The sequence below is a fragment of the Microbacterium sp. AK009 genome, from assembly GCF_013410955.1.
In the GTDB taxonomy this organism is placed as follows: Bacteria; Actinomycetota; Actinomycetes; order Actinomycetales; family Microbacteriaceae; genus Microbacterium.
The window spans coordinates 170,199-282,128 of sequence record NZ_JACCCG010000005.1; the positions used below are offsets into that span (position 1 = coordinate 170,199).

At 69.9% G+C, this 111,930-nt stretch carries 112 protein-coding genes and 1 tRNA gene (2 of these 113 running past the window's edge); 50 read left to right on the plus strand and 63 right to left on the minus strand.

Annotated features, from left to right (window positions below; genetic code table 11):
• A protein-coding gene (locus HDC37_RS12280) for a glycine cleavage system protein R (protein WP_179560687.1) crosses the window boundary here: on the minus strand, nt 1-314 show its 5' portion. It extends 202 nt beyond the left edge of the window; only the first 314 of its 516 coding nucleotides appear in the window; the start codon lies at nt 312-314; the stop codon falls past the left edge of the window.
• Nucleotides 315-369: 55 nt separating this feature from the next.
• Between HDC37_RS12280 and HDC37_RS12285 the strand changes: the two genes are divergently transcribed.
• Both HDC37_RS12285 and HDC37_RS12290 read left to right on the plus strand, forming a co-directional pair.
• Entirely contained in the window at nt 370-765 is a 396-nt protein-coding gene (locus HDC37_RS12285; protein ID WP_179560688.1) for a hypothetical protein, read from the plus strand.
• Nucleotides 766-787: 22 nt separating this feature from the next.
• On the plus strand, nt 788-1,189 hold the full coding sequence (locus HDC37_RS12290) for a glucose-6-phosphate dehydrogenase (protein WP_179560689.1): 402 nt from the start codon (nt 788-790) through the stop codon (nt 1,187-1,189).
• On the opposite strand, the gene HDC37_RS12295 is transcribed toward HDC37_RS12290, so the two are convergent.
• The 4 genes from HDC37_RS12295 to speB are packed head-to-tail and all read right to left on the minus strand — an operon-like array spanning nt 1,190 to nt 4,585.
• A complete protein-coding gene (locus HDC37_RS12295) occupies nt 1,190-1,819 on the minus strand; it encodes a cyclase family protein (RefSeq protein ID WP_179560690.1) in 630 nt (209 codons plus the stop codon).
• A 6-nt stretch (nt 1,820-1,825) separates the two neighbouring features.
• Entirely contained in the window at nt 1,826-3,202 is a 1,377-nt protein-coding gene (locus HDC37_RS12300) for a cytosine permease (RefSeq protein WP_179560691.1), read from the minus strand.
• Nucleotides 3,203-3,233: 31 nt separating this feature from the next.
• Nucleotides 3,234-3,623 carry a nuclear transport factor 2 family protein gene (locus HDC37_RS12305; RefSeq protein ID WP_179560692.1) on the minus strand — a complete coding sequence of 130 codons (390 nt, stop codon included), beginning with the start codon at nt 3,621-3,623 and terminating at the stop codon, nt 3,234-3,236.
• Nucleotides 3,620-4,585 carry an agmatinase gene (speB, locus tag HDC37_RS12310; protein ID WP_179560693.1) on the minus strand — a complete coding sequence of 322 codons (966 nt, stop codon included), beginning with the start codon at nt 4,583-4,585 and terminating at the stop codon, nt 3,620-3,622. The genes HDC37_RS12305 and speB overlap by 4 nt, the downstream gene beginning before the upstream one ends.
• A 93-nt stretch (nt 4,586-4,678) precedes the next feature.
• On the opposite strand from speB, the gene HDC37_RS12315 reads away from it, so the two are divergent.
• A complete protein-coding gene (locus HDC37_RS12315) occupies nt 4,679-5,263 on the plus strand; it encodes a helix-turn-helix domain-containing protein (RefSeq protein ID WP_179560694.1) in 585 nt (194 codons plus the stop codon).
• Nucleotide 5,264: 1 nt separating this feature from the next.
• On the opposite strand, the gene HDC37_RS12320 is transcribed toward HDC37_RS12315, so the two are convergent.
• Together HDC37_RS12320 and HDC37_RS12325 are read right to left on the minus strand one after the other, a co-directional pair.
• Complete coding sequence (locus HDC37_RS12320) at nt 5,265-6,476, minus strand: NAD(P)/FAD-dependent oxidoreductase (RefSeq protein ID WP_374939182.1); 1,212 nt, start codon at nt 6,474-6,476, stop codon at nt 5,265-5,267.
• On the minus strand, nt 6,473-6,967 hold the full coding sequence (locus HDC37_RS12325; protein WP_179560695.1) for a pyridoxamine 5'-phosphate oxidase family protein: 495 nt from the start codon (nt 6,965-6,967) through the stop codon (nt 6,473-6,475). Before HDC37_RS12325 ends, HDC37_RS12320 begins: the two co-directional genes overlap by 4 nt.
• Nucleotides 6,968-7,156: 189 nt before the next feature.
• Here HDC37_RS12325 and msrB point away from each other — a divergent pair, with 189 nt between their 5' ends.
• The 5 genes from msrB to HDC37_RS12350 all read left to right on the plus strand — a co-directional run bounded on the left by msrB (nt 7,157) and on the right by HDC37_RS12350 (nt 10,114).
• Nucleotides 7,157-7,624, plus strand: coding sequence for a peptide-methionine (R)-S-oxide reductase MsrB (gene msrB, locus HDC37_RS12330; RefSeq protein WP_179560696.1), 468 nt, complete (start codon nt 7,157-7,159; stop codon nt 7,622-7,624).
• Nucleotides 7,621-8,181, plus strand: a complete 561-nt coding sequence (msrA, locus tag HDC37_RS12335; protein ID WP_179560697.1) for a peptide-methionine (S)-S-oxide reductase MsrA — start codon at nt 7,621-7,623, stop codon at nt 8,179-8,181. Before msrB ends, msrA begins: the two co-directional genes overlap by 4 nt.
• A gap of 92 nt (nt 8,182-8,273) precedes the next feature.
• A complete protein-coding gene (locus HDC37_RS12340; protein WP_179560698.1) occupies nt 8,274-8,486 on the plus strand; it encodes a DUF2945 domain-containing protein in 213 nt (70 codons plus the stop codon).
• Between the two features lie 138 nt (nt 8,487-8,624).
• The gene (locus HDC37_RS12345) at nt 8,625-8,828 is read left to right on the plus strand and encodes a cold-shock protein (RefSeq protein WP_124293899.1); all 204 of its coding nucleotides are present in this window, start codon (nt 8,625-8,627) and stop codon (nt 8,826-8,828) included.
• A gap of 179 nt (nt 8,829-9,007) precedes the next feature.
• On the plus strand, nt 9,008-10,114 hold the full coding sequence (locus HDC37_RS12350; protein ID WP_179560915.1) for an acyl-CoA desaturase: 1,107 nt from the start codon (nt 9,008-9,010) through the stop codon (nt 10,112-10,114).
• Between the two features lie 78 nt (nt 10,115-10,192).
• On the opposite strand, the gene HDC37_RS12355 is transcribed toward HDC37_RS12350, so the two are convergent.
• Nucleotides 10,193-10,708 carry a GNAT family N-acetyltransferase gene (locus HDC37_RS12355; protein ID WP_179560699.1) on the minus strand — a complete coding sequence of 172 codons (516 nt, stop codon included), beginning with the start codon at nt 10,706-10,708 and terminating at the stop codon, nt 10,193-10,195.
• 145 nt (nt 10,709-10,853) lie between these two features.
• Between HDC37_RS12355 and HDC37_RS12360 the strand changes: the two genes are divergently transcribed.
• The gene (locus HDC37_RS12360; protein WP_179560700.1) at nt 10,854-12,275 is read left to right on the plus strand and encodes an HNH endonuclease signature motif containing protein; all 1,422 of its coding nucleotides are present in this window, start codon (nt 10,854-10,856) and stop codon (nt 12,273-12,275) included.
• A gap of 54 nt (nt 12,276-12,329) precedes the next feature.
• On the opposite strand, the gene HDC37_RS12365 is transcribed toward HDC37_RS12360, so the two are convergent.
• The gene (locus tag HDC37_RS12365; protein ID WP_179560701.1) at nt 12,330-12,902 is read right to left on the minus strand and encodes an AAA family ATPase; all 573 of its coding nucleotides are present in this window, start codon (nt 12,900-12,902) and stop codon (nt 12,330-12,332) included.
• Nucleotides 12,903-12,933: 31 nt separating this feature from the next.
• Between HDC37_RS12365 and HDC37_RS12370 the strand changes: the two genes are divergently transcribed.
• Entirely contained in the window at nt 12,934-13,299 is a 366-nt protein-coding gene (locus tag HDC37_RS12370) for a DUF2834 domain-containing protein (RefSeq protein WP_179560702.1), read from the plus strand.
• On the opposite strand, the gene HDC37_RS12375 is transcribed toward HDC37_RS12370, so the two are convergent.
• Complete coding sequence (locus HDC37_RS12375; RefSeq protein ID WP_308472200.1) at nt 13,217-14,368, minus strand: LacI family DNA-binding transcriptional regulator; 1,152 nt, start codon at nt 14,366-14,368, stop codon at nt 13,217-13,219. The genes HDC37_RS12370 and HDC37_RS12375 overlap by 83 nt on opposite strands.
• Before the next feature lie 222 nt (nt 14,369-14,590).
• On the opposite strand from HDC37_RS12375, the gene HDC37_RS12380 reads away from it, so the two are divergent.
• The 4 genes from HDC37_RS12380 to HDC37_RS12395 all read left to right on the plus strand — a co-directional run bounded on the left by HDC37_RS12380 (nt 14,591) and on the right by HDC37_RS12395 (nt 18,737).
• Nucleotides 14,591-15,958 (plus strand): extracellular solute-binding protein, encoded by a 1,368-nt coding sequence (locus tag HDC37_RS12380; protein ID WP_179560703.1) that lies wholly within the window; start codon nt 14,591-14,593, stop codon nt 15,956-15,958.
• 92 nt (nt 15,959-16,050) lie between these two features.
• Nucleotides 16,051-16,941 (plus strand): carbohydrate ABC transporter permease, encoded by an 891-nt coding sequence (locus HDC37_RS12385; protein WP_179560917.1) that lies wholly within the window; start codon nt 16,051-16,053, stop codon nt 16,939-16,941.
• The gene (locus HDC37_RS12390) at nt 16,938-17,762 is read left to right on the plus strand and encodes a carbohydrate ABC transporter permease (protein WP_179560704.1); all 825 of its coding nucleotides are present in this window, start codon (nt 16,938-16,940) and stop codon (nt 17,760-17,762) included. Before HDC37_RS12385 ends, HDC37_RS12390 begins: the two co-directional genes overlap by 4 nt.
• Nucleotides 17,763-17,765: 3 nt before the next feature.
• A complete protein-coding gene (locus tag HDC37_RS12395; RefSeq protein ID WP_179560705.1) occupies nt 17,766-18,737 on the plus strand; it encodes an alpha/beta hydrolase in 972 nt (323 codons plus the stop codon).
• A 68-nt stretch (nt 18,738-18,805) separates the two neighbouring features.
• On the opposite strand, the gene HDC37_RS12400 is transcribed toward HDC37_RS12395, so the two are convergent.
• The gene (locus tag HDC37_RS12400) at nt 18,806-20,245 is read right to left on the minus strand and encodes a cryptochrome/photolyase family protein (protein WP_179560706.1); all 1,440 of its coding nucleotides are present in this window, start codon (nt 20,243-20,245) and stop codon (nt 18,806-18,808) included.
• 52 nt (nt 20,246-20,297) lie between these two features.
• On the opposite strand from HDC37_RS12400, the gene HDC37_RS12405 reads away from it, so the two are divergent.
• Nucleotides 20,298-21,557 carry an NAD(P)/FAD-dependent oxidoreductase gene (locus HDC37_RS12405; protein ID WP_179560707.1) on the plus strand — a complete coding sequence of 420 codons (1,260 nt, stop codon included), beginning with the start codon at nt 20,298-20,300 and terminating at the stop codon, nt 21,555-21,557.
• Nucleotides 21,558-21,566: 9 nt separating this feature from the next.
• Here the strand turns inward: HDC37_RS12405 and HDC37_RS12410 are convergent, their stop codons facing one another.
• From HDC37_RS12410 to gnd, 3 genes are read right to left on the minus strand one after another with little or no spacing between them, the layout of a single operon-like run.
• Nucleotides 21,567-22,244 (minus strand): DUF1345 domain-containing protein, encoded by a 678-nt coding sequence (locus HDC37_RS12410; protein WP_179560708.1) that lies wholly within the window; start codon nt 22,242-22,244, stop codon nt 21,567-21,569.
• A 1-nt stretch (nt 22,245) separates the two neighbouring features.
• Nucleotides 22,246-23,016 (minus strand): hypothetical protein, encoded by a 771-nt coding sequence (locus HDC37_RS12415; protein ID WP_179560709.1) that lies wholly within the window; start codon nt 23,014-23,016, stop codon nt 22,246-22,248.
• Nucleotides 23,017-23,028: 12 nt separating this feature from the next.
• Nucleotides 23,029-24,081 (minus strand): phosphogluconate dehydrogenase (NAD(+)-dependent, decarboxylating), encoded by a 1,053-nt coding sequence (gene gnd / locus HDC37_RS12420; protein ID WP_179560710.1) that lies wholly within the window; start codon nt 24,079-24,081, stop codon nt 23,029-23,031.
• Between the two features lie 162 nt (nt 24,082-24,243).
• Here gnd and HDC37_RS12425 point away from each other — a divergent pair, with 162 nt between their 5' ends.
• Together HDC37_RS12425 and HDC37_RS12430 are read left to right on the plus strand one after the other, a co-directional pair.
• Complete coding sequence (locus HDC37_RS12425) at nt 24,244-24,798, plus strand: Dps family protein (protein WP_179560711.1); 555 nt, start codon at nt 24,244-24,246, stop codon at nt 24,796-24,798.
• A gap of 146 nt (nt 24,799-24,944) precedes the next feature.
• A complete protein-coding gene (locus tag HDC37_RS12430) occupies nt 24,945-26,105 on the plus strand; it encodes a hypothetical protein (RefSeq protein ID WP_179560712.1) in 1,161 nt (386 codons plus the stop codon).
• Between the two features lie 18 nt (nt 26,106-26,123).
• Here the strand turns inward: HDC37_RS12430 and HDC37_RS12435 are convergent, their stop codons facing one another.
• On the minus strand, nt 26,124-26,693 hold the full coding sequence (locus HDC37_RS12435; protein ID WP_179560713.1) for a hypothetical protein: 570 nt from the start codon (nt 26,691-26,693) through the stop codon (nt 26,124-26,126).
• A gap of 32 nt (nt 26,694-26,725) precedes the next feature.
• Nucleotides 26,726-27,865 (minus strand): zinc-dependent alcohol dehydrogenase, encoded by a 1,140-nt coding sequence (locus HDC37_RS12440; protein ID WP_179560714.1) that lies wholly within the window; start codon nt 27,863-27,865, stop codon nt 26,726-26,728.
• 125 nt (nt 27,866-27,990) lie between these two features.
• Between HDC37_RS12440 and HDC37_RS12445 the strand changes: the two genes are divergently transcribed.
• Nucleotides 27,991-28,806, plus strand: coding sequence for an MBL fold metallo-hydrolase (locus tag HDC37_RS12445; RefSeq protein WP_257021476.1), 816 nt, complete (start codon nt 27,991-27,993; stop codon nt 28,804-28,806).
• A gap of 121 nt (nt 28,807-28,927) precedes the next feature.
• Nucleotides 28,928-29,809: a manganese catalase family protein gene (locus tag HDC37_RS12450; RefSeq protein WP_179560715.1), complete on the plus strand. Its 882-nt coding sequence runs from the start codon at nt 28,928-28,930 to the stop codon at nt 29,807-29,809.
• A 6-nt stretch (nt 29,810-29,815) separates the two neighbouring features.
• Here HDC37_RS12450 and fdhD read toward each other — a convergent pair whose 3' ends face one another.
• Both fdhD and moaA read right to left on the minus strand, forming a co-directional pair.
• The gene (gene fdhD / locus HDC37_RS12455) at nt 29,816-30,679 is read right to left on the minus strand and encodes a formate dehydrogenase accessory sulfurtransferase FdhD (protein ID WP_179560716.1); all 864 of its coding nucleotides are present in this window, start codon (nt 30,677-30,679) and stop codon (nt 29,816-29,818) included.
• Between the two features lies 1 nt (nt 30,680).
• Nucleotides 30,681-31,751: a GTP 3',8-cyclase MoaA gene (moaA, locus tag HDC37_RS12460; protein WP_179560717.1), complete on the minus strand. Its 1,071-nt coding sequence runs from the start codon at nt 31,749-31,751 to the stop codon at nt 30,681-30,683.
• Nucleotides 31,752-32,256: 505 nt separating this feature from the next.
• Here moaA and HDC37_RS12465 point away from each other — a divergent pair.
• Complete coding sequence (locus HDC37_RS12465) at nt 32,257-32,877, plus strand: hypothetical protein (protein WP_218869735.1); 621 nt, start codon at nt 32,257-32,259, stop codon at nt 32,875-32,877.
• 198 nt (nt 32,878-33,075) lie between these two features.
• Here the strand turns inward: HDC37_RS12465 and HDC37_RS12470 are convergent, their stop codons facing one another.
• The gene (locus tag HDC37_RS12470) at nt 33,076-34,581 is read right to left on the minus strand and encodes an L-serine ammonia-lyase, iron-sulfur-dependent, subunit alpha (protein ID WP_179560719.1); all 1,506 of its coding nucleotides are present in this window, start codon (nt 34,579-34,581) and stop codon (nt 33,076-33,078) included.
• A 134-nt stretch (nt 34,582-34,715) separates the two neighbouring features.
• Here HDC37_RS12470 and HDC37_RS12475 point away from each other — a divergent pair, with 134 nt between their 5' ends.
• The 4 genes from HDC37_RS12475 to cydC are packed head-to-tail and all read left to right on the plus strand — an operon-like array spanning nt 34,716 to nt 40,565.
• On the plus strand, nt 34,716-36,134 hold the full coding sequence (locus tag HDC37_RS12475; RefSeq protein WP_179560720.1) for a cytochrome ubiquinol oxidase subunit I: 1,419 nt from the start codon (nt 34,716-34,718) through the stop codon (nt 36,132-36,134).
• Nucleotides 36,135-36,149: 15 nt separating this feature from the next.
• Complete coding sequence (gene cydB / locus HDC37_RS12480) at nt 36,150-37,184, plus strand: cytochrome d ubiquinol oxidase subunit II (protein ID WP_179560721.1); 1,035 nt, start codon at nt 36,150-36,152, stop codon at nt 37,182-37,184.
• A gap of 8 nt (nt 37,185-37,192) precedes the next feature.
• On the plus strand, nt 37,193-38,845 hold the full coding sequence (gene cydD, locus HDC37_RS12485; RefSeq protein ID WP_308472201.1) for a thiol reductant ABC exporter subunit CydD: 1,653 nt from the start codon (nt 37,193-37,195) through the stop codon (nt 38,843-38,845).
• On the plus strand, nt 38,832-40,565 hold the full coding sequence (cydC, locus tag HDC37_RS12490; protein ID WP_179560722.1) for a thiol reductant ABC exporter subunit CydC: 1,734 nt from the start codon (nt 38,832-38,834) through the stop codon (nt 40,563-40,565). The genes cydD and cydC overlap by 14 nt, the downstream gene beginning before the upstream one ends.
• On the opposite strand, the gene HDC37_RS12495 is transcribed toward cydC, so the two are convergent.
• Genes HDC37_RS12495 through HDC37_RS12520 form a run of 6 tightly spaced genes read right to left on the minus strand, consistent with a single transcriptional unit; the run spans nt 40,546 to nt 45,898 of the window.
• Nucleotides 40,546-42,114 (minus strand): SDR family oxidoreductase, encoded by a 1,569-nt coding sequence (locus HDC37_RS12495; RefSeq protein ID WP_179560723.1) that lies wholly within the window; start codon nt 42,112-42,114, stop codon nt 40,546-40,548. The two genes, cydC and HDC37_RS12495, sit on opposite strands and share 20 nt — an antisense overlap.
• 46 nt (nt 42,115-42,160) lie before the next feature.
• Nucleotides 42,161-42,760 carry a GNAT family N-acetyltransferase gene (locus HDC37_RS12500; RefSeq protein WP_179560724.1) on the minus strand — a complete coding sequence of 200 codons (600 nt, stop codon included), beginning with the start codon at nt 42,758-42,760 and terminating at the stop codon, nt 42,161-42,163.
• A 39-nt stretch (nt 42,761-42,799) separates the two neighbouring features.
• Nucleotides 42,800-43,870 (minus strand): ABC transporter ATP-binding protein, encoded by a 1,071-nt coding sequence (locus HDC37_RS12505; RefSeq protein WP_308472202.1) that lies wholly within the window; start codon nt 43,868-43,870, stop codon nt 42,800-42,802.
• Nucleotides 43,867-44,691: an ABC transporter permease gene (locus HDC37_RS12510; protein WP_179560725.1), complete on the minus strand. Its 825-nt coding sequence runs from the start codon at nt 44,689-44,691 to the stop codon at nt 43,867-43,869. Before HDC37_RS12510 ends, HDC37_RS12505 begins: the two co-directional genes overlap by 4 nt.
• Entirely contained in the window at nt 44,688-45,512 is an 825-nt protein-coding gene (gene modA, locus HDC37_RS12515; RefSeq protein ID WP_308472203.1) for a molybdate ABC transporter substrate-binding protein, read from the minus strand. The genes HDC37_RS12510 and modA overlap by 4 nt, the downstream gene beginning before the upstream one ends.
• A complete protein-coding gene (locus HDC37_RS12520) occupies nt 45,509-45,898 on the minus strand; it encodes a molybdopterin-binding protein (RefSeq protein ID WP_179560726.1) in 390 nt (129 codons plus the stop codon). The genes modA and HDC37_RS12520 overlap by 4 nt, the downstream gene beginning before the upstream one ends.
• Nucleotides 45,899-45,966: 68 nt before the next feature.
• Here HDC37_RS12520 and HDC37_RS12525 point away from each other — a divergent pair, with 68 nt between their 5' ends.
• The 6 genes from HDC37_RS12525 to HDC37_RS12550 are packed head-to-tail and all read left to right on the plus strand — an operon-like array spanning nt 45,967 to nt 50,008.
• A complete protein-coding gene (locus HDC37_RS12525; RefSeq protein WP_179560727.1) occupies nt 45,967-47,091 on the plus strand; it encodes a ThiF family adenylyltransferase in 1,125 nt (374 codons plus the stop codon).
• Nucleotides 47,088-48,341, plus strand: coding sequence for a gephyrin-like molybdotransferase Glp (glp, locus tag HDC37_RS12530; protein WP_179560728.1), 1,254 nt, complete (start codon nt 47,088-47,090; stop codon nt 48,339-48,341). The genes HDC37_RS12525 and glp overlap by 4 nt, the downstream gene beginning before the upstream one ends.
• Nucleotides 48,338-48,811 carry a cyclic pyranopterin monophosphate synthase MoaC gene (gene moaC / locus HDC37_RS12535; RefSeq protein ID WP_179560729.1) on the plus strand — a complete coding sequence of 158 codons (474 nt, stop codon included), beginning with the start codon at nt 48,338-48,340 and terminating at the stop codon, nt 48,809-48,811. Before glp ends, moaC begins: the two co-directional genes overlap by 4 nt.
• Entirely contained in the window at nt 48,808-49,476 is a 669-nt protein-coding gene (locus HDC37_RS12540; protein ID WP_179560730.1) for a molybdenum cofactor guanylyltransferase, read from the plus strand. Before moaC ends, HDC37_RS12540 begins: the two co-directional genes overlap by 4 nt.
• On the plus strand, nt 49,469-49,774 hold the full coding sequence (locus HDC37_RS12545) for a DUF6457 domain-containing protein (protein ID WP_308472204.1): 306 nt from the start codon (nt 49,469-49,471) through the stop codon (nt 49,772-49,774). Before HDC37_RS12540 ends, HDC37_RS12545 begins: the two co-directional genes overlap by 8 nt.
• On the plus strand, nt 49,775-50,008 hold the full coding sequence (locus HDC37_RS12550; protein WP_179560731.1) for a MoaD/ThiS family protein: 234 nt from the start codon (nt 49,775-49,777) through the stop codon (nt 50,006-50,008).
• Between the two features lie 3 nt (nt 50,009-50,011).
• Here the strand turns inward: HDC37_RS12550 and HDC37_RS12555 are convergent, their stop codons facing one another.
• Genes HDC37_RS12555 through HDC37_RS12580 form a run of 6 tightly spaced genes read right to left on the minus strand, consistent with a single transcriptional unit; the run spans nt 50,012 to nt 57,386 of the window.
• The gene (locus HDC37_RS12555; protein ID WP_179560732.1) at nt 50,012-50,440 is read right to left on the minus strand and encodes a molybdenum cofactor biosynthesis protein MoaE; all 429 of its coding nucleotides are present in this window, start codon (nt 50,438-50,440) and stop codon (nt 50,012-50,014) included.
• Nucleotides 50,437-50,919, minus strand: coding sequence for a molybdenum cofactor biosynthesis protein B (locus HDC37_RS12560; RefSeq protein ID WP_179560733.1), 483 nt, complete (start codon nt 50,917-50,919; stop codon nt 50,437-50,439). Before HDC37_RS12560 ends, HDC37_RS12555 begins: the two co-directional genes overlap by 4 nt.
• A gap of 9 nt (nt 50,920-50,928) precedes the next feature.
• A complete protein-coding gene (locus tag HDC37_RS12565; protein ID WP_179560734.1) occupies nt 50,929-53,406 on the minus strand; it encodes an FdhF/YdeP family oxidoreductase in 2,478 nt (825 codons plus the stop codon).
• Nucleotides 53,407-53,453: 47 nt separating this feature from the next.
• Nucleotides 53,454-55,304: a helicase HerA-like domain-containing protein gene (locus tag HDC37_RS12570; RefSeq protein ID WP_179560735.1), complete on the minus strand. Its 1,851-nt coding sequence runs from the start codon at nt 55,302-55,304 to the stop codon at nt 53,454-53,456.
• A 4-nt stretch (nt 55,305-55,308) separates the two neighbouring features.
• Nucleotides 55,309-55,989, minus strand: coding sequence for a phosphatase PAP2 family protein (locus tag HDC37_RS12575; protein ID WP_179560736.1), 681 nt, complete (start codon nt 55,987-55,989; stop codon nt 55,309-55,311).
• A 56-nt stretch (nt 55,990-56,045) separates the two neighbouring features.
• Nucleotides 56,046-57,386 carry a multidrug effflux MFS transporter gene (locus HDC37_RS12580; protein WP_374939185.1) on the minus strand — a complete coding sequence of 447 codons (1,341 nt, stop codon included), beginning with the start codon at nt 57,384-57,386 and terminating at the stop codon, nt 56,046-56,048.
• Between the two features lie 235 nt (nt 57,387-57,621).
• Here HDC37_RS12580 and HDC37_RS12585 point away from each other — a divergent pair, with 235 nt between their 5' ends.
• The 3 genes from HDC37_RS12585 to HDC37_RS12595 are packed head-to-tail and all read left to right on the plus strand — an operon-like array spanning nt 57,622 to nt 59,541.
• Entirely contained in the window at nt 57,622-58,344 is a 723-nt protein-coding gene (locus HDC37_RS12585; RefSeq protein WP_179560737.1) for a DUF3105 domain-containing protein, read from the plus strand.
• A 10-nt stretch (nt 58,345-58,354) separates the two neighbouring features.
• Nucleotides 58,355-59,035: a DUF305 domain-containing protein gene (locus HDC37_RS12590; RefSeq protein WP_179560738.1), complete on the plus strand. Its 681-nt coding sequence runs from the start codon at nt 58,355-58,357 to the stop codon at nt 59,033-59,035.
• A gap of 35 nt (nt 59,036-59,070) precedes the next feature.
• Nucleotides 59,071-59,541, plus strand: coding sequence for a hypothetical protein (locus tag HDC37_RS12595; RefSeq protein ID WP_308472205.1), 471 nt, complete (start codon nt 59,071-59,073; stop codon nt 59,539-59,541).
• On the opposite strand, the gene HDC37_RS12600 is transcribed toward HDC37_RS12595, so the two are convergent.
• The 4 genes from HDC37_RS12600 to HDC37_RS12615 all read right to left on the minus strand — a co-directional run bounded on the left by HDC37_RS12600 (nt 59,490) and on the right by HDC37_RS12615 (nt 65,523).
• A complete protein-coding gene (locus tag HDC37_RS12600) occupies nt 59,490-62,006 on the minus strand; it encodes an HAD-IC family P-type ATPase (RefSeq protein WP_179560739.1) in 2,517 nt (838 codons plus the stop codon). The genes HDC37_RS12595 and HDC37_RS12600 overlap by 52 nt on opposite strands.
• 99 nt (nt 62,007-62,105) lie before the next feature.
• Entirely contained in the window at nt 62,106-63,092 is a 987-nt protein-coding gene (locus HDC37_RS12605) for a carbohydrate ABC transporter permease (RefSeq protein WP_179560740.1), read from the minus strand.
• Complete coding sequence (locus HDC37_RS12610; protein WP_179560741.1) at nt 63,089-64,057, minus strand: carbohydrate ABC transporter permease; 969 nt, start codon at nt 64,055-64,057, stop codon at nt 63,089-63,091. The genes HDC37_RS12605 and HDC37_RS12610 overlap by 4 nt, the downstream gene beginning before the upstream one ends.
• 116 nt (nt 64,058-64,173) lie before the next feature.
• Nucleotides 64,174-65,523: an ABC transporter substrate-binding protein gene (locus HDC37_RS12615; RefSeq protein WP_179560742.1), complete on the minus strand. Its 1,350-nt coding sequence runs from the start codon at nt 65,521-65,523 to the stop codon at nt 64,174-64,176.
• A gap of 240 nt (nt 65,524-65,763) precedes the next feature.
• Here HDC37_RS12615 and HDC37_RS12620 point away from each other — a divergent pair, with 240 nt between their 5' ends.
• Nucleotides 65,764-66,819, plus strand: a complete 1,056-nt coding sequence (locus HDC37_RS12620) for a LacI family DNA-binding transcriptional regulator (RefSeq protein ID WP_179560743.1) — start codon at nt 65,764-65,766, stop codon at nt 66,817-66,819.
• A gap of 169 nt (nt 66,820-66,988) precedes the next feature.
• On the opposite strand, the gene rplL is transcribed toward HDC37_RS12620, so the two are convergent.
• From rplL to HDC37_RS12635, 3 genes are all read right to left on the minus strand, one after another.
• Nucleotides 66,989-67,378: a 50S ribosomal protein L7/L12 gene (gene rplL, locus HDC37_RS12625; RefSeq protein ID WP_179560744.1), complete on the minus strand. Its 390-nt coding sequence runs from the start codon at nt 67,376-67,378 to the stop codon at nt 66,989-66,991.
• 42 nt (nt 67,379-67,420) lie between these two features.
• Nucleotides 67,421-67,936, minus strand: a complete 516-nt coding sequence (gene rplJ / locus HDC37_RS12630; RefSeq protein WP_179560745.1) for a 50S ribosomal protein L10 — start codon at nt 67,934-67,936, stop codon at nt 67,421-67,423.
• 394 nt (nt 67,937-68,330) lie between these two features.
• Complete coding sequence (locus HDC37_RS12635; protein ID WP_179560746.1) at nt 68,331-69,296, minus strand: hypothetical protein; 966 nt, start codon at nt 69,294-69,296, stop codon at nt 68,331-68,333.
• Nucleotides 69,297-69,607: 311 nt separating this feature from the next.
• Between HDC37_RS12635 and HDC37_RS12640 the strand changes: the two genes are divergently transcribed.
• A complete protein-coding gene (locus HDC37_RS12640; protein ID WP_308472206.1) occupies nt 69,608-70,264 on the plus strand; it encodes a YqaJ viral recombinase family protein in 657 nt (218 codons plus the stop codon).
• 9 nt (nt 70,265-70,273) lie between these two features.
• Here HDC37_RS12640 and HDC37_RS12645 read toward each other — a convergent pair whose 3' ends face one another.
• Nucleotides 70,274-70,777, minus strand: coding sequence for a 2'-5' RNA ligase family protein (locus HDC37_RS12645; protein ID WP_179560748.1), 504 nt, complete (start codon nt 70,775-70,777; stop codon nt 70,274-70,276).
• Nucleotides 70,778-70,880: 103 nt separating this feature from the next.
• Between HDC37_RS12645 and HDC37_RS12650 the strand changes: the two genes are divergently transcribed.
• Nucleotides 70,881-72,542: an MDR family MFS transporter gene (locus tag HDC37_RS12650; RefSeq protein WP_179560749.1), complete on the plus strand. Its 1,662-nt coding sequence runs from the start codon at nt 70,881-70,883 to the stop codon at nt 72,540-72,542.
• A 23-nt stretch (nt 72,543-72,565) separates the two neighbouring features.
• Nucleotides 72,566-73,024 carry a MarR family winged helix-turn-helix transcriptional regulator gene (locus HDC37_RS12655; protein ID WP_179560750.1) on the plus strand — a complete coding sequence of 153 codons (459 nt, stop codon included), beginning with the start codon at nt 72,566-72,568 and terminating at the stop codon, nt 73,022-73,024.
• Between the two features lie 66 nt (nt 73,025-73,090).
• On the opposite strand, the gene HDC37_RS12660 is transcribed toward HDC37_RS12655, so the two are convergent.
• The 3 genes from HDC37_RS12660 to HDC37_RS12670 all read right to left on the minus strand — a co-directional run bounded on the left by HDC37_RS12660 (nt 73,091) and on the right by HDC37_RS12670 (nt 76,447).
• Nucleotides 73,091-74,092: a sugar phosphate isomerase/epimerase gene (locus HDC37_RS12660; RefSeq protein WP_179560751.1), complete on the minus strand. Its 1,002-nt coding sequence runs from the start codon at nt 74,090-74,092 to the stop codon at nt 73,091-73,093.
• A gap of 77 nt (nt 74,093-74,169) precedes the next feature.
• Nucleotides 74,170-75,312 (minus strand): Gfo/Idh/MocA family protein, encoded by a 1,143-nt coding sequence (locus HDC37_RS12665; protein ID WP_179560925.1) that lies wholly within the window; start codon nt 75,310-75,312, stop codon nt 74,170-74,172.
• A gap of 85 nt (nt 75,313-75,397) precedes the next feature.
• Nucleotides 75,398-76,447 carry a substrate-binding domain-containing protein gene (locus HDC37_RS12670; RefSeq protein WP_179560752.1) on the minus strand — a complete coding sequence of 350 codons (1,050 nt, stop codon included), beginning with the start codon at nt 76,445-76,447 and terminating at the stop codon, nt 75,398-75,400.
• 225 nt (nt 76,448-76,672) lie between these two features.
• Between HDC37_RS12670 and HDC37_RS12675 the strand changes: the two genes are divergently transcribed.
• The 4 genes from HDC37_RS12675 to HDC37_RS12690 all read left to right on the plus strand — a co-directional run bounded on the left by HDC37_RS12675 (nt 76,673) and on the right by HDC37_RS12690 (nt 81,590).
• The gene (locus HDC37_RS12675; protein WP_179560926.1) at nt 76,673-78,148 is read left to right on the plus strand and encodes a sugar ABC transporter ATP-binding protein; all 1,476 of its coding nucleotides are present in this window, start codon (nt 76,673-76,675) and stop codon (nt 78,146-78,148) included.
• Nucleotides 78,149-78,204: 56 nt separating this feature from the next.
• Nucleotides 78,205-79,206 (plus strand): ABC transporter permease, encoded by a 1,002-nt coding sequence (locus tag HDC37_RS12680; RefSeq protein ID WP_308472219.1) that lies wholly within the window; start codon nt 78,205-78,207, stop codon nt 79,204-79,206.
• 35 nt (nt 79,207-79,241) lie between these two features.
• A complete protein-coding gene (locus tag HDC37_RS12685; protein WP_374939183.1) occupies nt 79,242-80,429 on the plus strand; it encodes an ROK family protein in 1,188 nt (395 codons plus the stop codon).
• A gap of 129 nt (nt 80,430-80,558) precedes the next feature.
• Nucleotides 80,559-81,590: an NADP-dependent oxidoreductase gene (locus tag HDC37_RS12690; protein WP_179560754.1), complete on the plus strand. Its 1,032-nt coding sequence runs from the start codon at nt 80,559-80,561 to the stop codon at nt 81,588-81,590.
• Here HDC37_RS12690 and HDC37_RS12695 read toward each other — a convergent pair.
• Nucleotides 81,577-82,497 carry a LysR family transcriptional regulator ArgP gene (locus tag HDC37_RS12695; RefSeq protein ID WP_179560755.1) on the minus strand — a complete coding sequence of 307 codons (921 nt, stop codon included), beginning with the start codon at nt 82,495-82,497 and terminating at the stop codon, nt 81,577-81,579. The genes HDC37_RS12690 and HDC37_RS12695 overlap by 14 nt on opposite strands.
• Nucleotides 82,498-82,569: 72 nt before the next feature.
• On the opposite strand from HDC37_RS12695, the gene HDC37_RS12700 reads away from it, so the two are divergent.
• Nucleotides 82,570-83,226, plus strand: a complete 657-nt coding sequence (locus tag HDC37_RS12700; RefSeq protein ID WP_179560756.1) for a LysE/ArgO family amino acid transporter — start codon at nt 82,570-82,572, stop codon at nt 83,224-83,226.
• Here the strand turns inward: HDC37_RS12700 and HDC37_RS12705 are convergent.
• The 8 genes from HDC37_RS12705 to HDC37_RS12740 form a co-directional block, all read right to left on the minus strand.
• A complete protein-coding gene (locus HDC37_RS12705; RefSeq protein WP_179560757.1) occupies nt 83,206-84,270 on the minus strand; it encodes a nitronate monooxygenase family protein in 1,065 nt (354 codons plus the stop codon). The two genes, HDC37_RS12700 and HDC37_RS12705, sit on opposite strands and share 21 nt — an antisense overlap.
• A gap of 83 nt (nt 84,271-84,353) precedes the next feature.
• Entirely contained in the window at nt 84,354-85,046 is a 693-nt protein-coding gene (gene rplA / locus HDC37_RS12710; protein WP_124293952.1) for a 50S ribosomal protein L1, read from the minus strand.
• Nucleotides 85,047-85,060: 14 nt separating this feature from the next.
• Nucleotides 85,061-85,492 carry a 50S ribosomal protein L11 gene (gene rplK, locus HDC37_RS12715; protein WP_124293953.1) on the minus strand — a complete coding sequence of 144 codons (432 nt, stop codon included), beginning with the start codon at nt 85,490-85,492 and terminating at the stop codon, nt 85,061-85,063.
• 98 nt (nt 85,493-85,590) lie between these two features.
• Nucleotides 85,591-86,613 carry a transcription termination/antitermination protein NusG gene (nusG, locus tag HDC37_RS12720; protein WP_179560758.1) on the minus strand — a complete coding sequence of 341 codons (1,023 nt, stop codon included), beginning with the start codon at nt 86,611-86,613 and terminating at the stop codon, nt 85,591-85,593.
• Nucleotides 86,614-86,703: 90 nt separating this feature from the next.
• Nucleotides 86,704-86,970 (minus strand): preprotein translocase subunit SecE, encoded by a 267-nt coding sequence (gene secE, locus HDC37_RS12725; RefSeq protein WP_179560759.1) that lies wholly within the window; start codon nt 86,968-86,970, stop codon nt 86,704-86,706.
• A 44-nt stretch (nt 86,971-87,014) separates the two neighbouring features.
• Nucleotides 87,015-87,087, minus strand: a tRNA-Trp gene (locus HDC37_RS12730).
• Nucleotides 87,088-87,230: 143 nt separating this feature from the next.
• Nucleotides 87,231-87,668, minus strand: a complete 438-nt coding sequence (locus tag HDC37_RS12735) for a pyridoxamine 5'-phosphate oxidase family protein (RefSeq protein WP_179560760.1) — start codon at nt 87,666-87,668, stop codon at nt 87,231-87,233.
• 114 nt (nt 87,669-87,782) lie between these two features.
• Entirely contained in the window at nt 87,783-88,277 is a 495-nt protein-coding gene (locus HDC37_RS12740) for an Lrp/AsnC family transcriptional regulator (RefSeq protein WP_179560761.1), read from the minus strand.
• Between the two features lie 122 nt (nt 88,278-88,399).
• Here HDC37_RS12740 and ald point away from each other — a divergent pair, with 122 nt between their 5' ends.
• Nucleotides 88,400-89,518: an alanine dehydrogenase gene (gene ald, locus HDC37_RS12745; protein ID WP_179560762.1), complete on the plus strand. Its 1,119-nt coding sequence runs from the start codon at nt 88,400-88,402 to the stop codon at nt 89,516-89,518.
• Nucleotides 89,519-89,574: 56 nt separating this feature from the next.
• Here the strand turns inward: ald and HDC37_RS12750 are convergent, their stop codons facing one another.
• From HDC37_RS12750 to gabT, 5 genes are read right to left on the minus strand one after another with little or no spacing between them, the layout of a single operon-like run.
• Entirely contained in the window at nt 89,575-90,939 is a 1,365-nt protein-coding gene (locus HDC37_RS12750; RefSeq protein ID WP_179560763.1) for an NAD-dependent succinate-semialdehyde dehydrogenase, read from the minus strand.
• A 47-nt stretch (nt 90,940-90,986) separates the two neighbouring features.
• Entirely contained in the window at nt 90,987-92,561 is a 1,575-nt protein-coding gene (locus tag HDC37_RS12755; RefSeq protein ID WP_179560764.1) for an APC family permease, read from the minus strand.
• Nucleotides 92,558-93,454: a universal stress protein gene (locus tag HDC37_RS12760; protein WP_179560765.1), complete on the minus strand. Its 897-nt coding sequence runs from the start codon at nt 93,452-93,454 to the stop codon at nt 92,558-92,560. Before HDC37_RS12760 ends, HDC37_RS12755 begins: the two co-directional genes overlap by 4 nt.
• On the minus strand, nt 93,451-94,824 hold the full coding sequence (locus HDC37_RS12765; protein ID WP_179560766.1) for an NAD(P)/FAD-dependent oxidoreductase: 1,374 nt from the start codon (nt 94,822-94,824) through the stop codon (nt 93,451-93,453). Before HDC37_RS12765 ends, HDC37_RS12760 begins: the two co-directional genes overlap by 4 nt.
• A 60-nt stretch (nt 94,825-94,884) precedes the next feature.
• Nucleotides 94,885-96,297 carry a 4-aminobutyrate--2-oxoglutarate transaminase gene (gene gabT, locus HDC37_RS12770; protein ID WP_179560767.1) on the minus strand — a complete coding sequence of 471 codons (1,413 nt, stop codon included), beginning with the start codon at nt 96,295-96,297 and terminating at the stop codon, nt 94,885-94,887.
• A gap of 120 nt (nt 96,298-96,417) precedes the next feature.
• Between gabT and HDC37_RS12775 the strand changes: the two genes are divergently transcribed.
• Nucleotides 96,418-97,971, plus strand: coding sequence for a PucR family transcriptional regulator (locus HDC37_RS12775; RefSeq protein WP_179560768.1), 1,554 nt, complete (start codon nt 96,418-96,420; stop codon nt 97,969-97,971).
• A gap of 110 nt (nt 97,972-98,081) precedes the next feature.
• Here the strand turns inward: HDC37_RS12775 and HDC37_RS12780 are convergent, their stop codons facing one another.
• A complete protein-coding gene (locus HDC37_RS12780) occupies nt 98,082-99,569 on the minus strand; it encodes a helix-turn-helix transcriptional regulator (RefSeq protein ID WP_179560769.1) in 1,488 nt (495 codons plus the stop codon).
• Nucleotides 99,570-99,707: 138 nt separating this feature from the next.
• Here HDC37_RS12780 and aceB point away from each other — a divergent pair, with 138 nt between their 5' ends.
• The 4 genes from aceB to HDC37_RS12800 all read left to right on the plus strand — a co-directional run bounded on the left by aceB (nt 99,708) and on the right by HDC37_RS12800 (nt 105,779).
• On the plus strand, nt 99,708-101,354 hold the full coding sequence (gene aceB / locus HDC37_RS12785; protein WP_179560770.1) for a malate synthase A: 1,647 nt from the start codon (nt 99,708-99,710) through the stop codon (nt 101,352-101,354).
• A gap of 34 nt (nt 101,355-101,388) precedes the next feature.
• Nucleotides 101,389-102,984, plus strand: a complete 1,596-nt coding sequence (locus HDC37_RS12790) for an isocitrate lyase (protein WP_179560771.1) — start codon at nt 101,389-101,391, stop codon at nt 102,982-102,984.
• A 117-nt stretch (nt 102,985-103,101) separates the two neighbouring features.
• The gene (locus tag HDC37_RS12795; RefSeq protein WP_179560772.1) at nt 103,102-104,304 is read left to right on the plus strand and encodes a pyridoxal phosphate-dependent aminotransferase; all 1,203 of its coding nucleotides are present in this window, start codon (nt 103,102-103,104) and stop codon (nt 104,302-104,304) included.
• A gap of 74 nt (nt 104,305-104,378) precedes the next feature.
• Nucleotides 104,379-105,779 (plus strand): NAD(P)/FAD-dependent oxidoreductase, encoded by a 1,401-nt coding sequence (locus HDC37_RS12800; protein ID WP_308472207.1) that lies wholly within the window; start codon nt 104,379-104,381, stop codon nt 105,777-105,779.
• A gap of 534 nt (nt 105,780-106,313) precedes the next feature.
• Here HDC37_RS12800 and HDC37_RS12805 read toward each other — a convergent pair.
• Genes HDC37_RS12805 through HDC37_RS12830 form a run of 6 tightly spaced genes read right to left on the minus strand, consistent with a single transcriptional unit; the run spans nt 106,314 to nt 110,279 of the window.
• Nucleotides 106,314-107,450 (minus strand): UDP-N-acetylmuramate dehydrogenase, encoded by a 1,137-nt coding sequence (locus HDC37_RS12805; RefSeq protein ID WP_179560773.1) that lies wholly within the window; start codon nt 107,448-107,450, stop codon nt 106,314-106,316.
• A complete protein-coding gene (locus HDC37_RS12810; protein WP_179560774.1) occupies nt 107,447-107,887 on the minus strand; it encodes a MaoC/PaaZ C-terminal domain-containing protein in 441 nt (146 codons plus the stop codon). Before HDC37_RS12810 ends, HDC37_RS12805 begins: the two co-directional genes overlap by 4 nt.
• The gene (locus HDC37_RS12815) at nt 107,884-108,333 is read right to left on the minus strand and encodes a MaoC family dehydratase N-terminal domain-containing protein (RefSeq protein WP_179560775.1); all 450 of its coding nucleotides are present in this window, start codon (nt 108,331-108,333) and stop codon (nt 107,884-107,886) included. The genes HDC37_RS12810 and HDC37_RS12815 overlap by 4 nt, the downstream gene beginning before the upstream one ends.
• A gap of 9 nt (nt 108,334-108,342) precedes the next feature.
• On the minus strand, nt 108,343-109,140 hold the full coding sequence (locus HDC37_RS12820) for a sulfite exporter TauE/SafE family protein (RefSeq protein WP_179560776.1): 798 nt from the start codon (nt 109,138-109,140) through the stop codon (nt 108,343-108,345).
• Nucleotides 109,137-109,874, minus strand: coding sequence for a DUF2510 domain-containing protein (locus HDC37_RS12825; RefSeq protein WP_179560777.1), 738 nt, complete (start codon nt 109,872-109,874; stop codon nt 109,137-109,139). The genes HDC37_RS12820 and HDC37_RS12825 overlap by 4 nt, the downstream gene beginning before the upstream one ends.
• 60 nt (nt 109,875-109,934) lie before the next feature.
• Nucleotides 109,935-110,279, minus strand: coding sequence for a TraR/DksA C4-type zinc finger protein (locus HDC37_RS12830; RefSeq protein ID WP_179560778.1), 345 nt, complete (start codon nt 110,277-110,279; stop codon nt 109,935-109,937).
• A gap of 87 nt (nt 110,280-110,366) precedes the next feature.
• Here HDC37_RS12830 and HDC37_RS12835 point away from each other — a divergent pair, with 87 nt between their 5' ends.
• Together HDC37_RS12835 and HDC37_RS12840 are read left to right on the plus strand one after the other, a co-directional pair.
• Nucleotides 110,367-111,338, plus strand: coding sequence for an NAD-dependent epimerase/dehydratase family protein (locus HDC37_RS12835; protein WP_179560779.1), 972 nt, complete (start codon nt 110,367-110,369; stop codon nt 111,336-111,338).
• A 148-nt stretch (nt 111,339-111,486) separates the two neighbouring features.
• Nucleotides 111,487-111,930, plus strand: the beginning of a protein-coding gene (locus HDC37_RS12840) for a hemolysin family protein (RefSeq protein WP_179560780.1). 855 nt of this gene lie beyond the right edge of the window; 444 of the gene's 1,299 nt are visible here — the first part of the coding sequence; it begins with the start codon at nt 111,487-111,489; its stop codon lies off the right edge, out of view.

The following is a 111,930-nucleotide window of genomic DNA, read 5'->3' on the forward strand; positions in this document are numbered from 1 at the left end:
TCGTGGACGATCCCCGGATGGTCGTTGCCGAGCACCGTGAACGACAGCCGGCGCGCGGGGGTGTCGTGAGTGGTCCCATCCGCCTCTCCGGGAAGACTCACCGTGACGAGTCCGGGAACGGCATTCAGAGCCGCCCGCAGGTCGTCGAGGCCCTCGTCGGGCGCCGACACCTGCACCACGCCGGCGAAGGCGCCGGCGAGCTCGGTCAGCTCGCTGTGCTCCCAGTTGCCGCCGTGGGCGTCGATTACCTCGGCCACCGAGGCCACGAGGCCGGCACGGTCGGTTCCGACGAGGGTGAGCACGAGGGTCGCCATGGACCCAGCGTACGACTCCGCGCCACGCGTCGCCCCGGGCTGGTTGACTGGGATCATGCCTTCCCCGCCCGACGTGCCGGCCGACGAGGCCGCCGTCGCCACTCTCGTCGCCGCCGACGCCGTCGACAAGCTCGCAGCCCTGGCGATCATCGCGCGGGCGACCGGCAGCACCGTGGTCGGCGGCGGCACCGCGCGTCCCCGCATCCCGCTGCGCGACGGAGTGTGGATCGAGATCGAGATCCCCAAGTTCGGAGAGCCACCGCCGCTCGCGATCGACGTGCACGCCTCCGAGGGGCAGGCTGCGGCCAGGAGCGAGGCCATCGCGTTGCGCGATGTTCTCCGACGCGTCACCGACTGGTCCATCATCGCGGCGTTCCCCGAGAGCGACCCGACCGCCTCGACGCCTACCATGAACAACGCGGCACCGGCGCCTGACACCGACGGCCGATGACACCCCCGGGAGGCTCACCGAGATGAGAGTCGCATCCTCAGCGGACTGGCGAGACGCCCTCCCGTTCGACACCCCCGTTCCCGCCGCCGAGGTCGCCCCGGGCGATCCGGCACGCTGCTCGGGGTGCCCGGCCGACGTGGCGGCGTGGGAACGCACCGCGCTGTTCGCGGTCAAGCACCGTCATCCGAATCATCACTCCGGATTCGTCCGCTTCTACTGCGCGGCGCACGTGCCCGCCGTGGCACCGCCCCCGCCGGCCGCGTCGGCGCCGGCCCGCAAGGCGCGAGCCCCTCGTGCCCCCCGTGAACGGGCGACGCCGCAACGCCGGGTGGTGGACGACAAGCCCCGACCCGTGTGCCCCGACTGCTTCATCGAGGTGTCGGCGACAGGGATTTGCGGCATGTGCGGCGAGCGGATCGCCTGATCAGGTGAAGGCGACGGCGCGGACCGGTGCACCGTCGCCGGAGATCTTCAGCGGGAAGAACCCCACCCGTACCCGATCGGGCAGCGACGCCACCCCGCGGACGTTCTCGACGATGAGGTGATCGGAGCCGAGGACGACGTCGTGGACGGGAAAGCCCGCACCACCTGTCCGATCGGGACTCAGGGTGTCGACGGCGATGACATGGACACCGCGGTCGACGAGCGTCCGCGCCGCGGTGGGATCGAGTGCGGGATGCCGCAGGCGCCGCCGATCATCGGTGAAGAACGCGTCCCAGCCCGTGCTGATCAGGGCGATCGACGGCAGCGCGGCGGGCAGCGTTCCGTAGGGGTCGAGGTCGCGCCAGCCGTAGGTCTCGCCCTCGCCCACCTGAACCCGGAGGACGATCGCATCGCCCACGAGCTCGTCGAGACCCACGGACGCCATCGTCCGGCCACCCGGCACAGTGTGCGAGGGAGCATCGACATGGGTGCCCGTGTGAGAACCCATGGACATCCGGGCGACGTCGACGCCGTGGGCCGCGATGGTGAGCCCCTCCTCGATGTGGACCTCGGGGTCGCCCGGGTACACCGGCATCCCGTCGGTGACGGCGTGGCTGAGATCGTGGATCACGGCGGCTCAGTCCGCCCCGACGGCAGCGAGGTGGCGTTCTGCGGCGAAGGGTCCCCGGCGGCGCGTGGGGAGGGAGACCAGGAGGTAGAGCAGGAAGGTGACGACGAAGGCGGGAACGGTCGCCCCGAACGGCAGCGGCCAGACGTACGCCCACACGTAGGCGAGGATCGCGCCGACGGCCCAGGCTGCCACGGCGAGGAGGTTGACGCCCCCGGTGTACCAGAACCGGCCACCGCGGGGCCGGAGGATGTCTTCGTCGTAGTCACCCCGCTTGATGAGGTAGTAATCGACGATCATGATCGCGAAGACCGGGGCGAACAGTGCGCTGATGGTCACGAGGAACGTGGTGAACTGATCCAGGAGGCCGAAGAACGTCGCACCGATGATCGAGATGACACCCAGCACCAGCGCCGCAGGGAGGAACCGCACGCGCGATCCCGGTACGGCGTTGACCACCGTGGTCACCATCCCGTAGACCACCATGGTGTTGGTCGCCATGACGGAGAGGAAGATCGCCACCGCGAACAGGGCGCCGAAGGGTTCGACGATGGTGGCGGGATCGAAGGGGATCACCTCCACTCCGCTGAGCACCACGTACCCGATCGCCGTCGCTCCGAGCGACATCGCGATCACGGTCGAAAGGGTGTAGCCGACGCCTGAGCCGATGACGCCGGCGCGGGTCGACCGAGCGAAGCGGTTGAAGTCGGCCGAGAGGACCGTCCACGAAATGGCGGTGGCGAGCACCACGTCGAAGACGAGACCGGGGGTGTAGAACGGCGTCTCGGGAGCCGGGATGGCCGCGAACTCGGCTGGACGGAAGGTCGCGAACGAGACGGCGAAGATGTAGACCGCGATGGCGAGGATGACCGCCGCGAACCACGGCTCCACCCGCGCCACGCCCGCATGACCGAAGATCGCGAGGATGACGACGATCGTCTGACAGATCACGGCGAACAGCACGGGGCTGGAGAATCCGGTCACCGCCGCGACGATGTAGTTGAGGGCGAGCCCGGCGAGCATCGCCTGCACCCAGCTCCACCCCATGAGGATCACGACGTTGGCGGCCACCGGGAGGAGGCTGCCTCGGGTGCCGAACGGGCCGCGTGTAAGTGCCATCGTGGGCAGCCCGGTGCGGGTTCCGATCGCACCCACCGTCATGAGCACAGCGGCGCCGAGGACCGTCCCCCCGACGATGAGGCCGATGACCGTGCCGTACCCGACCTCGGGGACGAACAGCGTTCCGGTCAGGAGCGTCGTCACCACGAGGTTGGCGGCGAGCCAGATCATCAGGATGCGACCGAGCGAATAGTCCCCGCGGACGGGTCCGGCGTCGTCGGACTGGGACTGCAGACGGCGATCGAGGCGGGCGTAGAGCGACATCATCGGGCTCCTTGGAAGAGGGAGAAGGGGAGATTCAGCCGAGAGGCGAGAGGTGTTCGTGGACGGCGATGAGGTGTGCGCCCTGGACGGCGAAGACGATGGTTTCCCGCTCGCGGGAGGATTCCTCACCGCCGTCGGTCGCCACCGTGGTGTCCACGGTGTGGGTGAAGACAGCGAACCCGGGGTGGAGCTGCACGAGCGGATCGGACGAGACGCACGACAGCACGCGCCATCCCTCGCGGATCCACGACTCCCAGAGCCGCTCGTAGGCCGCGCGCTCACCGAGTCGCTCCGGCTCGGTGTGGAAGAGGAATGTCGCCGAGGGGGCGAACAGGGAGAAGTAGCGCTCGCCGTCGGTGGCGGCGAAGGCTACGACGATCTCGGCCGCCGCCCGAACCACTTCATCGTGCGTCGGGGTCCTCATGACTCCGCCTCCCTGGGCGCCATGGCGCTGAGCAGCTCGTAGACCGTGTGGCTGGCCGCGACCGCGGTGATCTGCGCGTGATCGTAGGCCGGTGCGACCTCCACCACGTCGGCTCCGACGATCGACAGGTCGCTGAGACTCCGGATGATCGTCAGAAGCTCGCGGCTGGTGAGCCCGCCCGCCTCGGGGGTGCCCGTGCCGGGCGCGTGTGCGGGGTCGAGGACGTCGATGTCGATCGACAGGTAGATGGGCGCGCCCGCGACGCGCGCACGGATCCGCTCGATCGCACGGGTCACGCCGTCGCGCTCGATGTCGTCGGTCGTCACGATGGCGAAGCCGAGTCGCTCGTCGTCGCTGAGGTCGCTCTTGTCGTACAGCGGGCCCCGGATGCCGACGTGCATGCTCGCGGTGAGATCGATCAGCCCCTCCTCCGACGCCCGCCGAAACGGTGTGCCGTGCGTGGTCGGCGCGCCGAAGTAGGTGTCCCAGGTGTCCAGGTGCGCATCGAAGTGGATGACGGCGACCGGGCCGTGGCGCTCTGCCACCGCGCGCAGCAGCGGGAGGGCGATGGTGTGGTCACCGCCGATCGTGACCAGTCGCGCCGCCCGCTCGCCGAGTTCTCTGGCGGCGGCGGCGATCTCGGCCACCGCCGCGTCGATGTCGAACGGGTTGGCGGCGATGTCGCCGGCGTCGGCGACCTGCTGCGATCCGAAGGGGAAGACGTCCTGGGCGGGGTTGTAGGGACGCAGCAGTCGCGAGGCCTCGCGCACGTGCGCCGGCCCGAAGCGCGCACCGGGCCGGTAGCTGACCCCACTGTCGAAGGGCACGCCCACGACCGCGATGTCCGCGCGTGTCACCTCGTCGAGGGTGGGCAGGCGCGCGAAGGTCGCGATGCCGGCGAAGCGCGGAACCACGCTCGCGTCGACCGGACCCCGAGGTGCGGGGGAAGACCCCTGTTGCATATTGGTAAACCTTTGATACTCTGGACGCAACTGCTGCGCTGCACGCTACGCGCGTGCACGCCGTGCGTCAAGAGCGTCGCGGAAGGAGGAGCGGTGAGGGCGATCCACCCCGCTGCCGAGGAGAAGGTCGCGCCCATCGGCGCGAAGCTGCGCGCCGCCCGCACCGCACAGGGCATGTCGCTCGCGCAGGTGGCCACGACCACCGGCCTGTCGAAGGGCTTCCTCAGCCGCGTCGAGCGGGATGAGACCTCACCGAGCGTGTCGACGCTCGTGCAGCTGTGCCAGGTGCTGTCCCTGCCGATGGGGGCACTGTTCGCCGAACCCGAGATCCAGCGAGTGACCTGGGATGAAGCTCCCCGCGTCAACCTCGGTGGCGTTCACGTCGATGATCGACTCCTCTCACCGCGTTCTGAGCAGAGAGTGCAGCTGCTGCGCTCGGAGCTCGCCGCAGACGCCCATGGAGGCCGGGAGCTCTACACCATCAATGGCGATGTCGAGGTCGTCCATGTCGTCTCGGGACGGATGTCGGTGCGATTCGCCGACCGCACGGTGTCGCTGTCCCCCGGTGACGCCCTGACCTTCCCAGGTCGTGAACCCCACACCTGGGAGGTGGAGGGTGGCACCCCGGCGGTCGTCCTGTGGGTGATCGTGCCCGCACCGTGGAGCGGCTCGGCCTGAGTCAGAGCCGCCCCGGCAGGATGGCATGCCAGTACAGCCAGGGCAGGATGCGGCGGTCGAAGATCCACGACAGCCGGTTCTCGCGATACATCGACCGCCAGAAGGGGATCGTCGGCTTCAGCTCCCCGCGATCATCGAACTCCGCGAAGACGACCGTCGAGCGGGAGACGGTGAACGGACAGACCGAGTACCCGTCGTAGCGCGCCGTCGGGCGACGGCCGTCGATCACGGCGGCGAGGTTCTTCGCCAGCACGTAGCTCTGCTTGCGAAGGGCTCCGCCCGACTTCGAATTCGTCGTGTCGGCAGCATCCCCCAGACTCCACACGTTCGGCCATCGCGGATGCCGGAGGGTCTCGGCGGCGACCGCGACGAAGCCGCCGGGGTCGGATGCCGCGGACAGCGGCGTCGCCTTCAGCCAATCGGGGGCGGACTGGGAGGGTTCGACGGACAGCACGTCGTACTCGACGCTCTCGCGCGTCCCGTGCGATTCGAGCGTGACGCGCCGCTGGTCACCGTCGACGACCGCCAGCTCGGTCGAGTACCGCACCTCGATGCCGTACCGGGCGACGACCCGCTCCAGTTCGGCGTCGATCTCAGGGATCCCGAACATGGTCGGGGTGGGAAGGACGAGGATGACCCTGATGTCGTCGAGCACGCCGATCCGACGCCAGTAGTCGCAGGCCTGATACATCGGCTTCTGGCCCGCGCCCGCGCAGGACGCGGGGCCGGCCGGCTGAACGAAGACCGCGGTGCCGCGGCGCAGGTCGCGCAGGGCCAGACTCGCCTTCGCCGCGAGATCGGGCTCGTAGTTCGACACCACCTGCGGTGTGGCCAGCGCCGCGTACAACCCCGGCACCTGCTCCCAGTCGTGCTGCACGCCCGCGCTCACGATGAGGTGGTCGTAACCGACGACGTCGCCGCCGGCGAGGGTCACCGTCGAGCGATCCGGGTCGATGTCGCTCGCGGCATCCTGGATCCAGACGACCCCGCGCGGCGTCACCTCCCCCTGCGGACGCAGGGTCTCACGCAGGCGTGCCGTACCGCCTGCGACGTGCGACAGCAGCGGCTTGTACACGTGCTCATCGCGAGGCTCGACGACCACGATGTCGGAGACCCCGCGCCGGGCGAGGCGCCCGGCGACCGAGAGCCCGCCGTTTCCGCCGCCGATCACCACGACCCGGTGTCGTCGGGTCACCGTCGCGATGGGTGTCACAGGTCGAACTTCTCGTTCTCACCCTCGAGGCGCTCGCCGGTCACCTTGTGCTTGACGAAGGCGAGGAGCGTCGCAACCCGGCCGCCGGGGCTGTCCCAGTACTCGCCTCCCTCGGCGGTGAACCGGAGGAGCACGATCTCGGGATCCTCCGGACCGTTCGGGAACCAGGCCTCGACCCCTGCGTTCCAGAGCTCCCGCAGCTTCGTGTCGTCGGTCACGACGTCGGCGCGACCGGACAGCGACAGCCAGGCATCGTTCGAGCTGAACGACACCCCGACGCGAGGGTCTGCCCGGACGTGCTGCACGGCAGAGGCGTGGCGCGCGATGACGAACCACAGATCGCCGTCGAACTCCGCTTCCTGCACCGTGAGCGGGTGCGCCTGGAGGGAGCCGTCCGTCGCCCGCGTGGTCACCATGGCGAAGCGGAACTTCTTCAGCAGTTCACGCAGCTTCGCCTGCTCGTCGTTGTCTGCGGCGGCCGTCTCGTTCATCGCGTCCCTTTCGTCGAGGTCTAGGTCCATTCCATCCCGGGTGCGGGTCGGATGGCCCCCGGTTGACAAGCGACCGGCACCCTGCCAGCAGCACCGGATTCGCAGGCTGCTCCCAGCTTCGCGGGACCAAATCCGGCCCGCCGACGGTTCCCTTCTGTGACGCGGCAGCCAGCCGCGCGAGGAGGAACCGTGACGAGCGAGTACCGCAAGACACCCGAGGCGATCAGCGCCCTGACCGACCTGCAGTATCAGGTCACCCAGCGCGACGGCACCGAACCGCCGTTCCGCAACGCCTATTGGAACAACCACGAGCCGGGGATCTACGTCGACGTGGTGTCGGGAGAGCCGCTGTTCTCCTCCACCGACAAGTTCGACAGCGGCACCGGGTGGCCGAGCTTCACCCGCCCCATCGACGCCGAGGCGGTGGCGACGAAGACGGATTGGAGGATGATCCTGCCGCGCACCGAGGTGCGATCGGCGATCGCCGACAGCCACCTCGGGCACGTCTTCCGAGACGGACCGCGGGATGCCGGGGGGCTGCGCTACTGCCTGAACTCCGCCGCGCTGCGCTTCGTCCCTGCATCCGAGCTCCAGGCCCAGGGGTACGGCACATACCGCAGACTGTTCGAGAACACCCAGAAGGAGAACGCCTCATGACAAGTGGACCCACCGACACCGGAGCGATCACCCGGCTTCCCGACGCCGAGACCGCCGTCCTTGCGGGCGGCTGTTTCTGGGGCATGGAGGATCTCATCCGCCGGCAGCCCGGCGTGCTGCAGACCCGGGTCGGCTACACCGGCGGCAGCAACGATCACGCCACCTACCGCAACCACCCCGGCCACGCCGAGGCGGTGGAGATCGTCTTCGATCCGTCGCAGACGACATTCCGCGACATCCTGGCGTTCTTCTTCCAGATCCACGACCCGTCCACGCTGAACCGTCAGGGCAACGACATCGGCACCAGCTACCGTTCGGCGATCTTCCCGTTGACCGCCGAGCAGGAGCGGGTCGCTCGCGACACCATCGCCGACGTCGACGCCTCCGGACTCTGGCCCGGCAAGGCCGTCACCACGATCGAGCCCGCCGGTCCGTTCTGGGAGGCCGAGCCCGAGCACCAGGACTACCTGCTGCGCATCCCGAACGGCTACACCTGCCACTTCCCGCGCGCCGGGTGGGTCCTCCCCCGCCGCTCGGAGGTGGAGTCGACGGTCTGATCCGACTCTCTTCGCAGGTTTCGCCCCCGCGGTCAAGGGCTTCGTCCCCGGCCGCGGGGGCGCGACCATTCCCGTGAGAGAAGGAGGATGCCGTGACCAAGGACCTCAAGAAGGGCGATCGTGTCAGCTGGAGCACGTCTCAGGGGCGCACCCAGGGAAAGGTGGTCGAGCGCCGCACGAAGGACTTCCAGTTCGCCGGCCAGAAGTTCACCGCCAGTGACGACGACCCCGCCTACATCGTCGAATCCGAGAAGAGCGGAGACAAAGCCGCGCACAAGGGCTCTGCGCTGCGAAAGCTCTCCTGATCCGCACCCGTTGCCGTGCTACGGTTGACGGGCTTCTCGCGGGTCTTCATGGGGCCGCGCAGAACACGTCCGCTCCGCACTTGTGGGAGCGGCACACCCGGTCGTTCACGCGGCCCGAAAAGAAAAAGGAAAGACACGATGGCCACTGGCACCGTGAAATGGTTCAACTCCGAGAAGGGCTACGGGTTCATCGCACCCGACGACGGCTCGGCCGATCTCTTCGCGCACTTCAGCGCGATCACCGGTGAGGGCTTCAAGGAGCTCCACGAAGCGCAGAAAGTCGAATTCGACGCCGAGCGCGGCCCCAAGGGCATGCAGGCTGCGAACATCCGCGCACTCTGATCTTCATCCCGTCAGCCGGCGGTGGCGACCGACAGGTCTCCCCGCCGGCTGACGGCTTTCTGGGAACTCGGGCGTATACCGCTTCGTGGATACGAAGGTCCGTACCCTGAAGAAAGCGATCGGCATCCGCCTTTGGCTTTCCAGGCCGAAGTGGTCGCGATCGAAACCGAGGTAGACCCATCTCTTCAACCGTCCTCGAGCCCCGCCTCGGACCTGTTCGACAGACATACGCCGGCACAGCGGAATTCCCCCCGATGGCCCGTGCCTACACCGATGTGGCGCAGATCGTCCGCGAGACGGGTCTCCTCACCCGCGCACGCTGGTTCTACGCCCTCGTCGGTGCAGCGATCGCGGTCGGCTTCGGCGCCTGCATCGCCGGCTTCATCCTGCTCGGCGACAGCTGGTTCCAGCTCCTCATCGCCGCTGCGCTCGGCATCCTGTTCACCCAGGTGGCGTTCCTGGCGCACGAGGCTGCGCACCGTCAGATCCTCCGCTCCGGGCCCGCGAACGACCGGCTGGCGCTCATCCTCGGCAACGGCGTCGTGGGCATGAGCTTCTCGTGGTGGGCCAGCAAGCACACGCGGCACCACGCCAATCCCAACCGGGTCGGCAAGGACCCCGACATCGAGATCGACACGATCTCGTTCATCGACGAGGATGCTGCGACCGCGCGGGGCCTCCGCCGGATGATCACCCGGCGACAGGGGTATCTGTTCTTCCCCCTCCTGACCCTCGAAGGGCTGAACCTCCACGCCCTCGCGTTCCGTCACCTCTTCAGCCGACAGCCCGTGAAGGGCCGGTTCGCCGAACTCGGGCTGCTCTTCCTCCGCTTCGGCATCGTGCTCGTTCCCGTCTTCCTCTTCCTCCCCCTGGGTATGGCCTTCGCCTTCCTGGGCGTGCAGCTGGCGGTCTTCGGCGTGTATATGGGAGCCTCGTTCGCCCCGAACCACAAGGGCATGCCGGTGATCGCGAAGGACGCGAAGCTCGACTTCTTCTCCAAGCAGGTGCGCACCTCGCGCAATGTCGCCGGCGGATGGTGGGCGACGGTGCTCATGGGGGGCTTGAACTACCAGGTGGAGCACCACCTGTTCCCCAACATGCCCCGCCCGCACCTGGCGAAGGCTCGGGAGATCGTGCGCGATCACTGCCAGACGCTGGGTGTGCCGTACACCGAGACCAGCCTGTGGCGCTCGTACGGCATCGTGATCGCCTACCTGAACCGGGTCGGGCTCGCGGCGCGCGATCCGTTCGACTGCCCGATGACGGGCGCGTACCGCCGCGCCTGAGGCGGGCGGCGGGCGCAACGGCGGCGCCTCGGTGTGGATGCTCTCCGGTTGCCGGCGTGTCGGGCGTGATCCCCGCGGCTACGCCCGCCCGGGAGAGGTCTGCGCGAGGGAGTGCAGGGCATCACCACTCAGGCGCTGAGTGGTCCACTCCTCCATCGGCAGGGCGCCGATCGCCCGGTAGAAGCGAATGGACGGCTCGTTCCAGTCGAGGACCGTCCACTCGAACCGTGCATATCCGCGTTCGACGCACTCCGCCGCCAGCGCCTGCATGAGCGCGCGGCCGTAGCCGCGGCCTCGGGCGACGTCGTGCACGTAGAGGTCCTCGAGCCAGATGCCGTGCGTTCCGGTCCAGGTGGAGTAGGTGAGGAACCAGATGGCGATGCCGAAGATCGCCCCGTCGCGTTCGACCACATGCGCGAACACGCGCGGGTCCGCTCCGAACAACGAGTCGGTCAGGGCTTCGACCGTGTTCTCGACCGCATCGGGTTCTCGTTCGTAGACAGCGAGTGCGGTGATGGCGTCGAGGATGCCCGGTTCATCTCCAGGTTGTGCGCGGCGCAGGACAGCACCGTCGGGAAGGCTGTGCGAGGTCACCGGATGAGCGTACTGTGTCGAGGTCGCCGGACATCGAAGAGTCTCCTTTAATCGTAGTTCCTTTCTACCAACCCTTCCCCAATTGCCTCCTCAATGTCGGAACCCCCTGCGATGATGTGAGTAGGTCATCGAGACGGAGATTCCAGTGGACGCGAACGAGAAGCGGCGGCGGGCGGAGGACAAGCGCGCCGGGGTGTTCGCGGACGAGCTGGCGAAACTGCAGCGGGCGGAGGCCAAGCTTGCGGCGAAGAAGACCCGATTGCTGGCGGACGCGTATGCGTTGACGTTGGAGCAGCGGTCGCGGGTGGGGTCGGCGTCGTCGCGGGAGCGGGACATGCCGCTACGGTCCATGGCCCTCGAGCTCGGCATGTCCGTGCGGGTCAATGACCGGCCGATGCAGACGCAGATGCACGACGCTTACGAGCTCATGGAGCTGTTCCCGCAGACGATGGAAGCCCTGTCGGAGGGGCGGGTGTCTCGGGCGCATGCGCAGGTGATCCAGGACGCCGGGCGGGTGATCGAGGATGCCGCCGACCGGGCGTCGTACGAGCGGATCGTGCTGGTGGAGGCGGAACGGCAGACGGTGCCGCGGACGAAGAAGTACGCCATCCAACGCGCCGAGGTGTTGGACCCGCGGCCACTCCAAGAACGACACGACAAAGCCATCCGGCAACGGCGTGTGTTCGTCACCGACCTGGACGACACCCTGTCGGCCCTGACGATCGTGGGCGGGAACGTCTACATCCACGGCGCCTACCACCGGCTCACGGGCCAAGGCACCACGGTCAAGAACGTCGACCGCGCGAAACGGCGCGCATACGCCGCCGCGCAGACTGAGGCGGAGAAGACGGGCAGGAACGGCAACGGCAAGAGCATCGGCAACGGCACGAGCAAAGCCGAGGCCACGCAAGACGCCGAAGCCAGGCACGACGACGAGCCGTGGTTCGACGACCGGACCCTCGACGAGATCCGGTGCGACCTGGCCCTGGACATGCTCCTCGCCGGGTCCCCGGTGATCGACCCCACCGACCCCACCAGCGGCGGGCTCGGCGCAATCAAGGCGGAGGTGCAGATCACCATCCCCATCACCACCCTCACCGGAGTCACAAACTCCGGCGCCGAGCTGAACGGTCTCACCCCCGTCGACCCGGAGACGGCGAGGCGGATGGCGGGAACCGCGAAGATCTGGGAACGGGTCATGACCGACCCCATTACCGGGGTCGTGACCGCGGTCGACAGGTACCAGCTCCATCCATCGCAAACCCGGTTCCTCAACGCCCGCGATGTCACCTGCCGCACACCCGGATGCCGAAGGCCCGCAAAGGACTGCCACATCGACCATTCGAAAGACTTCGCGCTCGGCGGGCCCAGCTGCAACGACAACCTCTGCAACGAGTGCGCGAGACACCATACGTTGAAGCACGCCACGAACTGGCACGTGGAACAGCTGCCCGGCGGCATCCTGACGTTCACCAGCCCCGGCGGGAAGACCCACGACAGCCATCCCCCATCGCGGGTCGCGTTCGTCCCCACTGACCACGGCGAATACAGCGTTGCACCCTTCTGAGGGTCACCGGCCACGTGTTCGGCAGGATGCCGCACGAGCGCCGGGGACGAGGGATCAGGACGATCGCGTGCTGGCTCGCAGCGGCCCATCGACCCACTGATCGACCTGGTCCTGCGAGCGCAGACGAACCACGGCCGGAGCCGTGTCATCCCCCGCCAGTCGGGGGATCCGCTCGTCGTACTTGTGCCGGGTGCGGATGGACCACCGCACGATGTGCTCGGGATCCGTGAGGAAGGTGTGAAGCGGAGGTTCGATGTTGCCGTTCCACAGCACCTCGCGGCGGAGTCGCCGCCGGAGGGTCCGGCGCACAACGCGCGGGAACACGCAGGTCCAGAAGGGCAGATCGAGCCAGACCAGGGTGTCGGCACGAGCCGTCAGGAGCGGCCGCGCCGGCGCGTACTGCCATTCGGTGACCCAGGACTCCCCCTCCACCAGCCTCTCGACGTCACCGAGGAACTCCGGTCGTTCGGTCCAGCCTGCCCCGTGGAACAGGGCGTCGATCTCGGTGTGCGGCGCCCCGGTGATCTCAGCGATCCTCGCCGCGAGTGTCGTCTTCCCCGCCCCCGACACCCCCGCAACCGCGAACCGGCGCGGGCGCCGGGGCAGCGGATCGTCGAACGCGAGCACCGCACGATGATACGGCGCTAGCCTTCGAATCATGACCCGCCCCCGCGATCCCTGGCCTCCCCTCGCGATCACGTTCCTCGTCCTCGCAATCGCCGGACTCGTCGCCACCTTCATCTTCAACGTCTGGGCGGTCGTGCAGATGCGCGATTTCATCGGCGACCTCGTCACCAGCGGCCCCGCGGTGTCATCTATCACCGTCGACCTCCTCGTCGTCGCCGTCGCGGCGTGCGTCGTCATTGTGGTCGAGGGGCGGCGCCTCGGGATGAAGCGGTGGTGGCTCTACATCGTGCTGTCGGGCATCACGGCGATCGCGTTCACGTTCCCGCTGTTCCTCGCGATGCGCGAACGGAGACTGGCCGCGCATCGCGCGGCGAACGGGGCCGCTCCGCCGGCGTGACATCCACCGAGACGGCTGCGGCCGTGCCGACCGTGCCGACAGAGCCGCGCGCCCGCAGCGGCATCGCGATCCGCTCGACGGAGGCTACCGTGGCGACCGCGTCATCCTCGCCGTCGAGGAGGAACTGGATGGCCCGGCGACCGAGCTCGTAATGCGGGATGGCGAATGTCGTCAGGCCCGGGTGCAGCCAACCCGCCAGCTGATGGTCGTCGAAGGAGACGAGGGAGAAATCCTCGGGCACGCGGAGCCCCGCCTCCTGCAGAGCCTGATATGCGCCGAAGGCGAGTCGGTCGTTGAAGGTGATGATCGCCTCGCCCCGCGCCCCGGTCGCGATGAGGTCGGCCGTCGCCTTCCACCCGTCCTCGGGCAGCCAGACCTTGCACACCCGCCCGCTCGCCGGCGCTATCCCGGCCTCGGCGAGCGCGTCGAGGATGCCCGCCAGACGCTCACGACCGGCGACCGTCTGAGGCGGCACCTCATCACGGGCGGGACCGGCTCCGAGCAGATGGATGCGGGTGTGACCGGCCGACAGCAGAAGCTCGGCCGCCCGCCGGCCGGCGTCGTACTCGTCGGGGATGATGGCCGTGACCGCCCCGGCCTCATCGGGCAGAGCGTTCAACAGCACCACCGATCGCCCGCGCACTCCCTCGGGTATCGGTCGTTCCCGGGTGAACATCGAGGCGATGACGACAGCGTCGACCTGTCGGTCGAGCATCGTCTGGATCAGTCGCTCCTCTTCGGCGAGATCGCCCTCGGTCTCACCGATGAACAGCAGATACCCCTCACGGTGAGCGTGATCGAGCGCGCCCTTGATCATGTCGCCGGCCAGCTGCGAGGTCGCGATGGTGTCGGAGATGAACCCGATGGTGCGGCTGGACCCGCGGCGAAGGTCGGCCGAGAGAATATTGGGACGGTAGCCGAGCTCCGAGGCCACCTGGCGCACCCGCTGCTGCGAGGCCTCCGAGATCCGCAGCTCGGTGCCACGGTCTGAGAGCACGAGCGACGCCGTCGTCCGTGACACGCCGGCGGCGCGGGCCACGTCGGCGAGGGTCACACGGCGTCGGGTCACATCATCCGTCCTTCGTTCCAGGCCGATCCTAACGGGTGGGTAACGACACCCGATGAGTTCGCATTCGCAGAGTTGACAGACGTCCGGCAGGTGGTCATGATGATCCTTGCTAACACGATTTAGCATGGAGCTGAATCGAGTTAGCTCAGAGTACCTCGCAGCCCCCTGCGTTCCTCGCACACCCGATCCAAGCCTCGCAGAACCCACGGAAGGGAGACACTGGTGTCTCAATCACACGGCCACCGGTCACGCCTCTATCTCGCCACCGGCCTTCTGGCCGCATCCGGCCTCGCGCTCGTCGCCTGCGCCCCTCCCGGCGGCGGCGGCACCGCCGACTCCGGCGGGTCGGCGGCGCCGACCCTGGACGGCGCCCCCACCTGCGGTGAGGAGGACGTCGTCCTCGACATGTACATCGAGACCGGCTTCCCGCTGCCGAAGGAACTGGCCGACGAATTCACCGATCAATACCCGAATGTCACCTTCGACATCCGCGAGGACCAGTTCGCCGTCATCACCCAGAACGCTCCCCGCGTGCTGCAGGACTCCCCGCCCGACCTGATGCGCCTGCCGCAGATGTCGGAGCTGGCCTCCAGCGGGCTGCTGCTGAACCTCGACCCCTACGCCGAGGCGTTCGGGTGGACGGACTGGCCCGCCTCGCAGCTGGAGCAGCTGCGCGTCGACGACGAAGGCCGACGCGGCGACGGCCCTCTCTACGCGATGGGGCTCAACTTCTCGATGACCGGCGTCTTCTACAACAAGGAGCTCGCCGAGCAGATCGGGATGACCGAGCCGCCGGCCACCCTCGAGGAGTTCGACGGCTACCTCGCCGCCGCGCGCGACGCCGGACTCACCCCGATCGCCCAGTTCAACGGCGGGGCGACCGGAGGTCTGCTCTTCCCGCTTCAGCTGCTCATGGCCTCGTACGGCGAGACCGCCCCGATCAACGACTGGATCTTCCAGAAGGAGGGGGCGACGATCGACACCCCCGACAACCTCGAGGCCGCCGAGCACCTTCAGGGCTGGGTCGAGGAGGGCTTCTTCGCCGACGACGTCAACTCCATGGACTACTCGCAGATGATGAGCCGATTCATCGGCGGCGAGAGCGTCTTCATCTTCAGCGGCGACTGGGAGTCGGGCAACCTCGACACCCAGATGCCCGACAACGCCGGCTTCTTCGTCATGCCTCCGCTCGAAGAGGGCGGCGCGATCGGTGCCATGTCGGCGCCCCTGACCTACGGCATCTCCGCCAACGCCGAGAACCCCGACTGCGCCGCGTTCTTCCTGAACTGGGTCGCCACCGACGAGACCGCCCGCACCATCACCGTCGAGGTCGGCGGGTCGCACCCGATGGGGCCGGCCGACGCCTTCATGCCCGAGGTGGCTGAGGGCTCGGTCACCGCGGAGACCCTCGCCGCCGGGACGACGATCAACGACGCCGACGGTGCGATGGACTTCATCGCCAACGCCACCGGCGCGATCTACGCCCAGAGCTGGACGCCCAACGTGCAGCGACTGGTCGCCGGTGAGCAGGACGCGGCGGGGCTGCTGAGCGCCGTCCAGACCGACTACGAAGCCGAGGTCGGTCAGTAGGCATGAGCTCGCGCTCCCAGGTTGCGGCGGCGGACACCTCCGCCGCCGCAACCCCTCCCCCCGTGTCGACCACTCCTGGTGACACCACGCTCATGCGCCGCCGCCGACGACGCCGTGTCATCCGCGACCTCAGGATCTACCTGCTCGTCCTGCCGGCGGCGGCCTTCTACATCGCCTTCGTCCTCCGCCCGATCGCGCTGACCGCCCAGTACTCGCTCTACGACTGGGACGGGTTCACCACCGCCTCCTGGGCGGGCCTGGACAACTACGGCGAGGTCTTCGGCAATCCGACGCTTCTCGGCGCGCTCCTCAACTCCTTCGAGCTGATCATCTACTTCAGCATCATCCCGGTGATCCTCGGACTGTTCGCCGCGAACATCATTCGCGGGATCGCGACCAGCAGACTGGCGACGGTCTCGCGCACCGTCCTGTTCCTCCCTCAAGTGATCCCGCTCGTGGCGGCGGGCATCATGTGGAGCTGGCAGCTGTCCTCCACCGGCTTCGTGAACCAGCTGCTGAGCGCGGTCGGCCTCGGCGGGCTCACGCGAGCCTGGCTCGGCGATTTCAACACCGCGCTCCCCGCCGTCGGCCTTATCGGTGCGTGGGTGCAGCTGGGTCTGTGCACCGTCCTGCTGCTGGCCGGCATGACCAAGATCGACCCCGCCCTCTACGAGGCGGCCCGCATCGACGGCGCCGGACCCATCCGCGAGTTCTTCTCGATCACCCTGCCGAGCGTCCGGCAGGAGCTCGCCGTGGCGATCACCGTCACCGTCATCTCCGCGCTGGCGAGCTTCGACATCATCTACATCTCGACCCAGGGCGGACCGGGCAACAGCACACTCGTGCCGGGTCTGCAGATCTACTACCTGGCCTTCTTCCAGCGCGACGTGGGCACGGCCTCCGCGCTCGCCGTCGTGCTGATGCTTCTGGTGCTCCTCGTGGTGCTGCCGCTGCAGCGCATCATCCGCGGGAGGGACGCATGATCACCCCGCTCCGCGACAAGATCCTCGGCCGCGCCCTGCTGTTCCTCCTGATGGCGATCACGATCATCCCGTTCGTGAGCCTGTTCGTCACGGCGCTTCATCCCCCCGGCACCTACCCCGCGGGTATCAGCTGGCCCGAGACCCCGCGATGGGACAACTTCCTCACGGCCTTCCAATCCGCCAACATGCTCGAGCTGCTGTGGTCGAGCGTCCTCATCGAGCTCGGCGTGGTGCCCATCGCGGTGCTCATCGCCACGCTGGCCGGCTTCGCCCTGGGCCACCTGCGCCCGCGCGGCGGGAACGCGGTCTTCATCGTGTTCATCCTCGGCTTGACTCTGCCCTTCGAGGGCATCGTCGTGCCGCTGTACTACCAGATGCGCGACATCGGGCTCCTGAACAGCCGGTGGGCGATCATCCTCCCCCTCATCGGCCTGTTCATGCCGTTCGCGATCATGTGGATGCGTGCGCACTTCGTCAACATGCCCCACGACCTCTCGGAGGCCGCGCGGGTGGACGGGGCGTCGACGTGGCAGCTGTTCTGGAAGATCCACGTGCCGCTCTCGGCACCCGCCCTGTCTTCGCTGGCGATCCTGCTCTTCCTCTGGACCTGGAACCAGTTCCTCCTCGCCATCGTGCTCGTCGACGATCCCGCCAACCGGACGATGGCGGGCGCCCTCGGTGCCTTCCAGGGCCAGTGGGGAACCGACATCCCGCTGCTGTGCGCCGGGTCGCTGCTGATCCTCACCCCGACGCTGCTGATTTTCCTGATCTTCCAGCGCCACTTCGTCTCCGCCCTCCTGCAGGGCTCACTGAAAGGCTGATCGATGCCGCCGATCCCGCCCTTCGATCCCGACGTGGCACACGCCCTCGCCACCAACCCCGACGTCGTCACCACCCTGCGTCCCGACGAGATCGCGTCGCTGCGCGCCCGCAACCTCCCCCCGTCGATGGCGGAGGTCACGCGGGGCGGACGCCTGGAGCACTCGGTGCACCGGCTCGACGGGCCGGGTGGCGACCCCCTCCGGGTGATCCTCCTCCAGCCGGTCGCCCGCACCGGACCGGTGCCGGCGCTGGTGTTCGCCCACGGCGGGGGGCTCGTGGTGGGAGGGCCCTACGACGGAATCGCCGCGCTGGCCGCGCTGGCCGACGAGACGGGGGTCGCCGTCGCCTCCGTCGACTATCGACTGGCACCCGAGCATCGCTACCCCGCCGCTGTCGAAGACGTCTACGCCGTGCTCAGCTGGGTCGCAGACCGTGCGGGCGAGCTCGAGATCGACCCCGATCGCATCATCCTGTCGGGCATCAGCGCCGGAGGGGGTCTGGCCGCCGCGACCGCTCTCCTCGCCCGGGATCGCAGCGGTCCCGCTGTCTTCGCGCAGCTCCTCATCTGCCCGATGCTCGATGATCGCAACCAGTCCCGTTCGGGTGCGCAGATGGTCGGCCGCGGCGCGTGGGATCGCGAGGCGAACGAGACCGCATGGACTGCCTACCTCGGGCACGACCGCACCGAGGTGCCGATCTACGCCGCACCGGCGCGTGCCGAGGATCTCTCCGGCCTTCCGCCCGCGTTCATCGACGTGGGGTCGGCCGAGACCTTCCGCGACGAATGCGTGGCGTATGCCGACCGCCTCTGGCAGAGCGGCGGTGACGCCGAGCTGCACGTCTGGCCCGGCGGCGCGCACGGATTCGACGCCCTCGTGCCCGAGGCACTTCTCAGTCGCGACGCCACCCGCGTTCGCGCCCGATGGCTCACCCGCGTGCTCGCCCACGCTCGGCGCACCCTCGCGGGTATCTGAACCTGCCCCCGCCGGTCGTCCCCCCGGCCGGCGGGGGTACGGCCATCCCGGGGGCTGCCGGCAGGGGTTCAGTCACCGCGTCGCCGGCGCATCTGCGCGAGGGGCATGTTCAGCCGCGGATTGCCCGCCAGCCTGGACTCGTGCCGCTCGAGGAAGGCCCAGTAGGCGCTGGTGAAGACAGAGTCGCGAGCTTCGCGGTCGCTCCCCCACCACCGCCCCATCTTCTGCAGGTAGGCCCCGCCCGAGACATAGGGCTTCGTGGCCACGCCCCCGCCGTCGGCATACTGGCTCATTCCCTGGACGTTGGGGACCATGACCCACTCGTACGCGTCGACGAACAGCGCCGAGTACCAGTCGAACACCGCCCGCGGGTGATACCCCTGCAGCAGGAACCAGTTTCCGAGGACCATGAGCCGCTCGATGTGGTGGGCGTAGCCCCAACGATGGACGCGCTCGAGCACGACCCGCACCGGTATCGGCAGATCGTCGGGGATGCCGTCGCCGGTGTACCACCAGTCCTCGAGGGGACGGGTGAGTTCGAAGTGATTGGCGTCGATGAGGGCGGGGTCGGCGCGGTAGGAGCCCCGCATGTACTCCCGCCAGCCGATCACCTGACGTACGAACCCCTCGAGTGAGGCGATCGGCACCGCGTCTCGGTGGGCTACCGCGGCGCGGACGACCTCTTCCGCACGGAGCAGACCCACGTTCAGGAAGGGACTGACGATCGCGTGGAAGAGGAACGGCTCGTCGGCGGCCATGGCGTCCTCGTAGCGACCGAAGAGCTCCAAACGCTCGGCGACGAACGACGCCAGCCACTCCCGCGCCGCAGGAGCGGTGACCGGCAGCCAGAAATCCGCCGCGTCGCCCGGATGATCGGCGAACCGATCGGCGACGAGGGCCATCACCTCCCGAGTGATCTCGTCGTGCCGGGCCTCGGGGAGGGCGGGGACCGGGACGCCGCCCGGGGGAAGCGGATGACGATTGTCGGCGTCGAAGTTCCAGGCACCGCCCGCGGGCTTGTCCCCCTCCATCAGGACACCGGTCCGGAGGCGCTGCCACCGGTAGAAGTCCTCCATCTTCGCCCGCGGGTGCCCCTCGAACCATCCGTCGAGATCGTCGGCCGATGTGAGGAACAGCGCGTCCGGATAGATGCGGGTCGCAACGCCCTCGTCCTCGCAGAGCCGGCGCAGACGCTCGTCCACGCCGCGATCGGTCGCGCTCATCCACGCCAGCCCGTCGATCCCGTGATCGCGGATCAGTCGTCGTACACCCGCTGCGAAGCTCCACTCCTCCCCCACACGGAGGTGCGCCACACGGTGTCCGGCTTCCTCGGCGCGCGCGGCCGCATGGCGGAGTCCGGAGAGGATGAGCACGAGTTTGTGCGCATGGAACGGCCGACGGGTGAGCGCGGATTCCGCCTCGACGAAGAACAGGATGTCGATGTCCGGATCGCTGAGGGCGGGGTGATCCTCGAACAGCTGGGTCGCGAGGATCAGTGCGGCCTTCATGCCGTCATCCTGCCACCCTCCGAGGAGACGGAGGTCGTCGTAGGCTCGGCACATGCCCCGCACCGGTCCCGCCACGCACGACGTCGTCGTGATCGGAGCGGGCCTGGCGGGTCTGCGGGCGGCGCACATCCTCGCCCGCGCGGGCCGCGACGTGGTGGTGCTCGAGGCGGCCGACGACGTCGGCGGCAGGGAGCGCACCGACATCGTCGACGGGTTTCTCCTCGACCGCGGATTCCATGTGCTGAACCCGGCCTACCCCGCACTGCCGCACGCGGCCGACCTCGCCGCCCTGGATCTTCAGGCCTTCCCCGTCGGAGTGCGGGTGCGCCGCGAGAGGCGTTCGGTGCGCCTGGGGCATCCTCTGCGGCATCCGGGCCTCATCCCCGCCACGGTCGCGAGCGGCCTCGTCCGGCCCGCGGACCTCTGGGCACTCGCCCGGTGGACGATGCCGGCGATGCTCGACCCGAAGGGCGTCATCTCCGGCTCCGACCGCAGCCTCGCCGAGGGCTGGGCGCGGGCGGGCCTCACCGGAGCTCTGCGCACCGAGGTGCTCGAACCCTTCCTCGCCGGAGTGATCGCCGATGACACCGGCGCGACCTCGGAGGCGTTCGTCCGACTGCTCGTGCGCATGTTCGCGCTCGGGCGGCCGGGCCTGCCCGCGGACGGCATCGCCGCCCTTCCCCGACACCTGGCCTCCCGGGCCGAGGCGGCGGGTGCCGACATCCGCCTGTCCCACCGGGTCACCGCCCTGTCGCGCGGAACGGGTGCCTGCGAGGTGGCGGTCGCAGGGGCCGACACCGTGCACGCGAGCCGCGTGATCATCGCGGTGGGACCGGAGGCGGTCGCGACGCTCACCGATCTGCCGGCACGGAAGACGAAGGGACTGCAGACCTGGTGGTTCGACGCCGCGCAGGAGCCCGCGTTCGACGCCCTCCTGGCCGTCGACGGGCGACGCCGGGGGCCGATCGTGAACACCGCGGTCCTCTCGCGCACGGCACGGACCTACGCCCCGCGCGGTCATCACCTCGTGCAGGCGACCTGTCTGCTCCCCACCGACGGCCGGGGAGCGTCGGAGGACGAGGTGCGCCGTCAGCTCGCAGAACTGTGGGGGAAGGATGCCGCGCAGTGGCGGCTCCTCCGCCGCGACGACGTGCGCCACGCCCTCCCGGCACAGCCGGCGCCACTGCACGTGAGGAGCGCGCCCTGGATCGCCGAACGCATCCTGATCGCCGGCGACCACCGCGACACCGCGTCGATCCAGGGTGCCCTCGTCTCGGGCGCGCGGGTCGCGCGGACGCTCCTGTCGATCTGACTCCCGCCGTCAGCGGCCCCCCGCCTCGGCGATGGCGCTCAGGGCCGTGACGATGATGAGGCCGTTGACGAAGTAGCCGATGACGGAATGGGTCATCACCCGCCACCGCATCCGCCGGTCGTGCACCTCCACGTCGGAGGCGGCGAAGCTGACCGCGACCGTGTAGGAGAAATAGGCGAACTCGAGGATGCCGGGGGTCGCGGTGCCGGGGAAGCGCAGCGGACGATCGTTCTCGCGGTAGTACAGCTGCAGGTAGAGCTGAGCGTATCCCCAGTGCAGCAGGATCCAGGCGAGGAGCATGGCCCAGATTCCGATGATGTCCAGCAGCGGGGTGATCGCGTCGTCGGGTTGGAGGAAGATGTGCTGGACGGTGGCGACGACGCCGACAGCGCTGGTGAAGATCGTCGCCGTCAGCGAGATCGTGCGGGGCACGATGCCGAGCTCCATCAGCAGCGGCGGCCCGTCGCTCGCGGCGCTGCGCCCCGCGAGCCACAGCACCACCCAGATCCCTGTGGCGTAGGCAGTGCCCACGCCGCACCAGGCGAAGAGAAGGACGGCGGAGGTCGTGTTGTCAGGGGCGAGGATGAAGCCGATCCCCAGGACGACGAGCGTCAGCTGCAGCACCGAGCTGATGGCGAGCCCCCACACCGCGGTGCGTCGTCGTGTGCCCGTGGCGAGGCCGCTCATCTCAGAACATCCACGGTTCGATCCCCTCCATCCCCGGACCGCTCTCCCGGGGCGGGTCGGCGATGATCGGCGGCGGGGTCCACCGCCGGCGCAGCCGCCGCACCCAGGGGTTCTGCCACATCCCCTGTGCCCCCGGCATCCCCACACGCAACCGGACGAGGTCGGCGGCGCGAGGACCGGTGGGGATGTCGCGAGGCAGAGAGGACGCAGCGACGATCCAGTCGGGGAGCGACAGCAGGCGCAGGATGCCGCGCAACCGCTCGGACTCGGAGACGCTGTCGCGCTCCAGCTCCTCATCGAGGATCTCCGCCAGCTTCTCGCCGGACTCGGGGACCCCTGCCAGGGCCGCGAACTCCGGGGCCGCGGCGACACCGACCGGCTCGGAGGCGACGTCGTCATCGGCGCCGGGGTCAGCCGACGGGTCGCTGTCGTAGCGGCCGACCTCCTCGGCGCCCCGCCAGGCGACCAGCCCGAGCTGCCGGTCGCGGCGCACCTGCACGGCGAAGACCGCACAGTCGAGCTGCTCGGCGACCACGGCACCGACCTCGGTGATCCCGCGACGCCCCGCCGCCACGACCCCCGCCCCCGGATCGCCGATCACGACCTGGGTGCCCGATGCAGTGGGCGCGATCCAACCGGTGAAGCGGATGACGCGGAGCACCCTCTCGAGAGACGCCGCGTCCGCGGCATCCGTCATGAGCACCAGCGCACCGTAGGAGTAGCCGTCCGGCCCCCCGACTTCGCCGGGGGTGGAGATGGGCAGGTAGGCCATCGCGTCGTCCGATCAGGCGTCGGCCTTGCGGCTCCCCGCTTCGAGGACGTCGCCCGCGGGAAGCTCCTGGTGACCGCCGAACTGCAGGCGCATCGCCGAGAGCACCTGGTTGGCGAAGTGGTCCTCGCCCCGCGAGGCGAATCGTTCGAACAGCGACGCGGCGAGCACGGGGGCGGGGACGCCGGTGTCGACGGCGGCCTTCACCGTCCATCGCCCCTCGCCCGAGTCCGACACGCGCCCGGCGAGACCGTCGAGGGTGGGATTCTCCTGCAGGGCGGCTGCGGTGAGATCGAGCAGCCACGAGGAGATGACGGACCCGCGGCGCCAGAGCTCCGCGACCTTCGGTGTGTCGATGGTGAACTGGTAGAACTCCGGCTCCTCCAGCGGCGCCACCTCGGCGGAGTGCTCGGCCTGATGTATGCCCGCATCGGCATGTTCGAGGATGTTCAGGCCCTCGGCGAGCGCCGCCATGATGCCGTACTCGATCCCGTTGTGCACCATCTTCACGAAGTGGCCGGCGCCCGACGGGCCGCAGTGCAGGTAGCCGAGCTCCTCGGGTGCGAAGTCACCCGCGCGGCCCGGGGTGCGCTCGATCACACCGCGGCCGGGGGCGATGGTCTTCAGGACAGGCTCGATGCGGCTGAACGCCTCATCCGGACCGCCGACCATGAGGCAGTAGCCGCGGTCGAGACCGAAGACGCCGCCGCTCGTGCCGACATCGACGTAGTGGATGCCCTTCGGCTTCAGCGCGGCGGCGCGGCGGACGTCGTCGCGGTAGTTGGAGTTGCCGCCGTCGATGATGATGTCGCCCGCCTCGAGCACCTCCGCGAGCTGATCCACGACGCCGCCGGTGAGGCCCGCCGGGATCATCAGCCACACCACCCGGGGGGTCTCCAGCTTGCTCGCGAGCTCGTCCAGCGTCGCAGCGCCCGTCGCGCCTTCCGCGGCGAGGGCGGTCACAGCTTCCCGATTGACGTCGTAGACGACGCAGTCGTGACCGTCGCGCATCAATCGTCGCACGATGTTCGCGCCCATCCGCCCCAGTCCCACCATCGCCAGCTGCATGTGTCCTCGCTCCGCTTCGGGCACCGGTCGGTCCGGCCCTGCTCGCAGTCTAGGGACGCCGTGCGACGAGCGGCTATCACTGCCGTCGACCCGGTGCAAGCTCTCCCGCCGAAATCGTCCCGCGCCTATCGTCGAAGCCACCCCGATCGATAGGAGCGTTCCGTGGCCACCACGACCGACAAAGCCTCTTCCGCCACCCGCAACAAGCGGCGGCCGTCGCGCGGCGCCGAACTCACCGACGAGCAGAACGCCGAGAAGGGCTTCCAGGCGTCGGAGACGCTGAGCAACAGCCTGCAGCGTGTTCTGGTCGATCTGATCGAACTCTCGCTGCAGGGTAAGCAGGCCCACTGGAACGTCGTCGGGACGAACTTCCGCGACACCCACCTGCAGCTCGACGAGATCATCGACGCCGCGCGCGAATTCGCCGATGACATCGCCGAGCGGATGCGGGCGCTGCACGCCCTGCCTGACGGTCGCAGCGACGCCGTCGCCGAGACGACCACCCTGCCGGAGTTCCCGCAGGGCGAGATCGCCACCACCGAGGTGATCGACCTGATGACCGAACGTCTCGACGCCGTCGCCGGCACCGTCCGCGACGTGCACGACGCCGTCGATGACGAAGACCCCACGAGCGCCGACATCCTCCACGGGGTTCTCGAGCGCGTGGAACAGCTGTCGTGGATGGTGAGCGCGGAGAACCGCACACCCCGGCGCTGACAGCGCAGAACGAGAGCGGATGCCGTGGGGGCGGCATCCGCTCTCGTCATGTCCGCCGCGGGGGCCTGAGGTTTGGGTCGTGTCCGCCGACCTCGCTACTGTGTACCGGCGGCGACGACGCACAACCGTCGCATGGAGAGGAAGCGATGTCCGACCAGAACCATGCTCCCGAAGACGGGCCGCAGCCCGCCGATCCTCCGACCGCAGGCTCCTACGCACCTCCGGCGGGTCACCACGCGCCGCCTGCCGGACAGTACGCCCCGCCCGCGGGGCAGTACGCGCCGCCCGCGGGGCAGTACGCGCAGCCCGCGGGGCAATATGCCGCACCGCCCTCCTACCCCGGTGCCCCGCTGCCGCCGTATGCCCAGCCCGGCATCGTCTACCCGGGCGGGCCCTCCTCCCCGGAAGGCCCCGATACCCGCTCCAAGGTGCTCGCGATCATCGCGCTGGTCGCCTCGATCGTCGGCCTGCTCATCGCCTTCGTCCCGTTCCTCGGCTGGCTGTCCGCCCCGCTCCTCCTGGCGGCGCTGGTGATGGCCATCATCGCCCTCGCCGTGAAGTCGCAGGGCGGCAAGGGCTTCAGCATCGCGGCGCTCATCATCTCGGTGCTCGGCGGTATCACGGCGATCGTGGTGACGATCGTGGCGGCGCTGTTCACCACGATCTCGACCATCGAGACGATCGAAGACGGCATGACCGACCCGTTCACCCCCGGCGGGGGCGAACCGATCACCGCGGCCGAACCCGTCCAGGTCGTCGAGACGGCTTTCGGTCAGGACACCCTGGATCCCGAGCTCTGGTGGTACGTCGTGATCGTCGACAATCCCAACCCCGACGCGGTCTTCGAGTACGGGGAACTCACCACCGAGGCGATTGACGCCTCCGGCACGATCCTCGACAGCTCGACCGACTACATCACCATGCTTCCCGGTCAGGTCGCCGTGTCCGGGTCGTTCTACGAGGTCGGCGCGAACGAGATCACCGCGCTCGAGGTCATCGGTCCCGACCCGGCCGAAGCGGTGACCGAGCCCTCGACCGGCGCCGGCAAGTTCTCGGTCGGCGATCTGGCCGCCACCGGCGACGAGTACGCGACCGAGGTCTCCGGCACCGTCACCGGGCAGTTCCCGGTTGATCAGGAGTTCGTGGGCGTCACCGTCGTCGCCCGTGATCCGGGCGGAACGATCATCGGCGGCACCTCGACCTACATCGAACGCCTGCCCGCCGACGGCGGAAGCGCCCGTTTCGAGGCGGTCTTCTTCACTCCGCTGCCTGCCGACACCGTGTACGAGGCGTATCCGTTCCTCTGATGGCGTGATCTTCGGGGCTCATCGCCCGCGGCGGGCCACACCGCGCACGACGCGGAATGTCAGCGCGCCCGCGAGCACCCACGGTCCGACCACGAGCAGGGGGTCGATCCAGGCGTGCTTTCCGTCCGACCGTCCCGGACTCATGCGGGATGCGACGGGGCGACGGCCACGCTCACCCAGAACCCCCGACTGCGTGATCGGGTCGTCGGGACGACGGCTCGCGAACGACCGGATATGCGCCGTGATCGCCTCCACCCGGTCACCCAGCACCAGCAGGAGCCAGTGCGCGGTCTGTCCTTCGCTGAACCGCTCGTAGGCGAGGCGACGCAGCGCCCCGGCGGGGCCGTGAAGGGGTTGCGCCGTGCCGAAGACGGGCGTGAGCCGCTCGTGCTCCACGGAGCGCTCGCGGTATCCCCTGACGGGCTGCTGATCGGGCATCTCCCCGTGCGCTCCGGTCTCGATACCGGGCACCTCGCGAGGGAAGGCGGGGCGATCAGCCGGATCGAGGTCGGCTCCCCAGCCGGGGATCCTCTCGCGGAGCTCGTCGGAAGTCGGCCGGGTTCCGGGCTTGGCGGCGGTGTAGGGCATTGCTTCTCCTGGTTCGGACGGGTCGCGGGACGTCAGACGTGCACGACGGTCTTGATGCAGCCGTCGAGCTTCGCGGAGAACACGTGATAGGCCTCGGCGATGTCCTCGAGCGGGAACCGGTGGGTGATGAGGTCGCGCGGGGCGATGAAACCCGACCGGATGTGTTCGATCAGCCGGGGCCACTGGCGCACGACGGGCGCCTGGTTCATCCGCAGGGTCAGCCCCTTGTTCATCGCGTCGCCGAATTTCACCGCGCTGAACAGCGGCCCGTAGGCGCCCATCACCGACACCGTTCCCGCCTTGCGGACGGCGTCGACAGCCCAGTTGAGCGCGACCGGCGAGCCGCCCTGCATCTTCAGTTTGGCCGCCGTGATGTGCTGCAGCACATGGCCGTCCGCCTCCGCCCCGACGGCGTCGATGGCCACGTCGGCGCCGAGACCGCCGGTCATCTTCTTCAGCGTCAGGACGATGTCGTTGACCTGGCCGAAGTTCACCGTCTCGGCTTGGGCATACGAGCGGGCCTTGTCGAGGCGGTAGTCGAGGTGATCGACGACGATCACCCTCCCCGCCCCCATGAGCCAGGCCGAGTGGGCGGCGGCCAGCCCGACGGGCCCGGCGCCGAACACCACCGCGGTGTCGCCTTCGACGATGTCTGCCAGCTGTGCGCCGAAGTATCCGGTCGAGTAGGCGTCGGTGAGGAGGAGGGCGTCCTCGTCATGCAGATCGGACGGGATCACCCAGGGCCCGACGTCGGCGAAGGGCACCCGAACGAACTCCGCCTGGCCCCCGTCGTAGCCGCCGGCGGTATGGGAGTAGCCGTAGATGCCGCCGACGGCGGTGGCATTGGCATTGACGTTGTGGCAGTTCGAGAAGAGCCCCCGCGCGCAGAAGAAGCACGACCCGCAGTAGATGTTGAACGGCACCATGACGCGGTCGCCGACCCGCAGCGTCTCCACTCCCGGACCGACCTCATGCACGGTGCCGATGAACTCGTGGCCGAAGGTGTGCCCGATCCTGGTGTCGGGCATCATGCCGTGGTAGAGGTGCAGATCCGAACCGCAGATGGCGGCGAGCTCGACCTTCACGATCGCATCCTGGGGATGCTCGATCTTCGGCTCGGGCTTCTCCTCGACCCGCATCTTGTACGGGCCGCGGTAGGTCATGGCTTTCATACGTCTCCTCGCAGGTCGATCTCCCACCCTGCCGACGCTCCGCCCGCCGCACACGGGGGTTGCCATCACCGCGGAACCCGCTAGCATCCGCCTCCGACGTCGACAACCCCCACGGGGGTTCGCGGATGCCCACCGTACGGTCACCGCACGAGTCGACGGTGGCTGTCGACGGACTCCAGAAGGGCGTGGACATGACGCGGAACCCGATCACCGAAGTCGCCGACGACGTCTATCGCATCGAGAGGGCGGCGACGAACTGCTACCTCGTCGTGGACGACGGCATCACGCTCGTGGATGCGGGGCTGCCACGGATGTGGCCGCTTCTGGTCGAGGCTCTGGGCCACATCGGTGCCGGACCCGACGACATCGACGCGGTGGTGCTCACTCACGCGCACTTCGATCACGTCGGGCTGTGCGACCGGCTCGTGCATGAACACCACACCCCCATCCACGTCCACGACCGGGACCGGATGCTGGCACGGCATCCGTATACCTATCGTCACGAGAGGGCGCGGCTGACCTACCCGTTCCGGCACCCCTCGAGCGTCGGTGTCCTGGCGCGCATGGTCGCGGCCGGCGCGCTCGGAGTCAAGGGTGTCCACGCCGAAGGAGGCGTGAACCCGGGGCAGCCGCTCGACGTGCCGGGCGGGCTGGTGCCGATCTGGTCGCCGGGGCACACGGCGGGTCACTGCGGCTACCTGCTTCCGAGTGCGGGCGTGCTCTTCAGCGGCGATGCGCTGGTGACCCTCGACCCCTACACCGGTGGGCGCGGCCCTCGGATCGTCGCCGGGGCCGCGACGGCCGACAGCGCCATGGCGTTGGAGCGCCTGGGTGCACTGAGTGCCACCGGAGCCGGCGTCGTCCTTCCCGGACACGGCGACGCGTGGCGTGCCGGCATCGAGAGCGCCGTCGCCGAGGCACGGGCGGTCGGCCAGCGCTGACGGCGCATCCCTCGCGCGCCGCCGTGAGGGTGTCAGCGGCGCCCGCTTCTGTCAACCCCGACGACGGCGAGGCGAACCGGCACCTAACGTCGCCCGGACACGACCGAAAGGGGCACGAGAGATGTTCTTCCATCGTCAAGAACTGCAGTTCGAATCCACACCCGACAAGCCTGACGCGGTCTTCGCCCGCAGGCTGCAAGAGGTCCTCGGCGGGCAGTACGGCGAGATCACCGTCGCGATGCAGTACGGCTTCCAGGCCTGGAACGCCCACATCCCCGGGAAGTACCGCGACCTGCTCTACGGCATCGGCGCGGAAGAGTTCGGGCACGTCGAGATGCTCGCGATCATGATCGCTCAGCTCCTCGAGAAGGCGCCGGTCGAGCAGTCCGAAGCAGCCGCCGCGTCCGACCCGGTGCTCGGCGCAGTGCTGGGCGGCATGGACGTGCAGCACGCGATCGTCGCGGGCGCCGGCGCGCGACCCGTCGACAGCAACGGCAACCCTTGGCAGGGCTCGTACATCACCGCCAGCGGCAACCTGCTCGCCGACTTCACCGCCAACGCCAACGCGGAGATGCAGGGCCGCGTGCAGGTGGCACGGATCTACAACATGACCGACGACCACGGCGTGCGGAAGATGCTGTCGTTCCTCCTCGCGCGCGACACGATGCATCAGAACCAGTGGCTGCGCGCCGCCGCCGAGCTCCGCGAAGAGGGCACGGAGGATCTCCCGGTGCCGATGAACTTCCCGCTGTCGCAGGAGCACCGCGAGGTCAGCTACCAGTACCTCAACTTCTCCGACGGCGCGGCAGCAGCCGAGGGTTCATGGGCGGCGGGACCGACACCCGACGGCAATGGCGAGTTCAGCTACCACGACGGTCCGACCACGTCGGCGCCCATGCCCCCGCCCACCCAGCCCGATCCGCGGCTGTTCGGCACCGACCCGAAGCCCAACATCGTGGACAAGGCCACCGGAGTGGTGAAGGACAAGCTCAGCCACAAGTGAGCATGCTCAGCCGGTGAGGACGATCCTGTCGGGGTGCGTGTAGATGTTCATCGACGCACCCCGCAGGAATCCCACGAGGGTGAGACCGGACTCCTCGGCGAGTTCGACGGCGAGCGATGACGGAGCCGAGACCGCTGCAAGGATCGGGATGCCGGCCATGACCGCCTTCTGCACGAGCTCGAAGCTCGCCCGACCCGACACCTGCAGCACCGTGCCGGTCAGGGGAAGCCGGTCGTTCAGCACCGCCCACCCCACCACCTTGTCCACCGCGTTGTGACGCCCGACGTCCTCGCGCACGACGAGCGGCTGACCGCTGGAGGCGTCGAAGAGGGCAGCGGCGTGCAGGCCGCCGGTCTTGTCGAAGACGTCCTGCTGACGCCGCAGCTCATCGGGGAAGCCGGAGAGCGTCGCCGCGGGCACCCTCGCCGCATCGAGCGCGATGTCGTAGCTCGACACCGTGCGGACGGCATCGATCGACGCTTTGCCGCACAGCCCGCAGCTGCTCGTCGTGTAGAAGTTCCTGGCGAGGTCGGGATCCAACGGCGGGACGTCGGGCGCCAGGGAGATGTCGAGGACGTTGTAGGTGTTGCCGTCGGAGCCGGGCCCCGTTCCCGGACCGCCGCAGTGGATGGCCGATCGGAACTGGTCTCCGCGGGAGAGCACCCCCTCCGACACCAGGAAGCCCGAGGCGAGCTCGACGTCGTGCCCGGGCGTGCGCATGGTGACCGCCAGCGACGTGCCGCGCACCCGGATCTCCAGGGGCTCCTCCACGGCGAGCGCGTCGGGACGCCGCCGCGAGGCATCCGTTCCTCCCTCTCCCCCGCCGATGGTGACGCGGGTGACGGGACGGCGGGCGGTGATGCGTCCCACCTCAGCCGCCGATCGCGTTCATCCCGCGCGCGGGTTGGAGGAACGACGGGTCGTTGATCGCGTGACCGGGGAGCTTGCCGTGGACGCAGGAGCGCAGCATCCGGTCGATGGCGTCGTCGCTGGGAGCAGGACCGCGCAGGACCGGGAGCAGGTCGTACTCGGTGCTGGAGAACAGGCAGTTGCGCAGCTGTCCGTCGGCGGTCAGACGAAGCCGGTCGCAGGCGCCGCAGAACGGCGCGGTGACCGAGGCGATGACACCGACCGAGGCCGGACCGCCGTCGAGCAGGAAGCGCTCCGCCGGCGCGCCCCCGCGACCGGGCACCGGGGTGAGATGCCAGCGCTGGGCGAGCGCGGCGAGGATCTCGTCGCGTGTGACCATCCGCTGCCGGTCCCACGTGTGGCCGGCGTCGAGGGGCATCTGCTCGATGAAGCGCAGCTGCGCGTCGTGAGCGAGGGCGAAGTCGACCAGGTCGACCAGCTCGTCGTCGTTGACGTCGCGCATCGCGACGGCGTTGATCTTCAGGGGGCGGAGTCCCGACGCCGCAGCGGCGTCGATCCCGTCGAACACGTCGGCCAGGCGATCGCGGCGGGTGAGGTCGCGGAAGCGGTCGCGGCGGACGGTGTCGAGGGAGATGTTCAGGCGCGAGAGGCCCGCATCGATGAGGGCCGGGAGCGCGGCGCGAAGTCCGATGCCGTTCGTCGTCATCGCGATCTGCACGGGACCGTCCGGGCCGCGAAGGGCCGCGAGCCGCGCAACGATCTCCGGCAGGTCGCGGCGCAGCAGCGGCTCGCCCCCGGTGAGCCGGAAGGTCGAGACCCCGTCGGCGGCGGCGATGCGGGCGACACGCTCGATCTCGTCGAGGGTCAGGATGCTGGTCCGCGCCAGCCACTCATTGCCCTGCTCGGGCATGCAGTACGTGCAGCGGAGGGAGCACCGATCGGTGAGGGAGATACGCAGGTCGCGGTGCACGCGCCCGTGGGTGTCGATGAGCGGGTCGCCGATCTCACCGATGGGCGCGGGGCTCGCGGGGCGTGACCGGGCCGGGGAGATGGTCACCGGGATGGCCGCCATCTCAGCCGCCCCCTCGCCGCGCAGTCATCCTTCGAGCGTAGTCCCGCCCGGCGAGGCTGTCGCTTCCTCCCCCGCCTGGTGGGATGTCGGGTTGTCCACCGATCGGGATGTGCGGTGATCGGTGGCCGCCGCGCTCCGCCACGGTGAGGGAATGGTCTTCACGCCGAGTCCGCTCCCAATCGAACTCGCCTCGTCATTCACCCGGGCGGAAGCTCTCGCCGCAGGCGTGAGTCCCAGTCGGCTTCGCGCTCACGATCTCGCTAGCCCGTTCTACGGCGTGCGGTCGACACGCAGTCTGGCACGCAGCTTCGCGGGCCCTCTCGCAGGCGATCGTTCCGAGCGGGAGCGCGTCCGCGGTCTCGCCGAGGCATTCTCCCGGGTGCAGGGCGCAGCCACCTTCTTCGCAGGAAGGACGGCCGCCGTCCTCTTCGGGGCGCCGCTCTCGCACGGACTGGATCTGACGGTGGGTGTACTCGCACCGGGTCGGGCGCCGAGGGGACGGGGCGTGCGTGGGGTGAAGGTCTCACCCCACCTCGTCTCCCTGGTCTCGCTCGACGGGCTCGTTCTGTCAAGTCCGGCATCCACATGGGCGATGCTGGGGCGTGAGCTGACGGTTCGGGAGCTTGTCATGGTGGGCGATGCGTTCGTGCGGATTCCCCGGGACGCGCGGGGTATCCCACAGCCTCACCTGCAACTCTGCAGCATCCCTCAGTTTCTCCGCGCCATCGAGGCGGGCTCACGGGCGGGGATCGCTCTGCTGCGAGAGGCGGTCGAGCTCATCCGGGTCGGGAGCTCTTCCCCTTTGGAGACGGAGTTCCGCCTCGACCTGCACGCCGCCGGCCTCCCCGAACCCGATCTCGACGTCGAGATACGTGACCGCAGGGGACATCTAATCGGGATCACCGAGCTGGTGTTCTCGGCGTTCAGGGTCGTCGCCGAGGTCGAGGGCGACCACCATCGCACCGACAGGCGTCAGTGGGACCGTGACATCGACAAGTACGCGGCCTATGTCGCGCTCGGCTGGGAGGTGGTCCGGGTGACCTCCCGCCACGTGCGGGGAGGGAACGCTGTCGACAGACTGCGGGACGTCCTTCTTCGTCGCGGCTGGCGGCCTGAGACAGGATGACTCGACCCCGCGTGAGGAGTCATGCGACCTGCATCCACGAGCGGCACCCGACCGGAAGTGACCCAGATTGCGGCCTTCAGCGCCCCAACCCCACCATCTGAGCCACATCCGCGAGCGGCGCGCGAGCAGAAGTGACCCAGATTGCGACCTTGAGCGCGCGGTCCCCACCATCTGCGCCACATCCGCGCGAAGCGCGGGTCAGCACTCGATGACGTTGACCGCGAGGCCGCCTTCGCTCGTCTCCTTGTACTTGTGCGACATGTCGATGCCGGTCTGGCGCATGGTCTCGACCACCGCGTCCAGCGAGACGAAGTGCGACCCGTCGCCGCGCAGCGCCAGTCGCGCCGCCGTCACCGCAGTCGACGCCGCGATCGCGTTCCGCTCGATGCAGGGGATCTGCACGAGCCCGCCCACCGGGTCGCACGTGAGGCCCAGGTGATGCTCCATGGCGATCTCGGCGGCGTTCTCGATCTGGCGGGTCGTGCCGCCCATGACGGCGGTGAGCCCACCCGCCGCCATCGCGCACGCCGATCCCACCTCGGCCTGGCACCCGCCCTCGGCTCCCGAGATCGACGCGTTCGCCTTGAACAGCGACCCCAGCGCGGTCGCCGTGAGCAGGAACCGTCGGATGCCGCGCCGCCGGTTCGCCTCGGCGACGAACGCGGTGTCCTGCGCATCGACCTCCGCACCGGCATCCCCGACGCCCTCGGCGCCGAAGCCGAGCAGCGCGCTTCCGACGAGCTCGCCCCACGGGGTGACCGCGTTTCCCACACCCAGCCCGGAGTCCGACAGGAACCGCCACCAGTACATCGCCACCGCCGGAAGGATGCCCGCGGCCCCGTTGGTGGGCGCGGTGACGACGCGTCCACCGGCGGCGTTCTCCTCGTTCACGGCGAGCGCGAACGCGCCGAGCCACTCCCCGGGGAGCTCGCGGTGGCCGGACGACTCCGCCTCTTCGAGCTGCGCGCGGATCGCCGCCGCGCGACGCTTGACCCCCAGCATCCCGGGGAGGACCCCGTCGGTGCGAAGGCCCGCGGCAACGCTTCCGGCCATGGCGTCCCAGATCGCATCCAGGCCCGCGGCGATCTCGTCCGGTGAGCGCAGCGCCTCTTCGTTGCGCCGCGCGAGCTCGGCGATCGTGATGCCGTGGTAGTCGCAGAGGCTGATGAGCTCCGCGGCGCTGGCGAATGCGAAGGGGAAGGCGGCCGCCGCCACCTCGTCGTCCGCTCCCTCGCGCCGGATGAACCCCCCGCCGATCGAGAGGTAGGTCTCCGACAGCAGCGGAACCTCGCCTCCCGGACCCCAGGCTTCGAGGGTGAGGGCATTGGGGTGACCCGGCAGCCGAGTCCGCGGGGCGAAGACGATGTCGTCCTTGGCGAACCCGATCGGATGGATGCCGGCGACCTCGAGCCGCGCACCGGTCGGCCACTGCGCCCACGCCCACCGCACGGCATCCGGATCGACGCTCTCGGGCTCGAAGCCCTGCAGCCCCGCGACCACCGCATCGGGTGTTCCGTGACCGAGCCCGGTGGCTCCGAGCGATCCGAACAGCGTGCAGGAGATGCGGATGACGCGCTCGAGCGCTCCCCCCTCGCGCAGCCGTCGAGCGAAATCACCGGCGGCCCGCATCGGACCGACCGTGTGGGAGCTCGAGGGTCCTACACCGATGGAGAACAGCTCGAACGCCGAGATGTAGGCGCTCACCCGTCTACCGTACGCGGCCCGTCTCGCTCGACATCGAGACACATCCGCTCGACGTCGAGACAGTCCGTCGCGCTGTGGTCAGACCACAGCGTACGCTCACTCTCGGAAGCCTCATCGAAGATCGGAGAGCTGACGTGGACCTCCTCGACCCGCTGCTGCTGGCGCGGTGGCAATTCGGGCTCACCACCCTGTACCACTACCTCTTCGTCCCCCTCACCCTGGGCCTCGTGCTCGTCGTGGCGATCTTCCAGACCGTCTGGCACCGCACCGGGAATGTGAAGTGGCTGCACCTGACCCGGCTGTTCGGCAAGATCTTCCTGATCAACTTCGCCATGGGCGTCGTCACCGGAATCGTGCAGGAGTTCCAGTTCGGCATGAACTGGTCGGCGTACTCCCGGTTCGTCGGCGACGTCTTCGGTGCGCCGCTGGCCTTCGAGGGGCTCATGGCCTTCTTCTTCGAGGCGACCTTCATCGGGCTGTGGATCTTCGGCTGGGACCGCCTGCCGCGACTGCTGCACCTCGCCTCGATCTGGATGGTCGTGCTCGGCTCGACCCTCTCGGCCTACTTCATCCTCGCCGCCAACGCCTTCATGCAGAACCCGGTCGGCTACCAGCTCGCCGCCGACGGCGGCCGCGCCGAGCTCGTCGACATCGGAGCCGTGCTGACCAACCCCGTCGTGCTCGCCGCCTTCCCGCACACCATCTTCGCCGCCTGGATGTTCGCCGGCACGGTCGTCGTCGCCGTCTCGGCCTGGCACCTCTCGCGCGGCCAGCACCTGGAGACCATGCGCTCGTCACTGCGCTTCGGCCTGTGGTTCGTGATCGCGTCGTTCGTGGGCGTCGCTGTCAGCGGCGACCAGCTGAGCCTGGTGATGGTGGCGACGCAGCCGATGAAGATGGCCGCGGCGGAGGCGATGTGGGACACCGCCTGCGGCGCGGACGCCTCCTTCTCGATCTTCTCGATCGGCACCCCTGACGGCACCGAGGAGATCTGGTCGCTGCGCGTGCCCTACCTTCTCTCGCTGCTGTCCACCCACAGCCTCGACGGGTGCGTCGAGGGGCTCAACGACCTGCAGGCGCTGTACACGGAGCAGTTCGGCGCGGGCGTGGACTACCGCCCGATCGTGTGGGTCACCTACTGGTCGTTCCGCTGGATGATCGCCCTCGGCGGCCTCGCCGCGCTCGTCGCGGTGGCCGGCCTCTGGGTCACCCGCAAGAAGGCCACGCGCCCGGTGGCGACGTGGATGTGGAAGGTCGCGATCTGGTCGGCGCCCCTCCCCCTCCTGGGCAGCCTCGTCGGGTGGGTGTTCACCGAGATGGGCCGGCAGCCGTGGATCGTATTCGGTCTGATGCTCACCGAGGACGGGGTCTCCCCCAACGTCCCCGGCTGGACGGTGCTCATCTCGCTCATCGCATTCACCCTCATCTACGCCACTCTCGCCGTGGTGGAGTTCGGGCTCATCCTCCGCGTCGCGCAGAAGGGGCCGGACACCGCGGCCCCCGCCGACGACGACGAGCACGCCGAGCTCGCGACCCGGACCACCGTCTACTAGGCGAAAGGACGCATCATGGATCTTCCCTCCCTGTGGTTCTGGATCGTCGGGTTCCTCTTCCTCGGCTACTTCGTGCTCGACGGCTTCGACTTCGGTGTCGGGATGTCGCTGCCCTTCCTCGGCCGTGACGAGACGTCCCGCCGCCAGATCATCAACACCATTGGACCGGTCTGGGACCTCAACGAGACCTGGGTGATCGTCGCCGGGGCTTGCCTGTTCGCCGCGTTCCCCGAGTGGTACGCGACGCTGTTCAGCGGCTTCTACCTGCCGCTGCTGCTGATCCTTCTCGCCCTCATCGTCCGCGGGGTGTCGTTCGAGTACCGCCACCAGCGCGACGACCTCCGCTGGAAGCGGCGCTTCGACCTGATGATCGTCGTGGGTTCGGCCGTCCCGGCCTTCCTCTGGGGGGTCGCGGTGGCCAACATCGTCCGCGGCGTGCCGATCGACCAGGACTTCGAGTTCACCGGGACCCTGCTGGATCTGCTGAACCCCTACGCGCTCCTGGGCGGAGCGACGACCCTGCTGCTCTTCTTCACCCACGGCGTCACCTTCGTGGCGCTGAAGACCGATGGGCCCGTCCATTCCGGCGCCCGCCGGCTCGCCGTCCGCGCCGGAATCGTCACCCTCGCCGTCGCGGCGGTGTTCCTCACCCGGACGCTCGCCGACGCGTGGACCGGCGGCGCCGCGCTCTTCCCCGCGGCCCTCATCGCCGCGCTGGTGGCCGCCGTGTGCGTGCTCGGCGGCGTGATCGCCAGCGCCCGAGACCGCGAGGGGCGTGCGTTCGCGTTCGGGGTGGGCGCCGTCGCAGGCGCCGTGCTCACGCTGTGGTTCTCGCTCTTCCCGAACGTCATGCCCTCGGCGACCGACCCCGCCTTCAGCCTCACGATCCAGAACGCCTCGAGCACCGACTACACCCTCACGATCATGTCGTGGGCGGCGCTGATCTTCCTTCCGCTGGTGCTGGCGTATCAGGGCTGGACTTACTGGGTGTTCCGCAAGCGCGTCACCCGCCGGCACATCGAGACCGCCGCCGCGACGGCCGCGCACTGAAGCCTGCCGTGGCCCGTCCCGTCGATCCTCGCCTGCTGCGGTACGCCGCGGCATCCCGTCGGTTCTTCGCGCTGCTGGTGGTCATCGGCGTGCTGCAGGCGGTCGTGATCGTCGCCTTCGCCTGGCTTCTGACCCAGGCGGTGGTCGGCGCGATCGACGGGATGCCGCCGGCCGAGCTGGCAGCGATCCTCGCCGCCCTCGCGGGGGTCGTGGGCATCCGGGCAGGACTGGCGTGGGCGCGCGACGCGGCGGCATCCCGGGCGGCCGCGCGGGCCCAGACCGAGCTGCGCAGCGCCCTGCTCGCCGCGATCGATCGCCGGGGACCCGAGTGGCTCGGCACGCGCAACACGGCCCGACTCGCCGTCACGGCCGGGCGGGGGCTGGAGGCCATGGAGGCGTACTTCGGACGCTACCTCCCCCAGCTCGTCCTCACCGCGGTCGCCACCCCGATCGTGGTGGCGGTCATGTGGACGCAGGACTGGATCTCCGCGCTCACCGTGGTACTGACCCTGCCGCTCATCCCCCTTTTCATGGTGCTGATCGGATGGGCCACCCGTGCCGTCCAGAAGCGGCAGTGGGACACCCTCGGGCGCCTGGCCGCACGGTTCTCCGACACCGTGCGGGGCCTGGGCACCCTGAAGCTGTATCAGCGGCAGGACCGCGCGGTGACCGCCATCGGCGAGACCACGGCGCGCTACCGGCGCGAGACGATGACCGTGCTGCGGGTGTCGTTCCTGTCGGGATTCGCACTGGAGTTCCTCGCCAGCATCGCCGTCGCCATCGTCGCGGTCTCCATCGGCTTCCGCCTGCTCGACGGGGGTCTGACGCTCGCGGTCGGCCTGTTCGTCCTGCTCCTCGCCCCCGAGGCCTACCTGCCGCTGCGGCAGGTGGGAGTGCAGTTCCACGCTGCGGCCGAGGGCGTGGCCGCCACCGAGGAGATCTTCGAGGTGCTCGACGACGCGCGGACGGCGGAGCCCCCGTCCCCGGTGGACGCCGCGTCGGCCGAGATCGGCGACGGGCTCATCGTGCGGGGGCTGCGGGTGCGCCGCGGTGATCTCGTGCTCCCGCCGATCGATCTGGATGCCACGCCGGGCACGATCACGCTGCTCACCGGCCCGAGCGGCGGGGGCAAGAGCAGCATCTTCGCCGCCCTCCGCGGCGCCGTCGACTTCACGGGCACGGCGGCCTGGGACGGCCGGGATGTCCGCACCCGTCCGCCGGCGTCGTGGCTGGCCTGGGCGGGTCAGGACGCGGGCCTCCTGCAGGGCAGCGTCGCAGGCAACGTCAGCCTCGGCGACCCCGACCCCGATCCGCCGCTCATCGATCGTGCGCTCGCCGTGGCGTGCGCCGACGACATCTCCCCCGACACCGACCTGGGCGTGGGCGGCGCCGGGCTCTCGGGAGGTCAGGCCCAGCGCGTGGCCGTCGCCCGGGCGTGCTACCACCTGCTGCGCGCCGCGCCCGGAGGGCGCCTCCTCGCCCTCGATGAGCCGAGCGCGGCCCTCGACGCCGAGACGGAGGCGCGGCTCTGGCATTCGCTCCGTGCACTGGCCGATGACGGCGCCGCGGTGCTGATCATCTCCCACCGGCCGAGCGCCCGGGACATCGCCGACCGCGTCGTGACGCTCCGCGCGGAGGAGGTGGCGCATGTCGCAGCCTGAGGGAGCGGTCACCCCCCGGACGATCCTGCGCGCGGCGATCCCGCCGGCGCGCCGGCTCGTGCCCACGGTCCTGACGGGACTGGCGGCCGAGGCCTCGGCCGTGGCGCTGCTGGCAGTGAGCGCCTGGCTCATCGTCCGCGCGTCGGAGCAGCCCGCGGTGCTGTACCTGTCGCTGGCGGTCGTGGGCGTGCGCTTCTTCGCCCTCTCCCGTGCGAGCGCCCGGTACCTGGAGCGGGTGTTCGGTCACGACGCCGCCCTCGGACAGCTCGTGCAGACGCGCACCGACCTGGTGCGCCGGCTCGTGCCCCTCGCGCCTGACGGGCTGAGCCGCACCCGGCGCGGATCGGTGCTCGGTGCGCTGGTCGACGACGTCGACGAGCTGCAGGACCTGCCCCTGCGCGTCATCCAGCCCCTGGCATCGTCGGCGCTCGTGGCGTTCGGCGCCGTCATCCTCGTGGGCGCGGTGTGGTGGCCCGCCGGCCTCACCCTGCTCGGCTGCCTCGTCGTTGCGGCGGCCGTCTCGATCGCCTGGGGGTGGGTCGCGGGGGCCCGCGCCGACCGGGCTGTCGCGCCGCTGCGCGCGCGGCTGACCGACCTGCTCGTGGATCACCTGTCCGCCTTCGACGTGCTCCACGCCTACGGGGCGGTGGAGGACAGCCGCGCCCGCATCGCCGATGCCGACCGCGCGCTCCGCCGTGCGATCGTCCGCCGGGCGGGGGCGCAGGCCGCGACGACCGCGGTCGTCTCGGTGCTCGCCGGGATCGCCTCGGTCGCCGCCGTCGCGGTCAGCCGGCCGGCGATCGACGGGGGTCTGCTGTCGGGCCCGGGGCTTGCCGTCGCGGTCCTCGTGCCGATGGCCGTCTTCGAGGTGTTCACCGTCGTACCGCTCGCGGCGGCGGCGTGGCGCCGCGTGCACGCGGCCGCGGGACGCATCGCCGCGGCCGTTCCGGCCGAGATCCCCGCCGAGCTCGTCGCGCCGGGTGCCGTCGCACCGACCGGCACCGGCCCGCTGCTGGGCGACGGGCTGTCGCTTCGGGGGGTGAGCGCCCGGTGGCCCGGGGCCGAGGACAACGCCCTCCGGGATATCGATCTCGACGTCGCGCCCGGGGAGCGCGTTCTGGTCTCGGGAGCCAGCGGCGCGGGGAAGACCACCCTCGCTCATGTGCTCGTGCGCTTCCTGGAGGCCGAGGGCACCTACACGATCGGGGGGACCCCGGTCTCCGCTCTCGCCGCCGACGATGTGCGTCGCACCGTGGGCCTGGTCGAGCAGCACCCGATGCTCTTCGACGACGACATCCGTCAGAACCTGCTGTTCGCCCAGCCCACCGCCAGCGACGCCCACCTCGAACGGGTGCTCGCGCGCGTGGGCCTCGCCGACGAGGTGCGTCGGCGCGGCGGACTGGACGCGCGCGTGGGTGAGCGGGGCGCCTGGGTCTCGGGGGGTCAGGCCCAGCGTCTCTCGCTCGCCCGAGCGCTGCTGCGCGGGTTCGCGGTGCTGGTGCTGGACGAGCCGACCGCCGGCGTGGATCCCGCGGCCGCCGACGCCCTGCTGCGCGACCTCCTCGCCGCGGTGGGGCCCGAGCAGGCGGTGATCCTCATCTCGCACGCCGACGTCCCCGAGGGGGGCGTGGACCGGGTGGTGCGGCTGGACGCGGGTCGCGTGACGGATGGCTCGGCCACCGGCGACCCGGCGCTCGGAATCACGCGGCAGACGAGGTGACGTGCGCGCGGGCGCCGCTGCCGGCCACCGTCTCCGCCGCCGCGGCGATGCGGTTGGCCATTCCGGCGAACACGAACCCGTGGAAAGGGAGGACGGCGAGCCAGTAGAGCCGACCCGACAGCCCGTGCGGGAAGAACACCGCGCGCTGCTCGTAGCGTGAGCCGTCGCCGTCCGGACGGGCACGCAGCTCCAGCCAGGCGAGCCCCGGCACCTTCATCTCGGCACGCAGGCGCAGGAAGCGGCCGGGCTCGAGCGCCTCGACACGCCAGAAGTCAAGGGCGTCGCCCACCACGAGGCGAGCACGACTGCGCCGGCCGCGGGCGAGTCCGATGCCGCCGACCACGCGGTCCATCCAGCCGCGGATCGCCCAGAGCACCGGCGAGGAGTACCAGCCGTTCTCCCCGCCGATACCCTCGATGACCTGCCAGAGCGCCTCGGGCGGGGCGGTGGTGCGCGCCGACCGCTCGTCGACGAAGACCGCCTTCCCCGCCCAGTTCGGGTCGCTCGGCAGCGGGTCACTCGGGACGCCGAGCACCTCGGCGTCCTGCCAGCTCGTCTCGATCGCGTCCTCCGCCACCCGTCCGAGGGCCAGCGCCACCGCCTCGCGGTAGGGCATGAGCCCGCCTTCAGGACGCGGGATGAGAGCGTCGACGTCGTGGTTCTTCATGACGCACTCGTTCTGCAGCGACTCCACGAGGGGGCGGGCGATCGAGCGCGGGATGGGGGTGACGAGGTTCACCCAGTGCGAGGCGAGGCGCGGCGTCAGCACCGGGAGCGCGGCGATCGCCCGCTGCGGGAGTCCGGCCTCGAGCGCGTAGCCGTTCATCATCTGGCCGTAGCGCAGCACATCGGGCCCGCCGATGTCGACGGCTCGGTTGACGTCAGGGGCGACGCGGGCAGCCCCGAGGAGGTAGTGCAGCACGTCCCGCACCGCGATCGGCTGGATGCGGTTGCGCACCCAGCGCGGCGCGGGCATGTACGGGAGCACATCGGTGAGGTGGCGGACCATCTCGAACGAGGCCGACCCAGACCCGATCACGACGCCCGCCTGGAGGACGAGCGTGGGCACGCCGCTGTCGAGGAACACCTGTCCCACCTCCACGCGCGAACGCAGGTGCGCCGACAGCGGCACCCCGTCGGGATGGAGGCCACCGAGGTACACCAGGCGTGAGACGCCGGCCTCGGCGGCCGCGTGGGCGACGGTCTCGGCGGCCTCGCGGTCGGCGCTCTCGAACCCGCGACCGGCCGACATCGAGTGCACGAGGTAGTAGAGGACGTCCACATCGGCGGCGGCTTCTGCCATGACGGTCGCATCAGCGGCATCCCCCGACACGATCTCGACGCGAGCCCCCCAGGCGAAGGCGGCCACGCGGCGTGGATCGCGCGCGAGGACCCGCACCCGGTAGCCGGCGTTCAGCAGCCGCGGTACCAGCCGTCCGCCGATGTAGCCCGTCGCGCCGAGGACGAGGGCGCGGGGGGCGGTGCCGTCGTCACGCGCGACGGCGACAAGCGCCGCTTCGCGACCGGTCGGAGCGGAGAGGTCGTCCATGCCAGCGAGGCTACCGCCGCCGGAGGGGACGAGGGGCGGCGCCGGATCAGTCCAGCGACATTCCGAAGGCCCGCTCCCCCGGCCCGGACGGCAGCGCCACGAAGCCCAGTCGTGGATAGAACGCCAGCGCTCCCGTGTTGCCGGCGGAGGCGACGAGGTGCACACCGGACACGCCCCGGTCTCGAAGGGCCTGGACGAACTCCGCGACGAGCCGGCGCCCCCACCCCCGCCCCTGCACCTCGGGAAGGAGGTCGATGTGCAGGTGAGCGGGATGATCGCGCGCGTACGCATGCGCGCTCGTCCCCCGGGCGGCGGCATAGTCCAGCAGGTCGGCGTACCGCCCCTCGGCCTCCCCCCGCGGGCGGCGGTGCGGGGCGACCTGCGGCCACCAGTCGCGCGCGAACCACTCCTCGAACGCGTCGGTATCGGGTGTTCCGACGATGTAGCCGGCGACCCGGCCGTCATCGGTCTCGACGACGAGGGCGAGGTCGGGGTGCCGCGCGACGTAGGGGAGGACGAACAGGGCTGCCCAGAGATCGTCATCCGGCAGCACGCCGGTCGCATCGGCGCCGTCATCGGCGGTACGGAGACAGATCTCGGCGAGCGCCGCTTCGTCACCGGCGCGGAAAGGGCGAAGGCGCGGCACGCGGGGAGTCTACGCCGCCGATGCCGGGGACGCCGTCGATCACGGCGTCAGCCGGACCCCCGCTTCGTCGAGGGTGACGGTGACCTCGGTCCCGACAGGAAACCGCGCGGCATCGGCCAGGTCGGCGTCGACGAAGAGAGGAGGTTCGTCGGTGTGCAGGCGCACCCCCGACGGCGTCGCCTCGTGACGGACGATCCTCGCCGCCCATCCGTCCGCCGGCGCGGAGCCGGGCTCGGGTGCCGCGATCACCGCCGCCGAGGGGCGGAACACCGCCCACACCGGACGACCCGCCGCCCCGGTGAGCAGCGCGCGCGCCTCGGCATCGGCCGGAACGATCCGCCGCCCGGCGCGCTCCCAGGCTCCGCTCCGGGCAACCCCCTCGACGCGGTTCAGACCCGCGATGCGCGCGACAAAGGCCGTCGCCGGTGTGGTCAAGACGTCGCGGGTCGGCCCGCGCTGGCTGACCCTGCCGGCTTCGACGACGATGAGGGTGTCGGCCAGTACCGCGGCATCCAGGGCGTCATGGGTGACGACGACGGCGGTGACGCCCGTCGCAGCGAGCTGGTCGCGCAGCACCGCGCGCAGGTCGTCGGCCGTGACGGGGTCGAGCGAGGTGAAGGGCTCGTCCAGCAGCAGCACCGCGGGGTCGGTCACGAGCGCGCGCGCGAGGGCAACCCGCTGCTGCTGACCGCCCGAGAGCTCCCCGGGCCGTCGGTCGCCCAGGCCCGCCAGACCCACCCTTTCGAGCCAGGATGCCGCGTCGGAGCGCGCCTTCGCCCGCGGGACGCCGCGCGCCCGCGGCCCGAACGCGATGTTCTCGGCGGCGGAGAGGTGAGGGAACAGGCGCGCGTCCTGACCGAGCAGCACCACCTCCCGCGCAGCCGCCGGCACGAGACGCCCAGGGCTCGACAGCACGCGGCCGTCCCGGACGACGCGTCCGGAGTCCAGGCGCACAGTCCCCGCGATGACACCGAGGAGCGTGGACTTCCCCGCGCCGCTCGGGCCCATGATCCCGACGACCTCGCCCGGCTCGGCGACGAACGACACCGACAGCCGGATGTCGCCGCGCGCCTGGTCATCGACCTCGACCTCGAGCCGCCCCGCCGTCACCGCAGGCTCCCCGGTCGCCAGGCACGGACGAGGAGCAGCACCACGAGAGCGGTGACGAGGAGGAGGAGCGAGAGCGCCACGCCGGTTCCCTGCGACACGCCCGCACCGTTGAAGGCGCTGTAGATGGCGAGCGGCATGGTCTGGGTGACCCCGGGGGCGTTCCCCGCGAACAGCGCCGTCGCCCCGAACTCACCCACCGCCCGGGCGAAGCAGAGGATGACGCCGGCGATGAGTCCCGGGGCTGCCAGCGGCAGGGTGATCCGGGCGAGGATCGTCCAGCGACCGGCGCCGAGTGCGCCCGCCGCCTCCTCGAAGCGGCTCCCGATCGCCCGCAGCGACCCTTCCAGCGCGAGCACGAGGAACGGCAGCGCGACGAAGGCCTGCGCGAGGACGACGGCGGCGGTGGTAAAAGGCAGACGGATGCCGGCGGCATCCAGTGCCGGACCGAGCCAGCCGTTGCGGCCGAAGAGGAACAGCAGCGCGACGCCGCCCACCATCGGCGGGAGGACGAGCGGCACAGTCACGACCGCACGCAGGACCGCCGCGGTCCGCGCCGAAGCGCGCGCGATCACCAGCGCGAGGGGGATGCCGAGGAGGATGCACAGCACCGTGGCCGCGAATCCGGTCTGCAGCGAAAGCAGCAGCGCCGACACCGCCGGTGGCGAGGTCACGTCTGCCCAGAGCGTCGACCACTCTGCCCGCGACACCAGCGCGACCAGCGGCACGACGAGGAGAGCGAGGCCGAGAACGGCAGGGACGGCGAGGATCGGCGGGACCGCGGGGGCGGGCGCCGGTCGGAGCGAGCGCGTGACCGAGGTCATGGCCGCGGAGGCGCGAACCCGGCATCGGCGAGCACGCGCTGCCCCTCGGGACCGGTGACGAGGGCGACGAAGGCACGGGCGACCTCGTCGGAGGCGGCCCCGGTGGTCACCGCGATCGGATAGAGATTGACCACATCCGCGGCCCCGTCGGGCACGATCACCTCGACGTCGTCGCGGCCCACGACGTCGGTGGCGTAGACCAGGCCGGCGTCGGCCTCGCCCGCGGCGACCTTGGTGAGGACGGCCGTGACGTTCTGCTCGAGGCTCGCGGGGGTGACGCTCGCGCCGGCGTTCTCCAGCAGCGTCCGCGAGGCGGCGCCGCACGGGACGACGCTGTCGCAGAGCACCACCGTGGCATCGGCGAGATCGTCGAGCCCCGCGATTCCCGCGGGGTTGCCCGCCGGGGTGACGAGCACGAGGGTGTTCGCGGCGAAGACCACCGGACCCACCGCGACGCCGGCGTCGACCGCCTGCTGCATGACGCGCTCGTCGGCACTGGCGAAGACGTCAGCCGGCGCCCCCTCGATGATCTGGGTGACAAGGGCGGACGATCCGTCGGTGACGAGCGGCTGCACCGCGACATCCGGATTCTGCTCGGCGAAGACCGTCAGGAGATCATCGAACGCGCTCTGCAGGGATGCCGCCGCGTAGACGGTGAGGCTTCCCGCGAGCCCTCCCTCGGCGGCGACCGGTGGCTCCGACGTCGAGGCCGCCGTGCCCGCGCAGCCGACGAGGACGGCGGAGGCTGCCGCGAGGACGCCGATCGCGGCGCGGCGGACCTGACGGCGTTTCGCTCGAGCGATCGTCTGATCGTCCGTCACCGGGGAACCTCCACGGTGACCGTCGTCGCCTTGACCGAGGCCACCGCGAGAGACCCGACCTCCAGACCCAGGTCGTCGACGGCCTCGGACGACATGAGCGACACCACACGGTGGGGCCCGCACTGGATGTCGACCTGGGCCATCACCCCGTCCCGCTGCACCCGGGTCACGAGCCCCACGAACCGGTTGCGGGCGCTGGAGAGCACCCCGGTGGGGTCGCCCGCGTGCTTGGCGAGGGCGAGCGCCTGTGCGGCGAGGGCCGCGCCCGAGATCTCGGCGGGCGCCGCGCCCGTGGTCTCGAGTGTTCCCTGGTCGATCCAGCGACGCACCGTGTCATCACTCACCCCGAGGAGGGAGGCAGCATCGGAGATCCGAAAACTCGGCATGAAATGCATCATATCTCCGCAAACGCGGACACGGCGCGGGGCCGCGGAGGCGGGGCTAGCCTGATGCCATGCCGTTGCCACCCCTTGTCGACCCGGCACCGTCCCTCGAACCGGCCGAGCGGGAGCGTACCCTCCGGCACGCCGCCCTGGCCGGGCTCGGCGAGATCGGCCAGCGGCGCCTGGCCGCCGCACATGTCGCCGTCATCGGCGCCGGAGGGCTCGGTTCGCCGGTCATCCTCGCGCTCGCCGCCGCCGGCGTGGGAACCCTGACGGTCATCGACGACGACGTGGTCGACCTGTCGAACCTGCAGCGCCAGGTCCTGCACCGCAGGGACGATCTCGGCAGACCCAAGACCGACAGCGCCGAACGCGTCGCCCGCGACCTCTCCCCCACCACCCGCGTCCACGCGCGGCGAGAGCGCCTGACCGCGCGGAACGCCGTCGATCTGCTCCGCGGCGCCGACCTCGTCGTCGACGGCAGTGACAGCTTCCACACCCGCGAGGCGGTGGCCGCGGCGACCGAGACGCTCGGAGTGCCGCTGGTGTGGGGAGCCCTGCAGGGGGCCGCCGCTCAGGTCACGGTGTTCTGGTCGGCCCCGCCTGCCGGCGCTGCGCGGGTCGTCCTCGACGACCTCTACCCGACCGGGTCGGCCCACGACGCGCCCTCGTGCGCCGAGGCGGGGGTCCTCGGACCGCTGTGCCTCCAGGTCGGTGGACTTCTCGCAACCGAGGCGGTCAAGCTCATCGCCGGCGTCGGGGACCCGCTCCTCGGACGCGTCCTCGTCATCGACGCCTGGGCCGGCAGCGTGCGCGACGTGCCGCTTGCGCCCGCGCGACGGCGCGCTCCCGCGCCGACCGTCGCCGCGAGCGACATCCGCGAGATCGAGCCGGCGCAACTGGGCGAGACGCTCGACCAGGGGGCCGTGCTTCTCGACGTCCGCGAGCCGTGGGAGACCGGGCGCGGCGTCATCCCGGGGTCGGTTCTCCGCCCCCTCGCCGACGTCCTCGCCGCACCCAGCGGGCTCGGGGCGCCCGTCGGCGACGGCGCTGTCGTGGTCGTGTGCCAGGCGGGCGGACGCGCCCGGCAGGCCGCCGAGGCGCTTCGCGCCGCCGGTGTCGACGCCTCCGTGCTCCGCGGCGGCTACACGGCGTGGACCGCCGCGGCGGACACATCCGCCGGGGCGCACGCGTGAGCGCCGGCCGCGTGCTGCGATCGGTCGAGGAGCACCGCGACGTCATCCTCGCCGCCGTCCGCCCGTGCGACGTCATCACCGCCGCGGTCGAGACCGCGCTCGGCCTGACGCTCGCCGAGCCGGTGCGCGCTCGGGTGCCCATCCCGGTCTTCGACAATTCGGCGATGGACGGCTTCGCGGTGCGGTACGACGATGTCGCCGGCGCGATGGCGACGGCTCCGGTCGCCCTGCGCGTCGTCGCCGACCTTCCCGCGGGGAGTCCCCTCGACCCTCCGCTCGGCCCCGGGCAGGCCGCCCGCATCATGACCGGATCGGCGCTGCCCACCGCGGCCGACACCGTCGTGCCGTTCGAGGACACCGCCGACGGTCTCGCCGACTCCCTGGGCGAGATCCAGGTGCTGCGCGCGCCACGAGCCCGCGGCGCTCACTGCCGGCTCCGCGGTGATGACCTCTCCCCCGGTGACGAGGTCGTGGCCGCGGGAACCGCGCTCGGGGCCTTCCAGCTCGGCGCCGCGGCGGCGGCGGGTGTCGCCGTCGTCCGGGTGCGCCGCCGGCCCCGCGTGGCGGTCATATCCACCGGATCCGAGCTCGTCACCCCCGGCGCGGACCTCGCGCGAGGCCAGATCCCCGAGTCCAACAGCGTCCTCCTCGCCGGTCTCGCGATCGACGCCGGAGCCGAGGTCGTCCTGCGCACGACCGTTGCCGACGACGACAACGGCCTCCGACCGGCACTCGCGTCCGCCCGGGCCGCCGCCGCGGACGCCGTAGTGTTCTCCGGCGGCGTGAGTGCCGGCGCCTACGAGGTGGTGAAGACCACCCTCGGCCCCACCGGGGAGATGACCTTCACCGCCGTCGCCATGCAGCCCGGCAAGCCGCAGGGATTCGGCGCGCTCGATGACGGCACGCTGCTGTTCGGTCTGCCGGGCAACCCCGTGAGCGCCGCGGTGTCGTTCGAGGTGTTCGTGCGCCCGGCTCTCCTCCTCATGGCCGGGCGCTCGCAGCTCGAGCGCCCCGTGCTGCGGCTCGCCGCCGGCACGGGGTGGCGCACGCCGCCGGGCCGCCGCCAGTACCTCCCCGCCGCCCTCGACCGCAGCGACCCCGCCGGATGGCGGGTGGTCCCCGCGACCGCGGGGGGCTCAGGGTCGCACCTGGCGGGCGGGCTCGCGCGGGCCGAGGCCTTCGCGGTCGTCGCGGCCGAGGTGGAGCAGGTCGAACCGGGCGACGGTGTGGATGTCATGCTGAGGGCATGAGCTTCACACACCTCGACGCCGCGGGTCGGGCCCGCATGGTGGATGTCACGGAGAAGACCCCGACCGTCCGCGCCGCCACCGCGCGCGGCTTCGTGCGCTGCGCGCCCGCAGTGATCGCGGCGCTGCGAGACGGGGCTGTTCCCAAGGGCGACGTCCTGGCGGTGGCGCGCATCGCCGGCATCCAGGCGGCCAAGCTCACCCCCACCCTGCTGCCCCTGGCACACGTCATCGGCGTGCACGGTGCGACGGTCGACCTCGTCATCGAGGACGGGGGCGTGTCGGTCGAGGCGACCGTCCGCACCGCCGACCGCACCGGCGTCGAGATGGAGGCGCTCACCGCGGTGAGTGTCGCCGCCCTCGCCGTCGTCGACATGGTGAAGGGCATGGATAAGACCACGTCCATCGAGGCCGTGCGGATCGTGGCGAAGGAGGGCGGTCGATCGGGAGCGTGGGTGCGCCCGGCGGAATGATCGATCTCTCCGCGATCCTCCTCGCCGGCGGGCGCGCGCGGCGGCTCGGCGGGGTGGCGAAGCCCCTCCAGACCGTCGGAGGCCGATCGCTGCTCGACATTGCGGTCGCCGCCGCGACCCGCGCCGGTGCCGACCCGATCATCGCCGTCGGTCCCGAGATGCCGGTAGCGGGCATCGTGCGGTGGACCCGCGAGGATCCCCCCTTCGGCGGTCCGGTCGCGGGGATCATCGCCGGTTTCGACGCGGCGAGGGCGGCGACCGACGCTCCTTCGACCTGGACGCTCGTGCTCGCCTGCGACCTTCCCCACGCCGAGTCCGCCGTCCCCCTCCTCACCGCCGCGGCCGCGCTGGTGCCGAACGACGTCGAGGCCGTCTGTCTCGGTGATGCCACCAGCCGGCCGCAGTTCCTCGTGGGTCTGTTCCGTACCGCTCCCCTCGGACGCCGCATCGAGCGGATGCCGCAGCGCGGCCGTGACGCCGCCGTCCGCGACCTCGTGAACGACCTCGCCGTCACGGTCGTCACCGATCCGGGCGCCGCGGCCCTCCCGCTCGAGGGCGCCGCGGCCCTCTCGTTCGACAGCGCCGCCGCCCTCTCTTTCGATGTCGACACGTGGGAGGATCTTGAGGCGGCGCGCCGCGCCAGGGAGGACGGGAACCGTGAGTGAGACACCGACGCCGCGCACGCTGCCGCCGGAGGCTCTGGACCGCTGGGCCGAGCTGATGCGCGATCATTTCGATCTGACGGCCGATCAGGTGCCTGTCGCGGGCGTGCTCGATCTCGCGCGCGAGGTCGCGAACGGCGTCGCCCGCCCGGGCGCCCCCCTGAGCGCGTTCGTCGCGGGTCTCGTGGCCGGACGTGCCGGAGCCGGACCCGACGACGTCCGGGCGGCGCTCGGCGCCGTCATCGACCTCGTCGCCCAGTACGACGACGCCGCATCGTCCGAGCACACGGCGGGAACCTGAATGGCGCGCGTGAGGTACTTCGCCGCCGCGGAGGAGATGGCCGGCACCGACGAAGAGACCAGGGTCGAGCCGACCCTCGGCGCGCTGCGCACAGCGCTCGCGGCCGAGCGGCCGGGGATGGCGGGCCTGCTCCCGCGGTGCGCGGTCCTGGTGGACGGCAGCCGGGTCGATGACGACGAGCCGCTCGGCGAGGCCACCGTGGTGGATGTCCTCCCGCCCTTCGCGGGCGGGTGAGGATCAGCCGCCGAGGCCGAGCCAGGTCGCGGTGCCGTCGATCTCGATCTGCCGCTTCCACACCGGCAGGTCGGTCTTGATCCGCTCGATGAGCCGACGACACGACTCGAACGCCGTGCCACGATGCGCCGCGGCGACCGCGATGATCACCGCGGCCTCTCCGACGCCGAGCCTCCCCACCCGATGGCTGACCGCGACGAGCGCGCCGGAGTCACCCGAAGCCGCCTGAGCAAGCCCCGCCAGGACACCCTCGGCATCGGGGTGAGCGGTGTATTCGAGTTCCCGCACCGCTCTCGCCGCGTCCGGGTCGTGGTCCCGCACCCGCCCGATGAACGTGGTGACGGCGCCGGCTGCGGCGTCTTCGACGGCATCGAGATGCGCGGCGAGGTCGAGCGGCTCGGCGCTGATCCGCGCCAGCCGCACCACGGTCATCGGTGGTCCTCGCCCGCGAGCTGGTCGAGGACGTGCCGGGCGACCGACAGGATGACCGGCATGCCCGAGGCGACCGCTCGTGGGGAACCGGGGAGGTTCACCACCATCACACCGTGCGGGTCCACCACCCCGGCCAGGCCCCTGGTGAGCATGCCGGCGGGCTTTTCCGCCGCGCCGCGCCGGCGCAGTTCCTCGGCGATCCCGGGGATCTCGCGGGTGAGCACGCGCGCCGTTCCCTCGGGGGTGGCGTCCCGCGGTCCGACGCCCGTGCCGCCGGTGGTGATCACGAGCTTGACGCCCGCCAGCACCTGGGCTGTCAGAGCGCGCTCGACGCTGTCGGCGCCGTCGTGGACCACGACCGCCTCGTCGCAGTCGAAGCCGGCGTCGCGGAGCGCGGCGACCGCGAGCGGACCGCTCTCGTCGGCGCGCGCGCCGGCGGCGGAGCGGTCGGAGACGGTGATCACGGCGGCGGTGTGCACGCCCTCAGCCTAGGCGCGCGCGGCGGCGGCGACCGGTTCGAGGCGGATCACGACCGACTTCGACGTCGGGGTGCCGCTGACGTCGGCGACCGAGTCGAGCGGGACGAGCACGTTCGTCTCGGGGTAGTACGCCGCGGCGTTGCCGCGCGGGGTCGGGTAGGCGACGACCCGGAAACGTTCCGCGCGGCGCTCCTCGACCGTGCCGTTCGTCATCGTCCACTCCGACACGAGGTCGACCAGGTCGCCGTCGCCGAGCCCCCGCGCACCGAGATCGTGTTCGTTGACGAGGACCACCCGCCGGCCCCCGTGGATGCCGCGGTAGCGGTCGTCCTTGCCGTAGATCGTGGTGTTGTACTGATCGTGCGATCGCAGGGTCTGCAGCAGCAGCCTCCCGGCGGGGATCTCCGGGTATTCGAGGCGGTTCGCGGTGAACATCGCCCGCCCGGTCTCCGTGGCGAAGGTGCGCCCGTCGCGAGGACCGTTCGGGAGGATGAAGGTGCGCCCTTTGGCGATCCGCTCTTCGAAGTCCTCGAAACCCGGCACCACGCGGGCGATGTGCGCGCGGATGAGTGCGTAGTCGTTCTCGAGGGCCGACCAGTCCGCGTGCGGGACGTTGCGCGGCAGACCCACCCCCGGCCGGTCGGCGCCGCCCGGCTCCACGGTGTCACGCTCGACAGTGTCACGCTCAACCTGGCGGCGGTCGACCTCCTCGGGTGCGGGCTGAGCCTGAAGCGGCGGGGCGGTGGGCGTCTGATCGGCCCCGTCGACGTCGACGTCGCCGAACAGCAGCCGGCAGAGCCGCGCGATGATGGCCACCTCACTGAGGAGGTCGTCCGAGGGCGGCGCGAGCCGGCCGCGGGATGCGTGGACGGCACTCATCGAGTCCTCCACCGTGACCCGCTGCTCTCCCCCGCCGCGGCGGTCGCGGTCGGTGCGACCGAGGGTGGGCAGGATGATGGCCCGCCGCCCGGTCACCAGATGCGAGCGGTTGAGCTTGGTCGAGACCTGCACGGTCAGATCGGTGGTCGACAGCGCCGCCTCGGTGACCGCGGTGTCGGGCGTGGCGCTGGCGAAGTTGCCGCCCATCGCGAAGAAGACCCGCACGCGCCCGTCGCGCATGGCGCGGATCGCCTCGACGGTGTCGTAGCCCCACTCGCGCGGCGCGGCGAAATCGAACTCCCGGTCGAGGGCGTCGAGGAACGCCACGGACGGCTTCTCGTAGATGCCCATCGTGCGATCTCCCTGCACGTTGGAGTGACCGCGGACCGGACACACCCCCGCCCCGGGACGCCCGATGTTCCCCTGGAGGAGCAGCACGTTCACGACGTCGCGAAGCATGGGCACGGAGTGCTTGTGCTGGGTCAGCCCCATCGCCCAGCAGACGATCGTGGCCCTGGACGCCCGGACGGTCTCGGCGACGTGGCGGAGGCGCTCCTCGGCGATCCCCGTCGCGACGACCAGCTCCTCCCAGGGCACCGCGGCGATCGCCGCCCGATACTCGTCGAAGCCCGAGGTGTAGGCGTCGATGAACGGGCGGTCGATCACTCCGCCCTCACGGTCTTCGGCTTCGAGCAGATGCTTGCCGATGGCCTGGAACAGCGCCTGGTCGCCACCGAGGCGGATCTGCACGAACTGGTCCGCGATCCGCGTGCCGCCGAGGACCATGCCCTTCGGAGTCTGCGGGTTCTCGAACCGGATGAGGCCCGCCTCGGGCAGCGGGTTGACCGCGATGATCGTCGCCCCGCGCGCCTTGGCCTTCTCCAGCGCGCTCAGCATGCGGGGGTGATTCGTCCCCGGGTTCTGCCCGGCCACGATCAGCAGATCCGCCTCGTGGATGTCGGTGATCGAGACCGTGCCCTTGCCGATGCCGAGGGTCTGGGTCAGCGCCGACCCGGATGACTCGTGGCACATGTTCGAGCAGTCGGGGAGGTTGTTCGTCCCGAGCCCGCGCACCAGCAGCTGGTAGAGGAAGGCGGCCTCATTCGACGTGCGACCGGAGGTGTAGAACACCGCCTCGTCGGGATCATCGAGGTTCCGGAGTTCATCGGCGATGAGACGGAGGGCGTCATCCCACGACACCTCCCGATAGTGCGTGGCCCCCTCGTCGAGGATCATCGGGTGGGTGAGGCGCCCCTGCTGCCCCAGCCAGTAGTCGTCGCGCTCCCGCAGTTCGGCGACGCTGTGTCGTGCGAAGAAGTCCGGTCCGACCTTCCGCAGCGTCGCCTCTTCGGCGACGGCCTTGGCGCCGTTCTCGCAGAACTCCGCGACGTGGCGCTTGTCCTCCTCCGGCCACGCGCAGCCCGGACAGTCGAACCCGTCCTTCTGGTTCACCCGCAGCAGGGTCTGGGCGCTGCGCACCACCCCCATCTGCTCGTACGACATCTGCAGGGCGTGCAGCACGGCGGGCACGCCGACCGCGACCTTCTTGCGGTCTCCGACCTTCAGGTCGTTCTCATCGATATCAGAGCTGGGGGGCTTCGTCGCCATGTGCACAGGCTACCCTCGCGTCGGCGGCGGTGAGCGGGGGTTCCCACTCAGCGACGCGCAGTGCCGAACACGCCGCGGATCACCTCGCGGAGGATGCTCTGGGTCGCCTTCGAGCCCAGCACCCGGTCGATCGGCGACGGGTCGGCGCGGCGCGCGGTGCGGGTCGAGCGTCCTCCCGCGCTCTGCTTGAGCAGGCGCTCGTACTCCCGCTGCGCCTTCTTCTCGGCTTCCGCCTGGGCCTTGTCCAGGGCCGCGCGCTGCTTCGCCAACTCGGCGTCCGTCCGGGCCTGCTCCGCAGCGGCATCGGCGGCAGCCGCCGCCTCGGCGGCGGCGTTCATCCGGGCGGTGAGGATCTCGCGCGCAGACTCACGGTCGACGGGCTCGGCGTACCCGGCGAGGAGGGGGGATCCGGCGACGCCGGCCCGGATCGTCTCGGGGGCTGAGGGGCTCATGAGCCCCAGGGGCGCCCGCAGTCTCGTCCAGGCCACCGGCGTCGGTGCCCCCTTCTCGCTCATCACGGTCACGACCGCCTCCCCCGTGCCCAGCTCCTGCAGGACGCGCTCGAGGTCGTACCCCGAGGTCGGGTACGTGCGGACCGTTGCACGCAGGGCCGCGGCATCCTCGGGGGTGAAGGCCCGCAGGGCGTGCTGCACCCGCGAGCCGAGCTGGGCGAGCACGTCGGAGGGGACGTCTTTCGGTGTCTGTGTGACGAAGAACACCCCGACGCCCTTGGAGCGGATGAGCCGCACGGTCTGCACGATCGCGGCGACGAAGTCTTTCGAGGCACCGCGGAAGAGAAGATGCGCCTCGTCGAAGAAGAACACCAGCTTGGGCCTGTCGAGGTCGCCGACTTCGGGAAGGATCTCGAACAGCTCCGCCAGGAGGTACATGAGGAACGTCGAGAAGAGTTCGGGCTTGTCGGCGACCCCCGGGATCTCGAGCAGGTTGATGATGCCGCGGCCGTCGGGAGCCGTGCGGAGGATGTCGCGGACGTCGAACTCCGGCTCGCCGAAGAAGACGTCCGCTCCGCCATCGGCGAAGGTGATGAGTTCTCGGAGGATCACCCCCGCGGTCGCGGCGGAGAGACCGCCGAGCTGCTTCAGCTCCGCCTTCCCTTCGGCGCTGGTGAGGTAGGTCAGCACCGCCCGCAGGTCGGAGAGGTCCACCAGGGCGAGCCCGTTGGCGTCGGCGTAGTGGAACACCAGGCCGAGGCTGGATTCCTGGGTCTGATTCAGTCCGAGCACCTTGCTCAGCAGCAGCGGCCCGAACGCCGACACCGTTGCGCGGATGGGCACGCCGGTGCCGATGCCCCCGAGGCAGAAGTACTCGGTCGCGGATGCCGCGGGCTCCCAGTCCTGGCCGATGCCGCGCGTCCGCGCGAGCATCTTCTCGCTCGGGACACCGGGTGTGGCGACGCCCGAGAGATCGCCCTTGATGTCGGCGGCGAAGACGGGGACACCGCCGGCGGCGATCTGCTCGGCGAGCAGCTGCAGGGTGCGGGTCTTGCCCGTTCCGGTCGCGCCAGCGACGAGCCCGTGACGGTTCAGCATTCCGAACGGGATGCGCACCTGCGCGGTCGGCACCGCTTCGCCGTTGACGAGGGCGCCGAGGTGCAGGCCCGGCTGGTCGAAGGTGTAGCCGCGGACGATGGCGGCGACCTCCTCCTCGGTGAGCGGGCCCTCCGGGGCTGGTGCCGGCGGCGCAGGCTCGGCGTCCTCCGCGGGCGGCGTGTCCGATTCGCCCCCGCCGGCCCGGACGGCTGCCTCTTCGGCTGCGGCGAGAGCCGCGCGCGCCCGGGCGGCCCTCAGCTCCGCCTCGGCGGCGTCGGCCTCAGCTCGCAGTCGCGCGAGCTCGGCGGCGGCCACCGCGTCGGGATCGGACGACGTCGCCTTGGTCATGGGTTCACAGTAGCGAGGCGGGCTCCGCCGCGGCATCCGTCCGCCGTTGCCGCTCCCTCGCCAGCGGCACGGCGAATGCGGCGGCCAGCAGCAGCGTGACGCCTGCCCCGATGAGCGCGCCGCCGAGGGTGTCGCTGAGCCAGTGGGCGTGCAGATAGGTGCGGCTGAAGGCCATGAGGAGCAGCCACGTGGCGCCGACGATGCCCACCCAGAGGCGGGGGAACAGCACCACCGCGATGGCGGCCACCGTCGCCGCGTTCCCGGCGTGTCCGGAGGGGTACGACCCGTAATCGCTGATCACCACGATGTCCTCCGGGCGCGCGCGGCCGAAGGTCTGCTTCAGCACCTGGACACCCGCGGCCGAAGCTGCCAGGGAGAGCACGAGGAACAGCGCCCCCCAGGGTCGGCGGAGGAGGATCATCAGCAGCGCCCCGCCGAGGGGGACGACGGCGATCGAGAACCACCCTGCGCCGACGACGTTCATGAACTGCGAGAATCCGGTGACCACCGGCGACGACCAGCCCGCCAGGAGGATGTTCCACCCGGCGTCGATGTCGAACGGCTCGTTGCCGCGGACGAAGATCCACGCTCCGAGACCGACGGCGAGGGCGACGAGGATCAGTCCGGCGACCAGCGGCACGGCCCACGCTCGTCGATCCGTCGTCGGCGGTGTCGCGGTCTCCATCGGCCCATTGTGCCGCGCGAATCCCGCACGACCCCAGGAGCTAGGGGGGCTTGCGCTCAGGGTGTCAGCTGTGCGACCGACCGCGGGCGGACGATCATCCAGAGCGCGAGCACGGCGACCACGCCGCATCCGACCATCACGATGGCCATCGAGGTGCCGGTGATGCCGGTGTCCTGCGAGATCCAGCCGACGACCGGCGAGATCAGGCCGGCGACGCCGAAGTTGACGGCTCCGAGGATGGATGCCGCCGTGCCTGCCGCCTTGCCGTGCCGATCGAGCGCCAGCACCTGGATGCACGGGAAGGTGAACCCGCACGCCGTCATGAAGAAGAAGAGCGGAACCACGGTGCCCCAGAGGCCCAGGCCGAGCTGATCGAGGACGATGATCATGCTGGAGGCCACCACCAGCGTCGCCGTCGACCCCGCCAGGACCCACTGCGGGCCGAACCGTGCCGCGAGCCGGGACGCCGTCTGCACTCCTGCGACGAGGCCGAGGGAGTTGGCGGCGAAGAGGAGCCCGTACTGCTGCGCGTCGAAGCCGTAGCCCTCCTGGAACAGGAACGAGGAGGCGGAGAGGTACGAGAACAGCCCGCTGAACGTCATCCCGCCGATGACGAGGACCCCCAGGAACACCCGGTCGCTGAGGACGCTCTTGTACCGCTGGAGCACCGTAGCGCCGCCCTTGCCGCCGCGGCGGGCCGGGGGAAGCGTCTCGGGGACGAGAAGGACGGCGCACACCAGCAGAAGCGCACCGTAGACGGCGAGGACGATGAACAGGCCGCGCCACGGCATCACGGCGAGGAGCCCCGCCCCGATGAGCGGCGCGACGACCGGCGCGACCCCGGTGACCAGGGCGAGTCGGCTCAGCATGACAACGAGCCGCTTGCCACCGAAGAGATCGCGGACGATCGCCATCGCGACCACCCCGCCGGCCGCCGCGCCGATCCCCATGAAGACGCGGGAGACGCTCAGGAGCATCAGCGTCGGCGCGAGCGCGGCGGCTATGCTCGCGATCACGTGGAGAGCCGTGACAGCGATGAGCGGCACGCGGCGCCCGACCTTGTCGCTGAGCGGTCCGACGATGAGCTGCCCCACACCGAACCCGATCATCGTGCCGGTGAGAGTCAGCTGGATCGCGGCGGCAGTGGTCTGGAAGTCGTCCTCGAGCACCGGGAAGGCCGGCAGGTAGAGGTCGATCGTGAACGGGCCGAGGGCGGTGAGCGCCCCGAGCAGGATGATGTAGAGCAGACGCTTGCGGGCGGGGATGGCATCGCCCGGGTGCAACATGACGGGCGCCGTCGCGGGATTGGACCCGAGGGCGCGGATGGCGCCGGTGGTCGTGCGCGCCGGGGCGGCAGCGGCGGGCGGAACAGTTGGCTGGGGAGCGGTATCGAGCACAGTCACTCTCGGTTTCGTGGCAGGGTGTCGCGCGCCGGAAGAAGGGGCAGCGGACGAGGTTCACGCCGCGTCGGGACGAGACGCGCGTCGAATCGATTCGAAGACCATTCGAGTCTAGCGGATGCCGGGCCTTTTACGAGCCCGTTCCCAGGGCTCGCCCCCATGCGCCCGCATAAGATGGGCACGTCCCTCCTGCCTCGACGCGCGTGCCGCGCCAGACCCGAGAGCCCACACCATGACCCCGCCATCGTCCTCCCGTCCGTCCGGAAAGCGCGCCAGCGGCAATCCGGCCACCCAGGCCGAGATCAATCAGACCGTCAAGCAGCAGCGCGAGCAGAAGAAGCAGGAGAAGCTCGCGGAATACCAGCGCCAGCTCGCCAAGCGCCGTCGCAGCAAGCTGGTCTGGTGGGCGGTGGGCTCGACGGCGGCCGTCGCCGTCATCGCCGCCATCGTGGCATCCATCGTCTTCGCCCCCGCCCCGCCCCCGACCTACGGAGCGCTGGACAGCACGGGTGCGGAGATCGAGGGCGTCGAGACCTTCGAGCTCGCCACCGACCACGTCGACGGCACCGTCGACTACGAGCAGACGCCGCCGGCGGGCGGGCCCCACAACGCGGTGTGGCTGAACTGCGGGGTGTACACCGAGCCGCAGGCCAACGAGAACGCCGTGCACTCCATGGAGCACGGCGCGGTGTGGGTCACCTACGACCCCGCGCAGGTCACCGCCGACGACATCGAGACCCTCGAGGGCTACCTGCCCTCCAGCTACGCCATCCTCTCCCCCTATGAGGGCATGGACACCCCAATCGCCGTCAGCGCCTGGAACGCCCAGTTGAAGGTCGACTCGGCCACCGACGAGCGCATCACGGACTTCTTCGAGGAGTACTGGCGCAGCCAGAACGTCCCCGAGCCCAACGCCACCTGCAGCGGCGCCATCGACGGCCCGGGCCGTCAGTGATCGGGAGCCGATGACCGACCCCGCTGTTTCGCGCCGAGGACTCCCCCGCTGGGCGCTGATCGCGATCGTCGCCCTCGGCATCGCCGCGCTCGCCTTCGCGATCGGCCGGTTCTCGATGTTCGGTGCCGCGAGCGCCGTGGCCGCCCCCGGCACGGCGTCGGCGGAGGCGGGCTTCGCCCGCGACATGCAGGTGCACCACGCCCAGGCCATCGAGATGGCGATGGAGATCTATCGCAAGACAGAGGACGACGAGGTCCGCGCGCTCTCCTACGACATCGCCACGGGCCAATCCGGGCAGCGCGGTGAGATGTACGGCTGGCTGGTCAGCTGGGGTCTGCCGCAGTCGGGGGGGCCGCTGATGGGCTGGATGGCGGGGACCGACCACGCCCACGGCGGGCACGGCGGCGGGGACGGTGAAGCCCTGACGACGGCCGAACTGGAGGCCGAGATGGGCATGGCGACCCCGGCCGAGCTCGACGCGTTGCGCGCGGCTTCGGGCCTTCAGGCCGACTGCGACTTCCTGAGCCTCATGATCCGTCACCACCAGGGCGCCATCCCGATGTCGGAGGCGGTGATCGAGCTCGGCTCCGAGCCGCGGGTGCTCGCGGTGGCGCAGTCGATCATCGAGACTCAGGAGGCCGAGATCGACCGGATGACGAGCATGCAGGAGCGCCTCGGCTGCACCGGCTGATGCCTCGGGGAAGGGTTCGCCACTAGGGTGAACGCGTGAGCGCCCCTCGGAGTGACAGCCTCCGTCGCGACGCGATGGCCGACGAGGCACCGGCTCGCCGCGGCGCGGTGCTGACGATCGTGGTCGTCGTGGTCTACGTGCTCGCCTTCGCGAACGTCGCCCTCGGCATCCTCGTGCTCCTCAGCAGATACGACGTGCCCGAGGCCGATGTGCTGACGGTCTCGCTGCTGGGAGCGGGAATCATCCTCTTCGGCCTCCTCATGGTCGCCCTCGCGTCGGCTCTCGCCCGCGGGAGCCGCCTCGCCCGGCTGCTGCTGACCGGGTACGTCGGGCTGCTGATACTGCTGCAGCTGGTCACCATCATCTCCACGGACGTCTGGGACATCCCCGCGACCGTTCAGCTGCTCGTACAGGCGGGCGCCGTCGTCCTCATCTGGGTACCGCCCGCCTCGCGCTACTTCGTCGCCCGCGCCGACCGGCGGACGGGCGCCGCATCCGCCGCCTGAACCGACGCGCGGGCGAGGTCACGCGTCACGACCCGTCGATGGGCGAAGCGGACGATCTCGATCGCTCCGATCGTGACGATGATCACACCGGTGAGCAGCCACGCCGCGTCACGCCCCGGGTCGACGAGCTGGAAGAACTCGGTGGCGAGCGGAATGGTGAAGATGGCCAGGAGCGCGATGAACATCGCCCCGATCACCAGCACCTTCACCCGGGTGACGGGGCGGGAGAGGACGGTGAGCACCCAGATGCCCACGACCGCGAGGATGATCGTCGATCCCGTCCGAAGCTCCGCCTCCGCGACGCCCAACGACGCCGCCGCGAGGGCGTAGGCGGTCAGCGAGATGGCGATGATGAGACCCGCCGGGATGGCGAAGCTCAGCGAGCGCCGGAGGAACCCGGGGATGTACCGCTGGGTGTTCGGCAGCAGCGCGAGGAAGAACGCGGGGATGCCGATGGTGAGCCCATCGGTGATGGAGAGCTGTCGCGGCAGGAACGGGAACTCCAGCACCAGCAGACCGAACAGCAGCGCAAGACCCGTCGCGTACGCGGTCTTGGTGAGGAAGAGCATCGAGACCCGCTCGATGTTGGCGATGACCTGACGGCCTTCCGCGACGACGTCGGGGAGGTGCGAGAACTTGCCGTCCAGGAGCACCAGGCGAGCGACCGCCTTGGTCGCGGCCGACCCGGAGTTCATCGCGATGCCGATATCGGCGGTCTTGATCGCCAGGGCGTCGTTCACCCCGTCACCGGTCATGGCCACGGTGTGTCCGCGGCTCTGCAGGGCGACGACCATCCGCTTCTTCTGCTCGGGGGTCACCCGCCCGAAGACCGTGTGCTCCTCCAGCACCCCCGCCAGCGCCTCGTCATCCTCGGGGAGGCGCCGGGCATCGTATCCCTCAGCGGCTTCCACCCCGAGGTCACGGGCGATGGCTGCGACGGTGCGCGGGTTGTCGCCGGAGATGATGCGCACGCCCACCCCCTGACGCGCGAAGTAGGCCAGGGTCTGCTCCGCATCGGGGCGCACCGTCTCGCGGAAGGTCAGGACCGCGGCAGCCTCCACCTGTGCGGGAAGACGCTCCGCAGCGACATCCTCCTCGCTCAGCGACGCGGCGGCGCGGGCCAGGACGAGGGTCCGCCGGCCCGTGGCGGCGAGCGAGGTGACGCGTGCGCCGAGCGACGAACCGGTGTCGGTGGCGGTGTCGCCGAAGATCATCTCGGGGGCGCCGAGGACCCACGTCCCCGCCGGGCCGTGAGCGAACGACACCGCGCTCCACTTGCGCGCGGAGGAGAACGGGATGACTTTCGCGGGCACGTTCGGTTCCGCGACCGGGAAGGGCTCCCGCAGACAGCGCGCCGTCGCGTTGGCATCCGGCGCAGCACCGTACCAGGCCAGCACGGCGGCGACCTCTGTCGACGCGCCGGCCGTGCCGTCCAGGGGGTGCAGGGCGTCGAAGGCGATGTCGCCGATGGTGAGCGTGCCGGTCTTGTCCAGGCAGATCACGTCGACGCGCGCGAGGCCCTCCACGGCGGGGAGCTCGTTGACGAGCACGTGGCGACGGGCGAGGCGTGCCGCGCCCACCGCGAACGCGATCGAGGTCATCAGCACCAGGCCGAGCGGGATCATCGCCGTGAGGGCGGCGATGGTGTTGACGATCGCCTGCACCCAGCCGCCCGACTCCCAGGCGGCCGCCCAGCCGCCGGCGACCATCATCTGGGCGTTGAGCACCAGGAGCCCCAGCGGGCCGATGAGCCAGCTCATCCACCGCAGCACGCGGTTGACGGAGGTGCGCAGCTCCGAGGCGACGAGCGAGAACCGCTTGGCCTCGCCGGCGAACCTGTTCGCGTAGGAGTCGGCTCCGACGCGGGTGACCTGCGCTTCGCCCTCCCCGGCGACCACCACGGAGCCGGAGAGCACCTCGGCACCGTCCCGCTTGTCCACGGGGTCGGCTTCGCCGGTGAGCATCGACTCGTCCAGCTGCAGCCCCCGTGCGCGGCGCACGACGGCGTCGGCGGGAACCTGATCGCCCGCGCGGAGCACGAGGATGTCGTCGATGACCACCTCCCCCGGTGCGATCTCGCCTTCCTCGCCGTCGCGGCGGATGCGTGCCCGCGGGGCGTTCAGCAGCGCGAGCCTGTCCAGCGCCGCCTTGGCGCGGAATTCCTGCACGCATCCGATGATCGAGTTCGCGAAGGCGGCGAACCCGAACAGCGCATCCTGCCATCTGCCGAGCACGAACAGGACGAAGAAGCACCCGAAGACGATTCCGTTGAACAGGGTGAAGACGTTCGCCCGCACGATGTTCCACACGCTCCGACTGGTGTCGGCAGTGAAGGCATTCGTGCGGCCGGCGGCCACGCGCTCGGCGACATCGGCGGCGCGGAGCCCCGCATCCGGATCGATCTCCACCCTCAGCGCCGTCGTGGCGCCGTCATCGGCGTGGGCGTCGATCTCAGGCGTGGCCATGCTCAGACACTAGCGGTCGCCCGGGCGCTCCGAGGTCCGGACTGGTTGACGCGACGCACATCGTCGGACGCCGCGTCAACACCATCCGGAACGGAGTTCCTACCCCTTCGTGGATCCCGCCAAGAGACCTCGGACGAAGAATCTCTGTAGCGAGAAGAACACGATCAGTGGCACCACCAGGGAGACGAAGGCGCCCGCCGTCAATCGCTGCCAGTCCTGTCCGCGCGACCCGACCAGTTCGGCGAGGCGCTGCGTCAGCGGTGCGACGTCCTGCGTACCGCCGGAGAAGATGAGGGCGACCAGCAGGTCGTTCCACACCCACAGGAACTGGAAGATCGCGAAGGACGCGATGGCGGGAATCGCCAGGGGCAGCACGATGCGGAAGAAGATCTGGCTGTGCGACGCGCCGTCCACGCGCGCCGCCTCGATCACGTCGCCCGGGATCTCGTGGATGAAGTTGTGCAGGAGGAAGATCGCCAGCGGAAGGGCGAAGATCGTGTGCGCGATCCACACCGGCAGGTAGTTCTGCTCCGGGATGATCGGGATGAGATTGTGCAACCCGGCCTGCAGCGGCCGGAGCCACGACGAGAAGAACTGCAGCAGCGGCACGAGGGCCATCTGCAACGGCACGATCTGAAGTGCGAACACCAGGATGAACAGCACGTTGGCGCCGCGGAACTTGATCCACGCGAACGCGTATGCCGCCATGCAGGCGATCACCAGCGGGAAGATCGTCGCCGGGATGGCGATTGCGAGCGAATTGACGAAGTACGCACCCAGCTGAGGCGCCGACTGCGATGGCGAGAAGAGGACGTCCCGGTAGTTGTCCAGCGTGAAGCCGGGGTTCTGGAAGATCGTCCACCAGCCGGTGGTCTGGATCAGTTCCGCAGGGCGGAACGAGGAGATGAACAGACCGAAGGTGGGGATGGTCCAGACGACGGCGATCGCGATCGCCGCGGCGGTGGCCCACGGCGACGTCAGCCGCCGCTTGATCCGCCCCGACTTGGTGTCGCGGGCTGCCTCTTCGAAACTCGAGTCGTCTCTTCCCTCACCGGTGGGAAGATCGACGGGGGCGACGCTGCTCATCGGATCTCCCTCTGCTTGCGAAGCACGTTGACGTTGTAGATGACGATGGGCAGGACGAGGAGGAAGAGGATGACGGCGAGTGCCGACCCTCGCCCGACCTCGCTCGCGCGGAACGCCTGGGTGTACATCTCGTTGGCGACGACCGAGGTGTTGAAGTTACCGGCGGTCATCGTCCGGACGATGTCGAACACCTTCAGCGTCGCGATGGAGATCGTCGTCAGCACGACGACCAGTGAGCCTCGGATGCCGGGGATGGTGACGTTGGTGAACCGCTGCCACGGATTGGTCCCGTCGAGCTGAGCGGCTTCGATCTGCTCGGCGGGGATGCCCTTGATCGCGGCGCTCAGGACGACCATCGCGAAACCGGTCTGGATCCAGATCATCACGACGATGAGCAGGAACGTGTTGAGCGGGTCGGTCTGCAGCCACTGCACGGGCTCGCCGCCGAGACCGGTCACGATCGCATTGAGCAGACCGATCTGCTCGCGGTCGCCGGCGCGGTACTCGTAGACGAAGCGCCAGATGATGCCTGCGCCGACGAACGAGATCGCCATCGGCATGAACACCAGTGCCTTGTAGTAGCGCTCACCGCGCGACTTGTCGATGAAGACCGCGTACGCCAGCCCGAGGGCGGTGGCGAGAGTGGGAACGAACAGCACCCAGATCACGGTGTTGATGAGGGTCCGGATGGCGGCGGGCTGGGTGAACATCCAGATGAAGTTGTCCCAGCTGAAGTTGCCGCTGTTGTCGAGGAAGGCCAGTCCGGTGGTGCGGATCGCCGGCCAGATCAGGCCGATGGCCAGAAGGATGATGGCGGGGGCGAGGAAGCCGACGAGCTGCCAGTAGTCTCGGCCCTTCTTCGGCGCCCGGTCGATGAAGAAGACCAGCAGGCCCACGATGGCGGCGAACACGGCCAGCCCCATCACGACCTGGAGGATCTTCCCCAGAAGATCGGCGGTGGTCATCGGTCACGATCCCTTCTTCGTCGTTGAAGTGCGGAGGACGCAGGGCGCGTCATCCGGCGCTCGGAGCGGTCGGGGGCGGGGCGACCAGTGCCCCACCCCCGACCTGGATCATCCGATCAGCTGGCGGGCCAGCTGGACTGAATGGCGTCGACCGTCTCCTGGGTGCTCTGGCCGGTGACCCACGCCACCACGCCACGCCAGAAGGAGTCGGCACCGACCGCGCCCGGCATGAGGTCCGAACCGTCGAAGCGGAAGGTGGTCTCGGGATCCTGCAGGATCTCGATCGACTGCACCAGCAGCTCGCTCGACGCGTTTTCGGGGTCCACACCCGTGTTGGCGCTGATCACGCCGCCGAGGCTCACGCGGTTGTTCGCCCAGGTGTCGCTGGACAGGAACGCGCGCACCGTCTCGACCTCTTCGGCGTCACGGAAGGCGACGGGGAACTCGCCACCACCGGTCACCGACAGGGGGTCGCCGGCCGTGGCCGGCGGGGTGAGGAAGCCGAAGACGTCGCCGTCGGAGGCGACCACGACCTCGTCGCCACCCTCCGCGTTCCAGAAGGTCTCGTAGAACGAGGCCTGGTGGTGCAGCGAGCACTCGCCGTCGAGGATCGGCAGACCTGCGGTCTGGAAGGCCTCGGTGACGAGGGTCGACACGTCGCCGATGCCGCCGTTGACGTAGTCCTCGTTCTTGATGTACTCACCCACGGCGTCGAATGCCTCGACGATGCGGGGGTCGTTGAACGGGATCTCGTTCGTCACCCACTGGTCGTAGACCTCGGGGCCGTGCAGGCGCAGCACCCAGTCCTCGATCCAGTCGGTGGCCGGCCACCCGGTCGCGTCACCGGACTCGAGACCGACGCACCAGGGCTTCTGACCCGTGGCAGCGATCTCCTCGGTCAGCGCGGCCAGCTCGTCGAGGGTCTGGGGGATCTCCCACCCGTTCTCCTCGAACTGCGACGGCGAGTACCAGACGTAGCCCTTGATGCTGGCCATCAGGGGCGCGGCGTAGAAGGTGCCGTCGTAGGTGCCGTACTGCTTCCAGTCCTCGGACCACCACTCGTCGACGTTGGCCTCGACCTCGGCCGATGCCGGGATCAGCCAGCCGCCCTCGGCCAGACGCGCGAGCAGACCCGGCTGCGGCACGATGCCGATGTCGGGAGCGTTGCCGCCCTCGGCGAGAACGGCGATCTGCGCCTCGAACTCGCTCGAGCCCTGGTATTCGATGTTGATGCCCGTGCACTGGGCGAAGTCGCTCCAGGACTCCACCAGACGGTCCGCCTCGAGGTCGAGGATCGTGCCGCCGATGGTGACCTCGGCACCGTCGAAGGTGCCGTACTCCTCGTACTCCGTGCAGTCGACGTCTTCGTTCGCCGCGATGTCGCCGGTACACGCCGACAGCGCGAGGGCGGAAACACCGAGGGCCGCGACGGCTGTGACGACGCGACCCGCTTTTCCGAATCTCATTTTGCCTCCTCATCGAGCAGTTCCCACCGTCCTGCGACCCGCAGGCGTCGGGTAGGGAACCGATTCCAGGATCACCGTACGGGATACCGCCTTGGCTTCACAACGCGAATTGATCACGACTCGATAACCGATGCGGACACTGGTGGCGCGCCAAGGATCGACGTTGCATGATGACGTGGAAACGGTTCCAGAATCCGGCGGTACCACACCGCCGTGAGAGCCCGAAGGAGGGTTCGTACGATGATGGGGATCGCCGACGTCGCACGCCTGGCCGGGGTGTCGAAGTCAACGGCGAGCCGTGCCCTGACCGGGGCCGGGTATGTGTCGACCGAGACGCGCGCGCGCGTGCAGCGCGCCGCGGCCGAGCTCGGATACGTCGCCTCGACGAGCGCCGTCAGCCTCGTCACCGGGCGCACCCGCAATGTCGGGGTCGTGATGCCGTGCGTGAACCGCTGGTTCTTCGCCGAGGTGCTCGAGGGCATCCAGGACAGCCTCCTGGAGGAGGGCCTGAACCTCACCCTCTACGACGCCCAGCCGGGCACCCCCGGCCGTCGGCGGATCTTCGAGGACTTCCTCTCCCGCAAGCAGTTCGACGGGCTGATCGCGGTCGGACTCGAACCTGAGGATGCCGAACTCGCGCGGCTGCGACGCATCGGCAAGCCCGTCGTGAGCATCGTCGGCGGATCGGAGGGACTCAGCGTCATCGCTCTCGACGACGACTATGCCGCACGACGGGCGACCGACCATCTGATCGCCCTCGGTCACCGCCGCATCCTGTTCCTCGGCGGCGGCGCCCCCGACGGGCCGAAGGTGGCCGGGTCCGACGTCGAGCGCGCGCGTCGCGAGGGCTACCGCAGAGCGATGGAGGATGCCGGCATGGGCGACCTCGCACAGCACGTCATGTCACGCCTGAGCCTTCCCTCCGGATACGCCGCCGCTGTCGACGTCCTCGGCTCCCGGGATCGACCGACCGCGATCCTGGGGGTCTGCGACGAGGTCGCCATCGGCGCCATCATCGCCGCGCGCCGCCTCGGCATCCAGGTGCCGAACGACCTCAGCGTGATCGGCATCGACGACCACGAGTACGCCGAGATGTTCGCACTCACGACCCTCCGGCAGACACCGCGTGAACAGGGCGCCGCGGCCGTGCGGACCCTGCTGGAACACCTCGCCGATCCGGAACGGCCGCCCTCCGTCATCCGCACGCAGGCCCGACTGGTTGTGCGCAACTCGACCGGACCGGTCAACCCCCGCCAGTCGGCCGCGGTGGCGGATGCGTCGCTGGGGCGGCTGTAGCGCTTCCACAGCCGGGGACGACGAAAGACCCGGGACACGAAGTGTGTCCCGGGTCTTTCGTGGTGGCGCGGTGAGCGCCGGGAGATCTCGATACGCGCGCTTCGCGCGCTACTCGATCTGAGTCGCAGACGTGTCAACGCGCGCTATGCGCGCATTGACACGTCTCGACTCACTTAAGGGTGACGGTGGCGCCGGCCTCTTCCAGAGCGGCCTTGGCCTTGTCGGCGGTCTCCTTGTTCGCGCCCTCGAGGACGGGCTTGGGGGCACCGTCGACGACAGCCTTCGCCTCACCGAGGCCGAGCGAGGTGAGCTCGCGGACGACCTTGATGACCTGGATCTTCTTGTCGCCGACCGACTCGAGGATGACGTCGAAGGAGTCCTTGACCTCTTCCTCTTCGGCGGGGGCGCCACCGGCGGGGGCGCCGGCAGCCGCGACCGCGACGGGGGCGGCGGCGGTGACGTCGAAGGTCTCCTCGAAGGCCTTGACGAACTCGGACAGCTCGATGAGCGTGAGCTCCTTGAACGCGTCGAGCAGCTCCTCAGTGCTGAGCTTTGCCATGATGTATCTCCTTGTTGGGTGGTTTTCTCTGCCGGGCCCGTGTCAGGCCGCGGACTCCTGCTTCTCACGCAGCGCGTCGACCGTGCGAACGGCCTTCGACGGCAGTGCGTTGAAGACGTAGGCCGCCTTGGTCAGCGAGGCCTTCATCGCACCGGCGAGCTTCGCCAGCAGGACTTCACGGCTCTCGAGATCGGCGAGCTTGTTGACCTCCTCCGCGGTGAGGGGGTTTCCGTCGAAGAATCCGCCCTTGACCACCAGGAGGGGGTGTGCCTTGGCGAAGGCACGCAGACCCTTCGCGACGGCGACCGGGTCACCGTGCACGAACGCGATGGCCGACGGACCCTTCAGTCCCTCGTCCAGCCCCATGACCCCCGCGTTGCCCGCGGCGATCTTGGTCAGCGTGTTCTTCACCACGGCGTATTCCGCATCCTGACGGATGGTGTTGCGAAGCTCCTTGAGCTCGGCAACCGTCAGGCCGCGGTACTCGGTGAGCAAGACGGCGGTCGAGTCCTCGAATTGCTTCGTGAGCTCGGCGACCGATGCTTCCTTCTGCGCCATGGCCACTCCTTGTATCTGTGAGACGCACCACGGTGGCGGCGCGTCGGCCTGCGACATCCGGTCGTCACGGCAAAGCAAAAACGCTCCGGCGCAAGCGCACGGAGCGTCATCCTGGAAAGGGTTTCGATCGTGACACCTGCGCGGGCCCCTGCGATGCAGTGCTTCGGTCTCGGTGCTCGCGCACCTCGATGACCAGCGGTCTTCGGCTCCGCTCAGTCTACGCCGCCCCCTCCACTGCTCCAAATCCCGCTCCCCTCCCTCCCCCGTTCCGGCCATGTGCACCTTCCCGCCGGTCGTCGCTTCGCGCGAGCCAACCCTCATGGCGCCATCCCTCCCCTTCGGAGTGCACGTGAGCGGTGGGATCGCGGAAAAGGGGTCGGCTCGCTTCGCGCTGTCAGGGATGGATCCCGAAAGAAGCAAGACGACGCCCGAGCGCTGCAGCGCTGACGGTGTGCTCGTCCTGCCATCGCGCGAACCTCGCCTGCGTCACCCCGCGCACGAGGTCCTCGCGTCGTTTCTCAGCGAGCAGGACCTCCTCCAAGGAGCGACCGGATCGCATCTGTTCGTCGACGTACTTGGCCTTCCCATCGAACTCCCCGAGAGCCCGGGCGCGCCGGAGCCCGAAGTCAATCCAGACGGTGTCGTTCGGAAGCGTGATGCGAACCTGCAGAACCGGGCTCTCGAATCCGAGCCGTTCCAGGAGGACGCGGCTGACGCTTTCACCCGGCGACTCAGCCCGACCATCCGCGAACTCCAGTGCGCGTCGAGCCTGCACCACACCGCGCCCGCCTCGCGGGAGGAGCGCCACTTGCTGAGCCTTCCATTCGGCGGCAGCGTCCACGTCATATGTGCGAGGGCCGCCAGCGAGGCGGAGGAGGGCGGCGTCGGCGACGACGACCGCTTGCTCGTATCCGAGGGTCCTCGCGAGGTCACGAACCGTTCGACCGAGGCTGGTGCACCTGAGCCCGTGACGCTCGACCACCTCGCCGTCGGCCAGTGGACCTTCATGGCGCATGACGTCGGGGGCGCTGCGCCGGTCGTCGGTTCCGAGCATGATGTGCACCCGCTGCGGAGCGGATCGATAGAGAGGGAGCCCGTGCAGCACGGCCGCTGAGGGTCCAGCGAAGACCGGGACGCTCGACCGAGCCGCCGCCGCGACGGTCAGCACATGGGCCAGGTGACGGCTCTCGGGCCACAACGATCGCCACTCGGCGGTCGGGATGTACCAGCCGCGGCGGACGCGGTGGAGCAGCCCACTCGTGACGGACGACGCGATGGATCGTGCAGAGAGCCCGCCCTCCAGCAGCGCTGCACGTGGCCGGAGCATGGCTCTGATCTCGTCGACGGTGGCATGACGCACGGATACACCGTGATGCACAGTCTCCCCTTCTGGTTCGCCGTCGAGCGATCCGTGGATGAATTGCGGGCCGTCCGGGCTGTGCAGAAGGGAACGACGTCATCGCTCCGGTGGTCGAGCCCACCCGTTTCGCGCCATCCCACCCCCTTTGCGCGCGCGAACGGGGTGGGGTCGCGCGAAACGGGTGGGCTCGACGGATGAACGAGGGGAAGGCGACAGTTGGAAGGCCAAGCGGGGGGCGGGATGACGCGGGGAGGCGACGCGCCGAGAGCGACGCGCCGGAGGCGTCGCCGCCCCGGGTTACCCTCGAACGCGTGACCCCCGAACTCGCCGCCCGCATCGTCGCGGATTCGCGCGATCGGGTCGCCTGGGTGCGGGCCCGCTCACGCGGGATCACGGCGACCGATGTCGCCGCGCTCACCTCCGAGCGCGTCATCCCCCGAGCCGCGGACGCCAAGCTCATGGGCTCGAACTTCTCCGGCAACGCCTACACCGCTCACGGGCGCATCCGCGAGCCCGAGATCGCCGCGTGGGTTGCCGCCACCCACGGGATCCGGCCTTCCAGCGCGCTCTTCCACGCCGAGGTCGAGAGGCGCCATCTCGCCACTCCCGACGGCATCGCCGTCGACCCGACCGGGCGCGTGGTCCTCGCCGAGATCAAGACGACGAAGAAGGCATGGCGAAGCATCCCTCGCACCTACCTCCGGCAGGTGTGGTGGCAGCAGCACGTCCTCGGCGCCGAACGCACGCTCGTGGTCTGGGAGGAGCACGACGGGTTCGTCCCTGTGGGCGACGAACCCCGGTGCGCGTGGGTCGATCGCGATGAGGTCGAGATCGGCAGACTCGTGCGCCTGGCGACATCCCTCATCGACGAGCTGTATCGGCGCACGCAGCTGTCACGAGCCGAGCGGATGACGCAGCCCGCCGTCCCGCCCGCGCAGCCCTACCGCGCTCTCGCCCTCGCCGACTGATCGCAGCGGTCAGCGCAGCGTCGTGACCGTGCGGCTGGACGCATCCCAGATGCGCAGTCCGGTGAGTTCGCCCACGTGCGGGGAGAGGTCTATCGCCTCGACGGCAGCTCCGAGGTCGGCGAGCCGCACCCGGCGCGCCATGGTCAGATGCGGTGTCCAGTCATCGGGCGCGGTGTGCGCGTAGCGCTCGTCGGCCGGGCCGACCGAGTCGGCGACGCGGCGGTGGAACTCCGCCAGCGGTGTCGTGACGACCACCTGCCAGCTGATGACCGCCTGACCTGAGCGCGGGAACAGCAGCACGCCGCCGAGCCGGAGGGTGAGGGGAAGGAGATCCGCAAGGCCCGCTAGCCCATCGAGGGCGGGCGACTCCCGCACGGCCACGGTGATGTGCGGCCGGTTGCTCTCGCCCGTGTGCCGACCGGCGCTCGGCAGTCCGGCGTCGATCAGGCGCTTCCAGGCCCCCCGGGCGAGGCCGTCGGTGGTGGGGTCGGGCAGGACCTCGACGCTGATCACTCGCCTATCCTCCCGCGTGGCGTGATCCGGCACACACCTGACTTAGTTGATCGAGATCAACGTTTGATCTATCGTTGACGTTTATCAACTTTAAGGAGGATGCATGGCCAGGACGACAGACGCCCGACCCGCTCACCGGCCCGGCGTGGTCAAGGCCCTCGTCGGTCTCCTGCTGGGCATGTTCGTGTCGATGCTCGCTTCGACCGTCGTCTCCACCTCGCTGCCGGTGATCGTCCACGACCTCGACGGCGACCAGGCCGCCTACACGTGGGTCGTGACCGCGACACTGCTGACCACGGCCATCTCCACGCCGATCTGGGGAAAACTCGCCGACCTGTTCGACCGGAAGCTCCTCATCCAGATCGCCATCGTCGTCTTCGTGCTCGCGACGGCTGCCGCCGGCTTCTCGCAGAACCCCGAGACGCTCATCGCCTTCCGCGCCCTGCAGGGTGTCGGCGCCGGCGGTCTGGCCGCGCTCAGCCAGGTGATCATGGCCGACATCATCAGCCCGCGCGAACGCGGTCGCTACATGGGTCTGTTCGGAGCGGTCATGGCCGTGGCCACCATCGGCGGACCGCTCCTCGGCGGTGTCATCACCGACGCCTTCGGGTGGCGGTGGAACTTCTTCGTCGCCCTCCCCGTCGCCGTCGCTGCGCTCGTCATCCAGCAGCGGACCCTTCACCTGCCGAAGCGGCCGAGCCGGGCGGTGCGGATCGACTACGTCGGGATCGTGCTGCTCAGCGGCGCGGTCTCGCTGCTGCTGGTGTGGGTGACGAACGCCGGCACCTCCTTCGACTGGTGGAGCCTGCCGACCGCGCTGATGGTCGGCGGGTCGGCCCTGGCCACGCTTGTCTTCATCATCGTGGAACTGCGCACCCCCGAGCCCCTCATCCCGCTCCGCCTCTTCCGCAGCGCCACCTTCACCCTCGCCGTGGTCGCCTCGATCGCGACGGGCATCTCGATGTTCGGCACCACGGTCTTCTTGAGCCAGTACATGCAGATGGCGCGGGGGGCGACCCCCACCGAGGCGGGCATCATGACGATCCCGATGATCGCGGGGCTCCTCGTGGCATCGGTCATCGTCGGTGCGCTCATCTCGCGTCACGGCCACTGGAAGCCGTACCTCGTCGTCGGCGGCATCCTCCTGACGGCCGGGAGCGCGCTGCTCTCGACGATCCACTACGACACCCCGTTCGCCCTGGTATCGCTCTACATGTTCCTTCTCGGCGCCGGCATCGGCATGACGATGCAGAACCTGGTCCTCGTCGTGCAGAACACCGCTGATCCGCGCGAAATGGGAGTGGCGAGCTCGGGGGTGACCTTCTTCCGAAGCCTCGGCGGCACGATCGGGGTCTCCGTGATGGGAGCCGCACTCGCGAGCCAGGCGATGACCCTCACCGGGGAGCGACAGGGTGACATCGCCGCGGCGCTGTCGGCTCTCGGCACGCAGGGGGCGACGCTCGCGCAGGAGCTGCAGTCGGGCACCATCCCACAGGTCACCGCCCTCCCCGAGGCACTCCGGGTGATCTTCGAGGACATCTACGCCCAGGCGATCGCGCACTCGTTCCTCATCGCGGTCCCGGTGGCGATCATCAGTCTCATCGCGATCGTCTTCCTCCCGAACACGCCGCTGAATCGGATGACGACGATCGAGCGCATCCACGCCGGCGAAGCCGACCTCGCCACCGTGTCGACGAGCACCGGGATGAACGCCCTCCCGGCCACCGGGCGCACCGCAGCCTCACGGGTCGCGCGCCGGCGGTGAGGACGACGTTAGTCTCGAAGGCGATGAGCGCCCCGACCGAGCCCGACCCCCGCACCGAGGCGGTGCGGGCGCTCGAGGCCGAGTTCAGCGGACTCATTCACCAGGTGCGGCGGATCGTGAGCGAGAACGCCGAACGGGTGAGCCCCGGAATGCTCCCCGCGGCCTACAAGGTGTTCACGACGATCGTCCGGCGCGAGCGCGTGACGCAGTCGGAACTGTCCGAGATGCTCGTGGCAGACAAGGGACAGATCAGCCGGACCGTGCGCGAGCTCGAAGAGCTCGGGCTCATCGGGCGTGAGCCCGACCCCACAGACCGTCGCTCGAGCATCCTGTTCCCCACGCCCTTCGGGCTCGAGCGGCTCGCCGCAGCCCGGGCACCGCAGGAGAGCACGCTCGTGCACGCGCTGGAGGAGTGGTCGATCGACGACATCCGCACCCTCACCCGCCTCCTGCACGCCCTCACCGTGCGCGAACGGCCCTGAGCCCGTTGCCTCCGACGGTGGTACCGGGGCCCGCACGCTCCCCCGCCGCGCGGGCCCCGGAGCTTGCTACTTCGAACTGAACGCGGCGTCGAAGGCGGCGTCGGGTGGGGTGATGGCGTTGAGCTTCCGCACGAAGGCGAGGGCTTCGGGGGCGCCGTGGAGGCGGTCCATGCCGGCGTCTTCCCACTCGACGCTGGTGGGTCCGGTGTAGCCGATGGCGTTGAGGGCGCGGAAGATCGGTTCCCACGGCACCGCGCCGTGACCGGTGGACACGAACGTCCACCCGCGCCTGGGGTTGGCCCATCCCAGGTGGGAGCCGAGGACCCCGTTGCGGCCGTCGAAGTTGGTGATGGATTCCTTCACGTGCACGTGGAAGATGTGGTCGGCGAAGTCCAGCACGAACGCGACACTGTCCAACTGCTGCCACACGAAGTGGGACGGGTCGAAGTTGAACCCGAAGCTCTCCCGGTGCCCGATCGCCTCCAGGGTCCGCTTCGCGGTCCAGTAGTCGTAGGCGATCTCCGACGGGTGCACCTCGAGCCCGAACCGCACCCCCTCCTCCTCGAAGACATCGAGGATCGGGTTCCAGCGGTCGGCGAAATCCCGGTAGCCGGCGTCGATCCACTCCTCCGACGCCGGCGGGAACATCGCGACCGCTTTCCAGATGGAGGACCCGGTGAACCCGTTGACCTGGGTGACGCCGAGCTTCGCCGCCATCCGCGCGGTGTCCTTCAGATCCTCCGCCGCCCGCTGACGGACACCCTCCGGGTCACCATCCCCCCACACCCGGTCGGAGAGGATGTCGCGGTGCCGCTGATCGATCGGGTCATCGCACACCGCCTGACCGGTCAGGTGATTCGAGATCGCCCACACCTTCAGACCGTTGCGCTCGAGGATGTCCTTCCGGGACTGCACGTAGTCGGCGTCATCCCACCGGGACACGTCGAGGTGGTCGCCCCAACACGCGATCTCGAGGCCGTCGTAGCCCCACTCGCCGGCCAGGCGCGCCACCTCCTCGAACGGAAGGTCGGCCCACTGACCCGTGAACAACGTGATCGGTCGTGCCATGACTCTCTCTCCTTCGTGAATTCGTTCCGGCGTTTCGACTCGCTCCGCTCGCTCAACGACCGAGGGGGTTGCGCCGGTCAGCGGATGGCCTGCCACGCGCCGTCGGCCGCCGACGAGCGCTCGACCGCGTCGAGCACCCGCTGGACGTGCAGTCCGTCCGCGAAAGACGGTGTGGGGTCGGTGCCTTCGGCGATCGCCGTGACGAGGTCGACGACCTGGTGGCTGAAGCCGTGCTCGTAGCCGAGCATGTGGCCCGTCGGCCACCAGCGACCGGCGTACGGGTGCGAGGGCTCGGTGACGAGAACGCGCCGGAAGCCCTGCTCGGAATCGGGGAGCGTGGCGTCGTAAAACTCCAGCTCGTTCATGCGCTCGAGGTCGAACGCGAGCGCTCCGCGAGAACCCGAGATCTCGATGCGCAGCGCGTTCTTGCGGCCGGTGCGGAAGCGGGTGGCCTCGAACGATGCGAGCGCACCCCCGGAGAGCCGGCCGGTGAACAGCGCCAGGTCGTCGACGGTGACGGGGCCGCGCTCGGAGCCGGCCGTCCCCGAGAGCCCCACCCCCTCGGCCATGATCGGCCGTTCCGCGACGATCGTCTCGAGGATCCCCGACACGCGGTCCACGGTCTGACCGGTGATGTACTCGGTCAGGTCGACCGCGTGGGCCCCGATGTCGCCAAGCGACCCGGAGCCGGCGATGTCCTTGTTCAGACGCCACGTGAGGGGGGCGTTCTCGTCGGAGAGCCAGTCCTGCAGATACTCGGCACGCACCTGACGGATGTCACCGAGGCGGCCTTCTGCGACGAGCTGACGAGCGAAGGTCGTCGCCGGTACGCGCCGGTAGGTGAACCCGACCATCGACCGCACGCCCGATCGTGCCGCCTCCTCCGCGGCGGACGTCATGGCCTCTGCCTCGACGACGGTGTTCGCGAGCGGCTTCTCGCAGAGGACGTGCTTGCCTGCCCGGAGAGCCGCGATGGCGATCTCGGCGTGGGTGTCACCCGGGGTGACGATATCGACGAGGTCGATGTCCTCACGTGCGATGACCTCGCGCCAGTCGGTCGCCGCTTCGTGCCATCCCCACGTCGCAGCCGCCTCGGAAGCACGCTCGGTATCGCGGCCGACCACGACCTGCATCACCGGATCGAGGGCGAGATCGAAGAACCGAGGAGCCACCCGCCAGCCCTGCGAGTGCGCAGCTCCCATGAAGCCGTGCCCGATCATGGCTACGCGCAGCGGTGCTCCCACGCGACTCTCCTTCCGTAGGGCGGGGCGCCCGAGCGATCTCGGGCGCCCCGTGATGGTGGTGTCAGGACTCGAACGACAAGTCGATGTACTCCTCGACGTTATCCTTCGTGACCACGGGGGCGTCCAGCACGACGCGGTTCGGCACGCTGGGCGTGACGAGGTCGCCGACGGTCTTCTGCTGGGCGATCAGGCGGGCCAGGGCGATGCCATCGGCCGCCTGGGTCGACGGATAGATGACCGTTGCCTTCAGCACCGAGTCATCGGCCTGAATGGCTTCCATCGCGTTCCGCGACCCGGCGCCGCCCATCATGATGAACTCGTCGCGGCCCGATGCCTCGACGGCGGCGAGGACACCGATGCCCTGGTCGTCGTCGTGGTTCCAGATCGCGTCGATCTGCGGGTTCGCCGCCAGCAGCTGCGAGGCGGCCGCCTCGCCGCCGGCGACGGTGAAATCGGCGGCGACACGCGCTGAGACCTCGAGACCGCAGTCCGACAGGGCGTCTTCGAATCCCTGGGAGCGGTCCTGGGTGAGCGGCAGGGAGTCGATGCCGGCGATCTCGGCCACGACCGCATCGGGGTTGTCCCCGACTTGTTCGCAGATGTAGGTGCCCGCGCTGACGCCCATTCCGTAATTGTCGCCCAGGATCGTCGTGCGCGCGGCGAACGGGCTCGAGAACTCCCGGTCGACGTTGATCACCGGGATGCCGGCCTGCATGGCTTCGATCGCGACCTCCGTGAGCGCGGCGCCGTCGGTCGGCAGCAGCACGATGGCGTCGACGCCGTCATTGATGAACGTCTCGACGGCGGCGATCTGCGCGTTGGCGTCGTTCGTCCCCTCCGCGACGCGCAGCTCCACATCGTCGAAGCTGTCGGCGGCGGCCTGCGCCCCCGAGTTGATGGCTCCGAGCCAGCCGTGGTCTGCTGCGGGCCCCGAGAAGCCGATGACCACGGTGTCTCCGCTCTCGGCGTTCTCCTCGACGCTCGTCCCCTGATCGACGACGTCCTCCTCCTCGGCGCCGGTTCCGGTACATCCGGCCAGCAGTCCGATGGATGCCACGACTGCGGCTCCGGCGATGATGAACCGCCCCCGCCCCCTCGCGAGTGTGCGCATTCTTTTCCTCCTTGAATGTGATGCAGCGACGCCAGCGGCCCCTCGCGCCCCGAGCATTCCGAGGAGTCTTCGCTGACGGTGGGACTGTACGTCAGCGCGACGACGTTTGTCCATCTTTTGTTTGCGCATCCGGCAAAAGTGGGGATATCGCTTGCCTTCTCGGCATGTTACGTTCACCCCGTGATCAAAGATGACCATGGTTCGCCGTTACTCGACGTGCGCGGGGTGACGAAGAGCTTCGCCGGCGTCCGGGCGCTCCGCGGGGTCGACCTGCAGGTCGTCGCCGGAGAGGTGCACTGCATCCTCGGGCAGAACGGCGCGGGCAAGTCGACGCTGATCAAGACTCTGGCAGGTGTCCACCGCCCCGACGACGGCACGCTCGTCTGGCAGGGCGAGGCGGTGGAGATCTCCACACCGGAGGCGGCGATCGAACTCGGCATCGCCACCATGTATCAGGAGCTCGACGTCGTGGACGGGCTCACGATCGCCGAGAACATCTTCCTCGGGCACGAGATCGCCCGGGGTGGCTTCACGAAGCGATCGGCGGCGGCGGAGAAGACCCGGGAGCTGTTGGCCCGACTCGGCCATTCCCGACTGTCGCCGCACACCGAGGTCGGCGAGCTGAGTGCCGCGAACAAGCAGATCGTCTCGATGGCCCGCGCCCTCTCGCACGACATCAAGCTCATCATCATGGACGAGCCCTCGGCGGTGCTCGACACCGAGGAGGTGCGGAACCTCTTCGGTGTCGTCCGAGAGCTCACCGCCGCGGGGATCGCCGTGGTGTACATCACGCACCGCCTCGAGGAGATCCGGCAGATCGGCGATCGCCTGACCGTCCTGAAGGACGGCCGCACGATGGCCACCGGGCTCTCCGTCGCTGACACCCCGACCGCCGAACTCATTCGACTGATGACCGGACGCGACGTCGCGAATGTCTTCCCGCCCGCCGCGCCTGTGCCCGCTGATGCCCCGGTGATGCTCGAGGTGCGCGATCTCGCTCTTGCCGGGGTGTTCGATGGGGTGTCTTTCGACGTCCGCGCCGGTGAGATCGTCGGACTCGCCGGCCTCGTGGGATCGGGGCGCTCGGAGATCCTCGAGACGGTCTACGGCGCCCGACGGTCATCGGAGGGCACGGTCCGCGTCGGCGGGGCACCCCTCCGGCGGGGATCTGTGACCGCCGCGGTGTCGGCGGGTGTGGGACTGTCGCCCGAGGAGCGCAAAAGCCAGGGGCTCGTGATCGACGAGTCCATCGCGATGAACGTGACGCTGTCGAGCATGCGCCGATTCTCCCGTGGGGGGTTCCTCGACTTCCGGCGCGAGAAGTCCGTCGCTCAGGAGCAGATCGCCGCACTGGAACTCCGTCCCGCCGACCCCGATCGTCCGGCGGCGACCCTCTCGGGTGGCAACCAGCAGAAGATCCTCCTCGCCCGCTGGCTGGTGCACGGCACCCGCGTCCTGCTCCTGGACGAGCCCACCCGTGGCGTCGACGTCGGAGCGCGGTCGGAGATCTACGGACTCATCCGTCGGCTCGCCGCCGCCGGCAACGCGATCGTGATCGTCTCCAGCGAGATCGAAGAGGTCCTGGGGCTCGCCGACACCGTCCTGGTCGTCGCCGACGGGCGCGTCCTGACCACCCTCCCCGCCTCTGAGATCGATGAGCACGGCGTGCTCGATCTCGTCATGAAAGGACAAGCCGCGTGAGCGAGCAGCGAACCGTGACCGACCGGCCGGGCGCCGGCAGTCCGACCCCGACACCCGTGACGGGAGCGACCGAGACCCCGCCGCCTCCGTGGCGACGCCTTCTCTCCGGCTCGGTCGGGCGCAACCTCGGGCTCGTCCTCGCGCTCCTTCTCCTCGTGGTTGTCGGCGCTGTGACGGCGCCCGACACCTTCACCAGCCTCGACAACATGCTCACGATCCTTCGGCAGGCCTCCATCATCGGGGTGATCAGCATCGGGATGACGCTGGTGATCATCTCCGGCGGCATCGACCTCTCGGTCGGAGCGATCATGGGCCTGGCGTCGGTGGTCGCGACGATCGCTGCCGTGCAGGATCTCGCCGATCAACTCCACTGGTCCGTGATGATCGTCATCGCGCTCGCGGTCGGTGCGGGCGCAGGCCTGGTCAACGGCATCGTCATCGCCTACGGCAAGGTGGTCGCGTTCATGGCGACCCTGGCGATGCTGGTCGCCGCACGTGGGCTCGCCGAGATCCTCGCAGAGCGCCGCACGCTCGTCGTCGAGGAGCGCGGCTTCATCACCTTCATGAACACCGACATCCTCGGTGTCGACATGCTGATCTGGATCTTCGCAGTCGTCGCCGCACTCGGGTGGGTGCTGCTGAACCGCACCACCTTCGGACGGCGAACGGTCGCGATCGGCGGAAACCGCGAGGCGGCGCGCCTCGCGGGCATCGACGTCAAGCGCCACACGATGTGGCTCTATGTGATCTCGGGACTGACTGCCGGAATCGCCGCAGTGATGATCCTCGGGCGGACCACCGCCGGCACCTCGACGCACGGGCTGCTGTACGAGCTGGACGCGATCGCCGCGGTGGTCGTCGGCGGCACCCTGCTTGTCGGCGGCCGGGGGACGATCACCGGCACGGTGTTCGGCGTGCTGATCTTCGCCACGCTCACCAACGTCTTCGTTCAGAACAACCTCAACTCCTCCGTCCAGGCGGTCGTCAAGGGGGTCATCATCGTCGTGGCCGTCCTGCTGCAGCAGCGGTTCGCCCGCCCCTCCGGCCGCGCAACGTGACCGACGTGCGCGCCCGGATGCGCGACACTGGGAACGTGCCCAGAGAGACCCGCGACTCCCCTGTCTCGTCCGGAGTGGGCGAGGTGTTCCAACTCCTTCGAGACGGTGTGCCGCGCACCCGCGCGGACCTGGCCAAGACGACGGGACTGGCGAGATCGACCGTCGCCGCGCGCGTGGACGCGCTCGTGCGCTCGGGCCTGGTCACCCCGGTCGGCGACGCACTGTCCACCGGCGGGCGTCCGCCCTCGCAGTTCGCGCTGAACCCGCAGGCACGGGTCGTCCTGGCCGCCGACCTCGGCGCCTCCCACGCCCGCGTGGCGCTCACCGACCTCAGCGGGCTCAGCCTCGCGGAGCGCAGCGAAAGCATCGCCATTTCCCTCGGACCCGAGCAGGTCCTCTCCTGGGTGGTCGAGACGGCCGCGCAGCTCCTGGACGAGGCCGGCCGCGATCGCGGCGACCTCGCGGCGATCGGCATGGGCGTGCCCGGCCCCGTCGAACATGAGAGCGGACGGCCCGCGAACCCGCCGATCATGCCCGGGTGGGATCGTTTCGACATCCCCGCCTGGATCGGTCGCCACCTCGACGCGCCGGTCCTGGTGGACAACGATGTGAACATCATGGCGCTCGGCGAGCGCTCGGCCGCCTGGCCGACCGTCGATCACCTCATCTTCGTCAAGGTCGCCACCGGCATCGGCGCCGGCCTCATCTCGGGCGGGGCACTCCAGCGCGGAGCCCAGGGCGTGGCCGGTGACATCGGTCACGTGCGGGTGCCCGGTGGCGCCGACATCCCCTGCCACTGCGGCAACCGGGGATGCCTGGAGGCGCTGGCATCCGGCCCGGCGATGGCCCGCACCCTGCGGTCTCAGGGGATCGACGCTCACGACGGCAGCGACGTGGTGGCGCTGGTCAAGCAGGGCAACGTCGAGGCGGTGCAGACCGTCCGCCAGGCCGGTCGCGACATCGGCGAGGTGCTCACGACGTGCGTGAGCCTCATCAACCCCTCGGTCATCGCGATCGGCGGTTCGATGGCCCGCGTGGGTGAGCATCTCCTCGCCGGCGTGCGCGAGGTCGTCTACACCCGCTCCATGCCGCTGGCGACCGAGCACCTGACGATCGCCCAGTCGGTCACCGCGGAGCGGGCGGCCGTCCTCGGAGCGAGCATGCTGGCCGTCGAGCACGCCCTGTCCCCCGCGTCGCTGATCCGACAGTTCGAGGCGCGCTGAGACGATGGCGGGCGACGCCGTTCTTTAGCACCGGCGTAACACGGGTGAGACAAAGGCCCGATGTACTGAGTCTCACCGACCCATGTGCCTGCGTCCCCGACGAGGGGTGGCGCGAGAAAGGAGCGACCGATGCGATTCCGGCCGCTGCGATCCCCCTCCTCCCCGCTGGCACCGGCGGCGCCGCCCGATGCGCCGCCCGAGACCATGGCAGCGATCACGCTCGCCGCCGCGGGCGGCCCCGAGGTGCTTCGGCATGACCGGGTGCCGACACCGAGCTCCGTGCTCAGCGAACTGCTCGTGCGCGTCGTGGCCGCCGGGGTCAACCCGATCGATGCGAAGACCCGCGCCGGGAAGGGTGTGTCGGCCGCGCTCGGCGACACCCCGGTGGTTCCGGGATTCGACTTCAGCGGCGTGGTCGTCGCCTCGCCCTTCGAGGCGCACCCTCTGGCGCCGGGCACCGAGGTGTTCGGCATGGTGCCATTCCCCCGCACCGGAGGCAGCTACGCCGAATACGTCGTCGTTCCCTCCCAATCGGTCACGCGCAAGCCGTCGTCGCTGTCGCACGTCGAGGCGGCCGGAGTGCCGCTGGCCGCGCTCACGGCCTGGGGACTGGTGGTGGAGACCGCGCACGCCCATGAGGGGCAGCGCATCCTGATCCACGCCGGCAGCGGCGGGGTGGGGCATTTCGCGGTGCAGTTCGCGGCGTACTTCGGCGCGCACGTGACGGCCACCGCATCCGCACGCAACGCCGCCTGGCTGCGGGAGCTCGGCGCGGCCGTGGTCGTGGACTACACCTCCACGCGCTTCGAGGAGGTCGTCGGCCAGATGGACGTGGTCATCGACCTCGTCGGAAACGCCGTGGACCGCACCGCCAGCCGCTCACTCCAGGTGCTCCGCCCGGGTGGACTCTACGTCCTGGTACCCACGGGCTCCTGGCCCGACTACGCGCAGGCCGCCGAGGAGGCGGGGGTGCGTGCGACGTCGTACAAGGTGATCCCCGACGGCGGCACCCTCGCGACGATCGCTCGCCTTCTGGACTCGGGCGCGGTCCAGGTCTACGTCGACCGGGTGTTCGACCTGCCCGATGCCGCTGCGGCTCACACCGAGCTGGAGCGGGGACACACCCGCGGGAAGATCGTGCTGCGCGTCAGCGACGACTGACCGGGGCTGCGGCTGCGGGCGCGACGAGCACGCGCCTCCCCTCGGCGACGACCTCTTCGGCGACGGCGTCGAGGAGCGGCGATCGCAGGTTCCACTGCTGCCATGTGAGCGGAACATCCACGGACGGCCCGCCGAGCGCGATCAGCGCTCCCGAAGCCAGCGCCGCCGCAGACTGGGAGGTGGGAAGCAACGCCCACCCGAGACCCCGCAGCGTCGCGGCGGCGAAGTCGTGCGAGGCGGGGACGTAGTGGCGCGGCGGCGCGGTCGCCTCCACCCCGCGCTCCCGCAGCCAGCGCCGCTGCAGGTCATCGCGCCGGTCGAAGTCGATGACGGGGGCGACCGTCAGCGCCTCGACGGTCACGCCGCCGGCGAACCACCGATCGTGGAACGCGGGGGTCGCGACAGCCTGGTATCTCATGAGGCCGAGAGCTGTCGCGCGGCATCCGGCCACGGGCTCTTCGCGTGAGGTGACGGCGCCCATCACCGTGCCCGATTCGAGCAGTCCCGCAGTGAAGTCCTGATCGTCACGGTGCAGATCGAAGACGATCGGATGCCGCTCGGCCAGCGTCGCGAGCGGCGTCAGGAACCACGTGGCCAGCGAATCGGCATTCACCGCGAGCGGCACCGACACGCGCGCCCCGGCTGCGTCGTCGCCGGCGAGTCCCGCGAGGGCGTCGTGCTCGAGGAGGGCGAGCTGCCGGACCAGACGGACGACGGCGACGCCGGCCGCGGTCGGGCGCACGGGTCGCGACCGGACGAGGAGCACCTGTCCGAGCAGCGACTCGAGAGTCTTCACGCGCTGACTTACGGCACTCGGTGTGATCCGCAGTCGCCGGGCGGCGGCATCCATCGTGCCCTCGTCCGCCACCGCGGCGAGGGTCTCGGCAAGGTCGAAGGGGATGCGCATGTGAAGCGATGCTAATGCCCGTGAAGGAATCTGAACTGGTGCTTGTCCCAACTGGGCCGTAACGTGCCACGCGTGACTCTTCCCCTGTTCGCCGGGCTCGGCCTGGGCTTCTCGCTCATCATCGCCATCGGCGCACAGAATCTCTTCGTTCTCCGGCAGGGGCTGCGGCGTGAGCACGTCATCATCGTCGCGGCACTGTGCGCGCTGTCGGACGCCGTCCTCATCGCGGTCGGCGTGTCGGGGATCGGCCTGGTGCTCCAGGCTGTGCCGTGGCTGGTCTCGGCCATCCGATGGACGGGAGCGGCTTTTCTCATCGGCTACGGGGTGCTCGCCGCCCGCCGCGCCTGGCGCCCGAGCGGAAGGGCACTCACGGTGCGGGAGGAGAAGGATGCCACGGGGCGGAGCGCTGGCGCCGGAGGCGTGGCGACCGCCTCGCGCACACGGCTCCTTCCCGTCATCCTCACCACCCTCGCCCTGACCTGGCTCAACCCCCACGTCTACCTCGACACGGTCTTCCTGCTGGGCTCGGTCGCCAACACCCACGGCGACGCGCGATGGGTCTTCGCCACCGGGGCCATGGCGGCCAGTGTCATCTGGTTCTTCGGCCTCGCGTTCGGGGCGCGCTATCTCGGTCGATGGCTCTCGAGTGCCCGATCGTGGCGGATCCTCGACGCCGTCATCGCGGTCGTCATGATCGCGCTCGGGGTGTCACTCGTCCTGCCTCACTGAGGCCGGCAGCCCGGTCAGGAGCTCGGCGAAGACGTCGACGGCGTCCGCATGCCGGGTGAGACCGGCGGCCTGACCCGCCCACAGCGAGGCGAATCGCGCGTCTCCCCGCCGGGCCGCCTCGGCTCGGAAGCGCCCTGTCAGCCAGTTCTGCGCGGGGAAGGGCGCGATCGCCGCTCCGGCCTCGAGGACGCGGGAGGCGTGATTGGGGATCCCCCTGGCCCATCGTCCGCTCATCGCCCGGGTGAGGGTCGTCGTGGTATCGCGTGCGCGGCCGATCTCCTCGCGATGGGCCTCGGAGGCAGCCGACTGCCGGGTGCGCAGGAACGCGGTGCCGACCTGCACCCCCGATGCCCCGAGGGCGAAGGCGGCTGCGACACCCCTGCGGTCGGCGATCCCTCCCGCCGCGATGACGGGGATCGCCACAGCGTCGACGATCTGCGGCACGAGCGCGAACGTCCCGACCAGAGACAGCGCGGCCGCCTGGAGGAACGACACCCGGTGACCGCCGGCCTCGGCGCCGCTCGCGACCACCGCGTCCACACCCGCGGCTTCCAGCGCCTGGGCTTCTGCGACGGTCGTCGCGGTTCCGATCAGACGGATCCCGCGGCTGTGCGCCGCCTCGACGAGGTGTGCCGAGGGGACGCCGAAGACGACGCTGAGAACGGCCGGCGCGGCATCGAGCACGGCTGTCAGCTGGCCGTCGATGTCGGGCAGGAACTCGACCGGGGGCGTAGGGAGGTCGAGACCCAGCTCGGCGAAGAGCGGCGCTGCCGCCGCGGTCGCCGCCGTGAGATCAACGTCTGCGGGGTGGATCTCATCCCCCGTGGGCAGCCACAGGTTGACCGCGAAAGGGCGGGACGTCGCGGACCGGAGGGCGGCGATGGTGTCGCTGATGCGATCGGGTTCGTAGCCGTACAGACCGTAGGAGCCCAGGCCGCCGGCGTTGCTGACGGTGGCCGTGAGCTCCACGGACGACAGTCCTCCGAAGGGACCGAGCAGGATGGGGGCGTCGATGCCCAGGAGCTCGGAAAGGGCGGCGCGCATACGTCGACGCTAGTGGGTGCCGGCAGGGGCGGAAACGGCGAAGGGCCCCGCCTTTCGGCGGAGCCCTTCGTGTGCGTCGGCGATCAGGCCAGCGAGTTGACGTCCAGCGGGATGCCGGGGCCGAACGTGGTCGACACGGCACCCTTCTGGATGTAGCGGCCCTTCGAGCTCGAGGGCTTCAGACGGATGATCTCCTCGAGGGCGACCTTGAGGTTCTCGTCCAGCTGCTCGGCGCTGAAAGACGCTTTGCCGACGACGAAGTGCACGTTGGCGTGCTTGTCGACGCGGAACTCGATCTTTCCGCCCTTGATGTCCTCGACCGCCTTGGCGGGGTTCGGGGTCACCGTGCCGGTCTTGGGGTTGGGCATGAGGCCACGGGGGCCCAGCACCTTGCCCAGGCGACCGACCTGGCCCATGAGCTCAGGGGTGGCGACGGCGGCGTCGAAGGCGGTGTAGCCGCCCGCGACCTTCTCGATGAGCTCGGCGCCGCCGACCTCGTCGGCACCGGCCGCGATGGCGGCCTCGGCCGCGGGCCCGGTGGCGAAGACGATGACCCGAGCGGTCTTGCCGGTGCCGTGGGGCAGGATGACGGTGCCGCGCACCATCTGGTCGGCCTTACGGGGGTCGACCGAGAGCTTCAGCGCGACCTCGACGGTCGAGTCGAACTTCGCCGAACCCGTCTCCTTGGCCAGCGCCACGGCTTCGGTGGGCGAGTAGAACGTGTCGGCCGCGATCTTCGCGGCGGCGGCCTGATAGGCCTTGGACTTCTGTGCCATGGTTATTCTTCCCCTCAGTCCTCGACCGTGATGCCCATGGAACGGGCGGTGCCGGCGATGATCAGCGAGGCGGCCTCGATGTCGTTCGCGTTCAGGTCGGGCATCTTCGTCTCGGCGATCTGACGCACCTGGTCCTTGGTGAGCTTGCCCACCTTGGCCGTGTGCGGCGTCTGCGAACCCTTCTGCACGCCCGCAGCCTTCTTGATCAGCTCGGCGGCCGGCGGCGTCTTCAGGACGAAGGTGAAGCTGCGGTCCTCGTAGACGGTGATCTCGACGGGGATGACGTTGCCGCGCTGCGACTCGGTCGCGGCGTTGTACGCCTTGCAGAACTCCATGATGTTCACACCGTGCTGACCGAGCGCGGGGCCGATCGGCGGTGCCGGGTTGGCGGCGCCGGCGTTGATCTGGAGCTTGATCAGGCCGGTCACCTTCTTCTTCGGTGCCATTTCCTCTTCCTTTCCTCGAGGGCTGCCGGGCGGCATCCCTCTCCCGCACACCCGGCGTCTCCGGGCAGCGGTTCCCCCGGCCTGCGGCCGGGAAGTCTTTACAGTTTGGTGACCTGGTCGAACGACAGCTCGACGGGGGTTTCGCGCTCGAACAGCGAGACGAGGACCGTGAGCTTGCCGCTCTCGGGCTTGATCTCGCTGATGGTGCCGGGAAGGCCCGCGAACGAACCCTCCTTGATCGTGATGGTCTCGCCGACCTCGAAGTCGACCTCGGCGGGGATGCTGCGCGCCGCAGCGGGGGCACCCTTGGCCGCACCCTTGGCGGGGGCGACCTCCTTGACCTCGACCAGGCTCTTGAGCATGGTGAAGGCCTCTTCGAAGCGGAGGGGCGTGGGGTTGTGCGCGTTGCCGACGAACCCGGTGACACCCGGGGTGTGACGCACGACCGACCAGGTGTCTTCATTGAGGTCCATGCGCACCAGCACGTAGCCGGGGATCCGCACGCGGGTGACCATCTTGCGCTGGCCGTTCTTGATCTCCACGACGTCTTCCATCGGGACCTCGACCTGGTAGATCTCGTCCTCGACCTCGAGCGTGGACTTGCGCTGCTCGATGTTCGCCTTCACCTTGCGCTCGAACCCGGCGTAGGAGTGGATGACGTACCACTTGCCCGGAAGCGACCGCAGCTCGGCGCGGAAGGCTTCGAACGGATCGAGTTCCTCGTCGTCGGCGGCGTCCTCGCGGTCGTCCTCGCCGTTGACATCCGGCCCGTCGTAGGGGGTGACCTCGTCGGCGGCCTCGGCCTCGAGCTCCGCGATCTCCTCGGCGACGGAGTCGGTGAGGACCTCCGCTGCAGCCTCGGCCTCTGCGGTCTCGTCGATGTTCAGGGCGTCGTTCACGATGGCGTCTGCCTCCGGATCCTGGATCTCGATGTCGTCGAGCTCTTCGGTGTCGTCCTCGACGTCGTCTTCGTCGTCGACGATGTGGATGGCGCTGTGCTCGGCGGGGGTGTTCGCACGCTCCTCGAACTCGAGGATGTTGCCCTCCTGGGCCTCGTCCTCCTCGGAGGACTGCTCCGCCGCGGGCGCCCAGTCGGCGTCGTCGACATATCTTTCAGACACTTGTGTTCTCTTCCTCTGTCGTGCTCGGGGGATCCGGCTCGACGCGTCGCGCGCCGCCACCGGACGAAACCCGGTGGGCGCGTTGTCGGATCAGGCGCCCGGGATCCCGAAGACGTACTGCGCGATCCAGACGAACAGCACGTCCAGTCCGTACACGATCGCCATCATCACCAGGACGAAACCGAGCACCACGGCGGTGAACTTCATCAGCTCCTGCCGCGTCGGCGTGACGACCTTGCGGAGCTCGGCGAAGACCTGTCGGATGAACAGGACGATGCGCGCGAAGAAGTTGGGCTTCTTCTCTCGGGGTGAATCGCTGCGCGCGACCACCTCGTTCTTCGGCTCGTCCTGGAGCATGCCACCCACCTGATTGTTTCCTCGTGCCAGCAGACGCTGACGCGCAGGGCGGACAGGAATCGAACCTGCAACCTGCGGTTTTGGAGACCGCTGCTCTGCCAATTGAGCTACCGCCCTAAGGGTCTGGCGACCCCGGGATGCCTGCAGACTTCTGCCCCTGCCTGAAAGGAAGGAGGTCCCGACCGGCGGGCACGGCGAAAGAATGCAGACTTCAACTGCATCCCCCAGTCTACGCCATGCCCGCGGACGCCGCGAATCACTCAGTACGAGGCGACGCCGTATCGGTCCGGCTCCGGGCCGCGCGGGAAGGCGCGCCCCGAGACCGCATGCGGCACGATCCGGACGTACACGTACTTCAGCGTGGGGATCCAGGGCGTAAGCCCCAGACCGTCTGCGCGTTCGACCTCGGCGGAGGTGTCCAGGCGCTGGGCGCGTCCGCGCACGACCACGCTCCAGGCGTCGCTTGCGGTGTAGTCGTCTACTTCGAAGAGGACCTCGTCATTGACGGTGAGCTCGAACAGCTTGCTGCCCTCTGCGGTGCGGAAGAGGATCGTGCGGTCGTCGACGATGTAGTTCACCGGGAAGATGTCCATCACATCTCTCACTCGGGTGACCAGGCGTCCCAGCCGATGGGTGCGAAGGCGCTCCCAGCACTGGTCGTCGTCGAGGGGGGTCACCGCGTCGTCGCCGTCGTGCATGCCACCATTGTGTCGCGTGGCACCCGCCGGCGACAGACCGAGGAGGTCCCGGATGTCCGCCGGCGAGCCTCTGAGTGACTCGCGACGCAGGCTCCAGTCCGCCCGCGGCGAAGCTCAGCGGAAGGAGTCCACGACCGCATTGCGGTGATAGTCGAAGATGATGTTCGTCCGCGTCGAGGCCACGCGGTCGTGACCTGAGATCTGCTCGACGACGAACCGGCGCAGCGCCGAGGAGTCGGTGACGGCCACGTGGACGATGAAGTCATCCGCGCCACCGAGGAAGAACACCTGCACGACCTCCGCGAGCGACCGGGTATGTTCGGCGAAATCGGTGATGCTCGCCTGGCGGGCACCCGGGCGGAGCGTGACCCCGACCAGAGCCTGCAGCGCCACCCCGAGCCTGGCCTGCGCGACGCTTGCGGTGAAGGACGAGATCACGCCGCGGTCGATGAGCCCGCGAAGGCGCGTGTGAGCGGTGGACGGCGCGACACCGACCCGCTCCGCCAGCGCCGCGTTGGTGATCCTGCCGTCCGCCGTGACCGCGTCGATGATCCGGCGATCGAGCTCGTCCAGCGGAACACGTTGTGGATCGTTCGGCTCAGGTGCCATCCGAGTCCTCCATCTTCGACGCGAGCGCGCCAACCAGTATTGATTGCCGAATTTTCAACGGCGGCTCTGCCTTTTCGGCGACTTTTCTCCAACACTATTCGTGAACTGCGAAAGGAGCTGTGATGCAAGTCGGTATCCCAGCAGAAATCAAGAACAACGAAGATCGCGTGGCAGCGACGCCCGCGATCGTGGACCAGCTGCGGCGCCGCGGCCACGACGTCGTCATCCAGGCGGGCGCCGGTGAGGGTTCGCGCATCTCCGACGCGGACTTCTCCGCCGCGGGGGCGCGGATCGTCGCGACCGCGGACGACGTCTGGGAGCAGGGCGAACTGATCCTCAAGGTCAAGGAGCCGATCGCCGCCGAGTACGACCGGATGCGACGTGGGCAGGTGCTTCTCACCTTCCTCCACCTCGCCGCCTCCCGCGCATGCACCGACGCGCTGCTGTCGAGCGGGGTCACCTCGATCGCGTACGAGACGGTGCAACTGGCTGACCGGTCGCTCCCTCTGCTCACCCCTATGAGCGAGGTCGCAGGAAGGCTGTCGATCCAGGTCGGTGCGACGCACCTGATGCGTCCCGCCGGGGGCCGCGGCACGCTCCTCGGGGGCATCGCCGGCACCCGCAAGGGCAAGGTGGTGGTGATCGGCGGCGGTGTCGCGGGCGAGAACGCGGCGCGCAATGCCGTGGGATTCGGGGCGGATGTCACGATCATCGACATCTCACTGCCGCGTCTGCGCGCGCTGGAGGAGAGCTTCGGCGGCCTCATCCAGACCCGCCACTCCTCGCCCCTCGAGATCGCCGACCAGCTCGTCGACGCCGACCTCGTCATCGGCTCGGTGCTGATCCCGGGGGCCGCCGCACCCAAGCTCGTCACCGACGAGATGGTGGCTGCGATGAAGCCCGGTTCGGTACTCGTGGACATCGCCATCGACCAGGGCGGTTGCTTCGAAGGCTCGCGGCCTACCACCCACGACGAGCCGACGTTCGCGGTGCACGAGAGCCTGTACTACTGCGTCGCGAACATGCCCGGCGCGGTTCCGGAGACATCCACGCGCGCGCTCACCAACGCCACCGCCCCGTATGTCCTCCGCCTGGCAGACCGCGGATGGCAGGACGCGCTGCGCGCCGATCCGGCGCTGAAGGCCGGTCTCAGCACGCACGACGGGATGCTCACCAACGCCGACGTGGGTGCGGCGTTGCAGATCGACGCGGCCAGCGCCGACGTGGTTCTCGCCGCCTGACGGCAGCATCGATATCGGGGGCGGTGCGGCGCGACGCCGCGCCGCCCCCGATGCGCTCAGCCGGCGACCCGGATCAGCTTCTTGTTGACGAACTCGTCGGCGCCGATGAGACCCAGCTCGCGCCCGGTGCCCGAGCGCTTCACCCCGCCGAAGGGGAGCTCGGGCGAATCGGCGAGCACCACGTTGACGTAGACCATGCCGGCATCGATCTGGTCTGCCACGCGCTGAGCCTGGTCGGGATCGGTGGTGAAGACGTACGATCCCAGCCCGAACCCGGTGTCGTTGGCGATGCGGATCGCCTCCGCCTCGTCCTTCGCCCGGTAGACGACGCCCGCCGGACCGAAGAGCTCCTCGCCGTAGACATCCATCTCGGGAGTGACGTCGGTGAGCACGGTGCCCGGGAAGAACGCGCCGTCACGTGACCCACCGGTCACGAGCCGCGCTCCCTGCGAGACGGCGTCGTCGATCTGCTTCTGCAGTCGCTCGGCCGCCGTCTCGGAGGAGAGCGGACCGAGGACGGTGTCCTCGGCCAGCGGATCGCCCACCTTGGCCCCACCCATCGCTGCCGCGAATTTCTCGAGGAACGGCTCGTACAGCTCGTCGATGACGATGAAGCGCTTTGCGGCGTTGCAGGACTGGCCGTTGTTGTCCAGGCGTGCGTCGACCGCCGCCTGCACGCTGGCGTCGAGATCATCCGTGGACAGGAGGATGAAGGGGTCGGACCCGCCGAGCTCGAGTGCCACCTTCTTCAGGTGGCGCCCGGCGACCTCGGCGACCGCCGCACCCGCCCGTTCCGACCCCGTGACCGAGACGCCCTGCACGCGGGGATCGGCGATGACGGCCGCGGCCTGATCGTTCGTGGCATAGATGTTCGTGTATGCGCCGACGGGGAGTCCCGCGTCGCGGTACATCGCTTCCAGCGCGGCGGCGGACTCGGGACACTGCGGCGCATGCTTGAGCAGGATGGTGTTGCCGAGGATCAGGTTCGGCGCCGCGAAGCGGGCGACCTGGTAGTAGGGGAAGTTCCACGGCATGATGCCCAGCAGCACACCGAGCGGCGTCCGGCGGATGACGGCGGTACCCTCGCCTTCGATCTCCAGCGGCTGGTCGGCGGTCACCCGCTCGGCCACGTTGGCGTAGTACTCGGTGATGTCGGCGGCGAAGTCCACCTCGCCGAGCGCCGCGACAAGGGGCTTACCCATCTCGCGCACGATGATGGCCGCCAGTTCGTCGCGACGCTCCCGGTGCAGATCGGCGACCCGGCGGAGCAGCGCCGCGCGCTCCGAGACCGGCAGGTGGCGCCACGAGCGATAGGCGATGTCGGCCCGATCGATCGCCGCCGCGAGCTCGTCGTCGCTGATCGTCGGATAGGTGGCGAGGGTCTCCCCCGTCGCGGGGTTGATGACGGCATAGTCACTCATCGGTTTCGTGCCTTTCTTGTCGTTCAGGTCGTGTCGGCGTCGAGGTCTCAGCGACGCCGGAGGCTTTGCGGCGCGTCGAGGCTGAGCGTCTCACCCCGGAAGAACGCCGGGCGCCTGATCGCCTGCCAGATCATGATGACGATACCGAGGCCGATGATGACGACGCCGAGCACGAACACGCTCCCGACCCCGAACCACTCGGTGCCGCTGCCGTAGTCGGGGTCCAGGCTCTCCACCAGCGTGATGACGAAGAGCGCAGCCAGGATCGCACCGCCCACCAGGGGGAACAGCAGCGTGAACACGAAGCTGCGCACGGAGTCGAACCACTGCCGGCGGAAGTACCACACGCACGCGAACGCGGTGATGCCGTAGTAGAAGCAGATCATCATGCCGAGTGTCGTGATGGTGTCCCACAGCACGTTCTCGTTGATGAAGCGCATCACCGCGTAGAACACCGAAGCCACGACCGCCGAGACGATGGTGGCGTACCCGGGAGTGAAGAACCGCGGCGAGACGCGCGCAAAAGCCGGCGGGAGGGCGCCGTAGTGCCCCATCGCCAGGAGCGTGCGGGCGGGGCCGACGAACGTGGATTGCAGCGACGACGCCGAGCTCGTGAGCACCGCGAGCGAGACGAGGAACGCCAGCGGCCCCAGGATGGGCCCGGAGAGGTAGAAGAACACGTTCGCCTGGATGTCGGGGTTCCCGAGGCCCAACCCCTCCTCGCCCGTGCCCGCGAAGGCGAGGAGGGCGATCGAGATGAGGAGGTACAGCGTGACGATCGTGACCACCGTGACCGTCGCCGCGCGCCCGGGCGTCTTCTCGGGGTTGCGGGTCTCCTCGTTCATCGTCAGGGTGACATCCCACCCCCAGAAGATGAAGATCGACAGCGACAGCCCCGCCACGATGGCGATCGCCGGCGTGACGGCCAGCGGGTTGAACCAGGAGGCCTCGACGGGGCTCGCGTCGAAGGCGGTGCCGTTCGCCACGTGCACGAAGGCGGTGATCGAGAAGACGAGCAGGACCAGCACCTGGAAGCTCACCAGCACGTACTGCAGCTTCTGCGTGGTCTGCATGTCGCGGTACGAGATGAAGGTCGCGCCCAGCATGAACAGCAGGCACACCGTGACGTTGATGAACGGATTGAAGGCGAGCTCGGCGATCGTTCCGGGGCTCCCCACGATCTGATCGATGAGCAGGAACAGGAACTCCACCGCGATGCCGGCGAGGTTCGACAGCACCAGGATCGTCGCGGCGACCAGGCCCCAGCCCGCCATCCAGCCCACCCACGGCCCGAACGCCCGCACGGCCCACGTGAACGATGTCCCCGAGTCGGGCATGGTGCGGTTCAGCTCGCGGTAGCCGAAGGCGACCAGCAGCATCGGGATGAACCCGAGCAGGATGATCGCCGGCACCTGGAAGCCGACCTCCGACACCGTCGGGCCGAGCGCCGCGGTGAGCGTATAGGCCGGCGCGATGCACGAGATGCCGATGACGACGGCGCCGATGAGGCCGACGGTGCCCGCGCTCAGGCCCTTCTTGGACAGCCCGCCGGTCAGCGGCTCCCCGCTGGTGGGGGCGATCGTCGGGCCGCCGCTTCGCGGCCCGGTCTGTGCAGCGCTCATCGCCGCTCTCCGTTCATGCTTTCGTGGACGCGCGTTCGGGGCACGACGACCATCGGGACAGGAAGCTCGTGCAGCATCTTCGCCGCAGTCGAGCCGAGGAACAGACGCCGGGGTTGCGCAAGGCGGCTCGATCCGACGATCGCGAGCTCACCCGGCTCCCAGCTGAGGTGCGAGACGGCGTCCTCGATGCTCTCGCCCCGCGCGACGATCACATCGGCCGTGATGCCTTCGGGAAGGGATGCGAGCGCCGTGCGGAGCACGTCGTCGGCGTGAGCGGCGCCCGCCAGGCGGATGACACCCGTGTCGACACTCGCCGGCAGGTCGACCGAGACGAGCGACAGCAGCCGCAGCTCCGCCCCGGTCGACGCGGCGAGCGCGATGCTCTCCTCCATGAGCGCATCGGCGCCCGGACGAGTACCGATCGCTGCCGTGATGCGGGTGAGGCCGAGGCCGGGGTCCTGACGACGCGATCCCTCGGGAGCGAGCACGACCGGCACGTCGGAGGAGTGCAGCAGCTCGGTGGCGACCGTGCCGAGGCGATGCCGACCGCGCAGTCCGCCGTTGGCCGCGCCGACGACGATGTGCGACGCTCCGAACTCGTCGGCGGCGGCGATCAGGCCCTCCGCGAACGAGTCGCTGTAGCGGACGTGACCGACGTGCTCAACCTCCGCGGGGATGCCGGCGGACGCTTCCTCCAGCCACGTCGTGGCCTGCTCCCGCAGGTAGCGGTCATAGCTGGCGTTGGGCGGCGTGATGACGCTGCGGTCGTCGCCGGGGAGCACGACGACGAGATCGAGCTTCGCGCCGGTCGCCTTCGCCAGACGCGCGCCCAGGGCGACGGCGTCCGCTCCGGCATCCGTGGCGGTGTAGCCGACAACGATGCGGCCGCTCATGCGCGCGCCGCCTCGACGATGTTCCCCGCGACGAGCCGGCCCATGCGGATGGCGCCGTCGACGTGCTGGTAGCCGAGCCCCGCCATGTCGCTGCAGGCGAAGTGGATCGGTCCGACCGGTTCGCGCTGATCCGCTCCGTAGCGGGACAGGCCGCCGAGATCGAAGCTCGCGGCGTAGGCACCGCGCGTCCACTCCTCGGTCCCCCAGTCGCTCTCGTAGTAGACCACCGGATTCTTCGCCTCGGGCCCGTAGTAATGCGACAGCGACTCAAGGATGCGCTCCTTGCGCTCCTCGGCCGACAGCCGGAAGACGTCGTCGGCGTGGCGGTCCGAGACGAACCCGACGAGGGTGCCGCGCTCGTCGCCGTGATTGGTGTTGTCGTAGGCCTCGTGCGAGAGCTCGTAGGGGCTGAACGCCGTCCCCGAGAGCCCGTGGTCGCGCCAGAACGGCCGCTCGTAGACGGCGTGGACTTTGATCACGAAACCCATCGAGATGTGCTGGTGCATCTGATGCTGGAGCCGGGGCAGCGGAGGCGAGAACGAGATGCGCGGGTACAGCACCGGGGCCAGGGCCAGGATGACGAAGCGGGCCCGCACCGTCATGCGGTCGGCCTCCACCGTCACTCCCCCGTCGCTCCACTCGATGCGGCGCACCGGCTGGTCGAGGAAGACGTCGCCCCCGAGCCGCTCGGCGAGGAGGAGCGGCACCTGCTGCAGACCGCCGACGACGCGCTTGTCGAGGATGAAGTCGGCGTCGACCAGGTGCGAGAAGCTCCCCGCCGAGGCCGCCATCAGCAGCGCCTGCAGGGTCGAGAAGGCATGCGGGGGCTTGGTGAGCATCGCCCCCGCGATGAAGAGCGCGATGTTGTCGCGGGCCTCGACGTCGTCGGTCTGCTCCGCCAGCCACGCCTCGAACGAGATCTGATCGAGCGCCTCCGCGTCAGGATGCTCCCACGGCCGGTCGGGGTCGAGCTCGGCGACCATCCGGTCGAGTCGGTCGATGAGCTCGACCAAAACCTTCTCGGTCGCCTCGGGCACAGGGAAGATCTCGCCGGTGAATCGCGTGAGCACGCCGTCGGCGTTGATGTACACCGAGTCGCCCTCGCGGTAGCGGGAGTAGGTCTCCAGCCCCAGGTCCTCGAGCGTCTCGATCAGGGCTTCCTGGTCGGGCGAGACCCACTGGCCGCCCACTTCGAGCATCGCGCCGTCGATGACATCGGTGTGCAGGCGCCCGCCGACCCGGTCACGCGCCTCGAGGACGGCGACCGACAGGCCGGCCTTGCGCAGCTCGTTCGCGGCGGTGAGGCCCGCCGCCCCCGCGCCGACGACGACGACGTCGCGGGTCAGCACGTCGGTGGTGCGATCTGTCATGGTGCTCCTTTGCATCGGGTTCGAGCAGACCATCCGGCGCCGCGGCACCGGGTTTCGGGGTCAGTCTGTCGTGGGGGTGGGGGCGTCGTCGCCGACGAGCACCGGCTCGCTGTCGGTGCGGGATTCGTCGAGCACGCCGGCGAGCACATCGAGGCCCTCGTTCAGCAGCGCGTCACCGATCGCCAGCGGAGGAAGGAACCGGATGACGTTGCCGAACGTCCCGCAGGTGAGCACGATCACGCCGTCGGCGATGCAGGCTTTCGCGACCGCGGCGGTGAGGGCCGCGTCGGGCGCTCCGGTGGCGGGATCGACGAATTCGACGGCGACCATGGCGCCGCGCCCGCGCACCTCCCCCAGCCGGGGGTCGGCGGCCTGGATGGCCCGGAGGCGCTCGGTGAGGATCCCGCCGATCTCGCGGGCCCGCTCGATGAGGCCCTCGGTCTCGAAGGCCTCGATCGCGGCGAGCGCCGCCGCGCAGGCGATGGGGTTGCCGCCGTAGGTGCCGCCCAGCCCGCCGAGGTGTGAGGCGTCCATGATCTCCGCACGCCCGGTGACCGCGGCGAGCGGCAGGCCGCCGGCCATCCCCTTGGCCGTCGTGATGAGATCGGGCACGATGCCGAAGACGTCGCTGGCGAACATCGCGCCGGTGCGGGCGAATCCGGTCTGCACCTCATCGGCGATGAAGACCACGCCGTTCGCACGGCACCACTCCACGAGGGCCGGAAGGAAGCCGTCGGCGGGGACGATGAACCCGCCCTCCCCCTGGATGGGCTCGATGATCACGGCGGCGAGGTTGTCGGCCCCCACCTGCTTCTCGATGACCGAGATGGCCCGCGCCGCGGCATCCGCTCCGCTCAGTCCGTCCCGGAACGGGTACGACAGCGGCGCCCGGTAGATCTCCGAGGCGAACGGCCCGAAGCCGCTCTTGTACGGCATCGCCTTGGCGGTGAGCGCCATGGTGAGATTCGTGCGCCCGTGGTAGCCGTGGTCGAAGGCGACGACGGCCGGCTTTCCGGTGTACTTACGGGCGATCTTGACGGCGTTCTCGACCGCCTCGGCTCCGGAGTTGAACAGCGCGCTCTTCTTGGCGTGGTCGCCGGGGGTGACGCGGTTCAGCGCCTCGGCGACGGCGACGTACGACTCGTACGGCGAGATCATGAAGCAGGTGTGGGTGAACTGCGCGACCTGGGCCTGCACGGCCTCGACGATGCGGGGGTGGGCGTTGCCGACCGTGGTGACGGCGATGCCCGATCCGAGGTCGATGAAGGAGTTGCCATCGGCGTCGACGACCACCCCGCCGCCGGCGGCGACGGCTTCGACCGGCACGGTGTGCCCGACACCGGCGCTGACGGCTGCGGCCTTCCGGGCGAGGAGCTCCTGCGAACGGGGGCCCGGGATGGCGGTGACGAGTCGGCGCTCCTGCGGAAGAGTCGGTCCGCCGAGCGGGGGCGCGGTGAGGGTGGCAGCGGTCATGCCGGGAGCGTAGGGTTCGGGATGCCGCCGGCGCACCGGCCTCGGCGTACATTCTGCGCCTGGAGCTGTACCATCCGTACAGTGGAGCGGCGCGGACCGTTCCCCTCTCGAGGAGACACGATGACGACATCGGCCCAGGCCGCTGCGCCCCCCACCCTCGCTTCCCTCCTCGCCCGCGCCGACCTCCACCTGCGCGCCGAAGACACCGCCGAGGGCGACGCTCTGTCGCGCCCTGTGCGGTGGGTCCACAGCACCGATCTGCTGGATCCGACGCCGTTCCTCTCCGAGGGCCTGGTGCTGCTGACCACCGGCACGCAGTTCCTGTCGTCCGCCGACGAGGCCTCCGTCGCCGACGCCTACGTGCGGCGCCTGTCGGAGCGCGGCGTGGTGGGAATCGGCTTCGGCACGGAGGTCGTGCGCGCCGGCATCCCCCCCACGCTCGTCGAGGCGTGCCGGCGTCACCGCATGCCGCTGTTCGAGGTGCCCTACCGCACGCCCTTCATCGCCGTCGCCCGCGCCAACGCCGAGGCCATCGCCGCCGTCGGCTACGCCCGCCGGTCATGGGCGCTCGCGGCGCAGCGCGCCATCTCGATGGCGGCTCTGCGCCCTGACGGGCTCGGAGCGACGGTGGCGGAGCTCGCCAAGCAGCTCGGCACCTGGGTCGGGCTCTACGACGCCGCCGGCGAACTCTCCCGCGAGCACCCCGCGGGGGGCCTGGACGAGCCGACCGCCGAGGCGCTGCACGGCGAGATCGGCGCGGTGCTGCGCCGCGGCGCGCGCGCCGGGTCGTCGATGCGGCTGGGGGGTCTGCCCTTCACCCTGCAGACCCTCGGACGGGGCGGGCACCTGCGCGGTGTCATCGCCATCGCCGCCGGCGACCTCGACCAGGAGGGCCGGGGGGTGGTGACCGCGGTGATCGCGATGGCCGGCCTCGCCCTCGAACAGCAGCAGGGGCTCGCCCGCGCTCGCGGCACCCTCCGGGCCGGGCTCGTGCAGTCGCTCCTGTCGGGCGATCCCGCTCTCGCGCGGCGGATCTCCCGCGACCTGTGGGGGTCGCTCCCGGCCGCGCCGGTGGTGGTGGCGATGACGGATGCCGCGACCGCGCGCATCGACAGTGTCGCCGAATTCCTCGAGCTCCGCGCCGAGGAGCGGCGTGGTGCGGTGTTCTTCGGGCGGAGCGGCGACGGACTCGCGGTGGTCGTCTCGGCTCTGGCGCCCGACGTGCTCGACGAGCTCGTCGACAGGTTCGACGCGCGGATCGGCGTCTCCGACGCCGCCGGCTACGACGGCTTCGCGACTGCCGTCGAGCAGGCCCGCATCGCGCGGGACCGCGCGGCCGAGCGCGGCGGCGGACCCGTCACCCACTTCGCCGAGGTGGCCCGTTCGGGCGTGATCGCCGCCCTCACCGCGCTCTCGGGCGAAGCGCGGGCGGTCGCCGATCGCGAACTGGCGCCGCTCGCGACCCACGACGCCGAGCACGCCACCGCGCTCATCGCGACGCTGCGGACCTGGCTCGAGCAGGACTGCTCGCACGAGGCGTGCGCGCGCGCCCTCGGGGTGCACCGCCACACGGTGCGCACCCGGCTGGCCCTGGCCGAGCGGGTGCTCGGCCGCGACCTGTCGTCCTTCGCGGTGCGCGCGGAGCTCTGGGCCGCCTTCGCGGCATCCTCCTGACCTCTCTCCTCCCTGCCCCTCACCCGCGTCCGCCCCTCGCCGCGATCCGTCAGAAACGGCTGTTCCCGCCGCATCCGGGCAGCAATGATCGACGGGTCGCGGGTCACGGTTCAGGAACCGGATGCGGGGGCGTGGGCCTCGAGGAACTCGTAGACGTCGGTGGTGTCCACCCCCGGGAAGGCGCCCGTGGGGAGGGTGGCCAGCAGCGTCCGCGGGGTGCGGACGTTCGGCCACGCGTACTCGCGCCACGACGCCTCGAGATCCGCCGGCGCCCGGCGGCAGCACACCTCCACCGAGTGCTTCGACACCCCGCGGTGCGGAGTGTCGCGGCCGAGGAACCATTTGGTGTCGTCGAAGCGCACCCCCACCGACACCGAATGCGCGCCCTCGCTGGAAAGCTCGACGCGAGCGGTGCACCAGTACGTCCCGTTGCCGGTGTCGGTGTACTGGTAGTAGGGGTTGAAGTGGTCGTCCTCGTCGAAGACGACGCGTGAGGTCCACTTCCGGCAGCACATCTGCCCCTCGATCGAGCCCAGCCGATCGGTCGGGAAGTTCACGTCGTCGTTCTCGTAAGCCTTCGTGATCGTGCCCGACTCGTGCACCTTCAGGAAGTGCACCGGGATGCCGAGGTGCACGGTCGCGAGATTCGTGAACCGGTGCGCGGCGGTCTCGTACGACACCGAGTATGCGTCGCGGAGGTCCTCGATCGACACCGCCCGACGCCCCTTGGCCTCGAGGAGGAACGGCACGGCGTGGTCCTCGGGGATCAGGAGGGCGCCGGTGAGGTAGTTCGTCTCGACCCGCTGGCGGAGGAACTCCGCGTAGCTCGTGGGTTCGGTGTGGCCGAGGATCCGACTGGAGAGGGCTTGCAGCACCGCCGTCCGCGGATCACCCTTCGACGCCAGCCTGCTCGACAGGTAGAGGCGGCCGTTCTTGATGTCGGCGACGCTGCGGGTGGTCTGCGGCAGATCCGGCACGTAGTGCAGCGTGAACCCGAGGTGCGCAGCGATGTCGGATGCCGTCCGCTGGGTGAGCGGGCCCCCGGGGTGTCCGACCGCGGTGAGGATCGCCAGCGCCTGCTTCTCCAGATCCGGAAAGTGGTTGTTCTGCGTGCGCATGAGACGGCGGAGCGCGACGTTGGCACGTCGGGCCTCCTCGGGGGTGGCGGCCCGCTCATCGCGCAGCCTCTCGATCTCGCCCTGCAGCGCGAGCATCGCGCGGAGGGCGTCGTCGGGGACGGTCTTGCCGATGCGGAAAGGCGTGATGCCCAGCGCCTGGAACGTCTGCCCTTTCATCGCGCGCTCGAGGGCGATCTCCATCGTCGCGCGCTCGTCGAGGGGTTCGGACTCGAGGAGCGCGTCCAGGCTCGTCCCGAGGGCGCGGGCGATCTGGCGCAGCAGCGTCAGCTTCGGCTCGCGCCGGCCGTTCTCGATCATCGAGAGCTGGCTGGGCACGCGCTCGACGGCGGCGGCGAGGTCGTCCAGCGTCATGCCGCGTTCGGTCCGCAACTGACGGATGCGGCGGCCGATGGTGAGGGAGTCCACCTCTTCATCGTCGGGGGCGTCCGCCCCGACATCCCGGCTCCGTGCGATCGACATGACGGGATTCTGTCACGAATGTCGAAGATCGAGGAAAGTTCACACCCGGATTCGTCGGGTTCCAGGTGGATCTTCACCCCACAGTGGAGTCACACCGCGGCACCACCACCGCGGATCCGCTCACAGGAGGACACGGACATGACACCTGCAACCGCCACACTGACCGCCCCCACCACGGCGCCGGCGCCGGCCGTCCAGGTCCTCGGCCGGATGGGCCCCCGCTACGACGAGATCCTCACGCCCGAGGCCCTGGCCTTCGTCGGCGAGCTCCACCAGCGCTTCGGCGGACGCCGGCACGACCGCCTCGCGGATCGGATGCGGCGGCGCTTCGAGATCGGCAACGGCCACGACCCGCGGTTCCGCGACGACACCGCGCACATCCGCGAAGACGCCGAGTGGCGGGTCGCCGGGGCGGGCCCGGGCCTGGAGGACCGCCGGGTGGAGATCACCGGACCCACCGATCCGAAGATGACGATCAACGCGCTGAACTCCGGCGCGCGGGTGTGGCTGGCCGACCAGGAGGACGCCACCAGCCCCACGTGGAAGAACGTCATCGAGGGACAGCTGTCGCTGCGCGACGCGATCCGCGGGGAGCTGACCTTCACGAACGACGCGGGCAAGACCTACGAGGTCACCGCAGAGCGGACGCCCACGATTGTGATGCGCCCGCGGGGCTGGCACCTGAGCGAAGCCCACCTGCGGTTCACCGACCGCGCCGGTCGCGAGATGGCGGCATCCGGCTCGCTCGTGGACTTCGGGCTGTACTTCTTCCACAACGCCGAGCAGCTCATCGCGAACGGCCGTGGGCCCTACTTCTACATCGCGAAGCTGGAGTCCAGCGAAGAGGCCAGGCTCTGGGACGACGTGTTCACGTTCAGCGAGCGCTACATCGGCATCCCGCATGGCACGATCCGCGCGACCGTGCTGATCGAGACGCTGCCGGCGGCGTTCGAGATGGAGGAGATCCTCTTCGAGCTGCGCGACCACTGCGCGGGACTGAACGCCGGACGTTGGGACTACATCTTCTCGATCATCAAGAACTACCGTGGGCGCGGGGCCCGGTTCGTGCTCCCCGACCGCAGCGAGGTCACGATGACCGTGCCGTTCATGCGGGCCTACACCGAGCTGCTGGTGAAGACGTGCCACAAGCGCGGCGCCTTCGCGATCGGCGGCATGAGCGCGTTCATCCCGAACCGCCGCGACCCCGAGGTGACCGCTCGCGCGTTCGAGAAGGTCGCCGCCGACAAGAGGCGCGAGGCCGGCGACGGCTTCGACGGGACGTGGGTCGCCCACCCCGACCTGATCCCGACGGCGATGGCGGAGTTCGACGCGGTGCTCGGCGACCGTCCGAACCAGGTCCACCGGCAGCGCGAGGACGTGGAGGTGACGGCATCCGATCTCCTCGACGTGCACATCGGTCGGCCGGTGACCGCCGCGGGCGTGCACGCGAACGTCTCGGTCGCGATCCGCTACATCGAGGCGTGGCTCCGGGGCCTCGGCGCGGTGGCCATCGACAACCTGATGGAGGATGCCGCGACCGCGGAGATCTCGCGGTCTCAGGTGTGGCAGTGGATCCACCAGGACCGGGCGACCGAGGACGGCACCCTGATCACCCGCGAGTACATCGAGGGCCTGATCGCACGCGTGCTCGCCGAGGCCGACCGCCGCGAGGGCGACCGTTTCGAAGACGCCGCCGAGGTGTTCCGCGAAGTGGCGCTGCGCGAGGAGTTCCCGACGTTCCTCACCCTGACCGCGTACGCGAAGTTCCTGGTCGAAACCGACTGACCCCTTTTCCACACCATCCGACGAAGGACATGATATGACCCACTACCAGGACGACATCACCGCCGTGCAGGCTCTGAAGCAGCAGAACGGCGCGAGCTGGGACGCGATCGACCCCGAGGCCGTCGCGCGGATGCGGGCGCAGAACCGCTTCCGCACGGGTCTCGAGATCGCCCGGTACACCGCCGACATCATGCGCCGCGACATGGCGGAGTATGACGCCGACTCGTCCGTCTACACGCAGTCGCTCGGCGTCTGGCACGGCTTCATCGGGCAGCAGAAGCTCATCTCGATCAAGAAGCACCTGAAGTCCACGAACAAGCGCTACCTCTACCTGTCGGGCTGGATGGTCGCAGCCCTCCGCTCGGAGTTCGGACCCTTGCCTGATCAGTCGATGCACGAGAAGACCGCGGTCCCCGCACTGATCGAGGAGCTTTACACGTTCCTCCGCCAGGCGGATGCCCGGGAGCTCGACCTGCTCTTCACGAAGCTCGACGCGGCCCGCGCGGCGGGAGACGAGACCGCGGCGGAGTTCATCCAGTCGCAGATCGACACGTACGAGACCCACGTCGTGCCGATCATCGCCGACATCGACGCCGGCTTCGGCAACCCCGAGGCGACGTACCTGCTCGCCAAGAAGATGATCGAGGCGGGCGCGTGCGCCATCCAGATCGAGAACCAGGTCTCCGATGAGAAGCAGTGCGGCCACCAGGACGGCAAGGTCACGGTCCCGCACGACGACTTCATCGCGAAGCTCAACGCGGTCCGCTACGCGTTCCTCGAGCTCGGCATCGACAACGGCGTGATCGTCGCCCGCACCGACTCGCTCGGAGCGGGACTCACCCAGAAGCTCGCCGTCAGCCAGGCCCCGGGCGACCTGGGCGACCAGTACAACGCGTTCCTCGATGTCGAGGAGATCTCGGCATCCGATCTGGGCACGGGCGATGTCGTCCTCACGCGCGACGGCCGGCTGGTGCGCCCCAAGCGGCTGCCGAGCAACCTGTACCAGTTCCGTCCGGGGACGGGCGAGGAGCGCTGCGTCCTGGACTGCGTCACCGCGCTCCGCAACGGCGCCGACCTGCTCTGGATCGAGACCGAGAAGCCGCACGTGGAGCAGATCGCCGGAATGATGGACGAGATCCGCAAGGAGATCCCGAACGCGAAGCTCGTCTACAACAACAGCCCCTCGTTCAACTGGACGCTGAACTTCCGACAGCAGGCCTACGACCTGCTGTCGCAGCAGGGTGCCGATGTCTCCGCGTACGACCGGGCCGAGCTGATGAGCCCCGACTACGACGACACCGAGCTCGGTCGCCTCGCGGACGAGAAGATCCGATCCTTCCAGAAGGACGGCTCGGCACGCGCGGGGATCTTCCATCACCTGATCACCCTGCCGACCTACCACACCGCGGCCCTGTCGACGGATGACCTCGCCAAGGGGTACTTCGGCGACGAAGGGATGCTCGCCTACGTCCGGGGCGTGCAGCGCCGCGAGATCCGCGAGGGGATCGCGACGGTGAAGCATCAGAACATGGCGGGAAGCGACATCGGCGACAACCACAAGGAGTACTTCGCCGGGGATGCCGCCCTGAAGGCCGGCGGCGCCCACAACACGATGAACCAATTCGGTTGACGCGGACGCGGTGCGGGCCGGAGGAGCGATCCCCAGCCCGCACCGCTGTCGAACTCCGATCCGTAGGAGGCGGCACGGGGCTCTCGGCGGACACGCCCGGGCGACTACGCTGGCCCCGTGACTTCCCGCGCTCCCCTCTCCCGCAAACTGTCCGCGATCGCCGAATCGGCCACGCTCAAGGTGGATGCGAAGGCCAAGGCGCTGCAGGCGGCCGGCCGGCCGGTCATCTCTTATGCCGCAGGCGAGCCCGACTTCGCCACGCCCGCCTTCATCGTCGACGCAGCCGCCGAGGCGCTGGGCGACCCCGCGAACTACCGCTACACCCCCGCCGCGGGTCTGCCGGTGCTGCGCGAGGCGATCGCCGCCAAGACCCTCCGCGACTCCGGGTGGGATGTCGAGCCGTCGCAGATCATCGTCACCAACGGCGGCAAGCAGGCGGTGTACCAGGCGTTCCAGGCCGTGGTGAACCCCGGCGACGAGGTGCTGCTCCCCGCGCCCTACTGGACGACCTATCCCGAGGCGATCCGCCTCGCCGACGGCGTGCCGGTCGAGGTCTTCGCCGGGGCCGACCAGGAGTACAAGGTCACCGTCGAACAGCTCGAAGCGGCCCGCACCGAGCGGACGACCGTGCTCGTCTTCGTCTCGCCCTCCAACCCCACCGGCGCGGTGTACTCCGCCGATGAGACCCGCGCGATCGGCGAATGGGCCCTCGAGCACGGCATCTGGGTGATCTCCGACGAGATCTACCAGAACCTGGTCTACGACGGCGCGCGGGCCACCTCGATCGTCGAGGCGGTGCCGGATGTCGCGGGCCAGGCCATCCTCGTCAACGGCGTCGCCAAGACCTACGCCATGACCGGATGGCGGGTGGGCTGGATGGTCGGCCCGACCGATGCGATCAAACTCGCCGCGAACCTGCAGTCGCACCTGTCGAGCAACGTCAACAACGTCGCCCAGCGCGCCGCGCTCGCCGCGCTCACGGGACCCCAGGTCGACGCCGAGAAGATGCGGAGCGCCTTCAACCGCCGTCGCCGCGTGATCGTGACCGAGCTGGCGAAGATCCCCGGCGTCACCGTCCCCAACCCGCTCGGCGCCTTCTACGTCTACCCCGACGTGCAGGGGCTGCTCGGCCGCGAGTGGGCCGGTGCGACGCCGACCACCACTTTGGAGCTCGCCGACCTCATCCTCGACAAGGCCGAGGTGGCGGTGGTTCCGGGAGAGGCGTTCGGACGCAGCGGATACCTCCGCCTGTCGTACGCCCTCGGCGATGACGCGCTCCTGGAAGGCGTGCAGCGCCTGCAGCGCCTCTTCGGCGCCTGATCGCGGGCCCGGACTCACGACCGGATCGACCGCCGGCGGATCCAGCGGGGGTCATCGGATGCGACACTGACAGCGTGACCCCCGACACCGCCTCATACGACCTCGCCGTCATCGGAGCCGGGCCCGCGGGCACGGCTGCCGCGCTCCGGGCCGCGGAACTCGGCGCGAGAGTGGTCGTCCTCGAGGCCTCCGAACGCCTCGGGGGCACGTGCGTGAACACCGGCTGCGTCCCCACCCGCGTGCTCGCCAAGGCCGCCCGGTTGATGCGCGAGGCGGGCGCGGCGCGGGAGTACGGCGTCGTGACCCACCCCGAGGCCCTCGATTGGCCTGCCACCGTCGCCCGTGTCCGCGACCGGGTCGACCGCGTGCGGGCGGTGAAGGACGAGGCGGCGAGGTTCACGGCGGCGAGGATCGACCTCATACAGGAGGGGCGCGCTCGCTTCGTCGACCCCCACACCCTCGCGCTCGACTCCGGTCGGCGCATCCGTGCTTCATCGGTCATCGTGGCCGTCGGCGGGCACTCCCGCCGGCTTCCGGTTCCGGGCGCGGAACTGGCGACCGTGCCCGAACACGTGCTGTCGCTGCCGACCCTGCCGCAGCGTGTGGCGATCATCGGCGCCGGGAACACCGGGGCGCAGCTGGCGACCGTCTTCGAATCCTTCGGGGCACAGGTGACCGTGCTTGATGTCGCACCACGCGTGCTCATGGCCTCCGACGCCGACGTGTCGGCCGCGATCGCCTCGTCGTTCGAGGGCCACGGAATGTCGGTGCGCACCGGAATCGCCGGTGTCGACGCGCTCGAGGAGGATGCCGGTGGGATCGTCCTCCGGTGGCGCGAGCGCGACGGGTCGGACGAGATCCCGCGCTCCGACCGCTTCGACGTCGTCGTCATGGCCACCGGCTGGCCGGCCGACGTCGAAGACCTGGGCCTGGAGCATGCGGGCATCGAGGTCGAGCGCTCCGCGATCCCCGTCGACGCCTACTTCCGCTCGGCGGTCCCGCACATCCTCGCCGTGGGTGATGCCACCGGTCGCGACATGCTCGTGCAGGCGGCGCACTTCGAGGGCGAGGCGGCAGCGGAGAATGCGGTTCTCGGAGTGAACCGCCGCACCCCGCATCATCTGCTCCCCGCGGGAGGATTCACCGACCCCGACTACGCCGGGGTGGGTCTCACCGAGGATCAGGCTCGCCAACGCGATGAGCGCTGCATCGTGGCGGTCGCACGTTACTCCGACCTGGAGCGCGCGGTCATCGACGACCGCACCGTCGGCTTCCTCAAGCTGATCGCCGACAACCGGCGCGAGCTGATCCTCGGCGCACACGCCGTCGGGGAGAACGCGGTCGAGGTGATCCAGTCGGTGACGACGGCGATGGCAGCCGGCATCGACGTGGCCACCCTTGCGGGCGTGAAGTTCGCCTACCCGACGTACAGCGCGATCATCGGCCTGGCCGCCCGACAGCTCCTGCGGGGCTGACCGTCACGGCGCGCCGCTCAGCGGCATCCGCCCACCCCCGCTTCTTCGCGACCCGGCTTCGCTTGCGCGCCGCCACGCCGCCACCGCGCGCCGTCGCCACCGCACCCCGCACCGCGCTCCCGCGCCACGACGAGCCTTCGTCCGTCGCAGATGCACGCCCGGAAGGGCCTTCGGCGTACGTCTGCGACGAACGAACGGCAAAGACGCGGCCGCTCGGCACACCGCGACGGCGCCGCATCCCGCACCACGGCGCCGCATCCCGCACCACGGCGCCGCCCGCTCGCCGCGACAGCGCCATCTGAACCGACCGGCGCCGTGACATCCCTTCGTTCGTCGCAAATGTACGCCTGGAAGGGCCGTCGGCGTACATCGGCGACGAACGAACGAGGGTGACGGGCATCTCCGCCGAGCGACGGCGGGCCGGGAGCGAACGAGCGAGCGACGGCGGGGGCGACCCGCGGGACGACGACCCGGCGCGTGACAACCCGACGCACGACGCAGCGCGCGACGACGCAGCGCGGGCGGGACGCGACGCTACAGGTCCACGCCGATGAGCACCGGCTCGGGCTGGAGCAGCAGGCCGAACTCCGCGTGCACGCGCCCCTGGATGAAGCGCGCCAGCTCTGCGATCTCCGCCGCGGTCGCGTCACCCCGGTTGGTCAGCGCGAGCGCGTGCTTGGTCGACACCGCCGCCCGCGAACGCGGGAGCTTGAAGCCCTTGCGGATGCCCGACTGCTCGATGAGCCAGCCGGCGCTGACCTTCACATCGGGCTCGGCTGTCGACAGGGGCGGCACACTGCCGTCGAAGTTCGCCAACGGCACGACGACCACCGGATCGAAATCGGGCGCGACCGGCCAGCGGGGGCACTCCGGCGGCAGCGTACGGGCGAAGGATGCCGAGACGACGGCGTTCTGGAAGAAGGATCCGGCGCTCCAGGTGTCGGGGTCGGCGTCATCGAGCACCATCCCCTTTCGCGCGCGGATCTGCAGCACCTGCTCCCGCACGAAGGCCAAGGTCACCGCGGCCCCAGGGTTCAGGCCGAGCGCCGTCCGCAGCTGATCGCCGTGGATCTCACGGGGCGCGTCTCCGATGACGGCGAGCTCGACTGTGACCGACAGGATGACCGCGCGTCGGTCGGGCACCGAGCCGTGGTGGTGCTTGAGCACCGAGGTGCGAAACCCCAGCCCGAGCTCGGCGGCCGGCACGGTGGACACCTCTCCGGTGGCCTCGTCGATGAGCTCGACCTCGACGAGGGTCTGGACGATCTCCTGACCATACGCGCCGATGTTCTGCACGGGCGCGGCGCCGACCGTGCCAGGGATGCCCGACATCGCCTCGACGCCCGCGAGCCCGTGGTCGACGGTGTACCCGACGAACGCGTCCCAGTCATGCCCGGCCTGCACCCGCAGGCGGACGAATCCCTCGCGGGCGGCGGGGAGCGTCTCGATCCCGCGGGTGAGGATTCGCACGACCGTGCCGGGGAACGGCTCGTCGCCCACGAGCAGGTTCGACCCGCCGCCGAGCACGAACCACTCCTCGCCCGTCGCCCACGCCTCGCGGAGCGCGTCGATGAGCTCGTCGGTCGTCCGCGCCTCGATCATCCGCTCGGGAACGCCGCCGACGCGAAGCGTCGTGAGGCCCGACAGCGCGACGGGGGGAACCTCGGTCATCGAGTCCCGTCACCCGTCGCCGCACCGGCGGTGTCAGCGGGACGCACGCGCACCTGGGCCTTGCCGAGGACGGTCGTGTCGGCGGCGGTCACCGTGAGGTCGACGCGCACGGCCTCCTCCGTCACCTGACCGACCCGGGCGACGATGTGGAGGTCGGCGCCGTCCTTCGCGTCGACGACGACCGGCCGGGTGAAGCGCACGCCGTAATCGAGGATGCGACCGGCGTCGCCCAGCCACGGCAGGACCGTCCCGACGGCGACACCCATCGTGAGCATGCCGTGCGCGAGGACCCCGGGGAGCCCGACCTCGGCGGCGATGTCGTCGCGGTAATGGATGGGGTTGACATCGCCCGACGCACCGGCATAGCGCACCAGCGATTCGCGCGTGAGGTGGATCGTGCGTTCGGCGACGACATCGCCCACGGCTACGGCGCTCATGCGTCGCCCTCGCCGACGAGCAGGACGGAGGTCGCGGTCACGACGTGGGCGCCGGCGGCGTCGACAATCTCAGCCTCGCTGGTGACCATGGCGTTGCCGCCGAGGGTGCGGATGCCGGTGACGCTGAGCTGGGCGGTCAGTTCGTCGCCCGCGACGATCGGACGGGAGTACCGGAATCGCTGCTCGGCGTGGAGCACGCGCGAGAGCTCGATGCCACTGTCGGGCTCGGCGAGCAGCTGCTGCAGCGTGACGTCCTGCAGCACGATCGGGAACGTCGGGGGCGCCACGACATCGGCGTACCCGAGCGCGCGCGCGGCGTCGGGGTCGAGATGCTGGGGGGCGTCGGCGAAGACCGCTCGCGCGAACTCGCGCACTTTCTCGCGGCCCACAAGATACGGCGGTGTCGGGGGGAACAGACGGCCGACGAGTTGGGGGTTCACTGGCACCGGATCATCCTACCGAGCGGTCTTGCGCCCCCGAATGGCGCGCATGGCCATCTGCACGGCGATGATCGTCAGGAAGGCGGCGAAGAGGATGTTGCCCAGCTGCGGGTCGACGAGGGTGGCGAGCCAGGTGCCGACGGGGGCGGTCACACACGCGGCGACTCCGACGATGGCGGCGGCGGGGAGGTCGACGTTTCTCCGGATGAGGTTGCCGACGGTGCCCGAGATCGCCGTGGGGATCATCATCAGCAACGAGGTGCCCTTGGCGAGGAGGTCGCTCGTGCCGAAGAGAAGGAGCAGAACCGGCACGACGATCACTCCGCCGCCGACGCCGAGAAGACCCGCGAGGATGCCAGTGACGACGCCGAGCGCGATGAGGCCGAGCACTGTCACGACGGTGAGCGGAAGGCCGGCATCGCGTGAGGGGATCACGAGGAACAGGGACACGATCACGATCACGAGGAAGCCGACGAAACCCCAGCGAAGCACCGTCACGGGCGTCCGCGGAAGCAGCCACGTGCCGATCTGCGCCCCCACGACCGCGCCGGCGGCGAGGATCAGGGCGGGGATCCAGGCGACGGAGTCGTTCACCGCGTAGGCGATCACCCCGACCGCGGCGGTCGGGACGATGGCCGCGAGCGACGTTCCCGCCGCGAGCCGCTGACCGTAGCCGAGCACGAGCACGAGGAGCGGGACGACGACGGTGCCGCCCCCGACGCCGAACAGTCCGGACATCAGACCGGCGATGAAGCCGACCCCGAGGCACGTGAAGACGAAGCGCGTACCACGCGCGGGAGGGGCGTCGGTCATTCGCCTACGTAGGCGTTGTCAATGACCCAGGCGCCGTCGATCTCGATCACGGTGTACTGCCAGCTCTCCTCGATCGGCTCGGGGACGTCGAGCGGCTCGCCGTCGGCGTTGAAGAAGCTGTCGTACGTCTCCGTCGTGTTGACGTAGATCGTCCGTTCGGAGGAGCTGATGCCCTGGACCTCGATCTGATAGTTCTCGACGGACTGCGCGAACCCGGCCGACTGCTCCTCGAACGCGGCGCAGTCGGTGAGCTGGTTGCCGGTCCGGAACGCCTCGGACGTCGCCTCGAGGTACTTGTCGCAATCCCCTTCGCGCCACGCCTCGTCGTACAGCTCGACCGCGCGCACGGCCTCCTGCTGGTCGGCCTCGTCGACACCGCCGCCCGATGAGAAGACCCCGATCAGGATCGGGATGAGCACGGCAGCGGCGATGACGATGCCGAGGAGCACCACACCCAGCACCACCCAGAGGATCCAGAGCTTGGACTTCTTCGGCTCGGTCGCCGCGGTGAAAGCGCCACCGGCGGGTGCATACCCGGGCGAACCGGCGAAACCGGGTGCGGAGGGCGGAGCACCGGCGGTGGCGTATCCCGAAGCATCTCCCGCGTCAGGTCCGGCCGGCGGTGCGTCGGACCCGTCTTCGGTCGACTGCACGTGCTCGGTCCACTTCGCGCCGTCCCACCACCGGCGGGTCCCGGGGCCGTAGTCGTACCAGCCCGGAGGGTTCGTGCTCATGCTCGCTCGTTTCGTCGTGTCCCGGCCGTGCGAGGGACCGGGGTGGCCGCCGCCCTCAGCCTACTGCCGGAGCTCCGCACACCGAACGCATCGCGTCGCGGTGGGACGCACCTCCAATCGCCCCTCGGGGATGGCGGTCCCGCACACCTCGCAGATGCCGAAGGTGCCCGCTGCTACGCGGTCGAGCGCAGCGTCGATCCCTTCCAGTTCGGTCAGCACACCGACTCGCACCCCCTCGATGCGCGACCACTCCGCGGACAGGGTTCCCCCCTCGGGATCGTGCTCGTCGTCGGCGGATTCGGCCCCTCGCGCCTCGCGCAGCTGCATGAGCTGCACTTCGACCTCGGCGAGGCGTCGGCGCGCGGAATCCCGCGCTGCGCGCAGGACGACGACCGGTGAATCCATGACGCGCACGCTACCGGCCCCGTCCGACATCGGCACCCTAGGCTCGAAGGGCGCCGGCGCTTCCGCCCGCGCGGAGAGGTGGACACCGTGCGCGTCGTCGTCATCGGCGGAACCGGCCACATCGGCACCTTCCTCGTTCCCCGGCTCGTCCGCGCCGGACACGAGGTCGTCGCGGTCAGCAGAGGTACCCGTCCCCCGTACGTCGCCGCCCCGGAATGGGCCGCGGTGCAGCAGGTCGTCGCCGACCGAGAGGCCGCCGATCGCGACGGCGCATTCGGCGACATCGTGCTGGCCCACGACCCCGACGCCGTCGTCGACCTCCTCGCCTTCACCCCCGACTCCGCCCGCTCCCTCGTCGAGGCGCTGCGCGGTCGCGTCGGACACCTCGTCCACTGCGGCACCCTCTGGCGCTACGGCCCGAGCGATCGGGTGCCGATCCGCGAGGGCCAGGGCACCCCGCCCTTCGACGAGTACGGCATCCTCAAGGCGGAGATCGCCGCGCTCCTGGCCGCCGAAACGGCCGCCGGGGGGCTCGCAACCACCACCGTCGACCCCGGTCACATCGTCGGACCCGGCTGGGCGCCCGTCGGGCCGCTCGGCAACGGCGATCCCCATGTCTGGTCCGATCTGTCGGCGGGTCGCACCCTCCGTGTGCCCGGAGGAGACGGCGCGCTCATGCACCACGTCCACGCCGACGACGTCGCGCAGGTGTTCGAGCTCGCCCTTGCGCACCGCGACGCCGCCGCCGGCGAGGACTTCCACGCCGTCGCGCCGTCTGCGCTGACGGTCCGGGGTTACGCGGCGGCCGCGGCATCCTGGTTCGGGAAACCCCTGTCGCTGGAATGCATCACCTGGGAGCAGTTCCGCGCAGAGACGACCGAGCGCCACGCGAACGCGAGCTGGGGACACCTGCACCGCAACCACTACCTCAGCATCGACAAGGCGCGCTCCGTGCTCGGCTATCGTCCCCGTTACGAACCCGACGAAGCGATCCTGGAATCGATCACGTGGTTGATCGAGAACGACAGGCTGGATGTCGCGGGGCCGCTCGTGGTCTGAGACGGCGTCGTCGCGGCATCCGCATACGGCGATTTCGAAGCGAGGTCCGATACCGTGTCCCCGTGCCGAACACTGCGGATGGATCCGACTGTCATAGTTCCAGCGCCCGGGTGACCCCGGGCGCGTCCCCGCGAGGGGAGGTGAACCGATGAACGGCGACCTCCTGCTCAACATCGCCCTCGTGGTGGTCTTCGTCCTCATCGGGGGCGTTTTCGCCGCCACCGAGATGGCGCTGGTCACCCTCCGCGAAAGCCAGGTCAACGCCCTCGCCGCGCGCGGCAAGCGCGGCCAGAAGGTCGCCGACCTGGCGCGCAATCCCAACAGGTTCCTCTCGGCCGTGCAGATCGGCGTGACCGTGGCCGGTTTCGCGTCCGCCGCGTACGGTGCGTCGTCGATCGCACCGAGCGTCGCACCGCTGTTCGTCTCGCTCGGGCTCGACGAGGGTCTTTCGCTCACGATCGCCACCGTGCTTCTGACCCTCATGATCGCGTACCTGTCGCTGGTGCTCGGGGAGCTCGTGCCCAAGCGCCTGGCGATCCAGCGGAACGCGCAGTTCGCCTACGGCGTCGCGCCGGTGCTCAACGGCTTCGCC

Excerpts from the sequence above, each read along its gene's own strand:
- HDC37_RS12285 (WP_179560688.1), top strand. The coding sequence starts at position 370 with ATGCCTTCCCCGCCCGACGTGCCGGCCGACGAGGCCGCCGTCGCCACT.
- HDC37_RS12290 (WP_179560689.1), top strand. The coding sequence starts at position 788 with ATGAGAGTCGCATCCTCAGCGGACTGGCGAGACGCCCTCCCGTTCGAC.
- HDC37_RS12300 (WP_179560691.1), bottom strand. The coding sequence starts at position 3,202 with ATGATGTCGCTCTACGCCCGCCTCGATCGCCGTCTGCAGTCCCAGTCC.
- HDC37_RS12305 (WP_179560692.1), bottom strand. The coding sequence starts at position 3,623 with ATGAGGACCCCGACGCACGATGAAGTGGTTCGGGCGGCGGCCGAGATC.
- speB (WP_179560693.1), bottom strand. The coding sequence starts at position 4,585 with ATGCAACAGGGGTCTTCCCCCGCACCTCGGGGTCCGGTCGACGCGAGC.
- HDC37_RS12325 (WP_179560695.1), bottom strand. The coding sequence starts at position 6,967 with ATGAACGAGACGGCCGCCGCAGACAACGACGAGCAGGCGAAGCTGCGT.
- msrA (WP_179560697.1), top strand. The coding sequence starts at position 7,621 with ATGACAAGTGGACCCACCGACACCGGAGCGATCACCCGGCTTCCCGAC.
- HDC37_RS12345 (WP_124293899.1), top strand. The coding sequence starts at position 8,625 with ATGGCCACTGGCACCGTGAAATGGTTCAACTCCGAGAAGGGCTACGGG.
- HDC37_RS12370 (WP_179560702.1), top strand. The coding sequence starts at position 12,934 with ATGACCCGCCCCCGCGATCCCTGGCCTCCCCTCGCGATCACGTTCCTC.
- HDC37_RS12385 (WP_179560917.1), top strand. The coding sequence starts at position 16,051 with ATGCGCCGCCGCCGACGACGCCGTGTCATCCGCGACCTCAGGATCTAC.
- HDC37_RS12390 (WP_179560704.1), top strand. The coding sequence starts at position 16,938 with ATGATCACCCCGCTCCGCGACAAGATCCTCGGCCGCGCCCTGCTGTTC.
- HDC37_RS12395 (WP_179560705.1), top strand. The coding sequence starts at position 17,766 with ATGCCGCCGATCCCGCCCTTCGATCCCGACGTGGCACACGCCCTCGCC.
- HDC37_RS12400 (WP_179560706.1), bottom strand. The coding sequence starts at position 20,245 with ATGAAGGCCGCACTGATCCTCGCGACCCAGCTGTTCGAGGATCACCCC.
- HDC37_RS12405 (WP_179560707.1), top strand. The coding sequence starts at position 20,298 with ATGCCCCGCACCGGTCCCGCCACGCACGACGTCGTCGTGATCGGAGCG.
- HDC37_RS12410 (WP_179560708.1), bottom strand. The coding sequence starts at position 22,244 with ATGAGCGGCCTCGCCACGGGCACACGACGACGCACCGCGGTGTGGGGG.
- HDC37_RS12415 (WP_179560709.1), bottom strand. The coding sequence starts at position 23,016 with ATGGCCTACCTGCCCATCTCCACCCCCGGCGAAGTCGGGGGGCCGGAC.
- gnd (WP_179560710.1), bottom strand. The coding sequence starts at position 24,081 with ATGCAGCTGGCGATGGTGGGACTGGGGCGGATGGGCGCGAACATCGTG.
- HDC37_RS12430 (WP_179560712.1), top strand. The coding sequence starts at position 24,945 with ATGTCCGACCAGAACCATGCTCCCGAAGACGGGCCGCAGCCCGCCGAT.
- HDC37_RS12435 (WP_179560713.1), bottom strand. The coding sequence starts at position 26,693 with ATGCCCTACACCGCCGCCAAGCCCGGAACCCGGCCGACTTCCGACGAG.
- HDC37_RS12440 (WP_179560714.1), bottom strand. The coding sequence starts at position 27,865 with ATGAAAGCCATGACCTACCGCGGCCCGTACAAGATGCGGGTCGAGGAG.
- HDC37_RS12445 (WP_257021476.1), top strand. The coding sequence starts at position 27,991 with ATGCCCACCGTACGGTCACCGCACGAGTCGACGGTGGCTGTCGACGGA.
- HDC37_RS12450 (WP_179560715.1), top strand. The coding sequence starts at position 28,928 with ATGTTCTTCCATCGTCAAGAACTGCAGTTCGAATCCACACCCGACAAG.
- moaA (WP_179560717.1), bottom strand. The coding sequence starts at position 31,751 with ATGGCGGCCATCCCGGTGACCATCTCCCCGGCCCGGTCACGCCCCGCG.
- cydB (WP_179560721.1), top strand. The coding sequence starts at position 36,150 with ATGGATCTTCCCTCCCTGTGGTTCTGGATCGTCGGGTTCCTCTTCCTC.
- cydC (WP_179560722.1), top strand. The coding sequence starts at position 38,832 with ATGTCGCAGCCTGAGGGAGCGGTCACCCCCCGGACGATCCTGCGCGCG.
- HDC37_RS12495 (WP_179560723.1), bottom strand. The coding sequence starts at position 42,114 with ATGGACGACCTCTCCGCTCCGACCGGTCGCGAAGCGGCGCTTGTCGCC.
- HDC37_RS12510 (WP_179560725.1), bottom strand. The coding sequence starts at position 44,691 with ATGACCTCGGTCACGCGCTCGCTCCGACCGGCGCCCGCCCCCGCGGTC.
- HDC37_RS12520 (WP_179560726.1), bottom strand. The coding sequence starts at position 45,898 with ATGCCGAGTTTTCGGATCTCCGATGCTGCCTCCCTCCTCGGGGTGAGT.
- HDC37_RS12525 (WP_179560727.1), top strand. The coding sequence starts at position 45,967 with ATGCCGTTGCCACCCCTTGTCGACCCGGCACCGTCCCTCGAACCGGCC.
- moaC (WP_179560729.1), top strand. The coding sequence starts at position 48,338 with ATGAGCTTCACACACCTCGACGCCGCGGGTCGGGCCCGCATGGTGGAT.
- HDC37_RS12540 (WP_179560730.1), top strand. The coding sequence starts at position 48,808 with ATGATCGATCTCTCCGCGATCCTCCTCGCCGGCGGGCGCGCGCGGCGG.
- HDC37_RS12550 (WP_179560731.1), top strand. The coding sequence starts at position 49,775 with ATGGCGCGCGTGAGGTACTTCGCCGCCGCGGAGGAGATGGCCGGCACC.
- HDC37_RS12555 (WP_179560732.1), bottom strand. The coding sequence starts at position 50,440 with ATGACCGTGGTGCGGCTGGCGCGGATCAGCGCCGAGCCGCTCGACCTC.
- HDC37_RS12565 (WP_179560734.1), bottom strand. The coding sequence starts at position 53,406 with ATGGCGACGAAGCCCCCCAGCTCTGATATCGATGAGAACGACCTGAAG.
- HDC37_RS12570 (WP_179560735.1), bottom strand. The coding sequence starts at position 55,304 with ATGACCAAGGCGACGTCGTCCGATCCCGACGCGGTGGCCGCCGCCGAG.
- HDC37_RS12575 (WP_179560736.1), bottom strand. The coding sequence starts at position 55,989 with ATGGAGACCGCGACACCGCCGACGACGGATCGACGAGCGTGGGCCGTG.
- HDC37_RS12585 (WP_179560737.1), top strand. The coding sequence starts at position 57,622 with ATGACCCCGCCATCGTCCTCCCGTCCGTCCGGAAAGCGCGCCAGCGGC.
- HDC37_RS12590 (WP_179560738.1), top strand. The coding sequence starts at position 58,355 with ATGACCGACCCCGCTGTTTCGCGCCGAGGACTCCCCCGCTGGGCGCTG.
- HDC37_RS12600 (WP_179560739.1), bottom strand. The coding sequence starts at position 62,006 with ATGGCCACGCCTGAGATCGACGCCCACGCCGATGACGGCGCCACGACG.
- HDC37_RS12605 (WP_179560740.1), bottom strand. The coding sequence starts at position 63,092 with ATGAGCAGCGTCGCCCCCGTCGATCTTCCCACCGGTGAGGGAAGAGAC.
- HDC37_RS12610 (WP_179560741.1), bottom strand. The coding sequence starts at position 64,057 with ATGACCACCGCCGATCTTCTGGGGAAGATCCTCCAGGTCGTGATGGGG.
- HDC37_RS12615 (WP_179560742.1), bottom strand. The coding sequence starts at position 65,523 with ATGAGATTCGGAAAAGCGGGTCGCGTCGTCACAGCCGTCGCGGCCCTC.
- HDC37_RS12620 (WP_179560743.1), top strand. The coding sequence starts at position 65,764 with ATGATGGGGATCGCCGACGTCGCACGCCTGGCCGGGGTGTCGAAGTCA.
- rplL (WP_179560744.1), bottom strand. The coding sequence starts at position 67,378 with ATGGCAAAGCTCAGCACTGAGGAGCTGCTCGACGCGTTCAAGGAGCTC.
- rplJ (WP_179560745.1), bottom strand. The coding sequence starts at position 67,936 with ATGGCGCAGAAGGAAGCATCGGTCGCCGAGCTCACGAAGCAATTCGAG.
- HDC37_RS12650 (WP_179560749.1), top strand. The coding sequence starts at position 70,881 with ATGGCCAGGACGACAGACGCCCGACCCGCTCACCGGCCCGGCGTGGTC.
- HDC37_RS12655 (WP_179560750.1), top strand. The coding sequence starts at position 72,566 with ATGAGCGCCCCGACCGAGCCCGACCCCCGCACCGAGGCGGTGCGGGCG.
- HDC37_RS12660 (WP_179560751.1), bottom strand. The coding sequence starts at position 74,092 with ATGGCACGACCGATCACGTTGTTCACGGGTCAGTGGGCCGACCTTCCG.
- HDC37_RS12665 (WP_179560925.1), bottom strand. The coding sequence starts at position 75,312 with ATGATCGGGCACGGCTTCATGGGAGCTGCGCACTCGCAGGGCTGGCGG.
- HDC37_RS12670 (WP_179560752.1), bottom strand. The coding sequence starts at position 76,447 with ATGCGCACACTCGCGAGGGGGCGGGGGCGGTTCATCATCGCCGGAGCC.
- HDC37_RS12690 (WP_179560754.1), top strand. The coding sequence starts at position 80,559 with ATGCGATTCCGGCCGCTGCGATCCCCCTCCTCCCCGCTGGCACCGGCG.
- HDC37_RS12695 (WP_179560755.1), bottom strand. The coding sequence starts at position 82,497 with ATGCGCATCCCCTTCGACCTTGCCGAGACCCTCGCCGCGGTGGCGGAC.
- HDC37_RS12705 (WP_179560757.1), bottom strand. The coding sequence starts at position 84,270 with ATGCGCGCCGCCCTTTCCGAGCTCCTGGGCATCGACGCCCCCATCCTG.
- rplA (WP_124293952.1), bottom strand. The coding sequence starts at position 85,046 with ATGGCACAGAAGTCCAAGGCCTATCAGGCCGCCGCCGCGAAGATCGCG.
- rplK (WP_124293953.1), bottom strand. The coding sequence starts at position 85,492 with ATGGCACCGAAGAAGAAGGTGACCGGCCTGATCAAGCTCCAGATCAAC.
- secE (WP_179560759.1), bottom strand. The coding sequence starts at position 86,970 with ATGCTCCAGGACGAGCCGAAGAACGAGGTGGTCGCGCGCAGCGATTCA.
- HDC37_RS12735 (WP_179560760.1), bottom strand. The coding sequence starts at position 87,668 with ATGCACGACGGCGACGACGCGGTGACCCCCCTCGACGACGACCAGTGC.
- HDC37_RS12740 (WP_179560761.1), bottom strand. The coding sequence starts at position 88,277 with ATGGCACCTGAGCCGAACGATCCACAACGTGTTCCGCTGGACGAGCTC.
- ald (WP_179560762.1), top strand. The coding sequence starts at position 88,400 with ATGCAAGTCGGTATCCCAGCAGAAATCAAGAACAACGAAGATCGCGTG.
- HDC37_RS12750 (WP_179560763.1), bottom strand. The coding sequence starts at position 90,939 with ATGAGTGACTATGCCGTCATCAACCCCGCGACGGGGGAGACCCTCGCC.
- HDC37_RS12755 (WP_179560764.1), bottom strand. The coding sequence starts at position 92,561 with ATGAGCGCTGCACAGACCGGGCCGCGAAGCGGCGGCCCGACGATCGCC.
- HDC37_RS12760 (WP_179560765.1), bottom strand. The coding sequence starts at position 93,454 with ATGAGCGGCCGCATCGTTGTCGGCTACACCGCCACGGATGCCGGAGCG.
- HDC37_RS12765 (WP_179560766.1), bottom strand. The coding sequence starts at position 94,824 with ATGACAGATCGCACCACCGACGTGCTGACCCGCGACGTCGTCGTCGTC.
- gabT (WP_179560767.1), bottom strand. The coding sequence starts at position 96,297 with ATGACCGCTGCCACCCTCACCGCGCCCCCGCTCGGCGGACCGACTCTT.
- HDC37_RS12775 (WP_179560768.1), top strand. The coding sequence starts at position 96,418 with ATGACGACATCGGCCCAGGCCGCTGCGCCCCCCACCCTCGCTTCCCTC.
- HDC37_RS12780 (WP_179560769.1), bottom strand. The coding sequence starts at position 99,569 with ATGTCGATCGCACGGAGCCGGGATGTCGGGGCGGACGCCCCCGACGAT.
- aceB (WP_179560770.1), top strand. The coding sequence starts at position 99,708 with ATGACACCTGCAACCGCCACACTGACCGCCCCCACCACGGCGCCGGCG.
- HDC37_RS12790 (WP_179560771.1), top strand. The coding sequence starts at position 101,389 with ATGACCCACTACCAGGACGACATCACCGCCGTGCAGGCTCTGAAGCAG.
- HDC37_RS12805 (WP_179560773.1), bottom strand. The coding sequence starts at position 107,450 with ATGACCGAGGTTCCCCCCGTCGCGCTGTCGGGCCTCACGACGCTTCGC.
- HDC37_RS12810 (WP_179560774.1), bottom strand. The coding sequence starts at position 107,887 with ATGAGCGCCGTAGCCGTGGGCGATGTCGTCGCCGAACGCACGATCCAC.
- HDC37_RS12820 (WP_179560776.1), bottom strand. The coding sequence starts at position 109,140 with ATGACCGACGCCCCTCCCGCGCGTGGTACGCGCTTCGTCTTCACGTGC.
- HDC37_RS12825 (WP_179560777.1), bottom strand. The coding sequence starts at position 109,874 with ATGAGCACGAACCCTCCGGGCTGGTACGACTACGGCCCCGGGACCCGC.
- HDC37_RS12830 (WP_179560778.1), bottom strand. The coding sequence starts at position 110,279 with ATGGATTCACCGGTCGTCGTCCTGCGCGCAGCGCGGGATTCCGCGCGC.